We start from the raw sequence: 115,343 nt of genomic DNA on the forward strand, positions 1-115,343 counted from the left end.
CACCTCGCTCGCCTCCTCCAGCAGCGTGGCCAGGTTGTCCCTCACCGCCTCGTACAGCACCGTCCCCTCCGGCCGCCTCCGCCGGTACGCCCACCCGCGCTCCTCCACCCGCCCCTCCCCAGCCACACCTCGCCAGGGCACACGCTACTGTCCGCCTCCCACGGACCTCCGTGGAGCCCCTGCCTGCTGGTGGGGTTCGGGGCCTACGAGAGCAAGAGGCGTAGGAGGGTCGCAGCTCGCGCCGGATTGCCCCCTTCCAGGGCCTCCAGGGCCGCTGTGACGTGCCTTGCTACATTGCTACAGCAGACCCGCGCTGGAGCGCTCTCAACACAGCTCGGCATGGGGCAGGGGGCGGCGTAAGCGGCTGGAACTCCTACGAAAACCACCCTCAAACGTTCTGGAATGCTCTCGCCGAATGCCTCCGGCGGCGGGTTCGATTCCCGCCGCCTCCACTCTTCAGGGCCTCAGGTTCTCCGGAACCTGGGGCCTTTTGTTTTTCCGGGGGAAGGGAGCACCGATGCCAGGGCACGGTTCGGAACGCCTGCTACGGGATTCGCTGCGGATTCCCTTGGAGCGACACGTGTCGGCCTGTCTCGGCAGGGCGTGGCGGGTGCTCGGTGTGCAGGACCGGAGCGGGTGCTGGAGGCGGTAGATGTCGTGGAGCGGACCCCCGAGCACTGGCGGCAGATGGGGCGAGCCCTGGCGCGGCTCCACGGTGTGAAGGGGGAACGGTTCGGGTTCGAAACGCACGCCTACTGGGGCAGCCTGTTTCAGGACAACACGCCGCTCGAGGGGTGGGTCGATTTCTTCCGTGAGCGCCGGCTGGTGCCGCGCCTGCGAGCCGCGATCGCTTCGGGTCACCTGCCGCCGGACGTGGCGGCGCATGTCGAGCGATTGGGCGACCGGCTCCCCGAGCTTTGCGGCCCACCCGTTGTGCCGGCCCTGCTGCACGGCGATGCCCACCAGAACAACTTCCTGAGCACGCCAGCGGGGCCGGTGCTGCTCGATCCCGCCGTCTACTACGGCCACCCCGAGTTGGAGTTGGCCTACATCGACTTCTTCGCGCCGGTGCCGGAGGAATTCTTCCACGGCTACCGGGAGCTCGCCCCGGTGGACCCGGGCTTCGCCGAGCGGCGCGAGCTGTGGCGCATCCCCGCGTGGCTCGCGATGGTGGAGGTGGACGGAGCCCAGCACCAGGATGCGCTCACGAAAGCGCTACGAGCGTATGAGTGAGAGCCTGGAAAGCTCGTGCGCGGCGAGTCGCGAAGGGCGTGGGCGCTCGGGTGAAGCTGCTGGGCATGCCGGATGCGTTCGTGCCCCACGGGGATGCGCGCGTGCAGCGGGCGGAGCTGGGCCTGGATGCCGCGGGCTTGCGGCGTGCTGCCCTGGCTCTGCTCTCCGAGGGAGGTGTGCCGTGAAGCCGCGCAAGGAGCGGTTGGACGTACTGGTGGTGGAGCGGGGGCTCGCGGAGTCCCGTACCAAGGCCCAGGCGCTCATCCTTGCCGGGCAGGTGGTGGTGGCGGATCAGCGAGTGGACAAGCCTGGTGCGCTGGTGCCCGTGGAGACCGAGGCGGTGAGGGCGAAATCACCTTTTCTCCTGTGCGGTGCGAGGTATCGTGCCCGGATGGTGACCTCAATTTCGGGGAGGCTCCTGGCTTCGAGTCTCTGCCTGCTGCTTCTTTCCTGTAGTGCTACTCGTCGGCACACAATCCCAGGCCCTACCGGTGCGCTCGATCTGGGCAGATACGTTCTCATCATCGAAAGGGCCTCGGATGGGCAGACGGCGCATTCATGGAAGCCCATCAAGGACTTCGATCTGACGGCACATTCATGAATCCCCTCGTCCTTTCGGATGCACAGCAGGTGATCGGGCGGCGTTGGCGCGAGAGGCAGTCTCCCGAGCAGGAGCGAATTCTCCGCCTCGCACGGGACGTATTGGACTTCATCTCAGCCACTGGCCAATGGTACCCCTTCGCGGATTTTCGATTGGATGATGGGCATCGCGCCGTACAGAGCTCTGCCGAAGATGGCCCCCAGGAACTGCGCGAACTCTTGATCCAGACAGAGCGCTATTTCGGAAAGCTGCTCGATGAACCCACGGCCGCTGGAGAGCAGGCTTCAATCCAGCTCATCCTCGATGCGTTTCGCTTCATCTCTTCGACCAGGCAGTACTCGGCCTTTGGTGATTTCGTCGAGCATGTCGAATTCCATGCCCCCCCATTTGTAGTTGCTTCGTTTGAATCGCAGGAGGAAGCAGAAGCCTGGCTCGAGAATCACCCGGCTCCGCCCGCCTTCGCCGATATCCTGATCGGCGGCCGATACCATGATGTGGTTTATGAGCGCGAAACGGATTTTCGCCGCCTGCCGTGGAATCGTGATCTCGAGCGCTACCTCGCGTGGCTCAAACGGGTTGAGCCACCCGTTGCCGCCGCGGAATTCGCCACTCGTGAGGAGGCGGAAGCCTGGCTGAGGAGCCAACCCAACCCGTCCCGGCGGGTGTGGGTGACGATCGCGGGGGAGTTCTTCCTCGCGGCGTATCACCCCAATATCAACCACCGGGCCCTCTATCCTCTTTCCATGGCAGAGGGGTACGAGGAAGAGGCCGAGGAGGGCCCAGGGGATTGAGGCATCCGCTCCAACGGCTGTAGCAAGTGTGGCGTGGCGCGCTGGGGTGTTCCCTCCACTGGCAGGAGAGGACATCGTCTGATGGGCGGAGTAGACGGAACGGAGCTCCGTCCCCCTCAGCGCATCTCGCGGTACTGCTGCGGCGTGAAGGGCTTCACCAGCTTGGTCCCCCCTGCTGGGATGGTCCCCGGGCCGGGGCCCGCTTCAGAGCCTGAGAGGGAAGTCCCAGGTGCTCCCATGTCGAGCGCACCCCAGAGGGGGCCGTCACATACGCCAGCACCGTTCGCCTGCATGCACACCGCGGAGAGGCGAACACGTCCAACGCGAACGTCCTGCGGAGCAGCCCGGCCCAATCCACTCGCGGCGTCCGCTCCTTCTTTGCTTCCGCCTTCGCTGCTGCCTCAGGCGCGGGGCTCGCCTCTTGCGGCTTCGGCTCTACCCCCGCTTGGGGGAACAGGAGCAGCACCACGCCCAGCTCGGCCACGTGGAGGATGGTCTCCGGCTGGGTGAACAGCCCCAGCCCCCAGGGACCAATCACCACCCCGCCACGAGATAGCCGACGACCGCCGCACCAAGGGGATGAGCGCCTGCTGAACGAAGGGCATGCCCGTCCCCCTGGTAGCGTCCTCTCGCCCCCCTGACCGTCCGACGCCGGGTTTCTCAGTGGACCGCTGAAGGCTGCTTCTCCGCGGCGGGCCGCTCCGCCCGCTCCTCCACGGCCTCCACCTCCTCGAACTTGAACCCACCCTCGCGGAAGTCGACGCGCACCCGGCTGTTCTCGCGCAGCTTGCCGCTGATGAGGGACTCGGAGATGGGGCCCTCGATGGAGCGCTGGATCTCGCGCCGCATCGGCCGGGCCCCGTAGGTGGGGTCCCACCCACGCTCCAGCAGCGCGTCGATGCCGGCGCGCGTCACCTCCATCTGGATGGCCTGCCCGTGGAGCAGGCGCCGCGTCCTCTCGAGCATCAGGTTGACGATCTCACGGAGCTGTGCGCGGTTGAGAGGCTCGAACATCACCGCCTCGTCGATGCGGTTGAGGAACTCCGGCGGGAAGTGCCCCTTCAGCACGGACATCACCCGCTCGCGGATGCGGTCCTGCGGCTCCTTGCGCTCGGTCGCCTCCTGGATGATCTTGGAGCCGAGGTTGCTCGTGCCGATGATGACCGCGTTTTTGAAGCTCACCACCTTGCCCTGGGCGTCGGTGAGCCGCCCGTCGTCGAGGACCTGCAGCAGGATGTGGAACACGTCAGGGTGGGCCTTCTCGACCTCGTCGAACAGGAGCACCGAGTAGGGGCGGCGCCGCACGGCCTCGGTCAGCTGACCGCCCTCCTCGTAGCCGACGTAGCCTGGAGGGGCGCCCACCAGCCGGCTCACGGTGTGCTTCTCCATGTACTCGCTCATGTCGAAGCGGATGAGCGCCTTCTCGTCCCCGAACATCAACTCGGCCAGGGCCTTGGCCAGCTCCGTCTTGCCGACGCCCGTGGGGCCCAGGAAGAGGAAGGAACCGATGGGCTTGTTCGGGTCCTTCAGCCCGGCCCTCGCCCGGCGGATGGCCTGCGAGAGCACACGGATGGCCTCGTCCTGGCCGATGACGCGCTCGTGCAGCCGCTGCTCGAGGTACATGAGCTTCTTGCGCTCGTCCTCGGTCATCTGCGTCACGGGGATGCCCGTCATGCGCGAGAGCACCTCGGCGATGTCCCTGTCCGTCACCTCCGGCGTCTCCTCGGCCTTCTTCGAGCGCCACTCCTTCTGGGCCTGCTCCACCTCGCTCTCGGCCGCCTTCAGCTTCCCCTCGAACTCCTGGGTCCGCTTCTTGTCCTTGCGGTCACGCGCCTCGTCGAGCGTGCGCTTGACCCGGGCCACCTCCTGCTCGGCGTTCGTCAGCCGCTCGGGGCGTGCGGACTGCCTCAGCCGCACGCGCGCCGCGGCCTGGTCCACCAGGTCGATGGCCTTGTCCGGCAGGAAGCGTCCCTGGATGTAGCGGTCCGACAACTCCACCGCGGCCACGATGGACGCCTCCGAGATGCGCACGCGGTGGTGCGACTCGTAGCGATCCTTGAGGCCCTCGAGGATCTCGATGGCCTGCTCCGGGGTGGGCTCGGGGACCAGCACCGGCTGGAAGCGGCGCTCGAGCGCGGCGTCCTTCTCGATGTTCTTGCGGTACTCGTTCAGGGTGGTGGCCCCGATGACGTGCAGCTCCCCGCGGGCCAGGGCCGGCTTGAGCATGTTGCCGGCGTCCATGGCACCCTCGGCGGCGCCCGCCCCCACGAGGGTGTGCACCTCGTCGATGAGGAGGATGATCTCCTCGCTGTGGCCCTTCACCTCGTCCATCACCTTCTTGAGCCGCTCCTCGAACTCGCCGCGGTACTTGCTGCCCGCCAGCAGTGCGGAGAGGTCCAGCTGCAGGACGCGCTTGTTGCGCAGGGTGTCGGGCACGGACTCGGAGGCGATGCGCTGGGCGATGCCCTCCGCGATGGCCGTCTTGCCCACGCCCGGCTCGCCGATGAGGCAGGGGTTGTTCTTCGTGCGGCGGGAGAGGATTTCCAGCGTGGTCTCGATTTCGTTCGCCCGTCCCACCACCGGGTCCAGCTTACCTTCGGAGGCCAGCTCCGTCAGGTCCCGGCAGTACTCGTCCAGGGTGGGCGTGTCCGACCGCTTCTTCTGCGCGCCCGGGGCGAGCGCCTCCGTGACGGTCTCGCGCGCGTCCTGGTGCTTGACGCCCAGCTCCCGCAGGATTTCCGACGCCGTCCCCTCGCCCTCCTGCAGCAGGCCCAGCAGCACGTGCTCCGGTCCCACATAGGAGTGGCCGAGCGCGTAGGCCTCCTCGTAGGCGAGCTCCAACGCACGCTTGGCGTGGGGCGACAGCTCGGGCCGCTCCATGGGCCGCTTGCCCTTTCGCATCTCCGCCTCGGCGCGCTGGGCCACCCGGGCCGGGTCCATCTTCAGGCGGGTGAGCACCTCCTGGCCGTGCGGGTCCCATGCGATGGCCACCAGGAGATGCTCGGTGTCGATGGCGGGTGCGCCCGCCTTCTGCGCGGCCTCGAAGGCCGAGGTGAGCACCGGCGGGTGTCCTCCGAGAAGGCCTCGGTGATGTCATAGCGCTCCACCGGCTGCCGGATGGCCTCGGGTGTTCCGCGCAGGCCCCCGAAGTCCTCTTCGTCGAAGCCGCTGAAGAACTGGTCGAACAGTGACGTGCCCAGCCCCATGCGCCCGAAGCGCGAGCGCTGGCTGGCGCACACGTCACACAGCTCCTCGACGGTCCTCCGGTTGCCGATGATGCGCGTCACCTGGGTCGTCGCGGGGCGTTGCTGGCAGAGCTGACAAAGGTTGGCCATGGTGCGGAGTCCCCCTTCAGGGCCGTGTTTGTGGTCCGGGTAGCGGTAGGCAATCCTGCGGATGATGCCCGAGACGCCCTTCAACCCGACGGATGTGCCGTAGACCGGGGGCATGGGCTTGTTGGGGCGCCCGTGCTTGGGCTCCCTTCCCCCGCTTTCGCGCCGGCTCATGCGGCCGGCTGCAGGACGACCTTGGTCCAGCCCCTGTCGCGCTTGTCGAAGTGCAGGTAGCCGTCCGGCGCCTTGTCGAGCGGGAGCGTGTGCGAGACGATCCACGAGGGCTTCACCTTGTCCAGGTGGATGAGCTCGCGCAGCTGGCGGTTGTAGGCCTTCACGTTGCACTGGCCGGTCGCCACGCGCTGCCCCTTGAACCAGAGCATGCCCCAGTCGAAGACGATTTCACCCTGCTTGGCCAAGGGGTCCAGGCCGCCGGGGTCATTGGGGATGAAGACGCCCACCACGCCGATGCCGCCGGTGAACTTCACCGCCTTCACCAGGTTGTTCATCGTCAGGTTGGGGTGCTCCCTCCCCTGCGGGTCGTGCGCCTGGTAGCCCACGCACTCGCAGCCGCGGTCGGCGCCCTTGCCGTTGGTGAGCTCCTTCACCCGCTCGACGGGGTCCACCTTCGAGTAGTCGATGGGGATGGCGCCAATCTTCTCGCAGAGAGCGAGCCGGTCCGGATGGCTGTCGACGACCATCACCTTGCTCGCGCTCTTGATGGTGGCGGAGAGCGCGGCCATCTGTCCCACGGGCCCTCCACCGAAGATGACGACGGATTCGCCCGGCATGAGCCCGGCGAGCTCGGTGACGTGGTAGCCGGTGGGGAAGATGTCGGCGAGCATCACGTAGTCGAGCTGCTTCTCCTCGGCGTCCTCCGGCAGCCGCAGGCAGTTGAAGTCGGCCCAGGGCACGCGCAGGTACTCGGCCTGCCCGCCGTTGTAGGGCCCCATGTCGGCGAAGCCGTAGGCGGCGCCGGCCGTCCCCGACGGGTTGGCGTTGAGGCAGAAGGCGGTCAGGCCGTGCTCGCAGTTCTCGCAGTGGCCACAGCTGACGTTGAAGGGAACGGCCACCCAGTCGCCCACCTTCAGCTTGTCCACCGCCGAGCCGACCTCGACCACCTCTCCGAGGTTCTCGTGCCCGAGCACCCGGCCCGACTCCATGTCGGTGCGGCCTTCGTACATGTGCAGGTCGGAGCCGCAGATGTTGGTACTGCGAATGCGCACCACCACATCGGTGGGCCGCTCAATCTTCGCGTCCGGCACTTCTTTCACACTGACCTTGCGCGGTCCCTCGTAGACGAGTGCCTTCATGGTGTCCCCCTGTACCTGGCGTTGCAGTGGTCCTCGACAAGCCTTGGCAGGAGCGCACGTCAGGACAACCCGCCCCACCGAGGGAGCTGGCCGCGCGGCGGAAGGGTAACCGACGCACTGCAGGGCCTGCGCTGACGTCTGCTGCCTGCGGACTAGTGCAGGGGACCGGGGCCCTCCTGGGGTCCCTCCGGGAAGGGCTCGCGCGCCAGCTCCGTCGTCGGCGGGGGCCCCTTCACCATTCGCTCCGGGTGCGTGCCCGCCGGGTCGATTTCCTCCCGCGTGTAGGCCAGGGCGGACGCGAGTTGCCCCACCACGTCGTCCCACTCTGCGCGCAGCGCGACGTAGTGACGGGCCCCCGCCTGCTCGTCCGCGACGGTCCGGATGCCGGCCTGCTGCAGCCGGCGGAGCGCGACGCGGTAGCGCCGGCGCCAGCGCTCCTTCTCCTCCGCGCTCGGCGGCCGCGGATGGGCAGCGCCCCCCGACAGGAAGGTCGCAGCCAGGGAGGTGATGGCGAGCCTGGACGCCGCCCACAGCTCCGCCACCGCGCCCGACTCCTGCAGCCAGCCACACTCCCGCTCGTCCAGCGCGCTGAGGATGAGCGACACGGCGTCCAGGCTCACCGTGCTGATGGAGGACACCGAGTAGTACGTCACGGGGAAGCGGAAGTAGAAGAGCACCGGGTAGAAGTGGTGGGTCTCCTTCATCTCGGCGACCGCGCCGGACAACTCCGACAGGTTGGAGTAGCCGCTTTGGAACTGCCCCCGCGGGCCGAGCCGGGCGATGAGCTCCGCGGCGTCCTCGCGCTGCGCGGAGAAGAGGTAGACGCGGAGCCCGAGCGCGTTGCGTCGCTGGAGCGCGGAGTAGATTTGCATCAGGTACGTCAGCGTGAGCGACAGCACCGACAAGCCTAGCAGCGAGTTGAACAGGAAGAAGAACTTGAAGGCCCCCGTCTGCGGGGAGAAGTTGCCGCCCCCCACGATGGAGACGCTGCTGGCGCCGACGTACATGGCGGTGAGGAAGTCGGTGGGAGTCGGTCCGCTGTTGGCGCGGACCGCCGTGCCGAGCACCGGGTGGATGACCAGTGCCGTTCCGAGCGTCAGCCCCAGGGCCCACGTCACCACCAGCACCCCGACGATGACGGGCCCGCAGAAGGACATGGCGACGCGACGCTGCCTGCCCAGGGGCCGGGACGCCCAGAGGAAGAGCCGCCAGACCATCCGTGAAATCCGTGGCGCCAGGATTCCCGTGCCCAGCCGCGCGTAGAGCACGGTGAGGAACACGTCCAGCAGCACCAGCGCGAGCAGCAGGAAGCCACTTGTCTGTTCCAGCCAGCCAGGCATGTGCGTCCGTCAGAGACAGCGCTCGAGGATGTCCAGTCCCTCGTGCACGGTCCTCCTGGAGATGGTGAGCGCGGGGAAGAGGGTGAGGGTGTCGTCGTCGATGCCGAGGAGGAGCCCCGCCTTGCGGCAGCGGTCGGCCAGCGCACCGGCGTAGGCCCCATCCTCGAACTCCAGACCGATGGCGAGGCCGGTGACGCGGATGTCCACGGGGGAGCCGAAGTCCATCTGGTGGAGCCGGGAGCGGAAGTCCTCGCTGCGCTCCGCCACGTTCTTCAGCAGGTGCGTCTGGTGCGCGCGCAGGTACGCGAGGTTGGCGAGCGCCGCCTCCACGCTGAGCGGGTGCCAGCCGTACGTGGAATAGACGTTGACCTTTCCCTCGGCCGCCCTGGCGACTCGCTCGGTGGCGACGGTGGCGCCCATGCCCGCATGCCCGCCGGTGATGGCCTTGGCCAGCGTCAGGATGTCCGGCGCGAGGCCGAAGAGCTCGGTGGCAAAGAGACGGCCCGTGCGTCCGAAGCCCGTGGCCACCTCATCGAGGATGAGCAGCGTCCCGTAGCGGCGGCACAGACGCTGGAGGCCACGCATGAACTGCGCGTCGGGGACGAGCGCGCCCAGGTTGCAGATGATGGGCTCCATGATGAAGGCGGCGACGTCCCGCTTGCGCAGGAGCCGCTCCACCCGGTCCACCGCGTTGGCGTCCAGGGGGCGCTTCACCTTGAGGCAGCCGCGCAGCAGGTTGGGCAGGTCCTCCCGGTACTCGGAGGCGCCCACGCTCATCGTGCCCAGGGAGTTGCCGTGGTAGCTGTCCTCGATGGACACGAACTTCGAGCGGCCGGTGGAGGCCATGGCCAGCTGGAGGGCAATCTCCACCGCCTCGGTGCCACCGGTGGCCCGGTAGCTCCTCTGCAGGCGGCCCGGGGTGATGTCCGCTAGCTGCTGCGCCAGCTCCGTCCACGGCCCATACAGGTAGGAGGGGTGGACGTAGTCGGGGCCGTCGAAGCGGCGCAGGCGCGCGCGGATTTCCCGCACGTCCCAGCCGAGGTTGCCCACGCACCAGCCGGCGATGAAGTCCACGTAGCGGCGCCCGTCCGCCCCCTGGACGTAGCTGCCCCGGGAGCCGACGAACTGGACGTCGGCTCCCGGGGAGCTGCGGCCCATGTACCGCTGGTCCGCGCGCTTCACGCTCGCGCTCGCCCCCGATGACTCTCGTCGCGATGCCATCACGGGGCCCGTGTGCCCCCTACATGCATGCGCGACTGGGGCCGGCCCATGCGCGGCACGCGGTCGCCTTCCCAGGGAAGCCCCGTCATCGGCTCGATGTCGGGCCCCACCCGCTGCTCGATGGCGGCGAGCAGCGCCTCGGCCGTGTAGGCGCCGTTGTGGCGCTCCCCGTTGATGAAGAAGGTCGGGGTGCCGTTCACGCCACTGCGCACGCCCTCGATGAAGTCGCGCTGGACCTTCGGCAGGGAGCGGTGCTCCTGGAGGTCGCGAGTGAAGCGGCCCATGTCGAGCCCCAGGTCGGCCGCGTACGTCAGCAGCGCGGGAGCCTCCAGGTTCTGCTGGTTCTGGAAGAGCACGTCGTGCATCTCCCAGAACCTTCCCTGCGCGCCGGCGGCCTCCGCGGCCTCCGCGGCCAGCAGCGCGTGCGGGTGGAGCTGGGTGAGGGGGAAGTGGCGGAAGACGAGGCGGACCCGGTCTCCAACAGCGCTCTCGAGCCGCTTCTGCTCCCAGAAGGCGCGCCCACAGAAGGGACACTCGAAGTCGCCGTACTCCAGGAGGGTGACGAGGGCATCGGCCGGTCCCTTCGCCCAGTCATTGGCGTCCACGCCTCTGCGAAGTCTGCTCATGTCCGGGCCTCCGGCTGAGGTGGCTGCTGCTGTGGCTGGAAGGTGGGGAACTCCATCTGCTTGCCGGTCAGCCGCTCGAGCGCGTCGATGACGCCGTCCGCGCCGGGGTTGAGCTCGATGGGCGAGACGTAGCTCCAGTAGATGACGCCCTTGCCGTCGATGACGTAGAGCGCCCGCTCGCAGATGCCGACGTCCTCCCGGTAGACGTTGTAGCGGCGCGAGACCTCTCCCTTCGGATGGAAGTCAGAGAGGAGCGGAATCTGGATGTGGAGCTCCTTGGCGAAGGCGATGTGGCTCCAGAGGGAGTCGCACGAGATGCCGAACACCTTCGCGCCGAACTGGCCGAACACGGGCATCAGCTCGTTGAAGAGCCCCAGCTCGTTGGTGCAGACGGGGGTGAAGTCCCCCGGGTAGAAGACGAGGACGGCGGGGGAGCCCTTCTGGTCCGAGAGCTTGACCCGTCGCCCATCAGGGGTGGATGGAAGGTCCAGCTCGGGTGCACGCGTACCGGCTGGCAGACCGTGCGCAAGGACGCCCGAAGCTGGAGGAGGAGGAGCGAGTGTGGCCATGGGGAGAAGCCCCTTTCGCCACAATTTTGGCCACGCGGGGGGCCAGCGCCCACCCCTCTCCCATGAAGAGAGGAGGAGGTGCGCGCTCCCCCTCCCCCCGGCCCCCTCACGGAGGAGAGGGAGGCGCGGCTCACTTCACCTTGCGCATCTCGAAGAGGAAGTCCTTGGGCGCAAGGACGCCCGTCACGCAACACAGCTCGGCGTGGGGCAGGGGACGGTGTAACCGGCTGGAGCTCCTACGAAAACCGCTCTCGACCTCTCTGGAGCGCTCTGGCCGGAAGCCTCCGGCGTCGGGTTCGATTCCCGCCGCCTCCACTCTTCAGGGCCTCAGGTTCTCCGGAACCTGGGGCCTTTTGTTTTTCCGGGGGAGTACCAATGCCAGGGGGCCATTCGGAACGCCTGCTACGGGATGAGGTGCGGATTCCCCTGGAGCGGCACGTGTCGGCCTTTCTCGGCCGGACGTGGCGGGTGCTCGGTGTGCAGGACCGGAGCGATGCGGCCTCGCACCCGGCCGCGCTCCTGTCCGACGACACGTTCTCCATCTTCGTGAAGCTGGGGGTCGGTGAGCTCGCGCGGGATCAGTTCAACCGGGAGCTCTCCGGACTGCGCACGTTGACCGAGCGCGCCGGAGTGCTCACCCCGACAGGCCTCGGCATCGTGCAGGTCGGCGACGAGGCACTGCTGGTGCTGGAGGCGGTGGATGTCGTGGAGCGGACCCCCGAGCACTGGCGGCAGATGGGGCGAGCCCTGGCGCGGCTCCACAGAGTGAAGGGGGAGCGGTTCGGGTTCGAAACGCACGCCTACTGGGGCCGCCTGTTTCAGGACAACACGCCGCTCGAGGGGTGGGCTGATTTCTTCCGTGAGCGCCGGCTCGTGCCGCGCCTGCGAGCCGCGGTCACCTCGGGTCACCTGCCGCCAGACGTGGCGGCGCGTGTCGAGCGATTGGGCGACCGGCTCCCCGAGCTTTGCGGCCCACCCGTCGTGCCGGCCCTGCTGCACGGCGATGCCCACCAGAACAACTTCCTGAGCACGCCAGCGGGGCCGGTGCTGCTCGACCCCGCCGTCTACTACGGCCACCCCGAGTTGGAGTTGGCCTACATCGACTTCTTCGCGCCGGTGCCGGAGGAATTCTTCCACGGCTACCGGGAACTCGCCCCGGTGGACCCGGGCTTCGCCGAGCGGCGCGAGCTGTGGCGCATCCCCGCGTGGCTCGCGATGGTGGAGGTGGACGGAGCCCAGCACCAGGATGCGCTCACGAAAGCGCTACGAGCGTATGAGTGAGAGCCTGGAAAGAGGCGGTGTGCGACTGGCGGGGTGCAGCTTGCTCCCCGGTGCCAGGGTCCTGCCCGCTGGCACCGCTACCTCCCAGGGAGCCCTCCACAGGCCCGAGCTGCGGCTGCCGTGTGCCGCTCCCCCCGCGTGCTCGTCCCTCGCTGTCGGACGTGCTGGCATACTCCCCAACGGGCCCGACTAGAGCCTGCCCCCTCGCTTGATGAAAGAACGTGACGATGCGCTTGCGAACATGGAGCGCGCTCCTGGTACTGCTCACTGCCTGCGCTAGCGCGCCCGCTCCACAGTCGATGCCACCGCCCCACGCCTTCGCGTCGACTCCCACTTCGGGCCCGCGCATCCGGCTCGTTTCCGCGCCGATGGAGCCGACACCGGATCGGTCGTGGATTGGAAAGGCGGACCTGGACAAGGCCAGGGCACTGCTGTCTCGGGCACGCAAAGACATCGAGCCGCGTCAGTGGGAACAGTTGGACCGCAAGCTCACCGCAGCGGAACGGGCCTTCGAGCGCTTCTCCCGCGCCGCGAGGACGAGCGGACAAGCCGCAGAGGTGGCGAGGGGAGCCGAGGGCCTCGCCCAGGTTGGACGCGCCGGGGCGTTGGTTGAAGCACTCCCTCGAGTGGGCCCGTTGCTCGCGGTCCTCGTGCTGCTCTATCCCTCCAGCACCGCCGGGCCGGAGACCGACCGTCGCCCGCCCTGGGTCGGCGCTCAGCGGGAGTTCGAGGCACGGCTGCGGGACGTCTCGGAGTCCTCGCGGCAGCTCATGGTGGAACTTGAGGCCCAGCCTCGTCCGGCGAAAGCAGCGGCCCGGGAGCCCTCGCCGCAGAAGCAGCTCGCGTCCGTCCTCGTGGAGGAAGACGACCCGAGATGTAAGCCCATCCCCTAGCCGCGCCACCGTGGCGGGCATGACCCGCACAACGAATGTGCCGACAAGATGCCGGGCAACACTTTCCCTGGTGGAGATGTGTACGTGAATGGGAAGAACTTCGACGCGCTGCAACTGGCCACGCGCACGCTCTGGGAGGTCAAGACGGATGACTTTGAAAAACAACCATCTCGCTCTCAAATATTCTTTGTCAGGATGAAATTGCCGGAAATACAACATGAAATTGCCGGAAATAAAACGCGAGAAAAGGATTGCGGAGGCATGTGGTTATAATTTTGTCGTTGGCGTCAAAAGCACCGCACATAAAGTTGCTCTTGAGAGCCTGGATCGCAACCTCAACATTGTCATTATGGACTGGTGCTGACATGGTGTTTGGTCGAAATGAGGTGACTATCAGCGTGTACGCGCCTGCGCTCGTGGGCGACGATAATCGCCCGCTTGCCATCGTTCATGGAATGGAGCGTGCGCTTCCTGGATTGCGCTTGGGGTGGACGACTTCGGAGAAGGAAGACCTCATCCCGCTACATCACCGCGATGAGTGGGTTGCGTCCAACAAGACAGACGGAGGGTTTCCGTTTCTTTGCAACGATGACGATGACCACTTGGTGGCGATTTCCGGGTGGGAAAATCCGAACGGTCTTGCCGCAGATGGCGCGCCGCATTTTGAAGTTCATGCGCACCTGCCACTCGACCCAGCCAGTATCGCGGCGGTAGCGGATGTGCTAGCGGCCATTGGGGAAGGCGCACGCGCGTATTGGGGTCACGCCACGCCATCCAGCGCGACCGTGGAAATTTCGCGGCAGACGGTCGACCCGGTGCGTAAGCCAGGAGTTCCGCCACGGGGGCTGCCCACGCTCAGGTTCCCAGACTACATCCGCTCGCCTGAGATTCCGCATTGCCTCGGGTGGCTGAGCTACTGGTCGGCCGCCGCTGCTCAGGCCATCGGGTTTCCGGACACGGCGCGCGACGCGGACTTGCTCTCACGGGCGCGGCGCACCGCGACGGGCGGGTGGGTCGTGCAGCTCACGGACGCGCCGCTCGACCTGGACAACCCCGCGCACCTGGACGCGCTCAAGCGGGCCTACGAGCGTTTCCCGGAGATCGGCGGGCGCTCCACCCTGTGAGGCTCGGCACGGCTCGCGGTGGCCGTGCTCAGGGCGCCGCCTTCTGGCTCACCGGGAAGGTGACGTTCCCGAGAGTACGTACGCCAAGAGCCGCCGCCTGCCGCCACACCTCACGCAGGCGAACACGTCCAGTGCGAACGTCCTGCGGAGCAGCCCGGCCCACTCCACCCGCGGCGTCCTCTGCTTCCTCGGCTCCTCCACCGTCGCGGCCAAGCAGAGGCTCTCCTTCTGTGGGCCCGCCTCCGTCCCCGCTTGAGGGAACCCGAGCCCGCCGGCGCTCGAGTCCTTCATCGAAGCCCCCCTCGATGGCTGTGCAGTCCTCCGCCCCCTCGGCGTCAAGGCCAGCGGAGACGACGGCAACCTCCCCGCGAACACCCTGGATGGCCAGCTCAACACGCGCTGGTCCGCCCATGGAAAGGGCGCGTGGATCCGCTACGAGGTGGACCCGGCGCGGCCGCTCTGCGCCGTGCAGGTGGCGTGGTACCGCGGAGACAGTCGGAGCAACACCTTCACGATCGCGGTTTCCGCGGATGGCTCCACCTGGCAAGACCTCCACTCCGCGAGGAGCACCGGGAAGACGCGCGCGCTCGAGACGTACGAGCTCAACGCTCCGCCCGGCACTCGCTACCTCCGCATCACCGTGAACGGCAACACCACAAACGACTGGGCGAGCATCGCCGAGGTGGCGGTGCAGGTGCGGCAGCAGGCACCGGTCCCGGCCCCGCGCCCCAGCCCCAGCCCCGGGGACGCAACGGTGGACCCACTCGGGGTGCACATGGTTCATCCGACGCGTGCAGGCGGGCAGGCATGGTTCCTGGGCGCGGACCCCCAGAGGGATGCGCGCTTCGACCCGCAGGACACCATCACGCGCAATGCGGACGGTTCCTGGAAGATGCGCTCGAGCCAGGTGCGGATGAACGTCCTCACGGAGGACGGCTACAGCACCAGCCGGATTGCCACCTACGACCGTCGGGCCCTCCAGGAGAAGGGGTACATGCAGACTCCGAAGGACTGGCGCAACCTGGAGATGACGGCCTTCTTCCGCCTCAACTCCGCTCCCGACGTCGACTTCAAGTGGCTGAGCGTGCGGGAAATTGACCCGCTCCCCTGAGCATCGCGGGTCTGGATCCGATCCTGAGCGCTGGAGGAGACGCTGAAGCGGGCGCAGACAGGCTGCACCGCTATCCGTGCAGGCAGCTGAGCACAGCTCGAGCAGCCGCTGCCTTCGCAGCGGCCAACGACAATCCACTCGGCCGGGCGAGCACGGCCTCGTGGACCAGCACATCCATCAGGCTCGGGATCACGAACAGCGTTGCGCTCGGGTGGGAGCCGACCTCTGGCTGCCTCGAAGTGAGGATCGCTCCCAGAGCACGGCGGAGTCCCCCGCCATCCGGCGGCTGCTGTGCCAGCAGCTCATGAAGCTGCGGTGGATCTGCCGAGTGCTCATCGATCAAGCCGTCCACGAGCGCGAGGACCAGTGGCTCGAGAGGCGAGGTCGCGTGCGTGTCGAGGATCCGCGCGAGGACCTGCCGGATGCGTTGGGCGTGGAGTTCATGCAGGGCATCGAAGATGGCGTGCTTGTCCGGAAAGTACTGGTAAAGCGAGCCGATGCTCACCCCTGCAGTCTCCGCTATCCGATTGGTGGTGACCGCATCGACGCCTTCACGTCCGAGCACCTTGACGGTCGCCTCGAGCACGACCCCGACGGTCTCCTGTGCGCGTTGTTGCTTCGGCTGGCGACGCGTTGGCTTCCTTTCCGGGGCTTGCGGCATTGGCAACCTCGATGAATCTGAGCAACCGGCCCCGCGTGCTGGGCCCTTCCCTCTGAAGAGCTGTGCTCCGAACGCGAGCTGACGGGGAGAGTCTTGCTCCGTAGTTTGCGCCCTTCCATTCGGCACACCCCGTGTCGATGGGTGAGGAGCAGCCAGTGACTTATCTGAATACCGCAGCGATTGGAAACCTCCGCGTACGCGAGCTTCCGGGCTATCTGAACGACAGCGCAGGACAGGGCCGCCCGGCCCTCGTCGTCATTCATGAGTTCTGGGGGTTGACTGGGCAGATTCGGGGGGTGGTGGACCGCTTCGCGAAGGAGGGGTTCGTCGCCTTCGCGCCGGACCTGTACCGGGGCAAGCTCCCGCAGACCGCTGAGGAGGCCCAGCGGCTGGTCGTCACCGGAGACAAGGCTCAGTGGTTCGCGGACCTCCAGCGCGCGGTGGAGGCGTTCCTCCCGTGCAAGGTGGGCGTGGTGGGTTTCAGCATGGGAGGGGCCTTCGCGCTCTCCACCGCGGCCCAGGTCCCCGAGGTGCGCGCCTGCGTTTCCTTCTACGGTGTGCCGAGGCCCGAATCGGGGGACCTGACGAAGACCCGAGCCCGGGTGCTGGGTCACTACGTGAACGTCGATGAGTGGGTGAGCCCGGAGCGCCTCGGCCAGATCGAGGCCGAGCTCCAGCGCGCAGGCGTCCCGGTCACGTTGCACCGCTATGACGCGAAGCACTCGTTCTTCAACGAGCAGCGCAGCGACGTCTACTCCCCCGGGAGCGCGTCGCTGGCCTGGGACCGGACGCTCGCCTTCCTCAAGGACGCGCTCGCCTGGCCATGAGCTACATCATTACCGGAGCGACAGGAAACATCGGGAGGCGGGTGGTGGGCCGCCTCCTCGAAGCGGGGATTCGACCAAGGGTCCTGACGCGCGACGCGGAGAAGGCGCGCAAGTCGTACGGGGAGCACGTGGACATCCGCGTTGGTGATCTGTCGGACCCTGCGTCCCTCAGGCCCGCCTTCACCGGGGGCTCGACGCTCTTCCTGGTGAACGCCGGCCCCGACCTGGCTGCACGTGACGCCGCCGCCGTGCAGGTGGCACGCGCGGTGGGCGTCACGCGCGTCATGAAGCTGTCGTCGCTGGACGTCGAGCAGGAGGTTGGGACCGGCGTGTGGCACGCGCGCGGTGAATTGGCCCTTCGCGAGAGCGGGCTCTCGTTCACCTTCCTCCGCCCATCGGGCTTCATGTCCAACGCCTTGGGCTGGGCCCCTTCCATCCGGGGGGCCGGGCTGGTTCGTACGTCGACGGGAGAGGGGCGGATCGCCCTCATCCATCCCGACGACATCGCCGAGGTCGCGACACATGCGCTGCTTCGGTGGGATTACGAGGGGCAGGCACTGCGTATCACCGGGCCGGAGGCGCTGAGCTATGCAGAGATGACCGCACGGATCAGTGCAGTGATCGGCGAGCCGCTCGTGTTCCAGTCCATGTCCGACCAGGAAGCGCGAGCGTTGTTCGTGGCGCGACGGGAGGAGCCGGAGATGGTCGCGGCGCTCCTGTCCATCTGGAGCGCGATCCGCGGAGGGCGGCTCGACACCGTCACCGAAACGGTCCGGCACGTTCTCGGACGAGGGCCCAGATCCTTCGAGGCCTGGGCACGGGAGAACGCGGCCTCATTCCGCGACGGTTCCGGATGACACGCTGGGGAGCTCCTGACGGCCATCGGCCATCCCGACCACGTCGCGTCTTTGGCGTTGTCGACCGCATCACTCCCCGCAGGGTGAGCCCGGCAGCAGGTCCGACCCTCAGACCCGCTGCCGGACTCCTCCGCATTGCGCAGGCTCAGGGAAGCGGCGCCACGTCCGAGTCGTCGACGGGCGCGAGCTCGTGGCGCTCGCCGAGGCCTGCGGGCCGGACGGCCGGGTCATCCACGGGCCCTGGAGGCGTCCGGAGGACCGCCGGCGCTCCGACCTCGTCCACCGGACGTCCACCGGCAGCCGTCACCGTCTTGCTGAGCGTCAGACTGTCCAGCACGACGCCGCCCGGATTGAGAAAGCGTGCGCGCAGCGCTCCATTCTCCACCACGACGTCGAGGTACCCGTAGGCCGTGTTGTTGCGGTAGGCGGCCCATGTCGGCTGGCTCTCGGGAAAGGCCCTCAGCGCCGCGCCACCACTTCCCACCACGAGGTAGCTCACGCCCTGTGTCGGCGCGGATGCCACCTCACTCCCGCGCATGGGTTTGCTGCGCTCGTAGTTGTGGTCATGACCGGTGAGGACCAGGTCCACGCCGTAGCGCTCGAAGAGAGGGCCGAACTCCCTGCGCACCGCGAGCTGTGAGCCATGCTCCCCGCTGGACCAGGGCGGGTGGTGGAAGAAGGCCACCTTCCAGGGCGCGGTGCTGCGTATAGGAGGGATGGGGGCGGTGTTGAGGGAGAGGGCTGGAGCCGAGGGGTGGAGGAGGGTTGCTGACGGGTGCCTCGAGGCTGTGCGCCGGGCCGGTGGAGAGGCGGTGCAGCCCCATGGGGCACACATCGGCCCAGTGGCTTCCCCAGGGGGAGGCAGCAGGGGCGTGGGCGTCTTTGGCACCGTGACTGCTCGTAACTGCTCGCCGGACCCCGTCGTGACGAGAGAGGCAGTGGCGTGAGACGTCCAGGCAATAAACCTGGAGGTGCACGTGGAGAAGGAGCTGGAGCAGTTCCGGCAGGAGGCGCAGAGGCTGAGGGAAGGAAGAGCGAAGGGCTCGGGCCCCTTATTCGCGCATGACAACGCTTTTCTCGGAATTCCGTGATGAGCCTTTTGTTGTCTGCTTCAGGCTGCGCTCTTGAGCTTCATGTGCAGAAGCGGATAGGGCTTGCCCTGTCCGTCCAGCTCCGAACGGCCCGTCGTCTCGAAACCCTCGTGCAGATAGAACCCCACAGCCTGCGGGTTCTGCTCGTTCACATCCACCGTGGTGGCGCCCAGGTGCTCGATGGCGTGTTGAAGCAACTGCTTGCCAATGCCCTGGCCGCGCGTGGCAGGCGCGATGAACAGCATCTCCACATTGCCGCCTGCCACGCCGACAAAGCCGAGGATTTTGTCGGCTTCGTCCCTGTAGGCGCGCAGGTTGACCATGCCGAAGTATTCGTTGCGGATCTTGGGGCGCAGCCAGTCGATGTCGGCAGCGGGCAGGAAATCGTGCGTGGCGCGCACGGAGGCTTCCCACACGTTGATGAGCTCGTCGAAATCGTGCTCGGTCACTTCAGAAATACGGCTCACTCGTTCACCTTGATTGTATGTGCTCATGCTCTCCTGGAGCTACCAGATTCCGGGCCTCCGCGGCTTCGCGGCGTGGGTGACCGGGCAGCCCTGATGCGGATCGGGACGCCTACCCGGTGCCAGGGAAGGCGTCCAGGGAAGGTGTCAAACTCGACTTTCGCCATTTTGAGGAGAGCAGGCGAGCAGGCGAGGAGGGCGCGAGCGCAAGAGGAGGGCGGCCAACGGGAGAGGTTGAGAAGTCGACCAAGACTTTTCCCGTCCAGCACACCGATGACCGCCCCCTCTTTGAACACGCTGCTGTCGATACTTCTGCTCGTCAGCCCCGCCTTCACACGACCCTCGTTTCGCCGCTTCCTCACCCTGTTTGCAGGCTGGGTGCGTACCAGCGGGCTGCACGCCGTCACTGAGTCGCTGGTGGTGGCAGGCGTCTCCGGTACCCTCCACCACGCCGCCTTCCACCGCTTCTTCTCCCACGCTCACTGGAGCCTGGACGAGGTGGGGCGCCTGCTGCTGCTCAAGCTGGTGGCGCTCGCACCGGGGCCGCTGCGCCTGGTGCTCGATGACACCCTGTGCACTCACAAGGGACCCAAGGTGTTCGGGCTGGGTGTTCACGTCGACGCGGTACGCTCTACCCGGAAAAGGCGCTTGCTCACCTTCGGCCATGTCTGGGTGGTGCGGGCCGTGCTGGTGCCCGTGCCCTTCTCCGGTCGAGTCTGGGCACTGCCCATTCTCTTAACTGGTGGCCGACACCGCCTACTCTTGCCGGGAAGTGCTGCGCCACCTGCCTCCATGTGTTGGCGTATAGGCGGGAGAGAAGCCATGTAGAGGGAGAGGGCAGGAGAGGAGGGGCCGAGAAGGGCCGCAGCCGGGGCCAGCAAGGCCGAGCGCCGCGCCGGTACACGGGACGGTACAACCCTCTTGGCTCCACACCGCGGACAGGCGAAGCCCGTCCAGGGCTTTCCGTCCTGCGGAGCAGCCCGGCCCAATCCACCCGCGCCGTCCTCTGATTCCTCGGCTCCTCCACCGTCGCGGCCAAGCAGAGGCTCTCCTTCTGTGGGCCCGCCTCCGTCCCCGCTTGAGGGAGCAGAAATGGCCGGAGCTTGGCGCCCGGAGCGAAGACGCCATGAAACCTCGTGAGGTTCGCCCGAGGCGGAGGCACCAGGGACGCCAGGCGACGGAGCACAGCCGACGGCCGGCGAGGAAGCCCTGACGCACCTCGAAGAGCTGGCCGTCCAGCTGCACCACACTCTCGCGCTCGCTGCAACGCGCCTCCAGCGCCACCACGTAGCGGCTCTTGTCGTCCATGGGTGGACCTGCTCATCACCGAGGCCACGCGCGCCCAGGCCGGAGACGTCCTCACGTGCACGCCCATCGGCGCGGTGCCGGTGAAGGGCAAGGCCCAGCCGGTGGAGGTGTTCGTGCCCCGGCTGGCCCCGGGTTCCACCCAGGCGGCCTGAGCCACTCTCCGCGCCAGGCTGGACGACTCCCGGTCAAGCACTCGGGGAAGAGGCTGTTCAGTCCTGAATACGTTCTTGCTCTCGGTGTCTCTCATCTGACAAGAGAACGAGGGCAGCACCCCAGGGGGCCCTCGCGAGCCAGAAGTGGATCCAAGGCACCGCCGTGAGTCAGGAAAGGTGGTACCCCGACAGGGGGGCCTGGGTTCAACCAGGAGAAGGGTCCCTGATGGTCGGCATTCCAGGCTACACGCTCATCGACAGGCTCGAGTCGACGGGGGGAAGCGTCCTCTACCAGGGGGTGCGCGATGCGGATCGCCTCCCCGTCATCGTGAAGATGCCGGCGACGGAGCACCCGAGCGCGCGCGAGCTCGAGCACTACCGCCGGGAGCACGCCATCCTGCAGCGGCTGCGCGAGGTGCGCGGCGTCACCCGCGTCGTGGGCTGTGAGCTGACGCAGGGCCGCCCGGTGCTCCTGCTTGAGCACGAGGGTGGGGTGGCCCTGTCCCAGTCCGTGGGCGCGCCGCTCGAGGTGGACCGCTTCCTGGAGCTGGCCCTCTCCATCGCCTCGACACTGGCGGACATCCACCGCCGCGGCGTCATCCACAAGGACCTCAAGCCCTCCAACATCGTGCTGCTGCCCTCGGGCGAGACGCGCATCATCGACTTCGGCACCGCCACGCTGCAGGGCATCGAGCACGTGGAGGCCGCCCCCGCCTCGCTCATCGAGGGCACGCTGGCGTACATGTCCCCGGAGCAGACCGGGCGGATGAACCGCTCGGTGGACTACCGCACGGACCTCTACTCGCTGGGCGTGACGTTCTACGAGCTGCTCACGGGCACGCTGCCCTTCCACGGGCGCGACGCGCTCGAGTGGTTCCACGCGCACATGGCCCAGGCGCCCAAGCCGCCGCACGAGCGCGTGCCGACAATCCCTCTCAGCCTGTCGGCCATCGTGATGAAGCTGCTCGCGAAGGTCGCCGAGGAGCGCTACCAGGGCGCGGATGGGCTGAAGGCGGACCTGCTGCGCTGCCGGGAGGCGCTGGCCCGGGACGAGTCCGCGCCCTTCCCGCTGGGCGAGCACGACGTCCCCACGCACTTCCAGATGCCCCAGCGGCTCTATGGGCGCGAGGCGCAGGTGGACCTGCTGCTCCAGGCCTTCGAGCGCGTGGCCCGCGGCGGGCGTCCGGAGCTCGTGCTGATCAGCGGCTACTCTGGCATCGGGAAGTCCTCGGTCGTCCACGAGCTGTACCGGCCCATCGTGCAGCGGCGCGGCCTGTTCCTCGACGGCAAGTTCGATCAATTCCAGCGCGACATCCCCTACGCCACGCTGGCCCAGGCCATCCGCGGGCTGGTGCGCCAGCTGCTCGCCGGCACCGACGCGGAGCTGGAGGCGTGGCGCGAGCAGTTGCGCGAGGCGTGGGAGGGCAACGGGCAGCTGCTCGTGGACCTGGTTCCCCAGCTGGAGCTGATCGTCGGCAAGCAGCCCGCGCTCCCGGAGCTCTCGCCCGCCGAGGTGCGGCACCGCTTCGATCGCGTCTTCCAGCGCTTCCTCGGGGTGCTCTCCACCCCCGAGCACCCGCTCGCCATCTTCCTGGATGACCTGCAGTGGGCGGACCGGGCCAGCCTCCGGCTCGTCCAGCACCTCTTCACCCATCCGGACACGCCGCCGCTGCTGTTGATTGGCGCCTACCGCGACAACGAGGTCAGCCCGTCCCACCCGCTGATGTTGACGCGCGAGGAGCTGCGCGCGGCGGGCGCGCGCGTGTCGGATCTCCGGCTCGAGCCGCTGAGCGCGGAGCAGCTCCGGCAGATCATCACCGACGCGTTGCCGGGGGCGGGGCCGGAGCTCGTCGAGCCGCTGTCCGCGCTGGTGCACGAGAAGACGGGGGGCAACCCGTTCTTCTTCCTCCAGCTCATGCGGACGCTGAACCAGGACGGGCTGCTGACGCGCACGCCCGAGGGCTCCTGGCGGTGGGACGCGGAGGGCGTGCGGGCCCGGGCGTACTCCGACAACGTCGTCGACTTCCTCGTGGGCCGGCTGCGCCAGCTGCCCGAGGCGACCCAGCACCTGCTGCGCCTGTCGGCGTGCGCGGGCAATGCCTTTGTCCTGCGGACCCTGTCCCTCATCTCCGACAAGCCCTTGGAGGAGGTGGAACAGGGATTGGAGCCCGCGCTCCAGGAAGGCCTGGTGATGCGGGGGGGCGAGGAGCAGTACCGCTTCCTCCATGATCGCATCCAGCAGGCGGCCCATGCCCTCATCCCCGAGGAGGAGCGCAAGGCCGTCCACCTGCGCATCGGCCGGCTGCTGCTCGCGAGCCTGCCCGCGGAGGAAGTGCGGGAGAAGATCTTCGACGTGGTGAACCAGCTCAACGCCGGGGCGGAGCTGCTCCAGTCCCCCGAGGAACGCCACCACGTCGCGATGCTCAACGCCGAGGCCGGCTGGAAGGCGCAGGCCTCCACGGCGCACCGCTCGGCCATCGCCTACTTCACGACGGCCCTCTCCCTGCTGCCAGGGGACTCCTGGGAGCAGGAGCCCGAGCTGACCTTCAAGCTGAGCCTCCAGCGGGCGACCAGCGAGTTCATGAGCGGCAACCTGGCCGGGGCGCACCAGCTCGTGGGGGCGCTCCGCTCGCGGGCACGCACCCCGTCGCAACTGGCGGCGGTGTCCCGGCTGCGGTGCGACATCCACCTCACCAAGGGCGAGACCCCGACGGCCGTCACGTGCCTGCTGGAGTGCCTGGCGTCGCTGGGCATGCCCATGTCCCCACACCCCACCTGGGCCGAGGTGGAGGCCGCCAACGCGGAGCTCTGGGCCTTGCTGGGGGAACGCCCCATCGCGAGCCTCCTCGAGCTGCCGCTCATGACGGACCCGGACAGGAAGGCGGTGATGAGCGTGCTGGACACCCTGTTCATGCCCGCGTTCCTCACCGACAACAACCTGCTCGTCCTCCACCTGAGCCGGATGCTCCTGCTCACCCTGCGCCACGGCAACAGCGAGGCCGCCACGCAAGGGTATGCGAGGTACGGCATCGTCCTGGTCTCCTTCTTCAAGAGGCACCAGGAGGGTCATGCCTTCGGTGAGCTTGCCCTGGCCCTCATCGAGCGCCACGGCTTCTCCGCCTCCCGGGCGAGGGTCCTCTACGCGATGGAGCGCCTCAGCATCTGGACCCGGCCGCTCGCCCTGGCGCTGGAGTACGTCCGCAGCGCCTTCCAGCACGCCGTCCCGGCCGGTGACTTCCAGACGGCCTGCTACAGCTGCCCCAGTATCGTCATGGCTCGCCTCGCCCTGGGGCACGGCCTGGAAGAGGTCTACCAGGAGTCGATCGCGCGCCTCGACTTCGCGCGCAAGACGGGCTACCGGGCCGTGCAGCACAGCATCCACCACACCCAGCGCTACGTGCAGCAGCTGCGCGGCCTCTCGCGCACCTTCGACTCGCTCAACGGCGAGGACTTCGAGGAGGAGGCCTTCGAGGCCGGGCTCGCGTCGGCACCGCACGTGGGCACCATGGGGTGCTGGTACTGGATCACCAAGATGCGCTCGCGCTTCATGTGCGGCAGGTACGAGGAGGCGCGCCAGGCGTCGCTCCGGGCCGCGGAGCTGCTCTGGTCCTCGGCGGGCTACATCCAGCTGGTGGACTTCCACCTCTACAGCGCGCTCACCCTGTCCGCCTGCTGCGAGGACGCGACGCCCGAGATGCGGCGGGAGTACCTCGAGGCCCTCGAGCGGCACCGGCAACAGCTCGAGGAGTGGGCGGTCCAGTGCCCCGGCAACTTCCGCGCGGCCGAGCGGCTCGTCTCCGCGGAGCTCGCATACCGCCTGGGCGGGTGGGACGACGCGATGCACACCTACGAGGAGGCGCTCCGGTCGGCCCGCGAGAACGGCTTCATCCAGCACGTCGCCCTGGTCAGCGAGCTCGCGGCGCGCTTCTGGCGCAAGCGGAGTGTCTCCACCATCGCCCTGGCCTACGCCCGCGAGGCCCGTGAGGCGTACCGGACGTGGGGCGCCCACGGCAAGGTGCGGCAGTTGGATGACCAGTGGCCCTTCCCCTCGGGAGTGGCGAAGGGTCCGGACCGGGGCGCCTGCGATACGACCTCGACGCAGATCGACGCGCTCACCGTGGTGAAGGCCCAGCAGGCCATTTCCGGGGAGATCGTCATGGAGCGGCTGGCGTCCACGCTGTTGCAGGTGGCCATCGAGAACGCCGGTGCGCAGCGCGGCGCCCTGTTGCGCCCGCTCGGCAACAAGCTGCAGCTGGTGGCCCTCTCCCAGGAGACGGAGGGCGGCACCGTGGTCCTCCCGGACGAGAACGTCCCCCACGCGCTGCCCTGGTCGCTGCTCACCTACGTCAAGCGCGCGCACGAGCACGTGCTCATCGGCGATGCCTCCAAGCCCCATCCCTACTCCTCGGACGGCTACTTCGCGCGCGGCCAGGCCCGGTCCGTGCTCTGCCTGCCGCTGATGCGCCAGGAGGAGCTCGTCGGCGTGCTGTACCTGGAGAACAGCCTCGCCGCGGATGCCTTCACGCCGGCGCGCATCGCGCTGCTCGGGCACATCGCCTCGCAAGCGGCCATCTCCCTGGAGAACGCACGGCTCTACGCCGACATCCAGCGCGCCAAGGCCGCCCTGCGCGAGGCCAACGACGAGCTGGAGCGGCGGGTGGACGAGCGCACGCACGAGCTGAAGGAAGCCCAGGCGCGGCTGGTGGAGATGGCGCGCGCGGCGGGCATGTCCGAGATCGCCTCCAACGTGCTGCACAACGTGGGCAACGTGCTCACCAGCGCCGTGGTGAACCTCGAGACGATGCGTCACGGGGTGGGCGCCTCGCGCGTCACCCGGGTGAGGCAGGTGGCCGGGCTGCTCGAGGAGCACCGCGCGCGGCTCGCGGACTTCTTCACGGCGGATCCCCGGGGCACGTGCCTGCCCGACTACCTCGCCGCGCTCGGGGCCGAGCTCATCACGGAGCAGACAAACCTCCAGGAGAGCCTGGAGGCGATGAGCCGGCACGTGGAGCACATCCGGGCCATCGTCCACGTGCAGCAGACGTACGCGAAGACGCCCCTGCTCACCGAGGAGTGCGACCTGGGGCAGCTCGTCGACGACACCCTGCGCATCCAGTACGCCGCGCTCCAACGCCACGGCATCAGCGTCACCCGCGAGGTCGGCTTCCTACCCCGCGTCCGGCTGGACAAGCACAAGGTGATGCAGATTCTCATCAACCTCCTCGCCAACGCCAAGAACGCCATGGACGCGATGCCCGAGGAACAGCGGCGCCTGCTGGTGCGGCTCACCTCGGAAAACGGGTGGGCACGCATCCAGGTGGTGGACAGCGGCGCTGGCATCGCGCCGGAGGTGCTCGGAAAGCTCTTCTCGCACGGCTTCACCACGCGCAGGGACGGCCACGGCTTCGGCCTGCACTGGAGCGCCCTGGCGGCGCAGATGCTGGGAGGACGGCTGACGCTGCAGAGCGAGGGGCCGGGCCGGGGAGCCACGGCCACGCTGGAGATTCCGCTCGCCCCCAAGCGCCCGGAGTGACGGCCGTCAGCGCCGCGCGCCCGCGAGCCGCTCGGCCACGTCGATGACCTTCGCCTCGACGTTGGTGCGGATAGAGGGGGGGTCGCCCAGCTGGAGTAGCATCCCCCGGAAGGTGTCAAACACCTCGTACAGTGCGCCCAGCGCGCGTGCTCACGGGAGGAGGCATGGACATGGAGGCATCCGCTTCGGGGTGTGCGAAGGGACTGCGGGTCGGAATCGTGGGGGGCTCGATCGCGGGCTGCATGTGCGCCATCGAGCTGTCTCGCGCCGGGTGTGAGGTGAAGGTGTTCGAGCGCTCCACGGGGCAACTCGAGGACCGGGGTGCTGGCATCGCCACCTCCATCCCCCACCTGGAGCTGCTCAAACGGCGCGATCTGGTGGACTCCGGGTTTCCTGTCATTCACACGGGCAACTCCATATGGACGGTGCCCACGGAGGGGGAGCGCCAGGGCCGCATCCTCCGGGTGCAGCCGGCCTCCGTGGCGAGCATGAGTTGGGGCCTGCTGTTCGCCAACCATCGCAAGCGGGTACCCGAGGAGGTGTACCACCGGGGGTGCAACGTCACGGGGGTGGAGGAGCATGCGGACGGCCCGGTCACCCTCGCGCTGGAGGACGGGCGCCGCCTCACGTTCGATCTGGTTGTCTTCGCGGATGGCTACCAGTCCTGGGGCCGCAGACAGCTCTTCCCCGAGGTGAAGGCGGAGTACGCCGGCTACCTCATTTGGCGGGGGATGGTGGAGGAGGCGCGGGTGCCCGCCGCAACGTATGGAGCAGAAGGCCGGGTGGAGTGGGCCATTCATGAGGGGGGGCTGTGCATCCTCTACGCCATCCCCGGGTCTGGGGGGGAATGCTCGGCCGGGGAGCGGAGGGTGAACTGGGGCTGGTACGCCCTCACGCCCGAGGCGCGGCTCGCGGAGCTGCTGACGGACAAGTGGGGCCGCCGGCATGAGACGTCGCTGCCGCGCGGGGCGGCACGGGAGGAGCACGTCCGCGTCCTGCACGAGCGCGCCCGGCGGGAACTGCGCGGGGTGGCTGCGGACGTCATCTGTGCCACGGCGGAGCCCTTCATCCAGGTTGTTTATGATTTGCATGTACCGGCGTACGTGCGGGGGCGGGTGTGCCTGATGGGGGACGCGAGCTCCATCGCCCGGCCGCACACGGCGGCGGGGGCGATCAAGGCGCAGCAACAGGCCATGGCCTTGAGCCAGGCGCTGCAGGCGCACGGCACGTTGGAGGAGGCGCTGCGGGCGTGGAACGAGGAGGTGTGGGGGGTGGGGGACAGGCAGGTGAGTCTGGGGAAGGTGCTGGGCCGTGCGCTGCTCACCGAGGCGCCGGACTGGAGCACGATGGATGAGGCGCGCATGGTGGAGTGGTGGGACGCCGCCACGCGCGGGGTGCACGTGTATTACGCCAGGTCCACGGCGGCGTAGGAGAGGTCTGGCCAGGCATAGCGGCACAGCCGCTCCAGCCCCTGCCTGTCAGGGCCCCTCTTTTCTCCAACAGCCGCAGCACTCGGTGGCGTACCCCCATCAGCAGCCGCTCCACCTCACCTTGCGTGGGCGGCGGCAACGCCTCGAAGCGCGCGCCGCCCTCCCCCGGCACGAAGACGCCGTCCGGTACCAGCGAGTGGAAGTGCGGCGTCACCTGATGGGCCGACCCGAAGAACTGGATGAACGACACGGCCCCTGACCTGCCCACCGCGAAGCCCCTGCCGCCGTGCCCTCCGGCGCTGCAGGGCGAACACCGCGCTGACCTGGTCGAATTGTGACTGAGGGGGCAGGACTGAGCTCCCCCTGGGCCCGGGGCCGCACCCGCATCTAATTCATGGCATGGATTTCTGTAAACCGCTCTGAATCCAGCAATACCTTGTTCTCATGGGTCGCCAGATCGTAAACACCGGTGATGGGATGACCCGTGCTGTCTTCCGCTAGATAGTAAACACGATTGTCATTCGTCGAAATAGAAGTGACGTTATAGCCTGACAAGATGAAAACAGGATTGGATTCACCGCGTTTGACGACAGTCACCTTGTTGAGCTCGCGCACGATGAAATAATCACCGGTCTTATGCAGCACGGAATTCGAGCTGCAGCTCATGCACGGGGAGCCGGGTTGGAATCCGTATTCATTGACAAGTGTGAGGCCGCCGTGAACGTCAACTTCACCGAGATGAAAAAGGTTGAAGTCGCTTCCCAGTCCTTGAGCAAGCACCACGGCTCCGTTCTCACTGTGTACGCTCTCATGGTTCAACGCGCGGATGTCGCCTTCTGTGCGCTCGCCAGTAGCCATGTCGATCACTGCCTTGGGTTGGCAATCATCAATCACCGCGTGGGTGGCATCCAAAGCCATGATATGCGGACCGTTACAGCTCATGACATTGTAGCGTACACCGTTAACAGTATTGAAAATCTGGTGAATGGAGCTATCACTGATGATGGCAAAGTTGCCAGACATGGTGTCCACGAGCGGTCGGGTGAGCGTGGTTTGTATTGGCTCCAACGTCAAGGTCGACTTTCTGAGCACTGTGCCGGTGACGAATACAACATCGCCGTTATCATTCTCCCCAACGAATCTCCCGAGGTCTGCAGGGATTTCGCCGGAGGTGTTGTCATGCTTTACATAGAAAGTCCGGAGGTCATCCGTTCCTGTGGCACGAGTCGTGACTATCATGCCCCAGGAGATTGCATTGACACTCACCACTTCAGCTCCTTCAAGTACGGGAGTGACATTGCCATTCGCTTCAATCTTGAAAAGGTTTGATTCCGCGGCCTTTGAACGCCCGGAACTGATGCCCTGCTGGCTGTAGAGAAGAGCCTTTGCACCCGCGAGGTTGAAGGCCAGGTCCTTGGAGCCGGAGCCTTCATCACCGCAGGAGGTGACAACGGCAGAAAGAACAAGAAGTGAGGCAAGAGTCTTTTTCATGGGCGTAAGCAAAGGTAGGTCACGAAGGTGACAGCGTGACTCTAGCCAGAGCGCCGGATGCGAGACTTGAACGAAATGCAGATTCCAGATTCGGCAGCCTTAAGAGCGCACCTCTTGCCGGGTGGGAGGCGGGAGCTTCGGCCTATCCTGCGGAATTCACTGCCTGGACCAATTCCTCACGGGTGACTGCCCGGTCCGTGATCTCGGCCTTCGAGAAAAGGAAGTCGACCACCTTCTCCTCGTACGCCGTCGCGCCGAGCTGCGCCTCTGGGCTCGATGGGTCCATGCCGTGGTACTCCCCCGCGATGCCGTGGGCCTGTCCGATCGCGGGCAGGAGGAGTCCCAGACGCACGCGGCGCCTGGCGATAGCGCGATACTCGTCGCGCTCCTGCTCGAGCGCGGCGCGCGCGGCTTCGGGATGGGCCTCGAGGCTCGCTTCATGCTCGAGCTGCTGCCAGGCCCGATGGGGCTGGCGCCGCCTTCAGGTCCTGCGTATAGGCGGGAGAGAAGCCATGTAGAGGGAGAGGGCAGGAGCGGAGGGGCCGAGAAGGGCTGGTGCCGGGGCGAGCAAGGCCGAGCGCCGAGCCGGTACACGGGACGGTGCAACCCGTTGGGGCACACCCCAGCCCAGGCCGCCCTGGATTGAGGAGAGAGGCAGGGAGTTGGGGCGTATTGATGTTACCGCGCACGCTTGTTGATGAAGATTTGTACCGGCTGGTTGATGGGCATCAGCGAGGACGCGCGGGCGCGTCACGGGCGTCAATGGTGCTCGAAGCAGTGCCCGGCCCGCATCGAGAGCGTCGCCCCTTAGGGGCCGCTTCACAGCCACGTAGCGGTGCTCGGCGGCCACCACCAGCCTCATGCCCTCAGCGGCCTTCTCCAAAGCCGCCAGCTGCGAGGCCACCGTCCTCTCCTCCTGCTGGCGCGTCGTCGACACGCGCGCATACAGTGCCGCTCTCTGCATCATGGCCCTCCTCCTGGGCGTCCTCCTCGCCCCTTGGTTCCTGGCTGCATGATGCGGCCCTGGGGCCTGTCCTTCTTGCCGACGAGCCGCTGCGGGCTGCCTCCAGCAGCAGCCTGACGGTCCTGCTCAGCCGCTCCTCGCCGTCCGGGGCCGGGAACGCCTTCCACTTCACTTTCCAAACACGCTTGCCCATCCCGCTCGCCTGACGGCCCCTGCTGCTGAGGATATGGCGCGCCTGCTGGGCGGCTACGCGCGAAGCCGACGAGCGCCTGGGCAGCCTGAAAACCCGGCGATGGAGCGAGAAGCGGATGGGGTTTTTGCCGTTTGCGTCTTGAACACGTCCGGCGGCCACCCCTGCAAGATGTGGATGATGCGGTTCAGTTCCGGGTGCTCACCGGCCGCGGGTGGAGGGGTCGGCGCCGTTGCCTCGTGGGCCTGAGTACCCAGGGACAGGAGCGCATCCGAGCAGATGGCCAGGGTCTCGCAGATGCGCCGAAGCGTGGGGACGCTGGGCACCATGGCGCCCCGCTCGACCCGGCCGTAGACGCCGGACTTCAGGCGCACCTTCCTGGCCACCTCCGCTCGCCTGCGCAGACGGGCCTCCTCGGGGCCCTCCTGCACCGTCCAATGCGTGTCGCGCGGCCCTCCTGGACGACCACCTACCCCCGCCCTCGCCCGCAACAGGGCTCCCATGCCGCCTATGCTCACGCTGGCGCGCGTGACACTCTCCTCGGCCTTCAGGCGGGCAATCTCCCCTGCAGCGCGGCGATGCGGGTACGCCGCTCGGTGGACTGCGTCGCTCCCTCGAATCTCACACGCGCCAGCGCAGCACGCGCGGCCTCCTCCGCGGCCAGGGACCGCTCCAGCTCCGTCTGGCTCCTGCTCCACTCCATCCTGCTCACCACTCCCCGTTGAAAGAGCCGCTCGGTGGAGGCCTCGTCCTCCTTGGTGCGCTGCGTCACCGCCTGAGCCTCGGCGAGCCGGGCCCGCGCCTCCTCCACCACGCCCGCGACCCCCCTGGCCCTTCTGCTCCACCAGCCCGCGCTGCGCGGCCTCGAGCTCCGCGCGCGCGGCCTCGAGCTGCGGCCCCATCCCCTGAAGCTGCGCCTCCGCGATCTGGCGCTCCTCCTGCTCATGTTCCAGCTCGACAAGCACGTCCCCCGCATGCACGGAGCGGTGAAGCTCCAGACGCGCCTGCGCGCTGCGCTCATAGACGGTGACGTGTGCCCGGAAGAACCAGAGCCCCCAGAGCGCGATCAGCCCCACCGGCAAGAGCCAGAGCACCGGCCGCCCCCGCCCGCGCACCAGGGCGTGTCAGGTGCGGGGGAAAATGCTTTCAAGCTCGCCGGTTTCGTCAGCGGCTCCGGCACTCTGAGGAGCGCGGCCGGCTCGATCTCCAGACAGGCTCACCGGAGAAGGCGCGAACTCGAATCACAGGCATTTTTCCCTGTACTCAGTTTCTATGAACGCAGCAGCAACGAGGAGCAAGCACATGAAAATCAAGACGAGCATTCGTGGTGGTCTCTTCATCAGGAATGGTAATGATCCCCTCCCCTACACGGGCAACTGCCGCGCCTACCCGCTGTGAGTCAGAAGAACGCGTGTCTGACATCTGATTCGAGCCGCCAGCGGCCCGAGCGCTGGCCGCTGGCGGCCGTACCCCGTTTGGAGCAGCCCCTCCGCGCCTGAACATCCCGGATCTGCTCCGAGGAGCCCCCGCATGAGTCAGGAAGCTGTGCCGGTTGATCCCCATGAGACGCTGTACCTGCCCATGCGGCGTCGCTTCATGAGCGAGTACGCGACCACCCCCGAGGGCACCCGGGAGTTGCGCCTCCATTTCGGAGTCAAGGAGATCACGTTCGATGAGCCGGAGCTGTTCTCCTTCGGCGAGACGCTGATCAAGCAGGACCAGTTCATGGCGGGCAGCGCCACCACCTGGAGCTCGGGTGAGCCCTACTCCTGGGAGCGAGTGAGGGAGCTGATCGAGGCCCTGTTGGCCGAGGATATCCTCTCGCGCGAGCCACCGAAGCCTCCTGCCGGGAGTGACCAGCATTGGAGATTCCTGGAGTCAGAGGCCCGGCGCCAGGCGCCCACCGAGCCCCTGTGGTGGAACCCGGACTGCCCGAAGGTCATGGAGAGGTTGACGGGGCGGCCGCTGGAACTGGGCTTCCTCGAATCGGTGCTCCCGCTGCATCGCGTCGCACACCCGGCGCTCGACGCGGAGGGCCGCCACGTCGGGGAGATGAACGTCTTCCCCGATGCCATGCGCATGAATCTACCGACGGACTGGCGCTCGTGCCCCTATCCGGGCAGCCGCTATCGGGACGATGCGATGATGAACGTGACGGCGCTCAGGTCGATGACGCGGCACTGGAAGCCCGTGTTGCAGGGGGTGCTCGCGGTTCGCGAGGAATTCCTGCGCCGTTATCCCCTGCTCCCGGACGGGCGCTGGCGGGTGGGGGATGTTCATGCCGTGTCCTGTTTGGTGCTGGCCCTGCCAACCCTGCTGCTGATGCGGGGGAACGAGCCCGTCCCCAACGGTGCGTTGGATCCCGTGCTGTCCTCCATGTTCCGGGTGACGGACGGCGTGCGGATGGTGATGTCCAACATGCTCCTCGTCCCGGAGCTGGGGGCGACGTACGACTCGCCCATGACGGCGGCCGAGCTGCACCGCATCACGGAACAGACCAACCTGTTTCTCTCGACCCGAGGTGTCTGCGCTGGTCCCCCGCACCTGGTGGATGAGTTCCTGGCGACGCTGCTGGATGGCAAGCCCATGGCGGGTGCTCCCGCGCCCATGGCGGGGTGGGGGGCCGAGATCCCCGCGGCGGTGGATTACGGGCTGCTCGGGCTCCAGCTCTATGTTCTCCAGTTCAACCTGTGGAGCTACATGGGCCCCGCCTACGAAGCGATTCGCGGGGCGCTGCTCGAGGTGGAGGATGAGCCGGATGGCGTCCTGGGTCGGCTGCGCGCCCATGTCGAGCGCGATTGGGAGCTCATCCTGTCCAATCGCTTGCACGAGTCCGATCGCCGGGACTGGATCGAGGCCCGCCGCGCCGAGGTATACGAGTGCGCTCAGCGCGGCCTGAGGGGTTTCCGGGAGGACGCGTTGCATCACCTACGGGATGCCTTCACCCCCGCGAGGGATGAGGTGGATGCGAAGGCCCGCCTGCGGCTCCGGGAGTTGATCCGCTCGCGCGCGGGTTCCCCCTCGGGAGCCCAGAGGGACGCGCTCGACACCGTGGCGGATGCCGTAGCGGAGTTCCTGGCCATCGAGCGCTCAGCGCTTCGCGCCTTGGAAACCGTTCAGCGCCAGGTCAATGCGTTGCTCCAGCGCCCCCACCCGGATCGAAGGTTCACCGGCGCGGATCTTGCGATTCATCATGATCTGCGCGTCGGTCTCATCCGCGTGCTGCCCTATTTGATGGACGTGCTCCGGGATGAGCTGGGCATCACCGTTGAAAATACGGCGGATATGACTCGAATTGAAATCACAAACGCCTGACCCGCACTCTGCAAGGTTGAACGCAGTTCGAGCAAGGAGCAAGCACATGAAGATCAAGACGAACATTCGTGGCGGTGGTGGTTGCTCCCGCGCCTACCCCGGCTCTGGCTTCCCCCCCGGCGGCCCTCGTCCCCGTTTCTACCCCTTCCCGCTGGAGCTGTAGGAGACGCTAGACGAACTCGCGGTCGACTCGAGTCGTCAGCGGGCGGTGCATCGCCTGCTGGCGACTTTGTGTTTTTCCTTGCAGGAGCTCCACGAAGCCGCGAGTGCCATCCACGCGGATGCGTTGGCCGGTGCGGATGCGCTGCGTGGCTCCCGCACCTGGAGGCCCGCTGGCAAGGTCCTGTCGACAAGCCTGTCCGCAACTGCTAGCCGGGGCAGCATGCGCTCAAGCTCCCATGCCCTCCTCCTCCCCGCCCTCCTGCTCTCCGTGGGCTGTGCGACCCCCTACGCCGCGCGCTCCACCGACGCCTATATCCAGGCCGTCCTGGAGAAGAACCATGTCCCCGGCGCGGCCGTGGCCGTCGTCCGCGACGGACACCTCGAGACGCTCTCCACGTATGGCCTCGCGGACCTGGAAGACGGGGCGAAGAGTGAACCGGACACCGCGTTCCAGATCGCCTCCGCCACCAAGGTCTTCACCGGCACGCTGGTGATGCTGCTGGTGCAGGAGGGGAAGCTCGGCCTGGACGAGCCGCTCTCGAAGTACCTGCCCGACGCACCCGAGACGTGGAAGGGCATCACCGTGCGGCACCTCGCCGCCCACACGTCGGGCGTGAAGTCGGGCTTGAAGGAAGGCTCCGCCGAGCAGACGAGCAGCAACGCCTCGGTCGCCGAGCGGTACGAAGCCGCCCGGAAGGAACCCCTGGACTACACGCCCGGCGAGCGCAGCGCGTATGGCCTCACGGATTTCGTCGTGCTCACCCATGTGCTGGAGAAAGTGACGGGCCAGGGTTTCGAGGAGCTGCTGCGCAGCCGCCTCTTCGAGCCGCTCGGCTTCACGTGCACGCGCTTCGAGCACGCGCGGCAGCAGGGGCCGGTGCGCATCGCCGATGTCATCCCGCGCCGAGCCACCACCTACCGTTACGTGGACGGAGCGCCGCATCGCGCCTGGTTCCTCTACCCCCCACACACCTATTCCGCGGGCGGAGCATTCTCCTGCGTGAAGGACCTCGCCCGCTGGGCCGTGGCCATGGACGAGGGCACGCTGCTGAGCCCCGAGTCGCAGCGGGCGGCCGCCACGCCCTTCAAGCTGAACGACGGCCGCGAGGGCGACTTCGGCGTGGCCTTCACCCACGGCACGCTGCGGGGATTGAAGATGTTCGGGCATTCCGGGGGCGGTGCGTTGGGGGACGTGCTGCGCGTTCCGGAGAAGAAGCTGACGGTCATCGTCCTGACGAACGCGCAGGGGCTGCAGCCCATGCTGGCGCCCGTCGTCGCGAGCCACTACCTGCCGCCACTGCCGGAGCTGGACGCACCTGGTATTCCGGACGCGGAGTCGGCTCTGACGGCGGTGCACCGCGGAACCATGGAAGGCCTGTTCAACGGCACGCTCGACGCCGCCGCCTTCGCGCCGAGCGCCCAGCAGGAGCTGCTGCCCATCCTCCAGGGCTTCGGAACCCCGGGCAACGCGCTCCTGCCCCCCCTCCACCGGGTGACGCTGCTCGAGGAACGGAAGGACGGAGACTCGCGCAAGCGCGTCTATCGCGCGGTGTATGGAACGGATGTCTCGCTGAAGTGGACCTTTCGCCTGGACTCCGCGGGGAAGATCCTCGACCTGCAATACGAATGGGAATGACGGACGGCCGCGTCACTTCTTGCGCAGCGGCTTCAACGCCCCACCCCAGGCGATGACTTGGTCGAGCATGGCCTGGACGGACTTCTCGTGGTGGGGCGCGGGCGTGAAGGTGGTGTAGTCGTGTCGCGCGGGCCCTCCTGGACGACCACCTACCTCCGCCCTCGCCCGCAACAGCGCTCCCATGCCGCCTATGCTCAGGAGCGGAGCGGGAGTTGAGGTCGACGCATGCTGCATAGCGGGCAGGCGTGCTGTCGTCCTCGAGCAATTGAAGAATCTCTTGCGCGCTCTGCGTCTCGTTCTTACGATGGCGCAGTCGATTTTCTCCTTGGAGGACCATTGCGCCTGAACTCCTGAATCCTCGGCCCTGAGCAGTTCCTTCTTTCCGTGTGCTCCACTTTCGCGCCCGGAACCGGATTCCGGAGTTCCCGCATGTCGTCGCTGTCCTCCCACACCCTGGGCCTTGGGTTTTGCTCGCCGAGCAGGCGTCCTTCACGCGTGCGTCCGCGAGGCGCTGGACCTCCCGTGTGATCACGCGCTCCGGGTTCGTGCGAGCGGGCTGAGCCCGCGGTCGGGGCGCTAGCCCGGCCTGCCTCGACCCGGAGTCGAACGTGTCGGGGAGGCAGAGGCCTTCGTCCAGTCGTCCACGACGAGCCGCTGACGCCATCCGTCTGTCTTCAACCTCGAGCACCCTGTTCCTTCGGGGATGCGTGCATCGGCCACGTCCGTTGCTGCCTTCTGCCCGGGGGCGGCCTCGCTGCGATCGCGCCGACTCTGCACGCCCTCTGTCTGGCGACGGCGCGCTCGAGTCCACGACCTCCACCCAGAGGAATCCATCAATGCCGAGTCAATCGAGTTCAAGAGCACATCGAAATGTCAAGCACCCTGCCTCACGCGTCAATGTGCTGCCGAGCCCGCCGTCCGGGACGATCCTGGCAAACATCCATGAGCACCTGGCGAGGACAGGCGTCCCCTCGTACCGGTTCCGCCAGCTCGTCCTCGCCTTGCAACAGGGAGCCGAGAGCTTCGACGAGGTGCGAGAGCTGCCCGAGCCCCTGCGGCAGGAGCTGAGCGCTCACTTCGGCCGGACGATCCTGCCCCTCAGGATCATGTCTGTGCAATCCGAGGAGCAGGTCGAGAAGGTCCTGTTCGAAACGCAAGCAGGTGCGCGACTCGAGACGGTGCACTCGCGTTATCGCGCCGGGTGGTCGTCGGTCTGTGTGTCCTCCCAGGCGGGATGCGGGCTCGGCTGCACCTTCTGCGCCACGGGCGCCCTGGGCTTCGTGCGGAATCTGAGCTCCGACGAGATCTGCGCACAGGTCGTTCACCGGCGCTGGAGGACGGAGGCGTCGACGGTGCCCGATAGCGTCGCCTTCATGGGCATGGGTGAGGCATTGGCGAACCCGAGTGTCTTCACCGCGCTGCAGGTGCTCACGAGCGAGGGGTTCGGCGGTCTTTCACCGAGACGCATCACTGTCTCGACCGTGGGGGTCGCACCCAACCTGGAGCGGCTCACGCGCGAGCATCCCCAGGTCACGCTCACCCTGTCTGTCCACTCGCCATTCGCAGCGCAGCGCGCGGAGCTCATTCCGCTCGAACGCCGCTACTCCCTGGAGGAGAACCTCTCGATACTCGACAAGCACGTGGTCGACGTGCGTCGAAAAATCTATCTGGCGTACCTGCTCATCGCAGGCGTCAACGACTCCGTCGACCACCTGAAGGCGCTCGCCCGGCTTGTCAAGGCTCGCTCACGTCCGGAGCTCTTTCACGTCAGCGTCATTCGATACAACGACGCCTTCGGCGCGGCTCCCTCCTACCGAGCGCCGACGTTGGAGCACGTGACCGGGTTCGTGGCGCAGCTCCAGGCCAGCGGGGTTCATGCGACGCGCAGACAGCAATTCGGTTCGTCCATCGATGCCGCATGCGGCCAGCTCCATGCGCGTACGGCCCTGTCCGCGCCCACGACCGCCAGGTGACGTCAGCCCCCGTGGACTCCGCGGCTGCCCACGAGGGGGCTCCAGCTGCTGCAACGAAGAGCCGCTGTCTCATCCATCGAAGTTCGAACACCCAGAGGTGAAGTCCATGCAAGACAAGTCGAAGCTCCAGCGCCCGCCGTTCGATCTGAAGCTCGCCGAGCTCCTGCCTCGCCTGGAGGGCTACGTGCCGGTCAACATGACGACCGACCGGATCAACGAGTTCCGCGAGATGCCGATGCCCTCACTCGCCGATCAGATCGGCGACCGCCCCGTGCAATGCGTGGACTACACGATCCCAGGGTATGGCGGGTTCGAGATCCAGGTGTCGGTGATCTCTCGAAAGGACCACGTGAAGCCGGGTCCCGGCATCTACCACATCCATGGAGGCGGGATGGTCATGGCCAATCGGTTCGCCGAGGCGTCTGTCCTGGTCGACTGGGCGATGAAACACGACGCCGTGTGCGTCACGGTCGAATACCGACTCGCGCCGGAGTCGCCGGATCCCATCCCGGTCGAGGACTGCTACGCCGGGCTCCAGTGGATGGACTCGCATGCCGAGGAGCTCCGCTTCGATCCCGAGCGTCTGGTGATCTTCGGGGGGAGTGGTGGAGGTGGGCTGTCCGCAGGAACCACTCTCCTGGCGAGAGATCGCAAGGGGCCGAAGCTCATCGGCCAGATCCTTCAGTGCCCGATGCTCGATGACCGCAACGAGACGATCTCGTCCTACCAATACCATGGGGTGGGGGTCTGGGATCGGACAAGCAACTTGACGGCGTGGACGGCGGTACTCGGTGATCGCCGAGGGACCGACGATGTCTCCATCTACGCGGCGCCCGCTCGAGCCACGGAGCTGGGTGGCCTGCCGCCGACGTTCATCGACGCAGGGGCCGCCGAGGTGTTCCGTGACGAGGCGGTCGCGTATGCGAGCGCCATCTGGGCAGCCGGCGGAGACGCGGAGCTCCACGTGTGGGGAGGTGCCTTCCACGGCTTCTACGCCATCGCTCCGAACTCCGAGCTCGCGCGCTCCTGCATTGCTGCGAGGGAAGCGTGGCTCGAGCGCCTGCTGACGCGGTAAGACGCATAGGGCGAATAGAAGGCCTGTGGTAAACCCCGCTCACTCCGGGAGCAAACGGGGAAACGGGCAGGAAGGCCGCGGAGCAAACACTCCAGGCCGGGCTCGAGCCGCCTGTCGATGGCGCATCGAGGGCGAAGCCCGCACGCTTTCCGTAGGACTTCCGTCCGGGTACGCCGCCCTCGTGCCAGGGGCCCCGTCCGCTCCCCGACAGCGGCCCTCAACCCGGCGCCGCCCCCGCCTCGGGGGGTGCTACGGTCGACGCGCCATCACGTAGGCCCGCTTCTCGTCACCTGCTGACGGGAGCTCCGGGGGGCGGTCCTCATCGGTGATGAGGGCCAGGTGCGCGCCTCACCCTAGGCCGCGCAGCAGTAGACCGTGGGGGACTCATGAGCTGCTTGTATTTCATGTTCGTCTTGGTCTTGCTGTTTTGCCTGTTGGCCTACTTCAGATGGATGCCGATAGTCCGGAACCTCCGCAGCCCCGTCCTCTCGCGGCCGGGGCGCGTCGTCGCCAAGCGAGAGCAAGTCTCTGCCACGCGCGACTGGGGCACCACCGTCTACTTCGTGACGTTCGAGTTCCCGGACGGCAGTCGCGAGGAGTTCAGGGTTCTCCCCAACGTGCATGGCCTCCTGGCGGAAGGCGACCAGGGCACCCTCGTGTCGCAGGGAACCTGGTTCAAGGGGTTTGAACGACAAGGGCTCCAGCGCGGAAATGACTGAGGTGTAGCAGCCCTCTGTGCGCGCGGGAGCACTGGCTGCGTTCGCCCGCGCGAAGGGCCCGAGCTCGAGAGGAGCAACCACGATGCGAATGAAGCAGTAGAGGATGCGCCCGCCCTTAGGGGGCTCCAGCTCCAGGGGCTCCGAGTATGGCTTTGACGTTCCCGAGCTGGACGCGGAGGTGGCCGGCTTCCGGGCCCAGCGGCTGCGCGACCTGATGGCAGCAGTGCCGCCGCTGGGCTCTCGGAACGTGCGCGCCGAGCCCATGGCCCACACGGCGTGAAGCCGCGTGGCCGGCCCGTGACCGCGGGACAGGAAGCCCTCCCTACGCGCGCTTGCCCGCCGAATAGATGGCGAACACACCGCCCTGCGGATCCATGCACTGGGCGATGCGGTCTCCGCCGGGGACGTCCATCGGGCCGTTGAGCACCTTTCCGCCCTTTTCCGGGATGCGCCTGGCGGTCTCGTCGGCGTTCTTCACGTTGATGTAGTGCAGCCAGTGAGCGGGGGCCTTCATCATGTTGGCGGCGTTCGACATCCCGCCCATCGACTGCTTGGGGTCGGTGCCGAACATGAAGTACTCGCCGAGCTCGGGGCCCATGTTCATAGACGAGGTGGCCTTCCAGCCGAAGAGAGCGGAGTAGAACTTCCAGGCGCTCTGCCAATCGGTGGTGTTGAGCTCGGCCCAGCTGAAGTTGCCGAGCATCTCGCGAGGAGCGAGTTGCTGCTCGCCTTCGCGGGGCTGCGGCTTGAAGATGGCGAACACGGCGCCCTGCGGATCCGCGAGGACGGCGTAGCGGCCGACGGTGGGGATGTCGGAGGGAGGCGACATGACCTTGCCGCCCATCTTCCGCGCCTGCTGGGCGATGGCATCGACGTCGTCGACGTGGACGTAGCCCATCCAGTGCTGCGGAACGCCAGCGCGCTTCATTTCGTCAGGCAGCGCCATGACGCCCCCGACTCCCCGGTCGCCGGCCTTCAGGAGCTCGTAGTCGCCGCCCGGAAATTTCTCGGTCTTCCAGCCGATGATGTCCGAATAGAAGGCCTTCGCACCGGCGAGGTCGGAGCACAGCAGGTCGTACCAGATGAATCGGCTCATTTCGTTCCTCCGAAGGGATGGGCGCGCCGCTCTACTGCACGGGAGCGAGTGGAACTGTTACGGCGAGTACGCGGTCGAGTGCCCGCGCGAGACGCGACAGGCCGCGAGGCCGGGCCGTACCTCTCCAGCAGGGCAACGAGCTGTTTCGCGCCCCGGATGAAGTCGAGGCGGAGCTGGCGCCCATCCACCAGGCGCACCTCCACACTTCCGGAGAAGCGGAGATGGACGCCGCCAGGGCAGATGGCGTGGAGGGGAATGTGGATGGCGTCTCTCCCCGTGGGCTGCCAGACCAGTCGCTTCTGGGTGAGCCAGAACCTCCCGGAAAGATGGCGCTGGAGCATCTGGCAGACGAAAGGAAGGAACGGAATCATCAGGGAACACACCAGTTGGCTCAGGGTGAGCCACAGACCCCCTGACGCGACGAAGCCCGTGCAGAAGACGAGGAGCATGGGCAGGAAGCAGAGCAACGGCAGGAGCAGCAGTGTCGCCGTCGTGTCCAACTTGAAAGCGCCTTGATGCAGCAGCAGCTCCTCGGAGGAGACAGGGGGAGCAAGCGTCCGGGCCAGCAATTGATGGAGCCGGGCGAGCACCTCCCCGAGGCGGGCCGTCGACCTCGCTGGCATGCAAAGACGCCTGCGCGTGAGTGCTTCCAGCCGGGTCCGGAGCAACTCCAGTTCCCGGACTCGCGCGTGTGTGGGCTCCGTCTCGCGCCACCGCTCCACCTTGGCCCGATGGAGGAGGCGGGCCAGGGCCTCCTCACACTCGGGCTCCTGGAGGATCAGCTCCCCCAGGCTGTCCCACCGCTCCTGCACCGCCTCTTGCCAGTGCTTCTCGCACAGGGCCTTCTCCAGGAGGACGTAGCGCGCGTGAGCAAGCTCCAGCGTTTCGATTCCACCTTCGAGCTGACGACGGAGGTCCGTGGACACTAGGAAGAGGGTGTTCGGGGACCGTGCTTTCTCGCTCCGGGGCTGCCGAAGCGGCGGGAGAGCTCCTTTGACCTCTGAGCGGGTGTGGATGGCTCGACCTCCAGGGACCTCAGGGCGGTGCCCCTTCCTTCTCAATCATAAGAAGCGGAAGGTCGCCGGTGTGCCGGAGCGCCGCGATGCGTCCGATGCTCGACGCTGTTGGAGTCGGCGACCCGTCATGCCGTCCCTGACGAGCGTTCATTCTCGACCCGCCAGGAGCTCGAGGTCTGGGCGGAGGCCCACTCCGTAAGCCGTCGCAGTGCCCCAGAAAACCCACGCCCCTGCTGCGCCGCATGGGCCGGCGTGTGCCCAAAGGGGGCTGCACGGCTGGAAGCGGCGGGAATCGAACCCGCCGTCGCGTCCCTCCGGTGTTGACTCCCAGACGTCCGGGGGGCGGATGAAGGAGGAGGCCCGGGCCGCCATCCTCGATGCGGCCGGCCAGGAGGGCCTTGCGACATGCCCTGGACGGTGAAGGAGGCCTCCCAAGGAGGCCTGCACGTCGCGCTCCAGGCGCACCACTGCCTTGCGCGGGCGAGCGGTCGCCGCGAGCTGGCGGCGCGTGTCGAGCGATTGGGCGACCGGCTCGCGCGAGGGTCTCGCACCCGGTAGATGCGATGGCCCATGCCCATGATGCGGCGCCCGGCGCGCAGCTCCGCCTCGAGCCACGCGGCGGCCCGCTCCGGCTGGCCAATGGCCTCGAGCATGTCCACGAGCCCGGAGGCGCGCTCGGGCTGGAACTCACCGCCCACCATGCGTAACAGGTCCGCCGCGTGGGACAGGGTGGGCTCCGGCCGCACGGGAGCCAGTCCGCGCCTGCGCCTCGCCCAGGGCCCTCTGGAGCGAGGAGGGCAGGGCCTCCTTCGCGTACGAGCGGATCAACCCCCCCTGACCTCGGAAACTGAGAAAGGGAGACAAGGGCCCCTCCTAAGAGGGCTGTTGTCCCTGAGCCCACGTGCGCCGCCAGGGCTCGCTGAGACCCGCAGAGAAACCCTCAGTTCAGACAGTGATTGACAGATTTTTCTGTTTTCGCGAGGCTTGAACCAAATCAAATAGTGTCACCCCGTTCATCCCCCACGGAGGCATATGCAACGCCCTGGTCTTCATATTCTGGCCCTCTCTCTCACTCTTGGAACCGCCGAAGCAGCCCCGGCCCCAGCCCCAGCCCTGGCCAAGAGCGTCACCACAGACAACCTGACTGTGTATTCAGGATCGCGGGCCACCTCTCCAGAGCAGGCCTTGCGCGACAACGCAGAGCGCTTCGGCCTGCCCGCCAGCCTCGAGAATCTGGTCCTGGTCCAGGTGAAGGAGTCCCTGCTCGGCAAGCACTACCACTACCAGCAGACGCTGCTGGATCTGCCCGTTGATGGCGCGGAGATCGTCGTCTCGCTCGGCAAGGACGGCCAGCTGCTGCAGATCTACAACACGAGCCGGCATGTCAGCGAGGACATGGAGGAGGCGGCGGTCAACCAACTGCATCTGAAGGCGCAGCTCTCCAGCGAGTCCGCCCTCGATCGCGCCTGGACCAACATGAGGGTCCAGAATCCCCTCGTCGACCTGCCCAAGAGCGAGCAGGTCTGGGTCCCCGTCAAGGACGGCTTCCAGCTCTCGTACAAGGTGTCCATCTCGGCGCAGATGCCTACCGGCGGCTTCGTGCAATACATCAACGCCCAGGATGGCAGCCTGATCGACTCCTACTCCACGTCCATGCCGCGCAACGGCAAGTTCGAAGAGCGGACCCTCGCCGCTCGCCAGCTGGCACTCGGCTCGCCTCTGGATCGCAAGGCCGAGACGGCCGCCATCGAGCGGCAGAAGCGCCTGGCCCAGCCGGTGACTTCGCTCGCGCCCTCCGGCATCAACGGCTCCGGCTTCGTGTTCGATCCGGATCCGCGAACCACGCTGAACGACGACAGCCTGACGGACACCTCGGCCGCGTCCGCCTTCGATAGCGCCTATTTCAACAAGCCGCTGCGCGACATCACGCTCAGTGGCGGCGTGTATTCGCTCGCCGGCCCGTACGTCAACATCAAGGACATCGAAGCGCCGAACACCGCGCCTTCCACCACCACCAACGGCGCCTGGACTGCCAAGCGTGGCAGTGATGCGTTCGACGACACCAACGTCTACTTCCAGCTCGATCAGAACCAGCGCTACATCCAGTCGCTCGGGTTCACCAACATCATCAACCGTCCGTTCGATGTAGACACCAACGGTGTCAACGGTGACGACAACTCGCACTACAGCTACAGCAGCGGCACGGACTACCTGGCCTTCGGTCATGGCTGCGTCAACGACAGCGAAGACGCCGACGTGATCCTCCACGAGTACGGCCATGGCATCCAGCGCAACATCAACACGAGCTGGTCCGGTGGCGACACCGGTGCCATGGGCGAGGGCTTTGGCGACTACTGGGCGGGTTCGTATTCCTACAGCACGCCGAATGGCCCCACGTATCACCCCGAGTGGGTGTTCAGCTGGGACGGTCACAGCAACTGCTGGAGCGGCCGGGCGCTGAACCGCACCGATGCCAAGTACAACAGCTCCAGGACCTATAGCGCGCACCAGTCGATCACCGAGGGCGGCGTCACCTTCGCGTCCGACGAGCTGTGGTCCGCGCCCTTGTTCCAGGCGCTGACCAGCCTGATGGCCAACGGCAAGTCCCGCGCGGATGTCGACAAGATCATCCTCCAGGCGCACTTCGGCCTGGGCTCGGGCGTGAGGATGCCGGCGATGGCAACGGCCATCGTCAACGCCGCGCACAACCTGTTCCCGAATGATGTGACCTACGAGGACACCTTCAAGGCGAAGTTCCAGGCACAAAACATCATCAGCTCGCTCCCCCCGGGCCCGACCATCAACGAGACCGAATCCAACAACACCCAGGCCACGGCCAACGTGATCTCCACCACCAACACCACCGTCAACGCCGCGATCGCTTCGAGCAGCGATGTCGACTTCTTCAAGGTCACCCTGCCGGCGGGCAAGACCCTGACCGCGACGATGACGCCCAACTCGACCTCTGACTACGATCTGGAACTGTACAACAGCGCGGGCACCAAGCTGACCTCGAGCACCGCGGGTACCGGCGCGGTGGACGTGGTGACCCGGGCCAACAGCGGCACGACGTCGGTCGACCTCTATGTCAAGGTGATCTACTACAGCGGCGGCACCGGCTCGACCAACGGGAAGTACTCGCTGGTGGCTGCCTGGTAGTTGGCTGTCCGTTGTAGCTCGAGTTGAGAAGAGGCCCACTTGGAATCAGGTGGGCCTTTTTTCATGTCCTACGCCTGCTGCCGCAACGCCTTCCAGGCCCCGGTCCTTCAGTGACACCTCGGGGTGGAAGAGGGCGGCCAGGGCGTCTCCGGTCGCCCCCTGCTCAATCGCCTGGAGGAGCGGAGGCCGTGCGCTCCTGGCGTGTCCGCTCCCCCCGCTGAGGCGGCTCCCTTTCAAAGGCCTACTTCGGAGGCGGGGCGTAGTTGATCGGCTGGGTCGCCTCACTCAGGACCATGGTCCAGTTGTTCATCAGGTCCCGCGAGTTGGCGGGGTTGGCGATATTCTTGAGGCCGAGGTCCGTGTTCAGCCGGCTGGTCATGTAGATCAGCCGCTGCATGGCTGGTCCAGGCTGACCGCCGTTGAGCGTCGCCGCCTCGTTGAAGCGCGCGGCCAGGTACGGCGGAGGCACCGACTGGTAGTTCAGCCGGACTCGCACCCACACCGCGTTCGTCTCTGATGTGTCACCCGGCAGGGGAATCTTGTAGGTGATCTGGTCGGAGCCCGTCTTGTAGACGCTGGTGTAGTTGGTGTCGTTGGCCAGCTCCGAGCCGGGCACGGTGCTGCGGGGGGCCGTGAGCTTGGCCAGTTGCAGCAGGTTGAGTCCCAGGCGCGTGTCCGAGGCGTTGCGAGCGGACGGGGGAACCCACTTCTTGGGCAGGATGCGGTTGTCTTTGACGGGGTGGAAGATCTGTAGCTCCTTCGAGGTGAGCGCGCCCTGGTCATCCGTCGCGCGCAGCTCGTAGATCTGAACCTGATCCTGGCGGGTGATGGTCTGGCGGTGGGGCTGGAGCTTGGTGGGGTCGGAGGTGAACTCGGAGTCGAGGACATTGCTGCCATCCGAGTTGCAGGGACCATTGCAGATGGCGCCGTAGGCGTTGGGCTGACCGGAGGCCCAGAGCACGCCGCCGAACTGGTCGAGCAGCTCGAGCTCGAGGAAGGCGCGGCGGAAGGGGGCTCCACTGGGGAACTTGTGGCCCGCGTTGTTGGTGACGGTGACGGTGGCGGTGAGTGTCGAGGGGTCCACCTTGACGCTGTCGAGGGACACCTGGACGGCGGGCTTGCCCACTCCGGCCTGTCCCTGAGCCTGGTTGAGGGCCAGATCCACGATGGACTGCTCGGCGTTGAGCAGGTTCTGCGCGATGATGTAGTTGCGCGGGGCCTGCTGGATGCCCTTCCCCGGTATCGCGACCGACTGCTGGGTGCCGTCCGGGAACTGGAGGGTGATGGACAGGTCGTCCATGGACGCTTCGACCGCATCGAAGTAGTTCTGGGTGCTCGTGGGATAGGCCGCAGTCGCCTGGATCTGGATCGAGCGAGTCCCCTTGGTCAGATTCAGCGTGCCGGAGACGGGCGTCCACGTATACGAGCTCAAGGGGTTCCCCTTGACATTCCCGTTGTTGTCGCCGCCCATGGGCTGGAAGGTGAGCGATGGCGTCACACAGATATCGAAATCGGTCGGGATGTCGCAGCGCACATACCCGCCCACGAGCGCTTTCACCGAACCCGTATCAATCTGGCTGGCGTAGGCCGAGAGATCCACTGTCATCTGGACGACTCCGCCAAAAGAGAAGAAGTACTGGCCGCTGTGCGGAGCGCCCTTCCCATAAACGTGATCGTAATGCACCCCATACTCGTTGGTCGATGTCACCGCGGTGATGTCGGAGTTAGTGGAAATGTTGGACTGGTTGATCAGGCTCCAACCGGCGGCATTTCCATCCTCGGCGCCCGGGTTGGGAACGAGGTTCGACGTGGGAAAGGCCGGCTGGTTCTGGAGGTACGGGGGCACGACGGAGTTGGCGTCCTTGTAGAACTGGATGCCGAGCACGTCGGAGAACTGCTGAAACATCTCGTGGACGAAGAGGTTGATGCCCAGCAGGGTGTGGCGGTTGTACTGACGCGGGGTGAGCTGAGTGTTCTTCCCGTAGTACTTGGCCAGATCGGCGTTGTACTGGGCCACCTTGATGTTGCCCTCGTCATCGTGCGTCGCGGCCACCTGCATGTGGCAGGTGAGGCAGGTGGCGGTGCCGGAGGAGTAGCCGCTGTTGAGCCACTCGAAGTAGGTGGTCTGCTCATAGTCCAGGCCGACGCACGGGTCGGTGAGGTAGTCGCCGGTGAAGGTGGTGTGGCTGGAGTCGCAGCTGGCGGGGCGCTCGTAGTTGGGGGGGATGGCCAGGTCCTTGCCATAGGTGGTGGGGACCTTGGGCAGGATGACGGCGTGGCACGAGCCACACACGGTGGCGTCGCGCAGGTAGCTCTGAGGCGTGAGGTTGCCCGAGCTGGGCTGGGTGGAGGCGGTGGCCAGCGTCAACCCCAGGCTCTGCATGGGAGCGGTGTTGAGCTGGGTGTCCGGGCCGACGATGTTGCCCGGGCGCGTGTTGTTGGGCGCGCTGAAGGGGAAGGGGGGCGGCACCACGGTATCGGTCATGCCCTTGAGGCGGTTGCTCAGGTTGGCGCCAAACACGTTGTTGTTGGGATCACCGTAGAAGAGAGAGTAATCCTGGCCGTCCCAGGGCAGCTTGTCCGGGGTGATGCTGTGGCAGGAACTACAGGAGATGCCGTCCCGGGCCAGGGCGCCGTAGGTGGCGTACTGAGGCTGCGTGAGGGGATCATTGGGGAACGGGTTGGTGTACCCGGAGCCCTGAGGGGTGGAGTACAGCATGGAGTGGCTGAACTTGAGGTTGTTCTTCTCGGCCTGGCGCTGGGCCATGGGCGAGTGGCAGCGGAAGCACAGGTTGTCGATCTCCACGGGCTGGATGGAGGAGTTGAGCTGGCGCGTGGTCTCCACCTGAGCCAGGAAGACAGGATCCCTGCCGGCGAGAGCCTTGATGGAGCCACTCCAATCGCCGAAGAGCGACCAGTTGGCGGCGATATCATGTGAGTTCTGAACCGAGGGGTCGATGCTGTGGAAGCCCTGGGCCCAGAAGGTCATGTTGGGCAGGTTCTGGCCGGTGACCGTCCAATCACTGTCATGGCAGCTCTGGCAGACCAGAGAGGAGCTGAAGTTGCCGGAGGAGGGATTGCCGCCGTTGTCCGCGATATCCAGGTAGCGGGCGGGGAACGGTGCGAGCTGCGAGCGAGACACCGCGGGCAGGGGCTTCTGGAGCAGCGACGAATAGAAGTCCAGGAAGTTCTTCACGCGGGGGTGATTGTCCGGCAGCGGCTGGGAGAGCTGGTTGCCTCGCTGGTAGACAGGGGAAGGGTTCGTAAAGCCATCAGCGGCGGCCGTGAAGGGCAGCAGGGCGGCGATGGCCAGCACGTATCGAGTCATGGGTATTTTCATGCGGTTACCTCGGTTCGTCCACGGTTCTTCCAGAAGGGCGCCTCGGACCACCGCGTCTCCTGGCGATAGAAGCCCCTGCGGATCGCCAGGTGCTCCTGGAATTGTTCGCGCACTCGCGCGGCGTAGGCGTGCAGCCCCGCGCTATCGCCTCGCGCGGCTCGCTCCAGCGCCTCGGTGGCCATGACCGCGGAGCGCAGGGCCTTGAGGATTCCCTGTGAGGAGAGCGGGTCGTACGTGCAGGCCGCGTCTCCCACGGCGATCCAGTCCTGGCCCTGCACTGGATCCAGAAGCGAGACAGACGCGGGCAGAGCGAGCAGTGACGCATCGGCGAACGCACAGCCCGCGAGCCGCTGCTGTGTCATCTGGGTTTGCTTCAACAACGAGAGCCATGGCTTCGGCTCGTGCTGCTTGAGGCCGCGCAGGGATTCGCCGTCTCCCATCAGGCCCACGGCGACCCGGTCTCCCGGTAGCCGCGCGGAGTACCACCACCCCTCGCGGCACGTCTCCACGAGGGTGTACGTGTCGAAGGTCTTCCCGGGCGGGATGTGGAAGAACCCGTAGAATCCCAGTGCGCGATCCGCCATGTGCCTGCGTGCGCCTCGGGAGCTGGCGAAGACAGCGCGCCGCCCCGTCGCGTCCACCACGAAGCGGGCCTGGAGCGTGAAAGGAGTTTCTCCGGTGGCCAGGTGCAGGGTGTAGCCACCCTGCGAGTGAGGCTCCCAGCGTACGGGCTCCGTATCCATGAGCACGTGCGCTCCGCGCGCACGCGCCTCGGTGGCCAGCATCCGATCGAATCGTTCCCGGTCCAGGTGCCAACCGGGGCCCCATGGCGAGAAGAGATAGTCGTTGTAGCCGGGAGTCGCGCTGCCCCAGCAGGAACACGTCCCCTGCGAGGGCAGGTGCTGATCCTTCACGAAGGCCTCCCAGATTCCGAGTTGTTGCAGGAGGCGGCGGCTGTCCGGAGACACCGTCTCCCCAATCCGGGGCGGCTGGTAGGTGGAGCGCTCGACCAGCGCCACGGAGAGGCCCGTGTGCTGGCGCAAGAGCAAGGCGGCGGCAGCCCCGGCGGGACCTCCGCCGAGGATGGCCACATCACAATGGCTGAGCATGGCCGTGCTCTAGAACGTGGGGTCCGGCGTGTCGAATGTGGGGTCCGGCTTCTCGGGAGAGAGCCGCTCCACCTCGACGAAGGGCGGCGTGCCTGCCTGCTGCACGATGAATCCCAGGTCCTTCCAGTTGTAGATCATCAACACGTCGTCTGCATAATTGTCCGCGCCGTTACCTGAATCGTTCCGGGTCCAATACTTCTGGGTATCGGGATTGTCCTTCGGGTAGACCATGTAGGGCCGTTGTGAGGGCCACCACCAGATGTTCTTGTTGTCGATGTACTCGTCCGAGCACTCATTGTAGTCGGCCTGCCAGGGCAGGGCCATGTACCGGGTGCAATCCCCGGGCTCCAACCCCTGGCTCAAGTCCTCGCTCAAGCTGAGGCCCTGGGTGTCCGAGAGCGGCTTGTGCTTCAGCCGGAAGGGCCGGCTGTAGATGGCCGGGTTGCGGCTGATCCACGTGATCTCGATGCCTGGGCAGAAGGGGCCTCCCACGCAGTTCTCCAGCACGGCGCGGTCCAGCTTCTCGCCGTCGCCGGAGTTGTCTACCGGCGGGTTCGTATCCACCTGCCCATTGTTGTATTGCGACAGCAGGAAGTACTGGGTCTGTGTCAGCGTCAGGTAGTTGCGGCGATCGTAGTTGTTGAGGGGGTTGTCACCCGCGAGCTGCGGCATCTGCCCGGCCCGGTTGAAGTCCCCGGGCTTGCGCAGGTAGTCGAAGAAGTTGGAGCCCGGATCGCTGTTGGCCGCGTTGTGCGCTTGCACACCCTGGGCATTGATGTCGGCGACCCAGCGGTAGGCGGCCGGACGTTTCAGGATGGGCTGGATCTCCGCCTGGATGTTCGGGGTGTAGCTCTCGTTGAACTTCCCGTTGGAGTAGAGCGCCGGGTTGTAGCCGAACTCGCGGACGGCGACGTCGTACAGGGTGTCATAGAGCGTCACCATGTTGAGGAGCTGCGGCGCGTACGCGGGGGGCCCCACGAGCACCCAGGCAGGCTCATTCACCGTCACTCTGTCGCCATTGTAAAGGATGAGCGTGGCCGTGACGGGGCCGTCCGACGTGTCGTCGAACCAGTAGTTGTTGTTGGCGTAGTCATCGATCCGAGGCTGCTGCGCCGCGGTGATGAGCTTCGGCCCCCACGTCTTGTAGTCATCCGTGTCTGCGCCGAGCACCTTCTTGAGATCCGCGTCGAGCGAGGCGGAATCGGTATAGGCATTGTTCTGGATCGGCTGGAGCTTTTCGACGACATCCGAGGGAAGGGGATTCGTGTCGAGCGTCTCCAGCGTGTCGAGCAGCTCGGGCGACAAGGTGTAGGGGTATCTCGCGTCCACGCCGGAGTTGCCATAGCCCCCGGCGACGATGAGGCTGCCTTCGGGCTCTGTCTGGAGCTCTCCCAGCGTGGTGATGCCGTTCGGCGTCAGCGCCGGGGGGAATGTCTGGGCATAACCCGCTGGCCCCTTGCCCTGGGCGAACTCCGCCTGGGTGGTGCCACTGGTGCAGCGGACCGTCTGCGGGCCCGGGTCGATGATGAGCTTCTTGCGGTCGTCCCCCACGGTGAGCGGGTTGCGGTAGGGGTGGTTCGCATCGTAGCCGTTCTCCCCATAGAGTTGGAGGAACTTGCGCCAGGCCGCCTTTTTGTTGGCCAGACGCACCTTCCACTCGATATCGACGATGCCATTGGGATCGAACTGGAGCAGGCGTCCGTTGGGGCTGTTCTGGTCGTAGACGTAGACGCTGAAGCGGGCCGCCTGCCTCCGGATGCGGTTCTGGTTGTCGCGGAATTGCGAGACCGGAGTGCCGTTCGTTTCCTGGGGCAGCCCGCCCGCGGTGACAGGCGCGAGGTAGTAATCGTCACTGTTCCCCACCCGCGCGATGCCGATGGCAGGGTGAATCTTGTAGGTCGTGCTCACGGTGGATTGCCTCCCCGCTGTTCGCGGTCCATGCGCCGGCCAGAATGCCGACGGACTGCCATAAAGGCAACGTTCGTGCCGTGAGCGCTGCCTTCGGGGGAGGAGCTTGGAGCGTGCCGCTGACACGCCTCCGAGGGCCGCTGACACGTCAATGCTGTCTGCTGACATGTCAGCGGAGTCTATTGATATGTCAACGAAGCCCGCTGACATGCCGGGTCCCGTGGCTCAGAAGGACTGTGGAGGGTGCGGGCTGGTGCAGAGGGGCGGAGGAGGGCCGCTGAAGGGTGGCGCCGAGCAGTGCACCAAGCCGGTGGACAGGCCGTGCAGCTCGCATTGGGCACACGACTGCTCAGGCTGCGCTTCCCACAGGGGCGAGGCCCCAGCTTGCGCAACATGGCGAGCGCCGAGTACGCCATCACCCCGCTGAAGACGACGTACAGCCAGCGCCCGCTGACGAATCCCGCGAGCGCGGCCCCCGTCAGGGCCCCGGCGGTGGTGGCCAGCTCGAGGAACATGGCCATGCGCAGGTTGGTGAGACGCTCGCGCACATAGGCGGCCGCCGCGCCACTGGAGGTCGCGATGACGGACACGATCCACTGTCCCGAGGCGCGCAACGAGGTACCGCGGCATTTCGTCCGCTCGCCTGGCTACTTCGCTATACTGGGGGCCCGCGCCGGCATCCCGGGGAGGCCCGGCCAAGGAGGAGCATGGTGGCCAGCAGGGCTTGGACGGTGCAGGTGTTGGCTTCGCGGCCCCGATGGACACGGCAGGACCGGACCGGGTGCCACTCCGCGTCAGGTCTCGCAGAGGCTGTCCTTCTCGCATGACCAGACACAGAGAAATGTTCCTCCTGAAACAATACCAATAGACGAAAAAGCTGCTGGATCGGAACATCCCGAGTGCTGCACGGAGCAGCGGTTGGCGCACGCCGCCGACAAGGAACCAGAACACATGCGAACCGTGAAACTCGTTGCTTCCCTCGCCGTTGCACTCCTGATGCCTGCCTGTGGTGGGCACGCCTCCCAGGAATCACCCCAGCTCGCCACGAGCGTCTCGGCGCTGACCTCCGCCGCTTCGCGCGGGTGCACCTTCACCGTCTCCTACAAGGAGGTCATGCCCCCGATCCCACCCACGTACGTGCCCGTCATCACCCGGCAGGCCTCGGCCTCGTGTCCGTGGGGCGCCGGGAGCGCGGAGCTCCCAGGCGCCTACTCTCCTCCCCAGGTATCGATCGCCGCGAATGATCTCGGGGTCGCCGTCAGCTACACGTACAAGTATTCGCCGAGCGGCTCCGCGGGGACGTGGCTGCAGATCGTCCACCTGGACCCCCAAACCCTGTCGGTGGTGCGCTCCGAGTCGCTCCAATCCCACTACAATACCCGTCCCAGCTATGTCAGCGGCGAGCTGTCCATCCTGCTCGATGGCACCACCCTGAAGGTCAAGGGCACGAAGGGCGCCAACTTCCCGGGAGAGGAGACCTGGGGCGGCGCCTATTTCGTCGCGACCTACCCGAACTTCTTCACCAGCACCACGCCTCCGAACATCGTGGTTTCGGAGACCCCGGAGCCGAGCGGAGTCGGCACCTGGAGCGTCAACGGCAACCTGACCACCGCGCGGTCCGACCACTCCGCGACCCTCCTCAAAACCACGGGAGACGTGCTGGTGGTGAGCAACGCCACAGCGGAGGTCTACAACCCTTATTCCAACATGTCGCAGCCCACGGCGGCGCCCATCTACGCGCGCATCAAGCACGTCGCGACCCCGCTGCCCTCGGGCAAGGTGCTCGTGACGGGTGGATGGACCGGCTCGGCCCCGCTCTACTGGCAGTACACCTCGGAGGTGTATGACCAGGCCACGGGCGCGTGGACCTTCGCGGGCTCCATGAACACGCCGCGAGGCAACCACACGGCGACCCTGCTCGACTCGGGCAAGGTGCTGGTGGTGGGCGGCAACTCCACGAATGGACTGACGAGCACCGCGGAGCTCTGGGACCCGGACACGAACGCGTGGAGCAACACGGCCTCCGTGTCCGTACCTCGCAGTGGCCATGTCGCGACGCTGCTCTACTCGGGCAAGGTGCTCGTGACGGGTGGCACAAACGCGTCGTCCGTCACGCTCCAGGACGCGCAGGTGTTCGACCCGAGCACGAATGCCTGGTCTCCGGTGGCGGCCATGCCGCGGGCGCGCAGTGGCCACCTCGCCGTCCGGCTCTACTCGGGCGCGGTGCTGGTCCTGGGCGGAGGCTCCGACGCCGTGGACCTCTACGATCCGTATAACGACGTCTGGACCTCGGGCGCCACCCTCTCCTCCGGCGGCTCGGCCGTCAGCGCGACGATGCTCTACTCGGGCGAGGTGCTGGTGACGCTCTCGAACGGGCAGGCGTTCGTGTATGACCCGTCGGCGAACGTGTGGACCTTCGCGAACACGCTGTCGGCGCCGCTCAACGGCCATACCGCGACGATGCTCCACACGGGTCAGGTGCTCGTGACGGGTGGCTACACCTCCGGTACGTCGGTCACCACCGTGCAGCGCTACACGCGCTGAGCGGGCACGCCCCTCCAGCCGCGCCCACCAACCCCCTTCAGCGAGAACACGGGTGGCGGGCGCGAGCCCCATCACGCGCGCGGCGCACAGCGTGCTTGCGATGCCTTCGATCGCGCCGGGAAGCAGCAGCGGCCAGCGGAGTGAACAGTTCCCCGGGGCAGGAGCGCTGGCGCATTCGTCAGGATGTCCGGACGACTCCCTGTCCAGTACCGGTCCGGCTTATGCTCGTCCCAGACGCTAAACTCGTGAGCCCGCAATGGACGAGACGTCGCTCAAGGATCAGAGCTCCGGCGCTGCCGGAAGGGTCGAGACCACCAACCTAGAGTTGCTGGCTCGTGTCTTGACTCCTTTCCTGACAAGGCGGTTCGCCAACGACGACACGCTGAGCATCCGAATCAAGAGTGCCTGGGACGAGCTACGTATCGACGCCACCCACTTTGAGTTCTACCTCGACGGGCCCGGGAGAGGCGCTCGGCGTCAGGGAAACTTCAGTTGGTTCACCTCGTCGCTGAAAGGACCGCGGGATGAGGCCAGGAGGTTCTACCAGCAGCTCAGCGACACCCTCCTCGAGGGGGGCATCCATCACGACATCACCTTTTGCTACGACGACGAGGACGGTGAGTACATCGAGGAGGAAACCGTCAGGCGGTAGGGAGTCCATGGCTCGTGTCCGCACTCTTCTTTGACAGTCATCAGCACGGTCACGCAGATGATGGCGAAGATGAAGCTCGCCCCGTGCTCAGCTCGCGAGGCCATCGAGCATCTGGGGCGTGGGCTTTTGGAGCACCGTGCGTGCTCAACTCACGGATGAAGAGCTCGAGTTCCTCGGATTCTGACCTGGATCGCTTTCAATCACCTTGCTTCCGGCGACCCGAACGCCGAGTCCGGCGGGCTCCTGGTGGTCGCGCCGCGCTACCACCGCCACAGCGCGAACGAGAGCAGATTGAACGTCGCGAGCCAGGCCCCCAGGCACACAGCGGACGCGGACCCCAGGAGGCAGCGCCACCTGGCCACGGCCGCGGGCTCCTCCCGCCAGGTGCGCACGCTGAGGACGAGGCCGGCCACGCCGAACGCCGGGAACAGCACAGAGGCAGCCCAGACCCCCACCGTCTGCCAGTTCACGTGCGCGAGCAGGGTCAGCTCGAGGTTCGCCGCGCAGACGATGCCGAGCACCAGCGACAGCAGGGCGAGGGTCGGCAGGCGGCGCACCCAGCGGTTGCGCAGCGCGGTGCGTCGCCCGAAGGGTGTGCTCAGCAGGAGGGCGAGTGACAGCAGCACGCTCGCGAGCGGGAGGAGCGCCGCCGCCATCGAGGTGCGCTGCAGGTAGTCGCCTCCCGTCTCGAGTCCCACGGCCGCGCCGTCCCCGTCGCGGACCACGACCCCGTTGACCACTTCTCCGTAGTCGACGTCGGAGAGCAGTCCATCGCCGTGGTGCTTCAGCGTCGCCTGGTAGCCGAAGCCCGGCAGGAAGGGCTCGACCGTCAGCGTGTCGGCCTGCGCCTTCACGTGGCCAGCATTGAGCAGGTAGGTGGGGAGGCTCTGCAGCGAGATGCGCGGATTGACCTGGCGGTACCAGCCGTCGACGTCTCCTGCGATGGGGCGATGGGCCGGCGCCGGCGGATTCCAGTGCGTCTGGTGGGAGATGAACTCGGCGAGCGGCTCCTCTAGCTTGCGCAGCTCGTTCTCGCTGTTGAGCAGCAGCACGTAGCCCATGCCCTGCTCGGCGTGGAAGTGCATGCTCGCCCTCGCGCCCAGCACGCCCCCGGTGTGGCCCTGCCAGAGCGCGCCCCTGACGATGCGGTGGTGCAGCCCGAGCCCCGCGCCGTAGGCCAGCCCCGCCCGGGTGCCCACCGTCGACTGGGCCTGCTTCATGGCGCGGAGGGTCTCAGGTCGCAGCACCCCGGGTGCGGAGGCGCCGTCGGTGAGCACGAAGCGGCCGAGCCTGGCCAGGTCCGTCGCCGTGCACCACAGCGCCCCGTCGGCCTGGGTCTGCTCGAAGAACACAGGAGTGCGGTGCATGTCGGAGCCGCTGTGGCTCTCGGCGTGGTCCCGCTGGGCGGCTTGCGTGGCCAGGGCGGCGATTTGCGTGATGCCCAGCGGCCTCAGGACCCGCTCCGAGACGACCTCATCCCAGGGCTTCTGGTAGTGGGCCTCCAGGATCGCGCCGAGCAGCACATACCCCGGGTTGCTGTAGCCCTCGTGCATGCCGGGCCGCCAGCGCACCACCAGCGGCTCGGGGTTCTGGAGGATGCTCTCGAGGTGGCGCCCCTGTCGCTCGACGGGGCTGAAGAACGCCTTGGCGTGCGTGTCGTCGAAGCCTGCGGTGTGGGTGAGCAGGTGAATCACGCGGACTGGGTCACTGCCTCCGAATGGGTTCCGGATGGGCGCCTCCGGCAGCAGTTCCGAGACCGGGGTCTGCAGCCCGAAGTGGCCCTGCTCGACCAGTTGCATGATGGCGATCGCCGTCACCACCTTCGTGATGGAGCCGAGGCGGAAGAGCGTGCCATCGGTGACGGGGACCCGCGTGCCGTGGTCGGCCAGCCCGATGACCCCGCTGAGCACGGTCCCCTGACGGTCGAACACCGCGTAACTCGCGCCCGGGATGTGGTGCTCCTCGAGCAGCGCGGTGAGGGACTGCCGCAGCTCGGCCGCCGTCGCCGGTCCCGGCTGCGGGGGGGGCGGTCGTTCCGAGGGCGAGCATCGGGACGAGCAGGGCGAAGACCCACAGGGGGGGCAAACCTCTTCATCGGGAGGGGGCAAACCTCTTCATCGGTTCTCTGGGGCGGCTGAGGGGAGGCTCCGAGCGTCCTGGATGCCGGAGGTGCTCGGAGTCCGAGCACGTGCTCGTTCAGCACTGACTACGACGCGGCTCCCAGACGATTTCGCGGCGACGACCGAAAAACTCCCTGAACCGTGAAGGGAGCGGGAGGCGAGCGGGGAGTCGGGCTCACTGGGGAGGCTCGTGCGCTCACGAGGCACGGGCACCTGAGCGCCCGGGGCCTTCTCGCTGCGGGGACCTCCGGATGACATCTCGACCCCGCCGTCTACTACGGCCACCCCGAGTTGAAGTTGGCCTACATCGACTTCTTCGCGCCGGTGCCGGAGGAATTCTTCCACGGCTACCAGGAACTCGCCCCCGTGGACCCGGGCTTCGCCGAGCGGCGCGAGTTGTGGCGCATCCCCGCGTGGCTCGCGATGGTGGAGGTGGACGGAGCCCAGTACCTGGAGGCGCTCACGAAAGCGCTACGAGCGTATGAGTGAGAGTGAGCCTGCCCTGGCTTTGTGGCGCTCCCTCCGTGTGCTCGCCCGTCTTGGAGCGCGCTCCCGGCCGGTCTCGGACGTCCGCTGGGTCAATGCGATTGTCTGGGCGTGATGCTTTCGCACTTCACGAGGGTCCTCTTGACGAGATGTAACAGCGCTTATATATCGTGGCCATGGCTCCTGCTTCACCGACGTTGGGCACGCTCGTGCGGCACTTGATCGAACTGCTCGACCAGGACGTCGAAGCGGCCTATGCGGCCGCCGGGCTGACGTGGCGACCGCGCTACACCCCTGTTCTCCGTGCCCTCATGGCAACCGGGCCCTCCTCGATCCGGCTGTTGTCTCGCCACATCGGTATCAGCCATTCGGCCGTGAGTCAGACCGTGTCGCAGATGGTCAAGGACGGGCTGGTGGAGCTCAGGCCTGGCGAGGATGCGAGGGAGCGGATCGTCGTGTTGACCGGGCGGACCGAGAAGATGATCCCGGACCTGCAGCGGCAGTGGGCCGCCACCAACGCCGCCGCGGCTCAGCTGGACGCGGAGCTTTCCGCTCCGCTGTCCCGGATCGTCGGCGAAGCGATCGAAGCGCTCACGCAACGTCCCTTCGGGGAACGGATCCAGCAACAAGCCAAGGCATTGGCCGCGAAATCCAAGTCGTAATCAATCCTTTCATTGTCGGAGTTGCTCATGCGTTTGAAATTGATTTCAGCCGCCGCGATGGCGCTCGTCCTGGTCGGCGGCCCCACTGCCGCGGAGGCTCAGGTGCGCACGCCCGTGACAGAGGCCAAGGTGACGCAAGTCCTGTCGCCGGTCCAACGTGACGCGGTGCTGAGTGCCGTCAAGGCCGCCTACCAGAAGGCTTATGTGTTCCCAGAGAAGACGCCCGCCATCCTCGCGAGACTGGACAAGGCCAAAGCGGCCAGACGGTACAACGTCGAGAATCCCAATGAGCTCGCCGGCCTGCTCACCAGCGACCTGCGGGAGGCGAGTCAGGACAGCCATGCGTTCATCGAGTACAACCCGCAGCGCTATGCTGCGGCGACAATGCCGGCCTCGGGCCCGCCCGGCCAGGACCTGGCGGGCTTCGACGCTGCGGCCGCGCGCCGGGATAACCATGGCCTGACCGACATGCGGATCCTGGCCGGGAATGTCCGCTACCTGCGAATCGCCGGGTTCCACTGGATCAGCGACGAGACCGGCCAGGCCTATGACGAGGCGATGCGCTTCCTCAAAGGCGGCGACGCCGTGATCATCGACCTGCGCGGAAATGGCGGCGGGGCCTCCGAGGCGGTGCAGTATCTGGTCAGCCACTTCCTGAAGCCTGGAACGCTCGAGATCACCTTCCTTCATGCCGGGCGCGAACCCGTGCAGACGCGGGCACTCGACAACCTCCCGGCGGGTCGGATGCTGGGCAAGCCGCTCTACGTCCTCATCGACCAAGGCTCGGCTTCGGCGGCCGAGTCCTTCGCGTACGACGTGCAGCAATTCAAGCTGGGCAAGCTGGTCGGCTCGGGCACCGCCGGCGCGGCCAACAACAACGATTTCGTGCCGATCGCGCCGGGCTTCATGTTGAGCGTCTCGACCGGGCGTCCGGTGCATCCGGTCAGCAAGACCAACTGGGAGGGCACCGGCGTGACCCCGGAGATCGCCACCTCGTCGGAGCAGGCGCAGGACGCGGCACATGCGCGCGCACTGCGGGAGCTCCTCGCGGCGAATCCCGACCCCAGCGTCGGAGCCGACTACACCTGGGCGCTGCTGGCGCTCGAGGCGCGCCTCCATCCCGTCACGCCTCCCGAGGCCACGCTCCAAGCCGCGCCCGGTACCTACGGCAAATACGTGGTGACCGCCGAAAAGGATGGCCTGTGGATCGCACGTCCCGGCCATCCGCTCTGGCCGGCGCCACGGCACCTGACGCCGTTGACGAACGGTGGCCTGTTCGCGGTGGACGGGGTCGACATGCTTCGGATTGGCCTCAAGCCGAACACCCTGGAGCTATGGTGGAAGGGCGAGGCCACGCCTCGTCTCCTGACGCGGGATTGATCGACGTGGGACGTTGGCGCCCGGAACTCAACCCGCTCCGGCGGCCGTGAGCACCTGGCCGCCTGGGTCTCCGACTGACCTGGCCGGCCTTCCAGCTTTCTTATGCGCTGGGAGCTGCTCTCCCGGCCGTCGCGCTGTAGTGATTGGTTTCGTCCCCCACATCAACCTCCGCTGCCGGCTGACCGGGACGTTCTCTCTGCGAGCCGGGCAAACTGCACCCGAATCGTCACACGGGAGACGCCAACGCATGAATACGCCACCATCGCCACCTGGAGCGGAGCGGACTGACGGATCATCCGTCCAGATCGGCGCTCTCGTTCCGCTGACTCGGCCTGGGTGGGTCGAGGCAGGCCAACACTTGCTCGCTGGACTCGAGCTGGCCGTTCGCGAAGTCAATGACGCCGGCGGCATCACCGGAAGACCACTCGAGCTGGTGGTCCGAGACACCGCGGCTGATCCACAGAGGGCCGCGGCGGCCGTAGACGAATTGGCTCGCCTGGGCGTGGCTGCCTTGGCGGGGGAGTATCACAGCGTCGTCGCTCGCGCCGCTGCCGCCAGGGCCGACGCCCTCGGCATGCCGTTCCTCTGCTCATCAGCGGTTCTCGACGCGCTCACCGAACAGCCAACGGAATGGGTCGCGCGCCTCGCCCCGGCGCAGTCCCACGGCTGGCAGATCTACGCAGACTTCCTCCTCAGCGCGGGCCACCGTCGAATCGCCGTAGCCGTCGAGTCGAGTGTCTACTGGGCATCTGGGACCCGCATTCTGCGGGACTACCTCGCTCCACGCGGCGGCACCGTCATCGAACTCGACATGCGCACGCTCGCCCTCACGGCCGTGTGCGACGAGCTCGTCCACAATCGCGCGACAGCCCTCCTTCTTCTGGTCGGCCACCCGGAGCCGGCAGTGTCGATCGTCAAGTCCGTCCGCCGCGACCAGCGCCTCGCCGAGATCATGATGGGTGCTCCGGCCGGGCAACCGGAGTTCGCCGAATGGGCGACATTGCTGGGCGACGACAGCGCCGGGATCCCGTTCTTGCGCTACCTGCCCGAGCGCCTCAGCCCACTCGGTGCACGAGTCGAGACGGCCCTCCGCGAGCGGCTGGCCAAAGCGCCCTCCTTCGTCGCCTTCGAGGGCTACGACACGGTCGCCGTCCTCGCCGATGTGCTGCGTTCTCACGGCGCGGAGCGGGCGCGCACTGCCGAATCCTGGCCGCGCGTTGCAGTCGAAGGCACCCGCGGGCAGATCCAGTTCTCCCGCACGCCAGGCATCAGCGTTTGGCAGTGGGCTTGGGCGCCAATCCAAGTCGTTGAGCGAGATCCGGCGGAACCCGATCGCTTTCGGATCCTTCACGCAGGCTGAGAGACCACGGAGGTCCGACTGCCCAGATCTGTCCGAACTTGACTCAGCGGCATGGCCATTGGAAAAGCTTGCCACCCGCGCCCACCCGACCATGCGGCATCGCGCTCGCCACAGGTTTGAAGATGGAAACACGCTACACGCCATCCGGCGTCCGGATGCGACGTCACTCGACCCGTCCAGGCCCCCTGAACTGGCTGCTGCTGCCCGGCGGCCCGGGCATCGGTTCGGAAAGCCTGCAGGAACTGGCCGATGTCATGGACGTGCCGGGCTCGATCTGGCTGATCGATCTGCCCGGCCACGGCTCCAACATCGCGCGGCAGCACGATGACCCTTATGCCCAGTGGCCGCAGGTACTCGTCGAGGCGGCCGAGGCGGTGTCCGATGCGGTGTTCCTCGGCCACTCCACCGGTGGCATGTACCTGCTTGCCACGCCGCAACTGAAGGGCCTGATTCGTGGCATGGGTTTGCTCGATACGGCGCCGGACAGCTCGTGGCACCCGAAGTATGTGGCGATGACGCAGCAGTACCCGCTGCCGGCGTTCGAGTGCGCGGCCCTCGCCTACGCGCAAGAGAAGACCATCGCGAACCTCACCGCGCTGGCTGTCACCTCCGCGGAATGGAACTTCACCCCGCCCGCCCTGGAAGCCGGCCGCGCCCTGCTGGCGCGCATGCCATACAACATCGATGCCGTCGAATGGTCCGACGCGCATTTCGACCACACCTACACGGCACAGTGGTGGCCCACCGATATCCCTGTGCTGCGGCTATGGGGCGAGTGCGACCGCATCGTCAGCCAGCACGGATGGGCTGCGTCGGCCTATCACACCCCCAACGTGCTGGCGCGTTCGATCCCCCAGGCGGGCCACTTTCCGTGGATCGACCATCCGGTGGCGGTGACCGCGGCCTTTGTCGAATTTACTCGGCGCTTGCTTTCGTGAGGGAACTCCGGGAGCGCGTCGCGACGCATCAACCCACCGAACTTGACATACGTGAATCATCGCTGCGATCTTTCCGGCTTCCCCAAAAGTTTCCGGAGATCCGATGTTCCCGCTTCCCGTGCTGCCGAGCGGCAGACTCGAGCAGCGCTTCAGCGAGATGAAGCCGGCGTACAATCCCGCCGAGGCCGTCACCGAAGCCAACCGTTGCCTGTATTGCGTCGACGCGCCGTGCATCAAGGCGTGCCCGACCGGCATCGACATCCCCAACTTCATTCACAAGATCAGTACCGGTAACACCACCGGCGCCGCGCGCACCATCTTGAAGGAGAACCTGCTGGGGGCCTCCTGCGCCCGGGTGTGTCCTGTCGAGGTGCTGTGCGCCGGCGCGTGCGTCTACAACGCGTGGAGCCGCGAGCCGATCGCCATCGGCCGCCTGCAGCGCTTCGCCATCGAGTCGGCGCTGGCCTCCGTTCCCATGGGCAAGCTGGTCGCCGCCAGGAAGCCACCCACCGGGAAGAAGGTGGCGCTCATCGGCACCGGCCCCGCCTCGCTGACCGCCGCGGGCCTGCTCGCGCTCGAGGGCCACCAGTCGGTGCTCTACGAGAAGAAGGCCATTCCCGGCGGGCTCAACACGCTGGGCATCGCGCCCTACAAACAATCGGGCCAGCAGGCGCTGCAGGAAATCGACTGGATCTTCTCGCTCGGCGACATCGAGCTGCGGAGCGGCGTGGAGGTCGTGGCTGGTGAGGCGGGCCAGGGCCAGGTCTCCGCACAGGCGCTGCTCGAGGAGTACGACGCGGTGTTCCTCGGGCTCGGCCTGGGGCCTGACTCCGCGCTCGGCGTGCCGGGCGAGGTGGGCGACGGCGTGTGGGGGGCGGTGGAGCTCATCGAGCGCATCAAGGCAGCCCCCAAGTTCTCCGTCTCGCACGTGGATCGCGCGCTGGTCATCGGCGGAGGCAACACCGCGATCGACATCGCGCACGAACTCAAGCTCCTCGGCCTCAGCGAGGTGGCGATGGTCTACCGCCGCTCGGCCAAGAACATGTCTGGCTATGAGCACGAGCTCGCCCGCGCGCGCGAGCACGGCGTGCGGCTCATCGAGAACCGCGTGGTGAGCGCCTTCCACCGCGATGGCGCCGGCAAGCTGACCGGCGCCACCCTGTCCCGCGCGGAGAACGGCAGGGCGGTCGGCGGAGGTGAAGAGCATCTCTCGTGCGAGCTGGTGGCGCTGGCCATCGGCCAGGCCACGGCCACCAGTGTCGCCGGGGGCTTCACCGGCGTGCAGGTCGATCAGAAGGGCCGCGTGGTGGTCGACCCCCAGACGCACCGCACCGGCCACGCCAGGGTGTGGAGCGGCGGCGACTGTGTCAACGGGGGCAAAGAGGTCGTGAACGCAGTTCAGGAAGCAAAGATTGCCGTGCGGGACATGATCCGTGCGCTGGGAACGAAGTGAATCATGGCTGATCTGAGCATCGAATTCTGCGGCATCAAGTCGCCGAACCCGTTCTGGCTGGCATCGGCGCCTCCCACCAACTCCGGGCCGCAGATCATGCGCGCCTTCGACGCGGGCTGGGGCGGCGCGGTGTGGAAGACGCTGGGTGACCCCATCACCAACGTCACCTCGCGCTTCTGGAGCCACGACTACGGCAACACGCGCATGATGGGCCTCAACAACATCGAGCTCATCACCGACCGGCCGCTCGAGGTGAACTTCAAGGAGATGTACGAGGTCAAGAAGCGCTACCCGAAGAACACCGTCATCGCCTCGCTGATGGTGGAGACCCGGGAGAACTGGAAGGAGATCATCCAGCGCGCCGAGGACGCCGGCTGCGATGGCCTGGAGCTCAACTTCGGCTGCCCTCACGGCATGTGCGAGCGCGGCATGGGCAGCGCGGTGGGCCAGGAGCCCAAGGTGCTCGAGGAGATCACCCGCTGGGCGATGGAGTACGCGCGCACCCCGGTGATCATCAAGCTGACGCCCAATACCGGTGACATCAACGAGCCGGGCGAAGCGGCGGCGCGTGCGGGCGCGCCTGCGGTGTCGCTGATCAACACCGTCAAATCTCTGCTGGGCGTGGACCTGGAGCGCATGGTCCCCAACCCGCGAGTGGGCAACCAGTCCACCAACGGCGGCTACTGCGGCCCGGCGGTGAAGCCCATCGCGCTCTTCATGGTGAGCCAGCTGGCGAAGAACCCGGCCACCAGACACATGGCCATCTCTGGCATCGGCGGCATCTCCAACTGGCGGGATGCCGCGGAGTTCATCGCCCTGGGCGCCACCTCGGTGCAGGTGTGTACCGCGGTGATGCACTACGGCTACCGCATCGTCGAAGACATGCTCGAAGGCCTGTCGGACTTCCTCGACAGCAAGGGCATGAAGTCGGTCAACGAGCTGCGCGGCCGGGCGGTGGGTGCGTACGCGGAGTGGGGCGACCTCGATCTCAACTACAACCTGAAGGCGCGCATCAACCCGGACACCTGCATCGGCTGCAACCTGTGCCACGTGGCGTGCATGGACGGCGCGCACCAATGCATCTTGATCCCCGGGCGCACCGTCGAGCAGCACCAGAAGGCCGGCCACACGCACATCCCCGCTTCGATCCCCGAGGTGCCGGTGAAGGCCGCGGGCGCGGTGGGCCGTTTCCTGCCGGTCATCGACGACCACGAGTGCGTGGGCTGCAACCTCTGCCACCTGGTGTGCCCGGTGCCGGGCACCATCTCCATGGTCGAGGTGCCCGGCACCATCGGCAAGAAGGAGACGTGGAACGATCGAGTGGCGCAGGGGCGCGACATCAACCCCGGCTCGATGGAGTCGACACTCAGGAAGCGCGGCTTGTCCGCGAAGTGAGCGAGCGGCCTCCAGCGCGGGCAGGGCCCGCACCACCCGCTGGAGGGGCACACTGAGGGCACATGCGCCCCACCTTCCCGCCTGCGGCCCACCCCAAGCCGGGCGGTGTGCGACTGGCGGGGTGCAGCTTGCTCCCCGGTGCCAGGGTCCTGCCCGCTGGCACCGCTACCTCCCAGGGAGCCCTCCACAGGCCCGAGCTGCGGCTGCCGTGTGCCGCTCCCCCCGCGTGCTCGTCCCTCGCTATCGGGGCGTGCTGGCATACTCCCCAACGGGCCCGACTTGAGCCTGCCCCCTCGCTTGATGAAAGAACGTGACGATGCGCTTGCGAACTTGGAGCGCGCTCCTGGTGCTGCTCACCGCCTGCGCTAGCGCGCCCGCCCCACAGTCGATGCCACGGCCCCACGCCTTCGGCTCGACTCCCACTTCGGGCCCGCGCATCCGGCTCGTTTCCGCGCCGATGGAGCCGACACCGGATCGGTCGTGGATTGGAAAGGCGGACCTGGACAATGCCAGGGCACTACTGTCTCGGGCACGCAAAGACATCGAGCCGCGTCAGTGGGAACAGTTGGACCGCAAGCTCACCGCAGCGGAACGGGCCTTCGAGCGCTTCTCCCGCGCCGCGAGGACGAGCGGGCATGCTTGCCTGCTAAAATGAGGGGATGGCTCAGGATCGATTCCTCTCCAACCAGGGCATCAACGTCTGGGAGTTGTTCGCCCAGTGGGTGCCGTACGTGTTGGGACAGAGAAACGAGGCTGTAGTCGCCTTGGACTGGACGGACTTCGACGCGGATGGCCACGCCACGCTCGTGGCCTCGTTGGTTGCGAGTCACGGGCGGACAACGCCACTGGTGTGGTTCACCGTGGAGAAAGCAGCCTTGGAGGGAATGCGCAATGAGACGGAGGACTTCCTGCTCAACCGACTGCGGGAAGTCGTGCCCGAGCCGGTGCGGCTCACGGTGCTGGCCGACCGGGGCTTTGGGGACCAGAAGTTCTACGCCTTGCTCGAGCAGTTGAAGTTTGACTATGTGGTGCGCTTCCGCCAGTGCATTCAAGTCACGGATGCGACAGGAGAGAAGAAAATCGCGGGAGAGTGGGTGCCCGAATCGGGCCGTGCGCTGCGAATGACGGGAGCGAGTGTCACCCAGGACAACACCCCCGTGCCCGCGGTGGTGTGCGTGAAGAAGAAAGGAATGAAGGAGCCCTGGTGTCTGGCGACGAGTCTCAAAGAGGCCACGGCGGCCTTCGTGGTGGGGCTGTATTCCAAGAGCTTCCGGACGGAGGAGACGTTCCGGGACATGAAGGACTTGCGCTTCGGCATGGGCCTGTCCTGGGTGAAGGTGCGCTCGACGGAGAGACGGGACCGACTGCTGCTGGTGAGCGCGCTGGCGTGTGCGCTGCTGACGCTCCTGGGGGCGGCGGGGGAGAGCCTCGGAATGGAGCGCCACCTCAAAGCCAATACGGTGAAGACGCGGACCTACTCGCTCTTCCGCCAGGGATATGAATACTATCAAGCAATTCCCATGACGCCCGAAAGCAGGTTGCTGCCCTTGATGGTGCGGTTCGTTGAACTCATCCGCGAACAGTCGTCTTCCGTGAAGTCTTCGGCCCAATATGAGGGGATGCCTCAGGTACACCAGCACTCGCCGCCTGCCTCCACACCTCACGCAGGCGAACACATCCACCGCGAAGGTCTTTCGTAGCAGCCCTGCCCGGTCCACTCGCGCTGGCCGCTCCTTCCTCGCTTCCTGCTCCGCCACTGTTTCAGGCGCCACGCTCGCCTTCTGCGCTCCCGCTTGGGGGAGCGCGACGTGTCACGACCCGACTCGGCGACGCCTGTGGTGGTGGGTCGGCACCGACGAGTTCATGCGCTGGCCGTGCAGAATGTCGGCGCCGACCTGGACTTCCAAGGCGCCAGTGGTGACATTGACTTCGACATGGCGGGTGACGTCACCCGTTCCACCTTCGCCATCCAGGAGATTGTTGCTACGTCAGAGGGGCCTCAGATCATAGAGCGCGAACGCGTCTCATTCCCCTGAATCCCCTGCGCCTGTCCCTCCAGAGTCGCTCCAGGCCGAGGCCTGGGGTCGACATGCCATCATCAGCGATAGCTTCGGGCTGTAGAACGGAATCAGGGATGTGGTTGGCACCAGTGGTCGCTCTGCTCTTCCTCGACGCATAAGGCAGCCTCGCGAGCCGGGCCGGCACCTGCTGGTTGTCTGCCTGGAGGAGTGGCGCGTTCACGCCCGGCCTCGGACGTGAACGCTTCGAGCAATTCCACCCCGGAAGGCACCAGGGATCAGAGCGACTTCACGAAGTCGATCAGCTTGCCGCGCTCTTCCTTTGACATGGCCTTGAAGCGGTCCCGGCTCGCGCGGCCCTGCCCTCCGTGCCACAAGATGGCCTCTTCGATGGTGCGGGCACGACCATCGTGGAGGAAACGCGCACCGGGATTGGTGTGCTCGAGCAGACCCAGGCTCCACAGCGGCGCCGTGCGCCACTCCTGCCCAGTGGCGACACCTTGAGGGTAGTTGTCTCCAAGCTCAGGCCCCATGTCGTGCAGCAGCAGGTCCGTGTACGGATGAATGGTCTGCTCCCGCAGCTCGGCATAGCGGTGTGCGGTTCCAGTGGTCAGCGTCGCCACGTGGCACGCATTGCAGCGAGCCTGCTTGAACAGCACAGAGCCGGCAGCGACGCGCTCCTGCATCTGACGCTCGGCCGCTTCATCTTCCCGCATCTTCGCCAACTCGGCCTCGAGCTTGGACTGATCCGGATCCTGGACCAGCGCTCCGAAGTCCACGGCGTAGTTCCGGAGAGGCTGCTCACCGGGGAAGTGGCGCTGGGGTGGGACCGCCAGGAGGCTCGTGTAATCCACGATGCGGCGCACGTCCTCGTTGCTGATCTCCGGAGTGGTGGAATTCGCATTACGGCAATCCGCGTCGTCCTTGGCCAGGCCGCAGTTGTGGGTGGGGAACATCGACGTCGTCACGCCCATGTCGTTGTTCAGGGCGCCTGAGACCTGCTCCTCCACGGTCGAAGCCGTGCCGCGCCAGCCGAAGCGACCCACGCGGATGACCGACGGGGAACGTGGATCCGGAATCAACTGAAGCTTGCCGACCGCACCATCGGCATCATGTCGGCTCGCATCGGCAAGGGCCTTCAGCTGACTCTCCGGCACCGCCTCCAGGAGGCCCATCCCCACCATGTGCGGAGCCGTGTGCACCGACATGCGGGCAGGCATCTCCAGCGGCTTGCCCATCCGATCCGTCAACGAATAGATGGGCTCTTGCAGCGTGTACGCAGTGCCATCCGGATACTGCCCCGGGATCTCTCGATACGCGGTGATCTTCAGTACCGCGTTGCGTCCGTCGTACTGGGTCTTGCCGTCGTTCACCACTCCCTGCCAGAGGTGCCCGCCGAAGCGGCTGTCCGGCACGAGCTTGCCGGTGTCGTCCACATCCGCGGTGAGCACTACCATCGTCGACAATGGCGCGTTGAGCGCAGGAGAGCTCTTGCCGTTGTTCACGTGGCAGTCGATGCATGAGGCCTGCTGGAACCTGGGGCCCGCCTTGTTCATGGCAGCCGTGACAGGCGGATTGCCAGGCTCGTGGTGGCCACCGGTGAGGAAGGAGGTATGGATCAGACGTCGCCCTTCAGTGAAGGCCTGGATGTTGCGACCGGCGATATTGAGGCTCGCCTGCATGAAATTGATGTGAGTGAACCCCGAGGTGTCCTCCTGCAGGGTCATCATCTTGCCGCCAGCCAGGGCGCTGTCCGGGATGGGCGTCGAGTCCCAGGGAATCGAGGGGGCATCACAGCAGGGGCCTCGGTACCAGGGCACAATGCCAGGAGAGCCGACGCGGTAGACGAGCGCATCCGAGTAGTAATTGAAGCGACCGAGCTCGTCGCCCTTGGTGCCGTCCAGGAAGATGCCGAGCTCGAATTCATACAGGTCGCCCTCTCGCAGATCCCGATTGAGCGCGGGAGAGCGCGTGATCTGCTTCACCAACACGAACTCGCCGTCCGCGAGAGGAACTTTGAGATCCCGATAGGTGCTTGGGCTGTTGTTGTCCGGCAGGGCGTCGTAGTTCTCGATCGGAGTCTTCAGCTCCTGGTCCTTCAGAAGGGTCCCGGGGGGCTGCTGCTTCATGCCACCGTTGTCGCCGTAGAGCGCCACCGACATCGGCAGGTAGGGCTCGTCTCCGCGCCGCCCGATGTACCCGCCCCGGAAGTTCGTCCCGTACAACCACCATTGCGGACGCACGACGAGCGTCAGGATGCGGGTACCTGGCTTCTTGGGGTCGGGATTGGGATTGTCGTAGATGGTGATGTCGTGGGTGCGGCGCTCGAAATAGTGCGCCGCGAAGGTCATGTAGTTGTCCCCGCCCATCGGATCGCCCTTCGGGGGCATCTCGCGTGCGTGGCGGTCGCGCGTGCGTCCGCCGACCTTCGTCACGAGCGTGCCACTGGGGAGCGTGTAATGGATCGTGGGCTGCTGCTCGGGCCAGGTCAGCTCGGTATAGCCGTCAGAGCCATTAGACCCATCGCCCGGCGCTGGCCCGTCGCCGATTTGCGCGGTGTTGGGGCTGCAGGCGGCAACCGCCAGACATACCCAGGAAACCGTCGCGAACAGTGCGGGCCGGATGGTCACTTCCTGCTTTGGATTCCGACAGGCAAACTTTTCAGGAACGCAGCTCACATTTCGACTCCTTTCAAGACAACGTGCCGCCACAACTCAGCTCAAGGCGCGTAGAGGCTCTTGAGCGCCTCGTACGCGGGCCGCGTGTTTCGGTCGACGTCGACGATACCCCACCACTCCTCATTGAAGGTGCCGTCAGGGTAGGGGCCACCGCCGGGGGCAGTGCCACCGTTGTCGTGCTGGGAGGGATTCCCGGACTTCCACCACTCGTCCGACCACTCGAAGATGGTGCCGCCGGAGCACACGCCGCCTTTGTTCGCGGTCGAGTGATCGAGAATCTCCTGGGTCAGATCGTGGGTCGCCTTGCCCTGGCTTTCGGGATCGTATCCGGGGATCTTCGCATTGAAGGCATCCGCACCGTACTCGGCGACGAACATGGGCTTTGGGCTGAGGTCCTTCCACCTGGTGAAGGCGTCTCCGAATGTGATTCCGCGATACATGTTCAGGCCCCAGACGTCGATGTCCGGCATTGCTTCGATGGTGGCCTTGGAGGGCAGCTCGCCATAGACGGTCGCGATGGGGTGCTTGGAATCGAGCGACTTGATCGCGGCGGCGATCTGGTTCAAGCGAGCCATCGAGTCATTGAAGGACATATTGGTATACAGGCCGTTGTAGTTCCATTCATTGCCAAGGGACCACATGAGGATGGAGGGGTGATCCTTGAGCGCCGTGACGTGCTCGGAGGCGCGAGATGCGGGGTCGCCACCGTAGGCGTACACGCTCATGATCACGCGGATGCCCGCGGCGTGCAGCTTGTCCAGCACCGCGGTGTCGCGGATGGTGTCGTAGGTGCGGACCACGTTGATGCCCGCGGCCTTCATCAGCGCGATATCCTTGTCGGCGAAGGCGGCGTAGTCACCCCTGGGCGGGTGGTCGTGACCCTTTCCGACAGGATTCCAGCAGACGCCCTTCAACTGGACGGCTTTGCCACCTGCCTTGATGGCTCGCCCATCCACCGAGATCGCACCGTTGCCCCAGTCGTCTGTGCCACCATCAGCGGAACCACCACCGTCGGGAACTCCTCCATCCGCACGCGGGCTCCCGCCATCCCCGATGGGATCGTTCGGCTCGCTGGGAGCGACTGCACAGGACTGGATTGCAACCATCAGGAGGCTGAAAACGAGGCCACGAAGTATCATAAGCGCCTTTGAAGTGGGGTAGGGTGGCAGTGCTCTCAGAAGGATGCGCCCAACGTCCAGGTCAGGCCGGAATAGCTCTCCTGGGAGATGCCTCCCTCGGTCCAGTCCGTTCCCGCTCCGGAGAATGTGTCCGCGTATTTCTGGAAGCGGTAGCGAATGCTGTAGTCGAGTGGCCCGAAGAGATCGCCGCTGACTCCCACCTCGAACCCGAAACCGCTGCTCGACACCTCGGGACCATAACGATCCTTCTGCTCATGGCCTGGCTGCGGCCGGATGAAGTACAGGAAGCCCGCCTCGACCCGAGCCAGACGGGTCAGGGTCACTGACACATCCAGGCCCAACGACGCATGCGTGCGACTCGTCTTGGGAAGCAGCGCCTGGTACTCCTCGGCCACCTCGAACGAGCGGGAAATCACTCCCCCCCGAAGCCCCACGAACGCGGGGAGGGGCGTGGCCGTCAACGGTAGCGGGAAGTACAAACGATAGGTGCCGAAGAGCGACCAATACATGTCCGCGGCGCTCATGGTTCCCCCACGTCCGCCTCCGGTGACACTGACCTGGGACCAGCGACGCGACAGCTCAGCGGTTACGCCCAGGCCCTTCAGCGCCGTGTCTCCCAGGAGAACCAGCGGAAACACATCGAGCTCGGCGCTCAGGCCCGAGTACGGACTCGGCGTTCCGAACAACAAGTAGTTCCCCGGCCTCTCCTCCACCGGCTGCGATTCCAGTTGACCGCACGACGCGATGCCGGGGGCCGCACAATAGGAGCGCCAGGTGGTGGCTCCACCGAACCTCACGGAGACCCATCGAGGCCCCATCATCGGCGCAGGAGCCTTCACCGGCGGCACTTCCTCCCGTGGAACTGCTGGAGCTGCCTCGACCTTGGCCGTGGGTTCGGCGGTGCCGGCGCCACTCGGAACGAGTGCGTCTGCGGCCGGCTTTGCTGCCTCTACAGACTCCTGGGGGACGACCTCCGCTGCGGCTCCGCGCAACCTCGTCAAGATCGTTTCCGCAGCGCGGAGGGCGTCCTTCTGTGAAAGCTTTCCCTTCTTGAGCGGGTATGACTCGGTTCCGAGCAGCCTTCCTGACGTGCTCACCACTTTCACGGTGAGCGTAGGTCCCGATACGGCTCCCTGGACGGTCGCCGCGAGCCCCAGTTCCCGCGAGAGCGCGGCGATGGCCGCATCCGTGTAGGCCTCGTGTCCCCGGAACCCCAACCGTCGCGCACGGGTTTCATACAGCTTGCCCTTGACGACCTCGGAGCCCTTGGCCTGCAACGAACGTTCGAGCTGTCCTCGAACCGCGTCCCGACGGTCCCCGATGAGCTCGAGAACCGTGACCCCCTGCTCCGCACGAGCCCAGAAGGACATCAAGAGCACGCACAGCGAAACCACTGCATTCAACCACTGGCCGCGAAGAATCACTCGTCCCATACCTCTGTCACGTCGCCTTCAAAAGTGAACCGAACTCGCCTCTCACCTGGGCAGCCGCAAGGTTCGGACTGCTTCGACGGTCGACGCCTCCATCTGGGCCGGCAATCCGGGGAGCAGCGCGCCGACCGAGGCGGGAACATTGAGCGGATGGATGATCGCCAACTGGACGGTCCGGCTCGGAACGTCGAGGAGGATCAAGAAGTAGCGATAGCCGGACACCGGACGGCGGAGCGCTGCACCGGGCCCACGGGTGGGGCTGGCGACCGCGCCCTGTGTCGCTTCGGTACTCGTCGATTTGTTGATCAGGTCGACTTCACTGCCCAGAGAGTCGGCTTTGCACTTCGAGCCACAGGGGCCCTCGCCGACGTAGCCCGCATAGCCGAACATGTTGGTGCTGAAGACGTCGAAGTTCCGGAAGTCGTTGTTGTCGTTCACGACCTCGAAGACGTTGAACTGACCGCAGCCGTCACCCAGGTACCACTTGTCAGGCTCCTTGGCATAACAGTGACAGCCGCCGAAGGCGCCAGCGCGCACGAGCTCTCCATGACTGAGGCCCACCCACGGGGCATCGAACCAGTTTCCGCTCGAATTCTGCGAGCAAGCATGGCCCAGCGAACCCGCGTGGGGCATGGTGGCGAGCATCACGAAGAGCTTCGAGCCAGACCAACCCCAGGTCTTCTTCTTTCCGCTACCTTGCGGCGGGCAGTACGGCACGCTTCTCGGACCGCACGCGAAGTCCTCGCTCGTCGAGACGTCGACCAGACATTCGGTCCCGATGATGCCGTCGAACCCCTTCTCCTCGGTGCTGTTCCCCTCGAAGTGGAGGCCCTGCGGGCTCTTCGGGCTCCGATCGTCCCAAGAAGACACCAGGTTCCAGGGACCCTTCGAATCGCCCGCCGGTTGATACACGGCAAACTGCTTGACCTTCATCGGACCACGCAGGGTCACGATGAGATCCTCGTCCCACGGGGTCAGCGCATTGCTTTCGATGGTGTGCTTGCTGAGACAACAACCCGAGGCCTGGTAGGCATCGCAGGGCCCCGTCTCGGGATCACGCCGACTCGGATACCAACCCGGCGCACCGATGGACTCGAAGGTGAGGGTACCTCCGTGCGAGACCGGGTCCAGCTCCGAAGGATCCAGGTCCGCTCCCAAGCCACCATCGACGGGATCCGGCTTGGGACCGGGGTTCTGCGTCTGGGTGCCTCCATCCGGCGACTGCGAACCGGGACCTTGTGAACATGCACACAGCAGCGCCAGGAGCAGACTCTTCACTTTGAAGTTCATACGGGTTGTCGTTGTCTCGGGTTCGTTCGTTCCGGTCTTCAGCGCTGGCTGCGCCGACGACGCTGGAGGACAACCACCGTGGCGCCGAGCAGCGCGGACGTAGAAGGAGCCGAGGCGGCCGTGCATCCAAAGCCATAGTGAATGGGGGGTGCATCCGATGGCACTTCCCCCGGCGTGCCTCCATCCGTGGCCGACCCATAGAAGAGGTCGGAGCTTCCATTCGAGGAGGCCACGTTGGGATTACGACCCGCCGCCAGCTCGTTCCAATCACCGGTGCCGTCGCCATCCGTGTCCACGCCATCCCCTCTGATTCCGTTGAGCGCCGTCTGAAGAGACTCCGAGTTGAACGCGCCGGTCAGGCCGTGCTGCCGCAGCGTCTCCACGAAGGGCTGGGTGGCGGTCCCCTTCCCGCCAACGGCGGTGGCGTGGCAAACGGTGCATGGCGGTGGGTTCTCCATCGCCGTCGCCGTCCGGATCACGGGGGGGAAATTGCTGGTAGCCCCGGCAGTGGTGCCAAGGAAGAGCGCGACCGTCACCATCGGTCGGGCGAAACGGGAAAGACAGAAGGTGCTTGGCACTTTCGGGCTCACAAGTAGAGGTGCAGCAGGAGGACGCCGCCCAGGTTGGAGATGGAGGGCTGCCCCTGGACAGGCGTCTGCCGGGCAAACCCGTCGAGCCGGACCTCGAGGCCACGCGTCACGAACCAGCTCATGCCCAGCCATCCACCGAGTTGCGTACCCGCCGCTCCGCGCTGGTCCTCTCGAAGGAGCTCGACGGTGCCCAGGAGGTGCAGGCCACGGACGACCTCCAAATCCGCCTGGGCGTACCCCACCACGCCCGCCTGGAGCCCTCCCTGCTGGCTGCTGCGCACCAGCGCGTCCAGTTCCGCGACCAGGGCGAGGTCGGGGGACGGCGCATAGCGGGCGAACAGTCCATGCGCTTGACGCAACGTGTTCGCCTCGGACCTCAGGCGGTCGTAGCGGGCGAAGGTCACCAGACTGGACACACCGGCGGTCAGGTTCGGCGCGAAGACGTACTCGAAGTAGCCGGAAGCCCCACGTTCGCGATAGTCGTCCGGGCTCACCTGGAAGTTGCCGGCGATCGCCATCACTTCGGTGCGGAAGCTTTCTCCCGAGTAGGCCACTGCCACTCCGTGCTGCTGGCTGTCGTTGAAGTCGGTGCGGGTCACCGCTCTGGCCCAGAGCGTGTGCTCGACCGAGCGGATTCCGAAGGGAAGTGTCAAACGTCCTGCCCTGATGAACAGCGCATCATCCAGCAGGGCGGCTCCCAGCCAATAGTCGCGGCTGATGAGCTTCGTCCCGTCGACGTCGCCGACAGGGGTCAGGCTGGCCGCGAAGGCGCGGCGGGGTGCCACACCGAGCGAGGCCATGGCCCGGAAGGCTCCCGCCACCACCGCGGCGCGAACATCGGCGGCCATCACCACGGGGACCAGCACGTCGCGGACCTGGCCCTCGTTGCTTGAGGCTCCGAGATTCACCGAGCGCGAGAAGAGGCCACCCGCGCGCACCGACAACTCCGGCAGAAACCACTCCGGGCGCGAGGAACCGAGCGCGCCATAGAGGAACTGGGTGTTGGGGCTCGCTTCACCCTCCAGGTTGGGCGTCCCCCATTGGGTCTCGAGGAGCGTCTGCTGCTGCGCGCGCCCGTAATCAGTCATCACGCCGCCACCGCTGGGGTCGACGTGACACGACTGGCAGCTCGTATAATTGTGTTTGATCATCCACGGGAACGCCGAGGCCGCCTGCGGATGGATCAGCAGGAACACCGCAAGCGTCCACGTGAGCACTCGAACAGACACGTCTGGGTCCTTCCCTCAGCGCTCACGAACGGCAGTTTTCGCCGGCGCGCGCGAATGTTCTCAAGCCTGGGTGACTTCGAAGGCGACGTCGACGTCGATGTCTGGCTTGACGGTGACGCCCATGTAGCTCGGGACGTCGACGCCGAAGTTCTTGAAATTCAGCTTCACCTGCGAGGTCACCTTCGTCGTCTGATCGGCTGCTCGCTCCGCGCGGTACTGCAGTACGACTTCTTGCGTCGCGCCGTGCAGGGTGAGCATTCCCTTGGCCTGGCCAGACTTCGTCTCACCCTTGGCCGGCACTAGCAGCTCGCTACGCTTCACCACGAGTACGGCCTGGGGGAACTTGCCCGTCTCCAGGTACTTCTCCTTCATGTGCCGATTGCGCAGCTCGATGCCCGTATCGAGGGAATCCAGCGGCACTGTGAAGGTGATGGACTGGCCGTCGTCCTGGAGCGACAGCTTCTCGGTGGTCCCCACCATCTTGAAGCCGGCAGGTCCCTTCCCGGTGAATGACACCTTGGTCGCGCCCTGAAGCGTGAACCCCTCAGCGAAAGCGACACTCGGAGCCCCCAAGAAAAGCCACAGGAACAGCACCCTCTGAACAATCATCGACCTCAGACTCATCATCAGTCACTTTCCGGCCAGTCACGGTGTTTGCCAGCAGCCGCTGGAAGCGCCGCGCACAACCCGCGGCGCCGCGCTATTGCGCAATCTCTAACGGCACGCCCCCAAGAGAGAGATTACGCGAGGATCTCGGTGAGCTCCGCGTTCGCCACGCCTCGGGTGTCCTCTCCGAACGAGGTCACAGGCATGCCGAAGACGTGCCGCATGAGGGTGTACCACATATCGCGGAGCTGCCGGTCGTTGCCCACCGAGTTATAGGCGATGTGCGTATTCCGCTTCAGGATACCGTTGCCGCCGGCGATCAGGATCGGCAGATCGAACGCATCGTGGTCGTGCGTGCGCATCTCGCTGAGGAACACGAGCGTGGTGTGATCGAGCACGGTGCCATCACCTTCGGGGATGGCATCCAGCTTGAGAGCGAGCTCTGCCACCTTACGGCCCATCCAGGCGTTGATGGCCGCGAAGTCACGGTTGCTCGGCCTCACGATCTTGTACTGGCCATTCTCCGTCGTATCGGCCAGCTCGCCTTCTCCGTGCTGGCTGCCGTGATAGTGGAGGCTGGCTCCTGCATTGTACGTGAGCCCCACGCGCGTACGGTCCGAGGCGGGGATGTTGCGATATTCGAATTCGGAACGCGCGTCATCGAGCAGGTGGGTCACCACGCGCGTGCGATCGCATTCGAAGGCGAGCGTGATGAGATCGTTCATCACGTCGGCGTGGAGCTCATGATCGTACCCGTCCTGTCCCTGGGACAGACCCTGCTGCGGGCCGGGCGGCTCGGGCACTGCGTTGGGCGCGGGAAGCGTACGGCATGTGGCCGAGACCTGCTCAGCGGCGAGCTCGAGGCTCCGCACGGTCGTCAGATACTGGTCCAGCACCTGCTGATCGCGGCTGCTCACGCGCTTCTTGATGCGGTTCGTGTCCTCTCGGACCGCGTCCAGCACGCTCTTCTCTCGCGCCTTGAGCCTGGCGAGCTCCGCCGGAGTCTGCGCGTTGCCGCTTCCGACCAACGCATCGAAGATGACACGTGGATTGACGTTCCGCTTGAGCGGCTCGGTCGGCGACTTCCACGACAGCACCTGGTTGTAGGCGTAGCTGCGGTAGTCGAAGAAGCCGGGCTTGACGCCCAGACCGGTCTGCATCGAGTTGAGGCCGGTCTGGCCCTGCAGGGTCTGCGCGATGAGCTGATCCACCGAGGTGGTGCTTCGCACCGCGGAGTCGAGGGGGAGGTTCGCCTTGCGCGCGACCTCGTCGGCGTCGATGCAGGTGGTGACGGCCGACATGCAACGCGCGTGCGATGGCTCGACGCTCGGGGTCTGCGTCTCGTCTGGCCTGACATGGCTCCACGTGTAGTTGCCCAGTCGGCTCACCATCATCACCTTGTGCTTGATGGGCTGGAAGGGCGCGAGCACGTTGGGCAGCTTGAACGCGTCACCCGAGACTGACGTTCCGAACGCGGGAGCCGTGCTCCACCAATCGTGCGGAGCGCCGTTGGGGAAGGCGCAGATCAACAAACGGCGAGGAATGCTCCCGGCCGCGGCGCGGGCGAAGCGAGGCGCGAGCGCCTCCAACCAGGGAAGGGAAAGCGCGACACCTGCTCCACGCAGCACGGTTCGGCGCGACAAGATGGTCTTCATGGAGCCTCCTCAGCGTGCCCACGGAAGGCGGGCGAAACCACGACCTGGTGAAGGAGCTCGCGGAGCGTTCCTGCCTTCCAGGTAGATGCAAACTTGGCGATCTGCGGCTCGTCATCCGGCCCCAGGCTGCGGCGCATGGCGAAGCTGTACAGCTTGCGCGGCGCGCAAGCGCCGAGTCGCGAATCCTCCGCAAGCAGCGGCAGCAGCTCCGACACGTTGGCGATGGGTGTGCCCTCGTAGACGCCGCTCGCGTCGATGGGCTGCCCCTCGTCCTGGGTGCGGTAGCGGCCCACTGCATCGAAGTTCTCGAGGCTGAGTCCGAGCGGATCGAGCATGTTGTGGCAGCCCGCGCAGGACGGATTGCGCCGGTGCACCTCGAGCCGCTCACGGACGGTTTTGGGCGTCTGGCCATCCTGCGGCGGCAGCTCCGTGATGACTCCTGGCGGAGGCGTCATGTCGGTGCAGAAGAGCGACGTGATGACGCCCTTGGCACGGGAGGTGGGCGAGGTGCGATCGCTGTGAGAGCTGAGCGTCAGGAAGGCCGGCAGCGTCAGGAAGCCGCGACGCTTCAGGGTCGTCGGGTCAGCGGCGAGCAGCGGCTGGATCGCCGTGTTCGCCGGGTGCGGGGCCAGGAACAGCTCTTTCCAGGGAGTGGTCCCGGTCACGAAGCCATACAAGAAGTCGTTGGCCTGCGCCTCGACCCCCTTTGCCACCGCCGGCGTCCATTGGGGGAAGCGGCTGGTGTCGACGTTGTGGCTCGAGAGGCGCACGGTGCCGAGCCATTGGCCGAGGAAGTGGGAAACGAAGCGCTGCCCTCGCGGATCCGCGAGCATCTTGTCCGTCATGGCGATTAGCGCCGCGTCATCGTCGAGCTTGCCGCTCTCGGCGATATCGAGCAGCTCATCGTCGGGCATGGAGCCCCAGAGCAGGAAGGAGAGTCGGCTCGCCAGCGCCGCGGACTCGAATGCGCTCTTCCCCTGTCCGGGACGCTCGATGCGAAGGAAGAACGACGGACTGCTGAGCATCACCCGGAGCACGTGCGCGACCGCGTCCACGTGGCCCATCTCCAGCGACTGCCTCGCCTTGTGGTAGGTCGCCAGGTACGCGTCCACCTCTTCGGCGTCGAGGGAGCGGCGAAACGCGCGGCGACCCAGCTTCTTCACGAGGGACTTCGGACATTCATCATCCGTGTCACTGGCGGGAGTGCACGTGACCAGGCGCGCGGTAAGCTCGGGCGACTCGAAGGCCTTGGCCACCACGTCGCGGGCGGCGTTGAAGACCGCTTCACTTTGAACCTCCGACAGGGAGGCGAGCACGCCCACGTTCGCGTCGAACTCGGACGCTGAAACCGCTGGGAAGTAGTCGGCCGGCCGAGACGTGACTCCAAGCAGATCCTGAATCGTCGCGTTGTATTCCGACGCTGTCAGCAGATGCGCCGACATCGTCTCGCCCTCACCTTGGTTCGACACAGAAAGAAAGGAAGAGCCCTCGCATGCCGAGAGCCCGAGAAATACACAGACTCCAACACGTTTGAAGGCCAAGCCGAGACGCATGGTCGCTCCTTGCAGAGACGCCGAAGGACCGAAAGGAGCTTCGGGAAAAACGCATGTCTGCAAATGCCATCGCGTCTGTAGAGACTCTGGCGGCTGTATTCGGCTCAACAAAATCGACAAGCCGTGTTCGTTTGCTCGAGGTGTGGAGGCAGGCGGTGCCTGGTGTGGGGGTAGGGAGTACCTCGCTCTCGGTGTGTGCTATGGTGTGGGTATCCATGCGCGAACACCGTGGCGTGACCTGGTTTTGCGCGGTAGTGTCTCTAAAGGGGCATGTCCGTGCCCGGGCGACTCATTCCATTGCACCAGGACGCCAGCGAGCTGGAGGTCGACCCGGCCGACTTCACCGCCGTGGTTCGGGCGTACCGCCCCTACATCGCGGGGGTGGTGAAGCGCATGTTGGGGCGTGACGACGAGGTCGACGACATCGTGCAGGACACCTTCGTGCGTGCCCTCGATGGTCTCAAGCGGCTCGAAAACCCCCTGCGGGTCAAGCCCTACCTGGCGTCGACCGCGGTGCGGCTGACGCTGAGGCGGCTGCGAAGGCGGCGGCTGCAGCGTGCTTTCGGCCTGTGGGAGCGTTGGCACCCTACGCTGCTCTCCACGCCCCGCGCCAACGGCGAGCACCGGGCGCTGTTGAGCGACGTGTACCGGGTGCTCGACGGCAGGTCGGCGGACGAGCAGGTGGCGTGGAGCCTGCGCTACCTCGAGGGTGAGCGGCTCGAGCGCGTCGCCGAGCTGTTGGGCTGCTCGCTCTCGACGGCCAAACGACGCATCGCCGCGGTGGACGCGGCGATGGAGGAGGCGCACCGTGACTGAACTGCACCAGCGTTTGGCTGAGGCGGCGCGCTCGCTCGAACCGCAGTACTCGACCCACGAGGCAACCCTGTTCGAAGCGGAGGTGCGTCGGCGCTACCGCCAACGGGCGGTGCGCCGGCGGGTGGCTCTGGCCGGGCTCGGCGTTGCGGTGCTCCTGCTGGTCGGGCTCTTCGTCCCGTCGAAGCTGCGCGGGCCCGGCGTTCCCGAGGTCGCGATCGGTGAAGACGCGCGGGTGGTGATGCCCATCGGCGCGCCGGTGCGCACCCTCCGCTCGGAGCCGGGACTCTTGTGGCTTGAGGTCGAGCGTGGCGCCATGCGCTTCCGTGTCGCCCCGCAGCATGGGCGGCTGGTGCGGGTGTCGGCTGGCGCGGTGGATGTCGAGGTGGTCGGCACTGCGTTTTCGGTCACCCGAGGTGACGAGCAGGTGAGCGTGGTGGTCACCGAGGGCCGCGTTCGGGTGCGCGCCGGAGCTCGGGAGACGCTGATGGCGGCGGGCGAGCAAGGCACCTTCCGCGCCGAGGCACTCGCCCCTGAAGCTGCCGGCGCGCCCGCCGGGCCTGACGAGGTGACCACCGAGGTGGGCGAGGACGGTGGTGTGCCCGCGATGCCCCGAGCGCCGAGCGTGACGTCGGCACCGCAGCCCCCGGGCAGGAAGAGCGTGCGTCGTCCGGCCACCTGGCGAGCGCTCGCCGAGCAGGGCAATTTCCAGACTGCATGGTCGGCGCTGCAGCGCGAGGGCGCTCCCGATGACGAGCCCGGCGATCTGCTCCGCGCTGCCGACGTGGCCCGTCTCAGTGGCCACCCCGCGGCTGCGCTCGCCCCGCTCCGCCGGGTGCTGTCGCGCTTTCGCGGTGACCCGCGCGCGTCGCTCGCCGCCTTTACCCTCGGTCGGGTGCTGCTCGACGACCTGGGCAACCCGCGAGAGGCGGCCGACGCGTTTCTCGAGGCGCACGCGCTGGCCCCGAAGGGCCCGCTCGCCCCCGACGCGCTTGCCCGCGCCGTCGAGGCCCAGGCCCGGGCGGGAGACGCCGCGGCCGCCCGCAACACCGCCGAGCGCTTCGTCGACGAGTTTCCGCAGTCGGGGCGGGTCGACGCCGTGAGACAGTGGGGGAGGCTCGGAGCACCGTGATGTTCCCTCTTTCGTCCGGGTACCCCGGCGCCGCGCAGGGGGCCCAGGCGTGATGGTCGCTGTGGTGTGGTGGGTGGCCGCCGTCTCGATGCCTGGCTCGGGGCATGTGGCGATGCGCGCCACCGGTTGCCCACCAGGCGTCGAACCTGAGCTGCGCCGCCTGCTGGCGGTCGAGCTCAAGGTGCCCGTCGACGCGGCGTCCAGCGAGGGTGACACGCGGGTGACCGTCGACTGCACGGCGCCGCGCTACAGGGTGGCGCTCGAGGTGTTGAGCCGAAAGCCCGAGCAGTTCGAGGTCGACACCTCCGACATCAGCGGGTTGGCCGTTCCCCGAACGGTCGCGTTGTTGGTGGCCGAAGCCGTCGCGCGGCTGTGGTCTTCGCCCCCAGCCGAGCCGCCCCACCCGACGGTCGAGGCCTCGCCTGTCCCACAGACCCCGCTTCCCCCACAGACCCCTCCCGCCCCACAGGCCCTGCCCGCCCCACAGGGTGCGCCCGCTCCCATCGCTGAGCCGGGCCGGGTGCAGCTCGGCCTGTTCGGTGTCGGCCGCACGGGGGCGGTGCCGCTGTTTGGCGGGGGGCTCGCGGCCGACGTGCGGCTTGGGAGCTGGGTGGGCATACGCATCGATGTGGCGTCGCTGCGGGGAGGAGCACAGCGGGCCTCGGGCTCGGTGTCGGCGACGCTGCGCGATGGGGGTGTCACCTTCGACGTGCGGGCCGAGCGGGCGCGGTGGATGGTTCGGGGCGGCGTCGGGCTGCGCGGCGGACTCGGGGTGCTCAAGGGCCTGCCTGCGGAAGGGCATGTGGGGGCTGTCACGCAGGGCGTACTCTGGGGTCCCCAGGTGGGGGTGAGCGGCGAGTGGCGGCCGTGGAGGTGGCTTGCACTCGGGCTGGGCCTCGATGGAGCCATCTGGGCCCCGCGCCTCGAGGGCACCGTGGTGGGTGAGTCGCCCGTTCGCGTCGGCGGCGCCTTCGGCTCGCTCTGGTTCTCGGGCGGCGTGCGCGGGTGGTAGACTGGCGAAAGCGATGCGCAGACGGTCGCCAAACATGCTGGTGCTGGCGCTGGTGCTCGCGGGGTGCGAGCCGATCAAGCTCGGTGGCGGCGCTGGGGTGGTGCTCGGTCCCGGCCAGCAGCAGTGCCGGCAGGCGTCGCTCCCCCGGGTGACGCCGCTGTTCGCCGAAGGCCCCGCCGAGACCGGCCCCATCATCCTCCACCGGGAGGACGGCGTCCTCGTCACTGAGGTCGCCGGGCGGGTGCGCGGCCGTCATGAGCGCGAGGAGCGCTTCGGTTCCTTCGACACGCGCTCGTTCGAGAACCGGAGCTACCGGCTCGTGGTCGAAGACGCGGTCGCGGCCGGCCGTTCCGAAATCAAGATCACGTACTACCCCATCGCCGACGTCTCGATGTACGGCCCAATCACCAACTTCCGCAGCTGGAAGATGTACGGTCTCGAGGGAAACCAGAACGGGGGCTACACCTTTCACGTCAACCAGCAGATGCGTCAGGTGTCGCCGCGCCAGCTCGAGCAGACGGTGACCGACAACGCCCGCGAAGGCCGGCCGCTCCGCGCGGGTGACATCCTCGACTTCGAGCTCGGCATCTACCTTGCCGGCGCCGATCCCAAGGATCCCGCCCCCATTGCCGGCGGGTCGTCCTATTTCTCCGACACCTTCCGCTACCAGGTCGGCCTCGGCGGCCTCACGCCAGAGACCTTCGACTCCGCCGGCATGTTGGGGCCTCCTCCCGACGCCCGCCTCGGCGGAGGCACCACCGTGCCCTTCGTCGCCCTCGCCGACGGCACCCCGGTCGAGCCGAAGTACGCGCTCTCGCAGTTGGCGCTCAACATCCAGTGGCCACACCCTCAAGGGTTTCTCGAAGGCCGCCGGCTCTTCTACACCGAGCTCGACACGGGCGCCCACGTCGAGGCGGGCAACCCGCCCCTACCGTTGCAGGGCGTGCCGGGGCCGCTGTTCAACGCCAGAAGTTGCGTCGCCTGCCATGCCTTCAACGGCCGCGGCGTGTTGCCGCCGGTGGGAGAGCAGGTGCAATCGCTGGTACTCAGGCTGACCAACGAGCCGGAATTCGGCGACCAGCTTCAGCCCCAGGAGGCCCCGGTGCGGCTCTCGCGCCTCGAGCCGCAGCCGGTGACGCTCAGTGACGGCGAGGTGGTGATGCTGCACCGGCCGGTGTTCGACGCCGGCCAGCCGCTGCGCGCGTCGGCGCGGCTGGCGCCGGCTCTGGTCGGCCTGGGGCTCCTCGAGGCGGTCGACGAAGCGACCATCCTGGCGGCCGCCGACGAGACCGACTGCGACGGGGACGGCATCTCGGGCCGCCCTGCGCTGAGCAGAGGCGCGCCGGGTGAAGAACCGCGGCTCGGCCGCTTTGGCTGGAAGGCTGAGCACCCATCGGTCTCCGCGCAGGTCGACGCCGAGCTCGAGGCCCACCTCGGAGTGGGGGAGACGGCGAGCGCGCTCAGCGGCGAAGACCGGTCTCGCCTCGTCACCTATCTGCGACTGCTCGGGGTCATACCGCAGCGCGTGACCTCGCCGGTGCAGGTCCGTCGCGGCGCCGAGGTGTTCGCCGCGGTGGGTTGTGGCGCTTGTCACCTGCGCGAGCTGACGACGGGTGGGCGCCACCCGTTCGAGGAGCTCCGTGCACAGACGGTGCACCCCTATACCGACCTGCTGCTTCACGACATGGGCGCGGGGCTGGCGGACGACTCCGGTCTGCCCGAGGCGAGTGAATGGCGCACGGCTCCACTGTGGGGCCTGGGCTTCACCGCGCAGGTGTCTGGCTCCGTCAACCTGCTGCACGATGGGCGGGCCGGCTCGGTGCTCGAGGCAGTGCTGTGGCACGGCGGGGAAGCGCAGGCGGCGCGGGACTCGGTGGTGGCGCTGCCGCGAGAAGACCGCCTGGCGCTGCTCGCCTTCCTCGACAGCCTCTAACGTGCCAAAACTCGGTGGCCGCCCCATCTCACGTCACGTGGCGACGTTGCCGCTCTTGCGCAGCAGCTCGAGCACCCTCCGCACCACAGCGGCGTCGCCGCACCGCAATGGATGACGAGCCCGCTCAACGGCTCAGGTGAACCCATTGTCATAGCGAGGCCCCGCCAGGAAGCGGGCCGCCGGCGGATTCGTCCACCGCGCGACGCGCGCGGCGTGCTCCTCTGCCGTGAGGGGCGTGAGCGGAGTCAGGGGCACAACGGCTGACCCGCTGTGCAGCCGCACCGAGGGCCTCTGCGCCATGAAGCGCTGTCCCGCTTCGGGGAGCCAGATGGTCGCAGGCTTGTCCACGCAGACCTCGATGAGGTTCGGGAAGCGCTTGGTGGATTCGAGCGCTTCCCAGGCCGCGGGATCCTTGTCGTCGCTCATGCAGATGGAGACGTAGGGCACGGGCCGGTCGATGGCGCGGATGAGCGCGGGCGTCGTTTGCAGTTGGCGCACGGCCGGGAGCAGCGCGACAGGGCCGGAGAAGATCACGCTCTCGACGATGGACCAAGCGGGGTGGCCGACGAGGGGATCGCCGGGCGCGGCGTTCCACTCCACTTCGACCGGAAGGCCGTGGTGGAACGTGCGCACGCGCTGGAAAGGACGGGCGAGGCGCGGCCGCTCGTCGTCGAGGAGCCGCTCGTGACGTTTGAGCTGGCGGTGGGTGAGGTTCTCGGCGCAATCGAGGGTGATGAATTCGCCGCGCGGGTCGCCGAGGGCAGTGAGCTCTTTCGCGCAGGCGAGGCGGAGCGCGAGATCCTCCGGATGGGCCCACACGCGGGACAGGATGGCGTCGGCGGAGCCGGCGTCCGCGGTGGGCGGGGGTGGCTTGGGCGCGACGGGGCGCACAGGGGCTACGCCGCAGGGCCAGCCGCAGAGCGCGTCCGGGTCGCCGATGTCGAGCTTCCGGTCGTCTTCGTCGAATTCGAGGCCGTCTCCCAGGTCGAGGAGCGATGGGGGATCGGAGTAGCCCTTCGCGGCGAGCGCGTCGAACCACTTGATGCAGGCGGTGAGCTCGGCCTGGGTGGACTCGAAGCGGTGGGTGTTGAAGACGAGCACGCGCGGGCGGTCGAGGCGCTTGCGGGAAACGCCGGGAGCGCAGGCCTTCTCGACCGTGGCGAGGAACGAGCGCAGCGCGGTGTCGAGCTCCGGCGTGATGTGGGGATTCAGCGCCTCGAGCCGTTCACGTGCGCGGGCGACGGCCGACGCCGCGGGGCGGCGGAGGAGCGTGTAGACGCTGCTGTCGTGCTGCGAGCGGACGGAGACGAAGTCCGCGGCGTCGAAGAAGAGAAACCAAGCCGGCGGAAGGATGCTCTTGGTCACGAAGAGCTGCCTGCCACCCAAGGCCGGGTCGAAGCTCTCGGAGTCGTAGCGCTCGAGGTAGGCGGTGATGCCCATCGCCGCGCACGCTAGCAGCGAAGCCCGGCTCCGTCGACGAGGGCAAGACGTCCAGCGCGAACGCACGGCGCAGCAGCCCCGCCTGGTCCAAGCTGGGGGCGGGCATCGACCTCTCTCTGGCACTGGTGGAGGCGGACCATGGACATGCCATCGCCATGAAGGTGGCAAAAGAGCTGGTCGTCTTCCTGACGCGGCCGGGCGGGCAGTCTCAGTTCAGCGAGCTGTTGCAGTCGCAGACGAAGGACAGCGCCGCCTTCGATGAGCTGCACCTGCGCGGTCGGTGATCGGGCGATCTGGCCAGACATCATCACGTCCAGGACGGATGCGCTCCCTCGCCATCAGCATCACCTCCCTTTCACAACGTCAGGTCGCCTGACGTCTTGCCTCAACACATTCTCGGAGCTCCGTCATGCCACCCCGTTTGTCAGCGCGCCTGCTGGCGCTGACCGCTTGCGCTGTGTTCGCGGCGGCCTGCGGCCAGCCCACCCCTGAACCTGCACTCACCGAGAGCCAGGCCCTCACGCTTACGGGCGTGGACACGGGCACCCTGGACGTGACGGCCACCGCGTCGGAGCCGCCCCAGTACTGCGAAGTGGACCCCACTGACAACAGCGCCACGGACAGCGACTTGCTCGTGCCCGCGGAGGACGTGGCGGATCTGTCGGTCACCCTGAGCGAGTCGGCGGATCCCGCGTTGGCGGGCAGCCCGCTGAGCTACACGGTGCAGGTGGCCAACACCGGCCCCGCCGCCGCCAACTACGTGTGGGTGAGCTTCCTGGTCCCGGAGGGCTCCACCTTCTCCGGTGCCACCGGGACGGGCTGGAGCTGCGAGGAGTCGGAGGGCTGGGTCACCTGCACCCGCTCGAGCCTGCCCTCCGGCGGCGCTTCCGACATCACCATCACGGTCATCCCCACGACCGAGGGCACCGTGCTCGGCGCCCTGGTGTCCGTCGTCTCTTTGGAGGAGGATCCGTCGAACGCCAACAACCACGACTTGGAGACCACGGCGATCTCGCATGAGAACGCTTCCCCGGTGAACACCGTGCCGGCCGCGCCGAGCACGCCCGAGGACACCCCGCTCGTCTTCTCCACCGCCAACGGCAACGCCTTCTCCATCGCCGACCCCGACGCGGTGAACGGGCTCATCCAGGTGACCCTCACCGTCACCCACGGCACGCTCACGCTGGACAGCACCGCGGGCTTGAAGCTCACCACCGGTGACGGGACGTCGGACACGACCATCACCTTCACGAGCATTCTGGACCTCATCAACCTGGCGCTCCAGGGCCTGACCTTCGTGCCGGACGCCAACTACAACGGCGTCGCCACCCTCACGATCACCACCAACGATCAGGGCAGCACAGGGGCGGGCGGTCCCAAGAGCGACACCGACACCGTCGAGATCAGCGTCACGCCGGTGAACGGTTCGCCAACAGAGGACTTCGAGCGCCGCGTGGTGGGCAGTGGCTGCAGCGCCGCGGGTGGGAACTGCCTGACGGGCGCCCTCTGGGTATTCCTCGCCCTGGTGGGCTTCGCCCTCTTCGGGCGTCGGGACGTCCGCAAGTCGGGGCCGCGGGTGTCCAAGGCCCTGGTCGCCCTGGGGGGCCTGGCTGTGCTGGGGGGCTCCACGCCGGCTCAGGCTCAGGCCAGCGGCTCGGCCATTGATGTCCAGCTATTCAAGCCCGCTCCGGGCAAGGAGGACGTGCTGGGCCTGCATGGCGCGGGCGTGCCGGGGAACATGAACTGGCACGCGGGGCTCTATCTCAACTACGCCCATGATCCGCTGGTCGTCATCAACCCGCGCAGCGACACGCTGCTCCAGCACCTGGTGAAGAACCAGCTCGGTTTCGACTTCATGGGCGCCATCGGCCTCGGCGAGCGCGTCGAGGTGGGAGCGGTGCTGCCGCTCAACCTCCAGCACGGCGAGCTCGACCGGCAGCCCAACCTGGAGCAGCAGTGGACGGGCGGCATCGGCGATCTGCGGCTCGTCCCCAAGGCGCTGCTGCTCTCGGGCGAGCGCCTCCGGCTGGCGCTCGCCGTGCCGGTGGTGCTCCCCACGGGCGGGGCCACGGCCCTGCGCGGTCAGGACGGTGTCGGAGTGCAGCCGCGCGTGGCCGCCGACTACGCCTTCGAGGGTGGCACCCGGCTGCTCGCCAACGTGGGCGTCAACCTGCGCAGCCGCCAGGAGCTGCTGAACCTCTCGGTGGGCAACGAGCTGGCCTATAGCCTCGGCGCCGCGATCCCGTTCCGGCTCCAGGAGCAGCAGTTCACCGGCCTGGCGTCGCTGGGGGGCGCCTTCGGACTGGGCGCCACAGGGGGAGCGGATGAGGAGGAGATCCCCCTCGAGGTGCAGGCGGGCCTCCAGTACCACTTCAGCAAGAGCGTCCTGGCCACGCTGGGGCTCGGCCGTGGCCTCACGCTCGGCTATGGCATGCCTGTCTTCCGCGTGTTCACCGGCGTCTCCTGGACCGCAGAGGAGGAGGCGGCCCGGACCCCCCCGCAGGACACCGACGGCGATGGCATCCCCGCTCCCGAGGACAAGTGCCCCACCGAGGCCGAGGATCGCGACAACTTCCAGGATGAGGATGGCTGCCCGGATCCGGACAACGACGGGGACGGCATCCTGGACGTGGCGGACCAGTGCCCGATGGGCCCGGAGGACAAGGACGGCTTCGAGGATGAGGACGGCTGCCCGGATTCGGACAACGACGGGGACGGCATCCTGGATGTGGCGGACAAGTGCCCGCTGAAGCCGGAGGACAAGGACGGCTTCCAGGATGAGGACGGCTGCCCGGATCCGGACAACGATCGGGATGGTTTCGCCGATGCCGAGGACAAGTGCCCGCTCGAGGCGGAGGTGATCAACGGCGTGACGGATGAGGACGGGTGCCCGGACGAGGGCAAGCCCGTGGTCCAGGTCCAGGACAAGAAGATCCTGATTCTCGAAAAGGTCCACTTCGCCACGAACAAGGACGTGGTGCTGGCGCGCTCGTTCCCGCTGCTGCAGCAGGTGGCGGCGGTGCTCCGGGCGAACCCGCAGCTCAAGAAGGTCCGCATCGAGGGCCACACCGACGACCGGGCCAACGACGCCTTCAACATGGATCTCTCCCAGCGGCGCGCGAACAACGTCAGGAAGCACCTGGTGGAGCAGGCGAAGATCGCTTCCGAGCGTCTGGAGTCCGTGGGCTACGGGGAGACGCAGCCCGTGGACACCAACAAGACGGCGGCGGGCCGCGAGAACAACCGCCGCGTCGCCTTCAGTATCCTCGAGGTCGAGGAAGAGTCGCCTTGACGGTGGTGCGCCCCTCTGGCCGCTCAAACAGGGCGGTGGCTGAAGTGTAACCTTCAGGGTAGGATGGCGCGGGGAGCATGAGAAGTATAGAGGCCCAGTTGAGAGCGCGCGGGGCGGTAGACAGTGGGCGCGGTGGGTCCTCGAGAGTGAGCGGAAGGTGCCGAGTCCCTCGCGGCGAATGGCTGTGGACACCCGCTGGAAGCACTCCAGGTGGACCGCGCCAGGCAGAGAGAGGTAAAGGCTGGCCAGCAAGCCGAGGTGACACTCACTGCCAGAAAGCGGCCAGCGGCGGACCTCGCGCCGGGGCGAGTGGAGGAGGAACCTGGGGCAGCTTCAAAAGCCGCAGGATGCCCCGCACAACGGGCCCATACGTCAGGTAGGCCAGCACCCGCCGCCAGCCCCCGCTCTCCGCACAGGTGAAGACTCGACAAAGGTGTCGGAGACTTCGGGTCGGAGCCTGCTGCCTTGCGAGGAGAGCGTGACCGGCAACGGGCCGACCGTCCTCCGGTTCAAGGAGGCGATCCGCAGTTGCAATGCGCTGTACGAATCCTCTGACACCTTCTGCGGCTCAAATTGGTGAGGGGGTGCAACCGTTGTTGGGAGTGGACCTTTGTTATTGTCACTCCATGGAAATACCCCACCCGCCATCTCCAGGCGCCACAGTCAGTCCCTCCATCTCGTACCGTGCCCTGGCGGTGTTCTGGCTCCTCACTGCGCTCGCCTGCTCGAGGCTGTTCGACGCGCGATTGCTCTCGGCCCTCGATGCATCCGTTCCGCTCGGACCCATGGGCGTGCGCGGAGTCGGTCTGGCCGGCGCTCTCGTGATGGCGGCCATCCTGTGGGGAGCGCTCGCGCGTCAGTCCTCCGATCGGTGGCTCAGGTACGGCTTGGCCATGGGCTTCCTCCTGGTGCCCGCGTTCTTCCTGCCGGTGTTCATCCCCCAATCCCCGGACCGGGCCTTCGTGGGCGGCGCGCTCTCGGGGCTCATCGGCATTCCGCTGGGTCTGGCCTTCCCTCGCGATCGCTCCAGCGCCATGGCCCTGCATCTGTCCATCGCCCTCGTGCTGCTCGGCTCGGCCCTCCTCTATCTGCTGGCCCTGCAGTTCCAGGCGGAGCACCTCGAATCCCTCATCGAGGGGCTGGGAGAGTGGGTCGTGTACGGGCTGCTCTTCTTCACGGCCGCCTGTCTGGTCGCTGGCCACCAGCTCGCATCCCGGTTCGCGCGATACGAGCCGGTCTACAAGTCCTTCGTAGTCGGCACGACCGGCGGCGCGCTTCTGACCATCCTGCTGCGCAGCCTCTCTCTCTGAGCGTTCTGAAGGTGCGCGCCGGGTGGGTCACCAGCCCGAACCGGCCGCGAACCCCCCCGCTTGCGCTGGCCTCGCGGACTCATTCTTGGCAGGAACTGGCGCCGCGGGGAGCAGAAATGGCCGCAGTGTCGCGGCCGGGGCGAACACACCGTGGTAGCGCGTCAGGTTCATCCGGGGCGGAGGCACCCGCGTGCCCGGAGCACGGCAACGGGTCCTGGACTCACGCCCCGCCCTGGGCGTCGTGAAGCCGCAACACATACAGGAAGTCCCGCAGGGTGCGGCCCCGGGCCACGACGAGCCCGTCGCGCAGGATGAGGTCCTCCTCCAGGACGTCCGGGAAGTGCGCCATGGGCACGGGGTCCGTCCGGCGATGGAAGGCGACGGGGTCCTCCCCCAACACCTCCCAGTACTTGCGACGCGTTACCTCCTCGGGCTCCGCGTTGCCCTGAATCACGGCGCGAGGCGCCCCCGTGGTGAGGTCGAAGAAGCGCGTGGTCTGGTCATCGGCGCGGGTGACCAGCCAATCCCCCTCCATGGCCACCGAGAACGGCATCGCCGGATGCGGCACCTCGTACAGGAGCGCTCCCGTCCCCGCGTCGAAGAGGCGCACGCGATCGTCCAGACTGCACGCGGCCACCCGGCCGCCATCGTCGGACAGCCGCACCGCGATGACAGGCTCATCGGAGGGCTGGAGGACGCGCCGGAAGCCCGCGGGCAGGTCGAAGACCTCCAGCTCCCCCGAGGCCCGGCCCACGGCGATGCGAGGCGCGCGAGCCGCCGCCGCGTACGCGGGCGCGGGCTTCAGCATCGCCTGGGTGTCGAGCACCAGCGCCCCCGTGCCCAGGTCGTGCACCATGAGCCGGGATGCCTCCGCATAGCCCGAGACGACGTAGGCCCCATCGGGCGTGAACTCCACCAGCGAGACGGGCGTCGCCGGCCCCTTCAGGGTGTGCCGCAGCTTCCCGTCCGCGACGCGCCACACCCGCACCACGCCGATTTCGATAACCGCCGCCAGCCACTGCCCGTCCGGCGAGAAGGCCATGGGCGGCTCCAGCGTCAGCTTCTTCGACGCATCACGCCCCTCCAGCGGTGGCACGGACAGCTCCCGCACCGGCACGAGGCGCTCCACGTCGATCAGCTGGACGCCCCGCCTGGAAATCTCCTCGTGGAGGCGCAGGACGGGGTAGGCGGCCAGGGCGCCGTCCGGACTGAAGCGCCAGGGCTGCAGGCCGGACTCGTTGGCGTCGGCGGGTACCGCCCGCATGTGTCCCCGGGCATCGATGGCGAAGGCCGCGTCGAACCGCTTCGCGATGGCGATGTTCCCCTCCGCCTGCCCCCAGAGGTTGACCACGCGGTGCTGCTCGGCGAGCAGGGTGGGCGGCGCGGGCGCGTGGAGCTCGCTCAGGAGCACGCCCCCGTCGGCGGCCGTCAGCGCGAAGTGCTTCAGGTCCGGCGAGAAGGCCGCGCCACGCTCGTGGCCATCCGAGGCATAGGGGCGCGTCCACAGCGTGACGCCGTCGCCCAGCTCCAGCACCTCCAGCCGGTCATACCGGAGCAGGCCCAGGCGCGACGTCCCCAGCCAGCTCACCTGGGAGTAGCGCCCCGCCCCCTTCAAGCCCTCCATCCGCTTCCAGTCCCGCGTCCGCGCCACGGCGACGCCGTCCAGGGCCGCCCAGGCCAGCCACTCACCATCCGGGCTGAAGGCCACCGTGCCGACGGACGTGTCGGAGTCCAGCCGCGCCACCTGCGCCCCCGTCTCCACGTCCCAGACGCGCACCGTGTCGTCCGAGGCCCCCGAGGCCAGCCAGCGCCCCGAGGGATGGAACGCCACGCTCAGCACCGACTGCTGGTGCCCCTGAATCGTGCGGACCTTCCTGCCCGAGGCCACGTCGTACAGGTGGATTCTCCAGCCGAGGTTGCCCACCGCGAGCAGTGTCCCCTCGGGGCTGAAGGCCACCGACGTCACCTGGCCCTCCTGGCCGGTGAAGGCATGAAGCTGCGTTCCCGTCTCCGCGTCCCAGATGCGCGCGTCGTGGTCCCTCGAGCCTGACGCCAAGCGCTTGCCGTCCGCGCTCCAGGCAATCCCTCGCACCTCGCCCTCGTGGCCCTCCATCACCAGGAGGCTCCGGGCGGTGGCCGCGTCCCAGACGCGCACGTTGTGGCCATCCGACCACGAGCCGGTGGCCAGCCGCGTCCCCGACGGGTCGAACGCCGCGCACAGCACCTGGGAGTCGTGCCAGAGGACCTCGTCCACGCCTTCGAGGGCGCCGCGCAGCGGAAGCAGGGACTCCACCCAGGACGCGCCACCCGCCGCTTCGCGCTGCCGTCGCCACTGCGCCGCCAGCGCGTGCAGGTGCGCCTCCGGGTCGCTCCAGGGCTTCGCGCCTTCCCCGGAGTAGTGCGCGGCGGCGTCGGGCGCGTCGTACCAGCGCAGCCGGTTGTAGAGACACTGGAAGAGGGCCTCGGGGTGCGCCCGCAGGAAGTCGGCGTCGAGTGCGATGGCCTTGCGCAAGACGCGCAGCGTCTTCGGGCCCACCGTGGGCCCGTCCTCCCGCAGCACGCGGGCGTCCTCGGGCGTCTGGGCGAGCGCCGAGTCCAGTGCGGCGAGCAGCGCCTCCACGCCCTGGGTGCTCAGGAGGTGTTCGAGGGTGGAGAGCTCGGTGAGGGATGCGAGGTCGTGGGGCATGGTGGGTCCTTCGCCGCGAGGCGCGAGGGGGCGCATTCTCGCGGCGACCCTCTCCCGGTTTCAATGGGCGGATTACACCTGAACCCGACTCCGTCCTTCGTCCTACCTCGGAGACGCGTTCACGCGCGGCCAGCCTCGGCGTCTTGGTGTCCCAGGTCTGGGACGTGGCGTTCCACCCATCCGGGTCATGCCGGGGTGGAGCTGCACGTTGCCGCCATCAAGTCCTCCTTGGGGGAGGTCAGAGGCGGCGGCTCGTCCAGCACCGTCTACGATCCATTGGGTCGCACAGTCTAACGGCTCTTCTGCTCTGCGCCGTCGACCTGACCAAGGAAGCGAAGCAGCTCGCTCCAGGCCTGCCGCGATGCTGTGGCGTTCAGCGCCGGTGTGCCACCCGTGGAGAAGAAGATCGGGCGAAGGAAAGTCGTAACCGTTCACCAGCTCAGGCGGTGAGCGCGAGCTGAGGTACGGGCGCGGGGTGGGTAGGAGCGAAGGCCCATGCAGGCTGCGGCGGTGCGCGGAGAGGGTCTCTGTACGGTCGCGACCCCGTCACACCCCATGCGTTAGCAAGGGCTCCTTTCGACGCACCGACGCGGCGCAAGGAGGAGGAATGTATGTATCAGAGGGGGCTCCTGCTGCTGCCCTGGCTGGCGGCTGCGTGGATGGCGATTGTCTCGGGTTGCCGGCCCGAGCAACCCGCCGATCCGGTGGGCTCGGCCCAACTGGTGGGCCGTTTCGAACACGCCGGCTTCGGGAGCGACGTGACACGGGTGACGGTCACGCTCACGGCGCCGGACCTGGCCGCTTCGCGCAGCCTGGAGCTGACACAGGATGGCGGCGAGTGGAGCGGGACCCTCACGAAGATTCCCGCGGGTGAGGAGCGCACCTTCACCGCGGAGGCCTTCGGCGCGGACGGTTCGAAGAGGTACGCGGGGCAGGTCTCGGGCATCACCATCCCCGCCGGAAAGACGGTGGAGGTCACCCTCCTCCTGCACTCGCTGAACAGGGTGCCCCAGGTGGCGAGCGTCACCGCCACGCCCTCGACCGTGGAGGTCGGCGAGGCCACCACCGTGAAGGTCACCGCCTCCGACGAGGACGGGGACGCGCTGATGTACCAGTGGAGCGCGTCGGGGTGCTCGGGAACCTGGGTGGATGCCACCTCGGCGACCGCCCGGTTCACACCCGAGGCCGTGCCCCCGGGTGGCTCCTGTGACTGCCAGCTGAGCGTCACGGTGAACGATGCTCGCGGGGGAGTGGCCCAGGGCGAGAAGAGCCTCTGCGTGGAGGCGCAACCTCCCGTGTACGCGCCGCCCGAGGTGGTGCACACCTCTCAGTCTTCCCCCACCGTGCCGGAGAGCGGCACCGTGACGCTGCGGGTGGAGGCGAGGGATCCGCAGGACAGCGCGCTCGGCTTCACGTGGGCGGCGAGCGTGGGGACGCTGGGCGCGCCAACGAGCACCGCCTCGGCGAGTGAGGTTGTCTGGACGGCGCCCGCGTGCGTGTCGGGTCAACAACCCGTGTCCATCACGGTCACGGTGAGCAACGCGCTGGGGCTGTCCACGTCCGCGGCCTTTACGCTCCGGGGGGCACCGGAATGCCTGCCCTCCGGCTCATGGTCCGCCGTGGGCGGGTTGAGCTGGGCCCGTGAGTCCCATACGGCGACGCTGCTGCCCTCGGGCAAGGTGCTGGTGATCGGCGGAGCGTTCTGGCCTACCGACGTCCGGATGACGGAAATGTACGATCCGGCGACGGAGCTGTCCCTCCTCGGGGGGCCGCTGGTGGAGCTCCGCACGTTCCACACCGCCACGCTATTGCCCTCGGGCAAGGTGCTGGTGGCGGGGGGTGGAACCGCGTCGGCGGAGCTGTATGACCCGGCGACGCGGACGTCGACCTTGACGGGCTCCATGGCCGAGGTCCGTTCCTCGCACACGGCGACGCTGCTGCCCTCGGGCAAGGTGCTGGTGGTGGGGGGGCATGACGTGAAGGGCACGGGCCTCGCGACGGCGGAGCTGTACGATCCGGCGACGGGCACGTGGAGCCCGGCGGGAACCCTGGCCGCGCCGCACCAGGCACATACGGCGACGCTGCTGCCCTCGGGCCAGGTGCTGGTGGCGGGGGGCGCGACGACGGCGGTGGAACTGTACGAGCCCGGCTCGGGAACGTGGAGCTCCACCGCGGCCCTGGGAGACGCCCGGTCCTGGCACGCCGCGGCGCTCCTTCCCTCGGGAAGCGTGCTGGTGGTGGGCGGACAGGCCACGAACACGACGCTGGCGACGGCGCAGGTGTATGACCCGGCGACGGGGACGTGGACCTCGACAGGAGTCATGGCCGAGCCTCGCGAGCACCTCACGGCCACGGTGCTGGAATCGGGTCGGGTGCTGGTGGCCGCGGGACAGAACCAGTACATGGGCTCCAGCAAGGCGGAGCTGTACGACCCGGAAATGGGGACCTGGACGTCCGCCGGCACGCTCTATATGGGCCGGGGCCTGGCCACGGCGACGCTGTTGCCCTCGGGCAAGGTGCTGCTCCTCGGCGGCCTGAGCGACTCCTTCAACGCGGAGGTATATGACCCGGTGAAGAGGACCTGGAGAACCTCCTCCACCCCCGGGATCACCGGCCGCCACAACCACACGGCGACGCTGCTGCCCTCGGGAGAGGTGCTGGTTGCCGGAGGCCGTGCGGACCGGGCGGAGCTGTACAACCCGGTGATGAGGACCTGGAAGTCCGCGGGTTTCATCTCCGAGCACTCGGGAGGCACGGCGACGCTGTTGCCGTCGGGCAAGGTGCTGCTGGCCGGAGGGGACCCCTACTTCTCCGATCCCCCGGTGGAGCTGTACGACCCGGCGACGGACAGGTGGACCTATCTGCCCTCCATGAACCAATCGCGCTCCGGGCACACGGCGACGCTGCTGCCCTCGGGCAAGGTGCTGGTAGCGGGAGGTGGCTCGGCCACGGCGGAGCTGTACGACCCGGCGACGAACACGTGGACCCCGACAGGCGACATGGCTGTCTATCGCTTCGGGCACACGGCGACGCTGCTGCCCTCGGGCAAGGTGCTGGTGGCGGGAGGTGGCTCGGCCACGGTGGAGCTGTACGACCCGGAGTCGGGTACGTGGTCCGCCACCGCGCCGCTGCGGACCTCTCGCTCCAGACAGACGGCGACGCTGCTGCCCTCGGGCAAGGTGCTGGTGACAGGAGGCGGCTCGGCCAGCGCGGACGTGTATGACCCCGCGACGAGCACGTGGACCCCGACAGGTGACATGGCCCAGTCCCGCTTCGGACACACGGCGACGCTGCTGTCCTCGGGCAAGGTGCTGGTGGTGGGGGGCTGTGCCTCCCTCACCGCCAGCGTGGAGCTGTACGACCCGGAGACGGGCACGTGGACCGTCGCGGAGGATGCCGGCCAGCTCCAATCGGGCCACACCGCGACCCCGCTGCCCTCCGGACAGGTGCTGGTGGTGGGCGGCCCCGCCTACTGGATGATCCCGGCGGTGCTCTACAACCCCTGACCGGGTCTCCGACTCCACCCGCCTCCGGTTCAACAGACAGCGGTAGTCGTACGAGCCCATGGGCTGGCGAAGTTACATCGAGGCCCACACCCATAAGCGTCGTGTGTGGGATCGAAGATGCCCCGCTCACTCCACCGTCTGTCGTCTGTACCTGCGACGCGCTCCCGCCGTCTCTCGTCACCGACACGGTGACAGCTCCCGCCTGCGCGGCGCGGAAGAAGAACTGCGCCTCCTGCTGCGGCGCCTCCAGCTTCAACTCCGCGCCCGCGCCCGACGCTGGCAGCGCCAGTTATCCGCAGTAGCCGCCGTCGCCGTACTTGTTGCAGTAGTCGATGCAGATGGAAGGCGCGCCGGGGGTGCGGCATTCGCTGCCGTCGCAACAAATCATGCTGAACCATTCAGCGTGCTTCTTGCCCTCATCGGACTGGCCGCACTTCTTCGCACACTCGTCAGCGGAACCGGTGCACGCGGTGCCGTCGGCGCACGCGATGTGCACCTCTCCGTTTCCGTCGGTCGTGGTGCCTCCACAACCCGCCAGCATCCCCGCTGCCATCAACCCTGCGATGATTGTCCTGAGCATACTGTGATGTGTCTCCTTGGGTGGGCACTGCGCGGGCCATGTTAATCGAGGTGGCCTGCCCTAGGTGGAAGGAAATGGACCTCACCGAATGAATCGGAAAGGACAGCGTCCACTGTCGACAAGGCACGTGCGGCAGCACCCGCTCCACTCCCTCAAGAGGCAGTGGGGGATGCGCCGCCTGGGTGATGAAGCACCGTGACAATCTAGCCCCGCACAGGATGCTACAGGGCCGGTGCACACAGCGGCGCCTTCTGCGAGGTGGGTCGCCTGCTCCAGAGAGGCCAGGTGATGCGGCCATCCTCCGCTCGTGACAACCGCTCCAGCGCCAGCGCGCCCCGCGCCCCGTTGCAGCACAGCCGCTCCAGGCCCTGCCTGTCATTGGCATGCAGATGCGTGTTGGCGTGTAGGGAGAAGCCCTCCAGCAAGGCGCACCGGGATTGCTTTCGGGGAGGGGGCCGCACGTCCACCTCCGTCCAGCGCCACTACGGATTCTATTGCGACATTCGAGATGGGCAGCTCGACGGGGTGACCACCGAGCTGGGAAACCGTCTGGGACGACAGCCTTCCTCTCTCGAGAGCGGTCTGAAATCACTTTTCAATGCACCGCATGCTCCAGCCGGCGGAAACGAGTCTGGCAGCGGGAGGGGGTGAGGCGGGGTTCGTGCCGCACCGCCTGGAGACCCGGAGGCTACTGCACGACGAGGCGGAAGGGGCCCACGAAGTTGATGGTGGGCCTGACGATGGGCGTCGCGGGCAGAGTGTCCGCCGGCGGCACGCCCTTGTGCTCGGTCTCATACGTGAAGTTGGTGCAAGCCCCCGCGCTGCTCCGGAAGGACTTGCTCTGGACCGTCGTGGGGGTGAACGTATCGGGCAGGGTCCGGAATGTATCGGGGGGGTCGCCAGCCACCGAGAACACGATCCGGGGCAGGCGGGTTGCGGTGATATACGCAGTGCCCGTGCAACCGACGCCGTCGTAGACGATGTCAGCCGATTGCTTCAGGATATTTCCGGTCGACTCATCCAGAAGCCAGATGAGGCCCCTGGAATCGAAATAGGGCACCGCGTCTTTCACGCGCACTCCCGGGCCGATCAACGTGTTGTTCGCATCCCGCCACACGGCGACAGGGAGCGAAGTGCCGGCGGGACCCTGGGGGCCCGTGTCTCCCTTGGGACCCTGGGGCCCCGTGTCTCCCCTGGGACCCTGGGGGCCCGTATCTCCCTTGGGACCCTGGCTCTCGGTGCAGGCAACCAGCCCTCCCAGCAGCATCGCTACGGCGAACATCCTGGATTGACGCATCATGCCTCCTCGGCATCGAAGACCGCGCGGGCACTCTGCACAGCACATCCAGGATGGCAAGGATTTTGCCCCCCCTACGCGGTTGCGTGAGAGAGGGATTGAGACTCGGAGGAGCGGACGATCGTCCGCCCCGAACGTCGGGGCGAGGGCGCGCACTCTGGCTCACCCGGGAGGCGCTGGCTACGGCGACGGCGCGCTCGTGCAGCCTCGCACGGCCCGCGGGCAAAAGACGGGCAACCTCCCGGACATTCTCGGAAGTGCGCGAGCGTAAAAGAGCGTAGGCTCCGTAGTTTTGACCCTGTGTGAGCGTTCACCGCCGCGGAGAATCCGGGCGGTGGTCGCCATGCAAGCGAAGAGGAGGGGCTCCGCTAAAGGCTCAATCTGTCACGACCAGCCCTTCTGGGGTGTGGCGGCAGGCGCCGGGTGCTGGCGTAGTTGGCGGCTCCCGTCAGCAGCCCTCCTCCGTCCCTCGGCCGCCCGCCCACTGCCCTTCACAGTTCCCCAATCCCTCCTCTATGCCGGGAGTGGTGAGCGTCAGTTCCATGCGCGAAGGAGGCGAACCTGTAGCCGAAGGTCGGTGGGCACACGTAGTACGGGAGTACAATTGTATCCGCTTTTTCTTGTATCCCTGGGACTCTTCCTGGATCCTCCAGCACGCTCACCGGGAGCGCCACCACATCTGGGAAGAGGACGCATGTACAAGACGACCCGTTTGTCATTGCTGCTGGCTGGATTCGTTTCCTTCACCGTCGGCTGTCAGCCCGAGGAGCCCGGACACGCGTTCCTCCCCGAGCTGAAGACCCACGCGGCCGCGCTCGAGGGGCAGGTGGGCACCTGGGCCGTCAATGCCTCCCTGTCGAGCCCGCGCTGGAACCACAGCGCGACGGTCATCAGCAGCACGGGCGAGGTGCTGGTGGTGGGTGACACCACGGCGGCGCTGTACGACCCCTACGCCAATGCGTGGAGGGCCGCCGCGCCTCCGAGCGTCTCGCGCACCCGGCACTCCGCGACGAGGCTCGATTCGGGCAAGGTGCTGGTGGCCGGTGGCTTCACCGGCAAAAAACCCGTCTACTGGCGCAACAGCTCCGAGCTGTACGATCCGGCCACGAACACGTGGGCTTCCACGGGGAGCCTGTCCATGCCCCGCGGCGACCACACGGCGACCCTGCTCGATTCGGGCAAGGTGCTGGTGGTGGGCGGCGTCTCCACCTTCGATTACCCGACGAACGCGGAGCTGTACGACCCGGAGACGGGCACCTGGAACTCGGGGGGCAGCACCCTGTACGGCCCGCGCCAGGGACACACCGCGACGGTGCTCTACGGCGGCAAGGTGCTGGTGACGGGCGGCACGAACCCGTGCTGCGTCCTCCAGGACGCGCAGGTGTATGACCCGGACACGAACTCCTGGCGGCCTGCCGCCTTCCCGTTGCACGCGCGCTCGGGCCATGTCGCGGTCCGGCTCTACTCGGGCATTGTGATGGTCCTCGGTGGCGGAGATGACTCCGTGGACATGTACGACCCGTACAACAACCAGTGGTTCGCCGGCCCCTCCCTCCCCAACGGTGGCTCGGCCGTCAGCGCCACGCTGCTCTACTCGGGCGAGGTGCTCGTCACGAACAGCAACGGTCAGGCGTCTCTGTACGACCCCTCGACGAACACGTGGCTGTCCGCGGGCACGCAGCCCGTGGCTCGCGCGGGCCAGGTCGCGACGCTGCTGCACACCGGCGAGGTGCTGCTCGTGGGCAGTGGAACCAGCGTGGATCGCTACGCCCGCTGAAGCCGCGCTCCCACCCAAAGTTCCACTGCTCATCGGAGAAGCCTCCTCAAGAGCCCGTCAAGCCCATCATCCAGGGCACACCGGTGCGGCCATGACAGCACAGTCGCCAGCAGGCGATGGACCGCAAGCTGGCGACTCGAGTCAACCACGTGCCCTTCTGGGGTCGTCTACGACAACGTCAGGTGGCGGCCGTTGCAGAGGCCGAACGGGAACCCCGCCCCACGAATGTTCGTCTTGATCTTCATGTGTTTGCTCCTTGTTTGTGCTGCGTTCACTTATACCGAGAAGGGATCAAGTGTTTGTGATTTCAATTCGAGTCATCTCCGCCGTATTTTCCACGGTGATGCCCAGCTCATCCCGGAGCACGTCCAGCAAGTAGGGCAACATGCTCATGAGGCCGAGGCGCAGCACATGATGGAGCGAAAGATCCGCACCGGAGAACTTCCGAGCTGGGTGAGGGCGCTGGAGCAGCACATTGATCTGGCGCTGAACGGTTTCCATGACGCCAAGAACTGAGCGCTCGATGGCCAGGAATTCCGCTACGGCATCCGCCACGGTATCGAGCACGTCCCTCCGGGCTCCCGAGGGCGAACCCGCGCTCGAGCGAATCAGCGACCGGAGCTGCAAGCGGGCCTTCGCATCCACCTCGTCCCTCGCGGGGACGACGGCGTCTCGCAGGTGACGCAGCGCCTCCTCCCGGAACCCCCTCAGGCCGCGCTGAGCGTGCTCGTACATCTCGGCACGGCGAGCCTGGATCCAGTCCTGGCGATCGGGCTTGTGCAAGCCATTGGCCAGGATACGCTCCCAGTCTCGCTCGACACGGGCGCGCAGCCGGTCCAGGACTCCCCCCGGTTCATCCTCCACCGTGAGCAGCGCTCCGCGAATGACTTCGTAGGCGGGACCCATGTAGCGCCACAGGTTGAACTGGAGGACATAGAGCTGGAGCCCCAGCAGCCCGTAATCCACCGCCGCGGGAAGCTCAGCCTCCCAACCCGCCCTGGGCGAGGGAGCACCCGCAGCGGGCCTGCCATCCAACAGCGTCGCCAGGAACTCTTCCACCATATGCGGGGGACCGGCGCAAACACCCCGTTTCGAGAAGAACAGGTCGTACCGTTCCGTGATGCGGTGCAGCTCGGCCGCCGTCATGGACGAGTCGTATGTCGCCCCCAGCTCCGGGCTGCCGAGCAGGGTCGCCGTCACCATCCGCACGCCGTCCGTCACCCGGAACATGGAGGACAGCACGGGATCCAGCGCACCGTTGGGAACGGGCTCGGTCCCCCGCATCAGCAACAGGGTCGGCAGGGCCAGCACGGAGTAGGACACGGCATGAAGATCCCCGACCCTCAAGCTCCCGTCCGGGAGCGGGGAATGACGGCGCAGAAACTCCTCGCGAACCGCGAGCACTCCCCGCAACACGGGCTTCCAGTGCCGCGTCATCGACCTGAGCGCCGTCACGTTCATCATCGCATCGTCCCGATAGCGGCCGCCCGGGTAGGGGCACGGGCGCCACTCCGTCGGTAGATTCATGCGCAGGGAATCCGGGAAGACGTTTATCTCCCCGACGTGGCGTCCCTCCGCGTCGAGCGCAGGATGTGCGATGCGCTGAAGCGGGAGCACCGCTTCGAGGAAACCCAGTTCCAGCGGCCGCCCGGTCAACCGCTCCATGACCTTTGGGCAGTCCGGGTTCCACCACAGGGGCTCGGTGGGTGCCTTCCGCCGGGCCTCGGCCTCCAGGAACCTCCGATGGCTGTCACTCTCGGCGGTAGGAGGGCTCTGGGCCTCGCGCGAGAGGATGTTCTCGGCCAGCAGGGCCTCGAGCAGCTCCTTCACGCGCTCCCAGGGATAGGGCTCACCCGAGCTCCAGGTGGTGGCGCTGCCCGCCATGAACTGGTCCTGTTTGATCAGCGCCTCGCCGAAGGAAAAAAGCTCCGGCTCATCAAACGTGATCTCCTTGATGCCGAAAAAGAGGTGCAGCTCTCGGGTGCCCTCGGGGGTGGTCTCGTACTCGCTCCTGAAGCGACGCCGCAGGGGCAGGTACAACATTTCATGGGGATCAACCGGCAGGGTTTCCGGGCTCATGCAATGGCTCCTCGGAGCAGGACCGGAATGCGCTGGCGCGGAGGGGCGGCTGCTCCAGACACGGGATGTGGCTCTCCTCTGGATTGAGCACGGGGCGCGGCCTTGTGATTGGCGTCATTCCGCCATGCGCTGCTCGGCGGCGCGCTTGAGCCGTGCCAGCGAGTCCGCGGGACCCGCGACCAGTTCGCGCGCGAGGAGCTTCTGGAGCAGCCTGCCCCTCCACCCGGGAGGGAACGTGAAGTCTCAGTTGTAGGTGACCCGGCAGCGCCGGGGTCCAAGCTGGGTGATTCGGAGTACCTCGTGCCTGACGACGTCGAACACCCCCCTCATCCGGTGCCCGGGACCAGCGCCCAGGAGCAGGCGATCTCCAGCCACGATGGACCGATCCGGCCCCTCCCGCAGCCTCGCGTCCACCCAGTTCTCGTACAGACATGGTGTGGTGAGCTGCTCCCAGATGTTTTCGGCGGGGGCCTCGACAATGTCCGTCGGGCAGGTCTGGAATGTCATGGAGTGTCTCATCTTCAAGCGCTCCTCTCGCTCCCTTGCCCGGGCCCGCGCTCCGCTGGGGAGGCGCTCGCTCGCCTCCTTCGCTTCCTGAGCCGGGGACGGGCGCTCAGCCAGGCCGCGAGGACCGTGGCGGTGGCTGCGATGAGCGCGGCCAGAAGCTGGGTGTTGGGCCCGCCACCGTTGCCGACCTGCCCGTCACCGCCGCTGGCCTGATTGTCGACGGCTTCGTCGGGAGATGGGGTGGGCGGCATCTCGCCAGGATGCCTGACGCTCAGCGCATACGTTCCCGTCTTCGAATTGTACTCATCCTTCACCAGGATCCCGTGGGCGCTCGTCACATCAAGCGTGCAGTCGAGGGCATCCCAGCCAGGTCCAGGTCCACACCCGAGGGTGCCTGCGGAGAGGGGGCGGCGGAGAGGGTGTCAAAGAACTCCGCGGAGAGGGTGTCAAAGAACTCCCCCCGGTCCGGAGAGGGTGTCAAAGAACTCCCCCCGGTCCGAGAGGGTGTCCCCGAGAGGGTGTCAAAGAACTCCCCGAAAGAACTCCCCGAAAGGGAATCAAAGAACTCAAGAGAGGCGAGCCGAGAGGGAGTTCGGAGAGAGTCAAAGAACGCGAGAGAGGTGACCCGGCACGACACGAGGAGGAAAGGAGAAGGGAGGGAAGAGGGCAGAGAAATCCCCTCGCCTCCAGAGAGCAGCAGCCTGGCGGAAAGCCGAGACGAAGGCACGGTAGTGCTCGCGCAATTCGAGCAGGGCTTGGGGAGTGGATGCATGCCCCAAAGGCCGAGGGGTGCGCTTGAGGTGCTCGGGACGGGTATGCGGGTGCTGCTCCTGTACGGTCCGAGCTCCCAAGACAGGCTTGCCCCGGGCTCGGGCCTTGGCTTGCACCTCTGAAAGTAACGCGAGCACCGCACGCTGCTTGTCCTCCTCATCCAGTCCTTGCCAGCACGGCAGAGGCGCCAGCTCCAACTCCACCGGTTCGGCCCATTCCTCGGCAAAGGGCCCTGGCTGCGCCGCCAGGTCCTCGCTCGTGCGTCCGCTCCAGCGCTTGGTCCAGTTGAACCAGCGGAAGAGCCGGCGCGCTGGACCCAGCAACTGGGGCAGGCAGGTGAGGCCCGGCCACTCGGCACTCGTCTCCACCAGCCCTTCCTTCACACCGTGGGCGAGCACGTAGCTCAGTCGTCCCACCAGTGCGGTGTCGTCCAGCACCGGTTCAGCCGAATAGCGCCGCTCCCAGAAGCCGCCACTCCAGTCCACCAGGCGCCCAACCTTCCTGGAGAGGTTGGCGCGCAGGTACTGCATGAAGGAGGAGAGAGAGGCGCCGCGAGCCCACACCAGCAGGTGGAAGTGATTGGAGGCGAAGGTGAAGGCGTGCAAGCGCACGGAGCCGGAGCTGTGTAGAACGGCCTTGGCGAGCACCCCGCCCACCACCTCGTTCACCTCCAGGCAGGGGCGCAGCAGCAGGCGCCCTTGAAAGCACCTGGAAGTGACAAAGTAGAAGCCCTCCTCCTGGAACATCCTCAGCGGCCAGCCCATCCCCATCCCCTGCAGTCGGTTCGCAGGGCTCGATGCACCTCGTGGGCCAGCGCGCAAGTCCTCGGAAAGACTTGGAGGCGGGTCGGTTCACCCGTCCAGGCCAAGCCTGTCTACCTGTTGCTTGAGTCTCGCGTGAAGCCCGCTCTGCCGCCACTCAGTTCGGGTTCTTTGACCACCGTTTCAGGGGCGTTCTTTGACACCATCTCGGGTTCTTTGACAGGACACCGTCGGACACCGTCTCGGCGCCCCGGGGGGCCCGGAGTTCTTTGACACCAGCCCCGGACACCAGCCCCGGAGACACCAGCCCCGGAGTTCTTTGACACCAGCCTCGCCCCGAGCCCCGGAGTTCTTTGACACCAGCCCCGAGACACCAGCCCCGAGACACCAGCCCCGAGGAGTTCTTTGACACCAGCCCCGACACCAGCCCCGGACACCAGCCCCGAGCCCCGGAGTTCTTTGACACCAGCCCCGACAGCCCCGGCCCCGGGGGGGCCCGGAGTTCTTTGACACCAGCCCCGACACCAGCCCCGGCCCCGGGGGGGCCCGGAGTTCTTTGACACCAGCCCCGACACCAGCCCCGACACCAGCCCCGGGAGCTAGGCGACGAAGCCGCGCGCCGCTCTCGCAGCGGACGCCAAGAGGAGACGCTCTCGCGGCCTTCACGGCCGTATGCCGGTGAGCGCGAGGCGCAACACCCGGCGCGCGGTGAGCGGATCATCTTCGTTGGCGACGGCAATCGCGTTCGCCAGCTGCATCAGGTCCTCCGTTGTGGCGCCCGCGTGGAGCGCGCCCACCGATGACGCCCGTGCCACCAGCACGTTCAACACGTCGAGCACCCTGTCGGTGCAGCAGATCTCCTCAGCCGAAAGGCCATCCGGGCCGGCCAGCAGCGCAGCGGCAAGCCCGCGGTGAGTCGCGGTGTAGACCGTCAACTCCTCGAGCCAATCCGCCAACTCGGCCGCAGGCTCCTTGCCCGGTTTCGCGGTTGCCCGCGCACAGAGCTGCGCGACGCCATCGCGGAATACCGCCTCCAGCAGCGCCTGCCGCGACGAGAAGTGCCGGTGCAGGGTCGCCGAGCCTACACCCGCTCGCCGCGCGACCTCCTCGAGCGACGCCTGTGCTCCATCCCTGCCAACCAGCTCCGCCGCGGCCGCGAGAATCCGCTCCCGGTTGCGTCGCCCGTCCGCTCTCAACGGCTTCACACGATCCATGGCGCTCTTCTTCTCACGAAGGCCTTTCTTGACAAACGGGGGCCCCCTCCGTATTCAACCATGAAACTAAACGGTGGGGTCCCCCACTTACAAAGGAGCTGCCGATGAGCAGCAACGCTCCCGTTCTCGTCACCGCCGCCACAGGGCGTCAGGGCGGCGCCACCGCCCGGGCGCTGCTGGCCGACGGCAGGACATCCGTGCGCGTGATGGTGCGCAATCCGAAGGCGCCAGAGGCCAAGGCCCTCGCGGTGGCTGGCGCCGAGGTGGTCGTCGGGGACCTCGACGAGCGGGCGTCGTTGCGCGCCGCCTGCGCCGGGGTGCGGGCGGTCTTCTCGATGCAGTCACCGATCGTATCCGCGACGGGTGTCGACCACAGCAAGGAGCGGCAGCAAGGGAGGAACCTCGTCGAGGCCGCGCTTGCCGAGGGCGTCGGGACGTTCGTGCACACCGCGACGTCCGGCGTCGGCGACCACCGCAACGTCGAGGGCTGGGCGGAGGGGCGCTGGAAGGCGCACGAGGCGTACTGGGAGAACAAGCTTGCCACCTGCGACCTCGTACGCAACGCGGGCTTCAAGCACTGGACCCTCATCCTGCCCTCCACTTTCATGGACCATCCGATGTTGGATCCCGCCGGCTTCGTCGACGGGCGCCGGTTGCTCACGGTGATCAGGACCGATCGGCCCATCGCGCTGATCGCGCCGGAGGACATCGGCAAGTCGGCCGCGGCGGCAATTCATGATCCCGCGACGTTCAACGGTGTGACGCTGCAGCTCGCGGGTGACCTGCTCACGCTTCCTCAGATGGCCGAGATCCTCTCGCGCCTCGACGGCAAGGAGTACGTAGTCCAGTCCGGCACGATCGAGGAGGCCGTCGCGGCCGGCCTGCATCCCAGCGTGGCGCGAGGTCTGACGTACATGAACGTCTCCCCGGTGCTGGCACGGCCCGAGATCGCGCGTTCCTACGGCCTTTCGCTCATGAGCTTCGAGACCTGGGCACGCCAGCGTCGCGGGCTGACCTGACCAACCGACATCCACGCAAGACTCTCGACGGGTTCGCCCTTCGGTTTGCGTCAGCGAGAAAAGGCCGAGTTCCTGACGGAACTCGGCCCTTTCTTTTTGTGCTCAGGATTTCAGTTCAGTTTGAGCACCGTCAGCATCGCTTGCTCTATACCCCGAGCCGGGCCGTTATCGCTATCGGAAACCTCCAGGGTAATCACATCCCCCTTGTTCAGGTGGAAAACCTCTCTGGTCGCCAGTCTGTTGCAACGCTTTGAGTTGACAGTGACGCCGTTGGAAACCCACCGGCCGGAAGATCTGCCCCCTTGAGGTGGGCCACAGCCGGGGCGCTGGCGTTGCATACAAAAACTGGTGCATGGAGATGTCCGCGTGGGTCTGTTGGCTCACCCGGGCGTAGTCCTCGAACATGGCTTCAAGGAGCCCACCCCCACGCACGCTGGGGTGGAGGAACCCGATCTGGACCTCGGCCAGGTGTCGGCAGTGGGGAAGCTTGCTCTGCCGCAGGAGCCCCATTCCGAGGACTCTCCGATCCTGGGCGGAGGCAAGCAGGAGGTGCGAGTTGCCCTTGGTGATGGCGACTGGATCCTCCTGTGCCAGGTGGAGACGTTTCCAGTCATCGGGCTGGAGTGACCCGAGGTCATGTGCGCCCGCCCGACGGCCCATTGCGTCATCCGCCACGTCGCGTTCACAGGGAGCGGCTCCGCGGCGTCATTGGGTTGGGCCTGGCTGGGGCTTCCGCATCCAGGGCGTATGTCAGAGCCATGGCGATGATGGCGCTCCTCATCCAGTGGCTTCGTCGTGCGCTTCGTTGGTCCACATAGTTTAGATGTTGTAGATGTATGTAGGTTGCAGGTGCTGTCAGGTGGTTCCTGATCGATAGATTCTCAATACGAGATCTGTTGACGGATTCTGAACACTACGGGTACCTTGTTTTTGTTTTCCAAAAAAGCTGAGTACGTACGAGGGAGATGTCAATGACCGACGCACTGGCGACGCTCGACAATGGGGCGATCAAGATCGAGTCTGGGTTGTACAAACTGTACACCGCGGTGACGAGCAGCGACTTCAAGAGCATCCGGGAGCAGCTCCCGAGCATCATCAAGGACACCGTCCTCAAGACGCTGGGAGGGCTCCTCGAGCAGGTGACCGCCGTCGTGCGTCAGTTCCTGAATACAGACATCCTGAGTAAGATCACCTCCGTGCTCGAGGCGGGCAAGAGCGTGGTGGAGTCCGCGACGGACCTGCTCCCCGAAGCGGCACGCAACCTGGCGGATACGGCGGCGCGATTCATCAAGATCGTGCTCGACTTCGCGGCGGCCGGTCTCAATCACATCAAGGCCATCGTCGACCTCCTGCGCGGCATTGGCATCGCCCTCTCGGGTGGAACCCCGACGTTGGATGCCGCGACGGTCGCCATCCTGGCGCCGGCCGCCTAGCCCTCGGTCCACAAACCCCCAACCCGTATGGGAGAGCCCATGGCAGGCGCCCTCGTCATTCCCGGTGTGCAGGTTGCCGTTGTCAAACAAGTGCTCCCTCAACAGCTCTCGCCGTCCGGAGTGTTGGGGCTCATCGGCTTCACGGAGATCAACCCGGGCAAGACCGTCCGGGTCTCCAATTTCGGCCGCCTCATCGAGCTGCTGGGCCGTTCCACCGCGCTCAGTCTGCCCGAGGCCCGCCAGGCGCTCGACAATGGCATCTCCGAGTTGGTGATCTCCCCGCTCGGCAGCGCCACTGGAGCCCGGGCAAGCCTCACCTTTCCCAAGAAGGATGCGACGCCCCAGGCCGCCGGCTTCAGTCTGCTCGCGCGGGCGCCCGGACCCTGGGCCAATGGCATCTCGGCGTCGGTGAAGTACCGGCAGAACCTCGACAACTCCACCTCGTTCGATCTCACCCTGGCGCGGCAGGACGGCACCACCGAGGTGTTGCGCAACCTCAACACAGACAAGCAGGACAGCGCCCAGTACATCGTCAAGGCGCTCGCGGATTCGTCCATCGCCCGGGTGGACACGGACAAGCCCATCGGCTGGCCCCAGGAGAGCACGCAGGTCTTCGTCGAGGGCAAGGACGCCACCCCCACGGACTACGCCGCGGCGCTCGCCCGGCTCAAGGACGAGTCGGACGTGGACATGGTGCTCGCCGCCGTCCAGGACTTCTCCAATCCGGCTACCGTCGCGCGCATCTACGGCGACGTCATCAGCCACTGCAACAACCTGAGCGACGAGTGCAAGGGCCGGATCGGATTCGGCCAGGTTCCGGCGGGCAGCACCACCGCGGCGAGCGTGCAACTGGCCAGCAACCTGGTGAGTGACCGCTTCGTGCTGGTGGCGCCCAACGGTGTGGTGGGCGCGGTCGCTGGCGTCGTGGGCAACCTGTCCTACTTCGACTCGCCGACGTTCAAGCGGGTGTCTGGACTGGGCGTGCTCGACAATGCGATCACGGTGGAGGACCAGCGCGCCCTGCTGACCGGCCGCGTGGTGCCCATCGTCACGGAGCGCGCCAAGGGCACCGTGGTGTTGCGCGGGCTGACCACGGATGGGGATCAGATCAACGTCCGCCGGGTCGCCGACCACGCAGTGCGCGGGATGAAGATGATTGGCGACCTGTTCATCGGTCTGCTCAACAACGCCGACGGACGCAACGCGCTCAAGCAGAAGCTCACCGAGTTCCTGGTGCAGATGCAGAAGGAGGGAGCGATCGTGCCGTCCACGGATGGTACGGATCCAGCGTTCAAGGTGGAGGTCTATTCCTCCCAGGCCGACTTCGCGCTGGGCATCGTCCGGGTCAACATGGCCATCCGGCCGGTGCGGGCCATCGACTACATCTACGCGACCATCACGGTCCAGGTCTGACGAGGACATAGCCCATGCCCACGGTATTCTCCGCCAATCGCAGCAATGTCCTCGTCGACGGCAAGCAGGTCGACGGGCTCCAGTCGCTCGTCTTCCGGGTCGTCACCGAGCGGGAAGACATCCGCGCGGTCGGTTCCAACGAGCGGGTGGACGTCATCTTCGGGCTGCGCACCGTCCAGGGGGAGCTGGCCATCCGCTCCACCAGTGTCGCCATCGACGAGTTGCTGGACAAGCGCAAGAAATTCCAGCTCGTCGCCAACCTGAAGAAGACCGAGGGAAGCGACGACCTGCGCAGTCTGTCTTTCGACGACTGCTTCGTGGAGGGGAAGTCCTTCTCCATGAGCGCGAACGGCAGTGCCGTCACGACGTATGCCTTCACCGCCACCCGCATCCGGGAGGAGTGACGCATGGACGGGGAGGCGCGCATCGTCGAAGTGGATGGCCAGCGCTTCCGCGTCCGCTTCGATCCGCTGGAGGGCTCGTTGGAGGTAGAGACTTCCGGGGGCGAGCCTGTGCGGCTGCTCGCCTTCCGCTTCGACGCCTACCTCGCGGCCTTGGACCGGCATGTCTACGTGGGGGCGGAGGGGTTGAGCTTCGACCCGGGCGCGTTCTCCCGGGAGGTGCTCGAGCACTCGGGCGTTCCCGTGGCGCTCTTCGCCGAGCTGTCCCCGCTGGCGCTGTGGTGGGCCGCGGCCGGAAGCGGGGCCGGGCCGCGAGAGCCCGCCTCGGACGGCTGGGTGGATGTGGGACCGGTGCGTGTTCAGTTGCGGCCGTGGACCTGGGTGCGGCGTGGCCGGGCCCTGAGCGCGAGTGTCTCCACGCGTGACGACGGCACCCGGGCACTCAGCCTGGAGCGCTACCTGCGTGAAATGCTCTCCGCCTCCATTGTCGCCACCGAGCCATCCGCCTTCTCGCTGGAGTCACTCAGCGGCCCTGAGACCGCCGCCCTCATCGACGCCGCCGTGGCCATGAACATTCCCGGGGAGCGGCTGGAGGATCAGCTCTCCCGGAGCCGCGAGCCCGAGGGCCAGGCGCTGGCACACCTCACGCTGCGCCTGTGCAAGGCGCTCGGGTGGACGCCCTCCCAGGTGTGGGAGGCGCCGGCGGCGGAGGTCGATCGTCTCCTCTCGCTCCTGGACGTGGTGGAGGTGCCCGCGCCCGCGGCGGCCCCGGCGGGTGCCTCGGGACTGGCGAGCCATCCGGATGCCGTCGTCATCCAGGTGGAGGAAGGCTGATGAAATCCCTGGTAACGACCCGGGAGCTCTGCGCCTTCTTGCTCCGGCCAGTGCACCGCGTGGTGGGGGAGGTGAGCCGGTCGCTGGATGCCGGGCTCGCCGAGCCCGAGGTACGCTCCGAGCACGTGGACGCGGAGGTGACGACCCCCGTCGCCGCGTGGGATGGGCCTGGGTCGGAGCTCGCCCCCGAGCAGGCTCCGCTTGCTCCGCACGCCGCCGCCGTGTCCTCACCGCCTCCGCACACTGGAGGGCACGTGCCTTCGCGCCGCGCGGAGGATCCCTGCGCGCTCCCGGGCTCAGGCGTGACGCCTTCACCGCGCGCCACTCCTCGTACGTCGGTTTCCCTCGGTGATGCGGTCAACTCGCGGGAGATGGCTCGAGAGGAGCACTCGCCGGGCGTCCGTGCACGCTCGGCCCCCCCCGAGAGGCGGCCCCTCCGTGTCCTCTCGCTGGCGGCCTCGACGGGTGTCAGGCCGGTGAGTGGCGCGGGCGAGCAGGTCGGCGGCGGCGTGGCCTTCCGCCCCTTCGGTCCGTCGGTCATCAGGAGCGAGAGTGGCGCTGGCGAGCAGGTCGGCGGCGGCGTGGCCTTCCGCCCCCTCGGTCCGTCTTTCATCGGGAGCGAACGCGCTGGTGAGCCCGCCGCGCCCGTCACCGCGAGCCCCGCCGTGGCGAGCGCGGAGATGTCCACGCAGGCTGGGCCGAGCGCACAGCCGGAGGTGGCGGCCCACCCTCCACGGAGCGTGGCGGCACTCCCGCTCGCGCTGACGGCACCTCCTCACGTTGAGCGCGTGACGGCACCTCCTCACGTTGAGCGCGTGACGGCCCGTGCTTCATCGGCCCCTCTGGAGGCACCGGCGGCGTCAGGAGCATTCGTGCCCACTCCGGTTCCGCCCGACGCTCCCGCGGCGCTTGGGGCCCCGCGGGCTCCTACGGCCCCATCTTCACGGCCAGGCCCACGGCTCGTGTTCCAGCCGGGACCCCAGGTGAGCCCTCCGCCCTCGTACACCTCCGCGGCTCCGAGTGAAGCCACTCGTGCGTGGCAGCCGCCTCCCAGCCGTGCCACCACCGAGGTCGCCGAGCGCGTCTCGAGTGTCATGGCGCCCGTGTGGAGCGAGGCCCAGCGCGTCAACGGGAGCTCGTCTTCGGCCGCCCCGTCGTCCTCCGCTCGCGCGAGCGGTGCGCCATCCGCCTCGCCCGCTACCGAGGCCCGCAACACCTTCAACGTCAACGTTCATCTCGATTCGGGCGCGGGGAACACCGGCACGCGCCGTGAGGAGCTCGAAGAGACGCTGGTGGACATCCTTCGCGAGACGGCTCGCCGTCACGGGCTGGAGGTGTGAGCCATGGCCGGCCTCTCCTATGACGTCAGCATCGGCGGCCTCCAGGTCTCCAACTCGAGCCGGGGTGGCACGCAGCTCCTCTCGCTGTGGAGCGCGCTCACCCTGGATGGCGGGGGCGGCCACTGCGCGGTGGAGCTCGCCGCGTCGGAGCTGTCTCCGCCCAAGCCCAAGGACAAGGTGGCCATCCGCCTGGACGGCGGAAGAGGGAGCGCCTCCGTCTTCACCGGGCAGGTGCGGGAGGTGAGCGCCACGGCCATGGGCGTGCGTGTCACCGCCAGCGATGGGCTCGTCGAGCTCTCCCGCATCGAGGTGGCCTCCGCCTACAAGGACTCAAGCGCTGGTTCCATCGTCAAGGAGCTGCTCCAGAAGGCGGGGCTGTCCGCCAGCTCCGTGCAGGACGGGCCGAAGCTCGTGAGCTACGCGCTTCATCCGGGGCCCTCGGCGCTGCACCACGTCACGCGGCTCGCGGAGTCGTGTGGCTTCGATCTCTTCACGGACGGCGAGGGCAAGGTCCACTTCCAGAAGCCCCGGTCGAGTGGCGTGGACCACACCTTCACCTATGGCGAGCAGGTGCTCGACTTCGAGCTTCGGCGTGCCCAACACCCCCGCGAGGGCGTGGTGGTGTGGGGGGAGGGGGCCGCTGGCTCCAAGGGCGCGGACAAGGCCCACTGGCTCACCGCGAATCTCTCCAAGGTCAGCGGCAAGGCGTCGCTCGGCGCGAGCGGCGACGTACGCGTGGGCAGCGCGGGCGAGCACACGCTCCAGGTGCGCGACGGCGCCGTCCGCAGCCGCTCCGACGCTGAGGATCAGGCCAAGGGACGCATGGGCCAGGTGGCTGCTCGCGCGGTGGAGGGCTTCCTGCGTGTGACTTGCAGCCCGGCGGTGAAGCCGGGGGATCTGGTGAAGCTGGACAAGCTCCCGCGTCAGCACCCCGCGAGCGCACTGGTCTCTGGCCAGGTGCTTCGGGTGCGCACGGTGCGGCACACCGTCAACCTGCGCCAGGGTTACGTCACCCGGATGGAGTTCTGACATGGCGGTGCGCATCGGGAAGATCGCGCTCGTCGGCTTGAGCAACATCTACACCGAGGACACCCGCAGCCTCGTGCAGCAGCGCGGCCCGGGCATGTCCGGCAGTGTGACCCAGGATCTGGGCCGCGAGCCCGTCACCATCGTCATGGAGGGGGTGCTCGTCGGCGACGACACCACCGCCGCCCTGGAGGAGTTGCGTCAGGCGCAGACGAAGGCGAAGCCCCTGTCGTTCGCGGCGGATGCCATCGCGGGGGCCTCCCTCACCGACGTCCTCATCGTTGATTTCCAGGTGAAGCAGCTCGCCGGGTACCAGGGCCGCTACAGCTTCTTCCTGCGCGTGCGCGAGTACACCGAGCCTCCGCCGCCGCGTGGCACTGCCGCCGTGGACGCGGGCGTGAAGAAGGATGCGCAGGCCTGGGCGAAGGGCTCCACCGCCGCCGCCGCGGTGATCCAGAACCCGTCCTCGCTCATGTCCGCCGTGGACAAGAACCCCGACCTGCTCGGCCACCTGGGCGCGAGCGAGCTGGGCAACATCGTCAACAGCACCAAGGACAGCCTGAGCGGCAGGAACTTCGGAACCCTGATGAAGGCGCTGGGCAAGGTGAACCCGGCCATCATCGGTGACTTCATCGACGTGGTGCGCGGTTCGGGCAACCTCGGTGATTTCATCCAGAAGCTCGCCACCGAGGGCGTCAACCTCATCCACGAGCTCACCGGCGTGGACCTGGGCGCCGCGCTGGACGTCATCAAGGGCATCGCCGGGGCGAGCGACTTCCTCGCGAAGCTCCAGAAGGTCGTGGGGAGCGCCACCCAGCTCGTGGAGACGATTGGCGCCTTCGACCCGCTCGCCGGCTTCGAGGCGCTGCCCAAGGACGGTTTCAAGCCCTCGAACGTGCAAGGAGGAGGTTCGTGAGCACCACCCGGGACATCGTGAGCGCCATCTCCGAGCTGCTCACCTCGCTGGACGCCCTGCTCAAGACGGACACGGTGGATGCCGTCGTGTCCCTGGCCCGGCGGCTCGGGGTGGGCCCCATGGTGAAGACGGGCATCGAGACGCTTCAGGGTCTCTTCACCCAGCTCGTCGCGTTCCTCGACAAGGTGAAGGTGGCCTTCAAGTCCGCCGTCCAGGTGCCCCAGCTCATGGAGCCGCTCGACTCCATCCTGGAGATGCTGGAGCCGATGGCACAGGGCGTGACGGAGATGGTGGGCCGCATCCAGCACACCGCCACCATCGTCATCGCGAACCTCCCCCAGCCCGAGGACCTCGCCCTCATCCAGGGGCGTTTCACCGAGCTGCGGGCCACCCTGGGCAGCTACCGGGAGAAGCTGCTCGAAGCCCCGCCGCCCGCCGCGGTCCCCGCACTACCCGCCGGAGGTTCCCGATGAGCGACCTGGTCACCATCATCCGCGCCATCATCCGCGAGGAGCTCAAGTCCCTGCGCCTGGGCGACGTGGGCGTCGTCACCAGCGCCTTCCCCCACGCGGACGGCGACTCCCACAACCACGAGTGCAACGTGAAGCTGCGCGAGGGCGAGTTGGAGTTGCGCAATGTGCCCATCGCCACGTCGCACATCGGAATGGTGAGCGCGCCCAATCCCGGCGATCTGGTGCTCATCTCCTATGTGAATGGGGATCCCCAGCGGCCCATCGTGGTCGGCCGGCTGTACTCGGACGAACGCAATCCGCCCGTGCACGCGGCCGACGAGTGGCGCGTCGAATCGCCCCTCAAGGGCAAGACGTCCCTCGCCATCGACAAGGATCAGTCCGTGGTGGTGACGGCGGGGAAGACCATCCTCACGCTGAAGCAGGACGACGTGGTGTCCATCCAGGGACCCTCGGACTTGAAGATCGAAGTGGATGGCAATGTGCAGGTGAAGTGCGCGGACTGCACCGTGGACGCCTCGGGCAACATCGACCTGGGCACCGGGGGCGGTGGCGTCATCACCGACAAGACGCACAAGTGCTACTTCACCGGAGCGCCGCTGGTGGGCTCCACCACCGTCAAGGCCAAGGGGTAGCGCCATGCCCGCCCCGACCGCCTCCGAAATCGAGAACACCGCCAAGGGCGCCCTCCAGTCCGCGGGCCTCCGGGGCGAGAACGCGCCCGATCTGGCCGCCGCGATGGGCCAGTGCATCGGCCAGGCGCTCACCCTCTTCGTGTCCATGGCCATGGTGATGCCCGGCATCCCGGCGGCGGTGGTGCCCCTCACCGGGGCCGGCAGTACGGTCGGCCCGGGTCTGCTCATGCCGCCGCCCGCGGGGGGCCCGGGAGCGGGGCAGCTCGAGCCCCTGGCGTTGGGGGCGTTGACCTCCCACCAGCTCAACGGCGAGCAGAAGCCGGCGCTGGCCAAGGCGCTCGCGCAGACCACGGCCCAGGCCCTGCTGCTCTTCACCTCTCAGGTGATGGTGGCCCCTGGCATCGCCGTGGCTGGCTTCGCCACCAGCGCTCCCGGGATGCTCCAGGGCGCCGCCCCACCCAAGCCCCTGCTGGAGCCGCTGGCCATGGGCTTCCTCACCGCCGAGGGGTTGCGCGGGAAGAACGCGAAGGACCTGGCAGGCGCCATCGCGGAGACGCTGGCGACCTCCCTGGACGCGATGATGAGCCGGCTGAAGGTGATGCCGGGCATCCCCTGTACACCGGCCGCGACCGCGGGGCCGGGGAGGTTGCTCTGACATGTCCGACGTGATGAAGACGGATCTGCGGCTGAGCTTCGATGACACGGGGGTCGTGGACATCGTCCTCGACAGCGGTGGGGCGGAGGCGGTGGACGGGCTGGACAACCTGGTCCAGGCGCTCACGATGCGGCTGCTGGTGCGCCAGGGCGAGCTGGATGATCTGGGCCACCCGCGCCACGGCAGCCGCATCCACGAGCTCATCGGCGAGCCGTTGGACCGCGCGAACCTGGAGTTGCTGCGCCGCTTCGTGCGTCAGGCGCTCCTGTCGGACCCCCGGGTAGAAGAAGTGATGAAGGTGACTGCACGGGCACGTGAGGACGTGCCCGGCGTGGTGGAGATCGAAGCGGCCGTCAGGGCCATCACCGGTGAGCCGGTGGAGCTCGCGATGGCGCTGGACCTGGGCTGATCAGGCCCACGTGAGGAGCACATGTCTTTCGGAGAGCACCAGGCAATGACCGGAGTCCTCACCATCGAGCTGCGCGACAGCCAGGGCGCGCTCGTGGACCAGCGGCGGGTCCACAACCTCATCACGCGCGGCGGCAAGAAGCTGCTGGCCAACCTGCTCATGGGCAAGGTGGACGCGCTGCCCAATGCGTGGACCATTGCCGTGGGCACTGGCTCCACCCAGGCGCAGATGGCCGATGTCGCGCTCGCCATCCCGGTGGATGGCGCGGACGCTCGCGTGGACGTGATCGCTCCGGACGACACGAGCGTGGTGTGGGCCACCGTGACGGCGACGCTGCCGGAGCGCAAGCAGGGGGAGGTGCAGCCGCTGACCGAGGCGGGCATCCGCATCAAGACCAAGGCCGGCGTGGAGGGCATCCTCTTCAACCGGGTGATCTTCGCCCCCGTCAACCGGGGGCCCAACATGCAGATGACGCTGAGCTGGGAGATCACCTTCTGAGAGGTTCCAGATGAGCGCCCTCTTCGACTCCCAGTACATCAGCTACAGCGCCATCGTCGAGCGTCTGCTCGAGGGAATGGGCCCGCGTTCGGATA

Annotated in this window: 96 protein-coding genes and 4 pseudogenes (1 of these 100 running past the window's edge); 59 read left to right on the forward strand and 41 right to left on the reverse strand. The window is 67.2% G+C overall.

Annotated features, from left to right (window positions below):
• Nucleotides 1-402 precede the first annotated feature (402 nt).
• The 4 genes and pseudogenes from DAT35_RS29080 to DAT35_RS29095 all read left to right on the forward strand — a co-directional run bounded on the left by DAT35_RS29080 (nt 403) and on the right by DAT35_RS29095 (nt 2,625).
• Nucleotides 403-1,233 carry a fructosamine kinase family protein gene (locus tag DAT35_RS29080; protein WP_108071036.1) on the forward strand — a complete coding sequence of 277 codons (831 nt, stop codon included), beginning with the start codon at nt 403-405 and terminating at the stop codon, nt 1,231-1,233.
• Complete coding sequence (locus DAT35_RS29085) at nt 1,230-1,418, forward strand: hypothetical protein (protein ID WP_108071038.1); 189 nt, start codon at nt 1,230-1,232, stop codon at nt 1,416-1,418. The genes DAT35_RS29080 and DAT35_RS29085 overlap by 4 nt, the downstream gene beginning before the upstream one ends.
• Nucleotides 1,415-1,565: pseudogene (locus tag DAT35_RS29090) on the forward strand (S4 domain-containing protein); the annotation flags it as partial. The gene DAT35_RS29085 and the pseudogene DAT35_RS29090, both read left to right, overlap by 4 nt.
• A 265-nt stretch (nt 1,566-1,830) precedes the next feature.
• Nucleotides 1,831-2,625: a hypothetical protein gene (locus tag DAT35_RS29095; protein ID WP_108071041.1), complete on the forward strand. Its 795-nt coding sequence runs from the start codon at nt 1,831-1,833 to the stop codon at nt 2,623-2,625.
• A 660-nt stretch (nt 2,626-3,285) separates the two neighbouring features.
• On the opposite strand, the pseudogene DAT35_RS29110 reads toward DAT35_RS29095, so the two are convergent.
• The 6 genes and pseudogenes from DAT35_RS29110 to DAT35_RS29135 form a co-directional block, all read right to left on the reverse strand.
• Nucleotides 3,286-5,960, reverse strand: a pseudogene (locus DAT35_RS29110) (AAA family ATPase).
• Nucleotides 5,961-6,127: 167 nt separating this feature from the next.
• Complete coding sequence (locus tag DAT35_RS29115) at nt 6,128-7,270, reverse strand: glutathione-independent formaldehyde dehydrogenase (RefSeq protein ID WP_108071043.1); 1,143 nt, start codon at nt 7,268-7,270, stop codon at nt 6,128-6,130.
• Between the two features lie 152 nt (nt 7,271-7,422).
• A complete protein-coding gene (locus tag DAT35_RS29120) occupies nt 7,423-8,610 on the reverse strand; it encodes a hypothetical protein (RefSeq protein WP_199243028.1) in 1,188 nt (395 codons plus the stop codon).
• A 9-nt stretch (nt 8,611-8,619) separates the two neighbouring features.
• The gene (locus tag DAT35_RS29125) at nt 8,620-9,831 is read right to left on the reverse strand and encodes an aspartate aminotransferase family protein (RefSeq protein ID WP_233261775.1); all 1,212 of its coding nucleotides are present in this window, start codon (nt 9,829-9,831) and stop codon (nt 8,620-8,622) included.
• Entirely contained in the window at nt 9,831-10,457 is a 627-nt protein-coding gene (locus tag DAT35_RS29130; protein WP_108071047.1) for a DsbA family protein, read from the reverse strand. The genes DAT35_RS29125 and DAT35_RS29130 overlap by 1 nt, the downstream gene beginning before the upstream one ends.
• Nucleotides 10,454-11,026 (reverse strand): redoxin domain-containing protein, encoded by a 573-nt coding sequence (locus DAT35_RS29135; RefSeq protein ID WP_108071049.1) that lies wholly within the window; start codon nt 11,024-11,026, stop codon nt 10,454-10,456. Before DAT35_RS29135 ends, DAT35_RS29130 begins: the two co-directional genes overlap by 4 nt.
• Before the next feature lie 438 nt (nt 11,027-11,464).
• Between DAT35_RS29135 and DAT35_RS29145 the strand changes: the two genes are divergently transcribed.
• The 6 genes from DAT35_RS29145 to DAT35_RS29170 all read left to right on the forward strand — a co-directional run bounded on the left by DAT35_RS29145 (nt 11,465) and on the right by DAT35_RS29170 (nt 15,435).
• The gene (locus DAT35_RS29145) at nt 11,465-12,307 is read left to right on the forward strand and encodes a fructosamine kinase family protein (RefSeq protein ID WP_158501918.1); all 843 of its coding nucleotides are present in this window, start codon (nt 11,465-11,467) and stop codon (nt 12,305-12,307) included.
• A gap of 227 nt (nt 12,308-12,534) precedes the next feature.
• Complete coding sequence (locus DAT35_RS29150; protein ID WP_108071055.1) at nt 12,535-13,200, forward strand: hypothetical protein; 666 nt, start codon at nt 12,535-12,537, stop codon at nt 13,198-13,200.
• Nucleotides 13,201-13,248: 48 nt separating this feature from the next.
• The gene (locus tag DAT35_RS29155; protein WP_255415217.1) at nt 13,249-13,473 is read left to right on the forward strand and encodes a DUF6310 domain-containing protein; all 225 of its coding nucleotides are present in this window, start codon (nt 13,249-13,251) and stop codon (nt 13,471-13,473) included.
• Nucleotides 13,418-13,564, forward strand: coding sequence for a DUF6310 domain-containing protein (locus DAT35_RS61855; RefSeq protein ID WP_255415218.1), 147 nt, complete (start codon nt 13,418-13,420; stop codon nt 13,562-13,564). The genes DAT35_RS29155 and DAT35_RS61855 overlap by 56 nt, the downstream gene beginning before the upstream one ends.
• Nucleotide 13,565: 1 nt before the next feature.
• Nucleotides 13,566-14,324 carry a DUF5953 family protein gene (locus DAT35_RS29160; RefSeq protein WP_199243029.1) on the forward strand — a complete coding sequence of 253 codons (759 nt, stop codon included), beginning with the start codon at nt 13,566-13,568 and terminating at the stop codon, nt 14,322-14,324.
• Between the two features lie 289 nt (nt 14,325-14,613).
• On the forward strand, nt 14,614-15,435 hold the full coding sequence (locus tag DAT35_RS29170; RefSeq protein WP_108071059.1) for a discoidin domain-containing protein: 822 nt from the start codon (nt 14,614-14,616) through the stop codon (nt 15,433-15,435).
• Between the two features lie 70 nt (nt 15,436-15,505).
• On the opposite strand, the gene DAT35_RS29175 is transcribed toward DAT35_RS29170, so the two are convergent.
• Complete coding sequence (locus DAT35_RS29175; protein WP_158501919.1) at nt 15,506-16,021, reverse strand: TetR/AcrR family transcriptional regulator; 516 nt, start codon at nt 16,019-16,021, stop codon at nt 15,506-15,508.
• A gap of 230 nt (nt 16,022-16,251) precedes the next feature.
• Between DAT35_RS29175 and DAT35_RS29180 the strand changes: the two genes are divergently transcribed.
• Nucleotides 16,252-16,923 (forward strand): dienelactone hydrolase family protein, encoded by a 672-nt coding sequence (locus DAT35_RS29180; protein ID WP_233261776.1) that lies wholly within the window; start codon nt 16,252-16,254, stop codon nt 16,921-16,923.
• On the forward strand, nt 16,920-17,780 hold the full coding sequence (locus tag DAT35_RS29185; RefSeq protein WP_108071065.1) for an NAD(P)H-binding protein: 861 nt from the start codon (nt 16,920-16,922) through the stop codon (nt 17,778-17,780). Before DAT35_RS29180 ends, DAT35_RS29185 begins: the two co-directional genes overlap by 4 nt.
• Nucleotides 17,781-17,925: 145 nt before the next feature.
• Here DAT35_RS29185 and DAT35_RS62450 read toward each other — a convergent pair whose 3' ends face one another.
• Both DAT35_RS62450 and DAT35_RS29195 read right to left on the reverse strand, forming a co-directional pair.
• Nucleotides 17,926-18,615 carry a metallophosphoesterase gene (locus tag DAT35_RS62450; protein ID WP_108071067.1) on the reverse strand — a complete coding sequence of 230 codons (690 nt, stop codon included), beginning with the start codon at nt 18,613-18,615 and terminating at the stop codon, nt 17,926-17,928.
• 276 nt (nt 18,616-18,891) lie between these two features.
• Complete coding sequence (locus tag DAT35_RS29195; protein ID WP_108071069.1) at nt 18,892-19,365, reverse strand: acetyltransferase; 474 nt, start codon at nt 19,363-19,365, stop codon at nt 18,892-18,894.
• A 258-nt stretch (nt 19,366-19,623) separates the two neighbouring features.
• Here DAT35_RS29195 and DAT35_RS29200 point away from each other — a divergent pair, with 258 nt between their 5' ends.
• From DAT35_RS29200 to DAT35_RS29215, 4 genes are all read left to right on the forward strand, one after another.
• The gene (locus tag DAT35_RS29200; protein WP_233261778.1) at nt 19,624-20,163 is read left to right on the forward strand and encodes a transposase; all 540 of its coding nucleotides are present in this window, start codon (nt 19,624-19,626) and stop codon (nt 20,161-20,163) included.
• Between the two features lie 482 nt (nt 20,164-20,645).
• Nucleotides 20,646-20,795, forward strand: coding sequence for a hypothetical protein (locus DAT35_RS59155; protein ID WP_158501920.1), 150 nt, complete (start codon nt 20,646-20,648; stop codon nt 20,793-20,795).
• A gap of 226 nt (nt 20,796-21,021) precedes the next feature.
• On the forward strand, nt 21,022-26,328 hold the full coding sequence (locus DAT35_RS29210) for an ATP-binding sensor histidine kinase (protein ID WP_108071073.1): 5,307 nt from the start codon (nt 21,022-21,024) through the stop codon (nt 26,326-26,328).
• Nucleotides 26,329-26,498: 170 nt separating this feature from the next.
• Nucleotides 26,499-27,758, forward strand: a complete 1,260-nt coding sequence (locus DAT35_RS29215; RefSeq protein ID WP_158501921.1) for an FAD-dependent monooxygenase — start codon at nt 26,499-26,501, stop codon at nt 27,756-27,758.
• Here DAT35_RS29215 and DAT35_RS61000 read toward each other — a convergent pair.
• From DAT35_RS61000 to DAT35_RS29240, 5 genes are all read right to left on the reverse strand, one after another.
• Nucleotides 27,649-28,026 (reverse strand): transposase, encoded by a 378-nt coding sequence (locus DAT35_RS61000; RefSeq protein ID WP_369946146.1) that lies wholly within the window; start codon nt 28,024-28,026, stop codon nt 27,649-27,651. The genes DAT35_RS29215 and DAT35_RS61000 overlap by 110 nt on opposite strands.
• Nucleotides 28,027-28,145: 119 nt before the next feature.
• Nucleotides 28,146-29,249: a hypothetical protein gene (locus DAT35_RS29225; protein WP_146209923.1), complete on the reverse strand. Its 1,104-nt coding sequence runs from the start codon at nt 29,247-29,249 to the stop codon at nt 28,146-28,148.
• 142 nt (nt 29,250-29,391) lie between these two features.
• On the reverse strand, nt 29,392-29,601 hold the full coding sequence (locus tag DAT35_RS61005; RefSeq protein ID WP_233261779.1) for a hypothetical protein: 210 nt from the start codon (nt 29,599-29,601) through the stop codon (nt 29,392-29,394).
• Nucleotides 29,602-30,459: 858 nt separating this feature from the next.
• Entirely contained in the window at nt 30,460-30,906 is a 447-nt protein-coding gene (locus tag DAT35_RS29235; RefSeq protein WP_146209924.1) for a helix-turn-helix transcriptional regulator, read from the reverse strand.
• Nucleotides 30,907-30,950: 44 nt separating this feature from the next.
• Complete coding sequence (locus DAT35_RS29240) at nt 30,951-31,217, reverse strand: hypothetical protein (RefSeq protein WP_108071081.1); 267 nt, start codon at nt 31,215-31,217, stop codon at nt 30,951-30,953.
• 716 nt (nt 31,218-31,933) lie between these two features.
• Here DAT35_RS29240 and DAT35_RS29245 point away from each other — a divergent pair.
• Together DAT35_RS29245 and DAT35_RS29250 are read left to right on the forward strand one after the other, a co-directional pair.
• Nucleotides 31,934-33,718: a hypothetical protein gene (locus DAT35_RS29245; protein WP_108071083.1), complete on the forward strand. Its 1,785-nt coding sequence runs from the start codon at nt 31,934-31,936 to the stop codon at nt 33,716-33,718.
• Nucleotides 33,719-34,100: 382 nt separating this feature from the next.
• Nucleotides 34,101-35,516: a serine hydrolase gene (locus DAT35_RS29250; protein ID WP_108071085.1), complete on the forward strand. Its 1,416-nt coding sequence runs from the start codon at nt 34,101-34,103 to the stop codon at nt 35,514-35,516.
• A 12-nt stretch (nt 35,517-35,528) separates the two neighbouring features.
• Here DAT35_RS29250 and DAT35_RS61010 read toward each other — a convergent pair whose 3' ends face one another.
• Nucleotides 35,529-35,699: a hypothetical protein gene (locus tag DAT35_RS61010; RefSeq protein ID WP_233261780.1), complete on the reverse strand. Its 171-nt coding sequence runs from the start codon at nt 35,697-35,699 to the stop codon at nt 35,529-35,531.
• 716 nt (nt 35,700-36,415) lie between these two features.
• On the opposite strand from DAT35_RS61010, the gene DAT35_RS29260 reads away from it, so the two are divergent.
• From DAT35_RS29260 to DAT35_RS59160, 4 genes are all read left to right on the forward strand, one after another.
• Nucleotides 36,416-37,489 (forward strand): radical SAM protein, encoded by a 1,074-nt coding sequence (locus DAT35_RS29260; RefSeq protein ID WP_199243030.1) that lies wholly within the window; start codon nt 36,416-36,418, stop codon nt 37,487-37,489.
• 106 nt (nt 37,490-37,595) lie between these two features.
• Entirely contained in the window at nt 37,596-38,564 is a 969-nt protein-coding gene (locus DAT35_RS29265) for an alpha/beta hydrolase (protein WP_108071549.1), read from the forward strand.
• Between the two features lie 404 nt (nt 38,565-38,968).
• Nucleotides 38,969-39,283 (forward strand): DUF2500 domain-containing protein, encoded by a 315-nt coding sequence (locus DAT35_RS29270; RefSeq protein ID WP_158501922.1) that lies wholly within the window; start codon nt 38,969-38,971, stop codon nt 39,281-39,283.
• Between the two features lie 103 nt (nt 39,284-39,386).
• Nucleotides 39,387-39,563: a hypothetical protein gene (locus tag DAT35_RS59160; RefSeq protein WP_158501923.1), complete on the forward strand. Its 177-nt coding sequence runs from the start codon at nt 39,387-39,389 to the stop codon at nt 39,561-39,563.
• A 42-nt stretch (nt 39,564-39,605) separates the two neighbouring features.
• Here the strand turns inward: DAT35_RS59160 and DAT35_RS29275 are convergent, their stop codons facing one another.
• Both DAT35_RS29275 and DAT35_RS29280 read right to left on the reverse strand, forming a co-directional pair.
• Complete coding sequence (locus DAT35_RS29275) at nt 39,606-40,379, reverse strand: VOC family protein (protein ID WP_108071091.1); 774 nt, start codon at nt 40,377-40,379, stop codon at nt 39,606-39,608.
• Complete coding sequence (locus DAT35_RS29280; RefSeq protein ID WP_108071093.1) at nt 40,376-41,305, reverse strand: hypothetical protein; 930 nt, start codon at nt 41,303-41,305, stop codon at nt 40,376-40,378. The genes DAT35_RS29275 and DAT35_RS29280 overlap by 4 nt, the downstream gene beginning before the upstream one ends.
• A gap of 495 nt (nt 41,306-41,800) precedes the next feature.
• Between DAT35_RS29280 and DAT35_RS60050 the strand changes: the two genes are divergently transcribed.
• Nucleotides 41,801-41,953, forward strand: a complete 153-nt coding sequence (locus DAT35_RS60050) for a hypothetical protein (protein ID WP_199243031.1) — start codon at nt 41,801-41,803, stop codon at nt 41,951-41,953.
• A 32-nt stretch (nt 41,954-41,985) separates the two neighbouring features.
• On the opposite strand, the pseudogene DAT35_RS62455 reads toward DAT35_RS60050, so the two are convergent.
• Nucleotides 41,986-42,096, reverse strand: a pseudogene (locus DAT35_RS62455) (hypothetical protein); the annotation flags it as partial.
• A 484-nt stretch (nt 42,097-42,580) separates the two neighbouring features.
• Between DAT35_RS62455 and DAT35_RS29290 the strand changes: the two are divergent.
• Nucleotides 42,581-44,554, forward strand: a complete 1,974-nt coding sequence (locus tag DAT35_RS29290; RefSeq protein ID WP_199243032.1) for a hypothetical protein — start codon at nt 42,581-42,583, stop codon at nt 44,552-44,554.
• A gap of 241 nt (nt 44,555-44,795) precedes the next feature.
• Here the strand turns inward: DAT35_RS29290 and DAT35_RS29295 are convergent, their stop codons facing one another.
• The 4 genes from DAT35_RS29295 to DAT35_RS29310 form a co-directional block, all read right to left on the reverse strand.
• Nucleotides 44,796-47,882: a hypothetical protein gene (locus DAT35_RS29295; protein ID WP_108071097.1), complete on the reverse strand. Its 3,087-nt coding sequence runs from the start codon at nt 47,880-47,882 to the stop codon at nt 44,796-44,798.
• A gap of 8 nt (nt 47,883-47,890) precedes the next feature.
• Nucleotides 47,891-49,003 carry an NAD(P)/FAD-dependent oxidoreductase gene (locus tag DAT35_RS29300; RefSeq protein WP_108071099.1) on the reverse strand — a complete coding sequence of 371 codons (1,113 nt, stop codon included), beginning with the start codon at nt 49,001-49,003 and terminating at the stop codon, nt 47,891-47,893.
• 9 nt (nt 49,004-49,012) lie between these two features.
• Nucleotides 49,013-50,911 carry a LodA/GoxA family CTQ-dependent oxidase gene (locus DAT35_RS29305; RefSeq protein ID WP_108071101.1) on the reverse strand — a complete coding sequence of 633 codons (1,899 nt, stop codon included), beginning with the start codon at nt 50,909-50,911 and terminating at the stop codon, nt 49,013-49,015.
• Nucleotides 50,912-51,090: 179 nt separating this feature from the next.
• The gene (locus DAT35_RS29310; protein ID WP_369946150.1) at nt 51,091-51,501 is read right to left on the reverse strand and encodes a TSUP family transporter; all 411 of its coding nucleotides are present in this window, start codon (nt 51,499-51,501) and stop codon (nt 51,091-51,093) included.
• A gap of 361 nt (nt 51,502-51,862) precedes the next feature.
• On the opposite strand from DAT35_RS29310, the gene DAT35_RS29315 reads away from it, so the two are divergent.
• Complete coding sequence (locus tag DAT35_RS29315; RefSeq protein WP_233261781.1) at nt 51,863-53,455, forward strand: kelch repeat-containing protein; 1,593 nt, start codon at nt 51,863-51,865, stop codon at nt 53,453-53,455.
• A 256-nt stretch (nt 53,456-53,711) separates the two neighbouring features.
• Nucleotides 53,712-54,107: a hypothetical protein gene (locus DAT35_RS29320; protein WP_108071107.1), complete on the forward strand. Its 396-nt coding sequence runs from the start codon at nt 53,712-53,714 to the stop codon at nt 54,105-54,107.
• 260 nt (nt 54,108-54,367) lie between these two features.
• Here DAT35_RS29320 and DAT35_RS29325 read toward each other — a convergent pair whose 3' ends face one another.
• Nucleotides 54,368-56,038 (reverse strand): serine hydrolase, encoded by a 1,671-nt coding sequence (locus tag DAT35_RS29325; RefSeq protein WP_233261782.1) that lies wholly within the window; start codon nt 56,036-56,038, stop codon nt 54,368-54,370.
• Between the two features lie 459 nt (nt 56,039-56,497).
• Here DAT35_RS29325 and DAT35_RS29330 point away from each other — a divergent pair.
• The 9 genes and pseudogenes from DAT35_RS29330 to DAT35_RS58315 all read left to right on the forward strand — a co-directional run.
• Nucleotides 56,498-56,716, forward strand: a pseudogene (locus DAT35_RS29330) (fructosamine kinase family protein); the annotation flags it as partial.
• A gap of 206 nt (nt 56,717-56,922) precedes the next feature.
• Nucleotides 56,923-57,375: a MarR family winged helix-turn-helix transcriptional regulator gene (locus DAT35_RS29335; protein WP_233261816.1), complete on the forward strand. Its 453-nt coding sequence runs from the start codon at nt 56,923-56,925 to the stop codon at nt 57,373-57,375.
• Between the two features lie 27 nt (nt 57,376-57,402).
• Nucleotides 57,403-58,755 (forward strand): S41 family peptidase, encoded by a 1,353-nt coding sequence (locus tag DAT35_RS29340; RefSeq protein WP_108071114.1) that lies wholly within the window; start codon nt 57,403-57,405, stop codon nt 58,753-58,755.
• A 247-nt stretch (nt 58,756-59,002) separates the two neighbouring features.
• Nucleotides 59,003-60,115 carry an ABC transporter substrate-binding protein gene (locus DAT35_RS29345; RefSeq protein ID WP_108071116.1) on the forward strand — a complete coding sequence of 371 codons (1,113 nt, stop codon included), beginning with the start codon at nt 59,003-59,005 and terminating at the stop codon, nt 60,113-60,115.
• A 122-nt stretch (nt 60,116-60,237) separates the two neighbouring features.
• Nucleotides 60,238-61,053, forward strand: a complete 816-nt coding sequence (locus DAT35_RS29350; RefSeq protein WP_108071118.1) for an alpha/beta fold hydrolase — start codon at nt 60,238-60,240, stop codon at nt 61,051-61,053.
• Nucleotides 61,054-61,156: 103 nt separating this feature from the next.
• Complete coding sequence (locus tag DAT35_RS29355) at nt 61,157-62,506, forward strand: FAD-dependent oxidoreductase (protein ID WP_108071120.1); 1,350 nt, start codon at nt 61,157-61,159, stop codon at nt 62,504-62,506.
• A 3-nt stretch (nt 62,507-62,509) separates the two neighbouring features.
• Entirely contained in the window at nt 62,510-63,901 is a 1,392-nt protein-coding gene (gene preA / locus DAT35_RS29360; protein WP_108071123.1) for an NAD-dependent dihydropyrimidine dehydrogenase subunit PreA, read from the forward strand.
• A gap of 659 nt (nt 63,902-64,560) precedes the next feature.
• Nucleotides 64,561-65,601: an IS4 family transposase gene (locus DAT35_RS29370; protein ID WP_108071127.1), complete on the forward strand. Its 1,041-nt coding sequence runs from the start codon at nt 64,561-64,563 to the stop codon at nt 65,599-65,601.
• A 108-nt stretch (nt 65,602-65,709) separates the two neighbouring features.
• Complete coding sequence (locus DAT35_RS58315; protein ID WP_146209925.1) at nt 65,710-65,937, forward strand: hypothetical protein; 228 nt, start codon at nt 65,710-65,712, stop codon at nt 65,935-65,937.
• A 260-nt stretch (nt 65,938-66,197) separates the two neighbouring features.
• Here DAT35_RS58315 and DAT35_RS29380 read toward each other — a convergent pair whose 3' ends face one another.
• From DAT35_RS29380 to DAT35_RS29415, 9 genes are all read right to left on the reverse strand, one after another.
• Nucleotides 66,198-68,630 carry a di-heme oxidoredictase family protein gene (locus DAT35_RS29380; protein WP_146209926.1) on the reverse strand — a complete coding sequence of 811 codons (2,433 nt, stop codon included), beginning with the start codon at nt 68,628-68,630 and terminating at the stop codon, nt 66,198-66,200.
• 8 nt (nt 68,631-68,638) lie between these two features.
• Nucleotides 68,639-69,553, reverse strand: coding sequence for a glycoside hydrolase family 2 TIM barrel-domain containing protein (locus DAT35_RS29385; RefSeq protein ID WP_158501924.1), 915 nt, complete (start codon nt 69,551-69,553; stop codon nt 68,639-68,641).
• 218 nt (nt 69,554-69,771) lie between these two features.
• Entirely contained in the window at nt 69,772-71,169 is a 1,398-nt protein-coding gene (locus DAT35_RS29390) for a hypothetical protein (protein ID WP_158501925.1), read from the reverse strand.
• A 42-nt stretch (nt 71,170-71,211) separates the two neighbouring features.
• Nucleotides 71,212-72,456 (reverse strand): DUF2403 domain-containing lipoprotein, encoded by a 1,245-nt coding sequence (locus DAT35_RS29395; protein WP_158501926.1) that lies wholly within the window; start codon nt 72,454-72,456, stop codon nt 71,212-71,214.
• Between the two features lie 38 nt (nt 72,457-72,494).
• A complete protein-coding gene (locus tag DAT35_RS59165) occupies nt 72,495-72,935 on the reverse strand; it encodes an MYXO-CTERM sorting domain-containing protein (protein ID WP_158501927.1) in 441 nt (146 codons plus the stop codon).
• A gap of 107 nt (nt 72,936-73,042) precedes the next feature.
• Entirely contained in the window at nt 73,043-74,275 is a 1,233-nt protein-coding gene (locus tag DAT35_RS59170) for a hypothetical protein (protein ID WP_158501928.1), read from the reverse strand.
• 60 nt (nt 74,276-74,335) lie between these two features.
• Entirely contained in the window at nt 74,336-74,791 is a 456-nt protein-coding gene (locus tag DAT35_RS29405; RefSeq protein ID WP_158501929.1) for a YceI family protein, read from the reverse strand.
• A 224-nt stretch (nt 74,792-75,015) separates the two neighbouring features.
• Nucleotides 75,016-76,536, reverse strand: coding sequence for a DUF1552 domain-containing protein (locus DAT35_RS29410; RefSeq protein ID WP_108071140.1), 1,521 nt, complete (start codon nt 76,534-76,536; stop codon nt 75,016-75,018).
• The gene (locus DAT35_RS29415) at nt 76,533-77,978 is read right to left on the reverse strand and encodes a DUF1588 domain-containing protein (RefSeq protein ID WP_158501930.1); all 1,446 of its coding nucleotides are present in this window, start codon (nt 77,976-77,978) and stop codon (nt 76,533-76,535) included. Before DAT35_RS29415 ends, DAT35_RS29410 begins: the two co-directional genes overlap by 4 nt.
• A gap of 387 nt (nt 77,979-78,365) precedes the next feature.
• On the opposite strand from DAT35_RS29415, the gene DAT35_RS29420 reads away from it, so the two are divergent.
• The 4 genes from DAT35_RS29420 to DAT35_RS29430 are packed head-to-tail and all read left to right on the forward strand — an operon-like array spanning nt 78,366 to nt 82,979.
• On the forward strand, nt 78,366-78,905 hold the full coding sequence (locus DAT35_RS29420) for an RNA polymerase sigma factor (RefSeq protein WP_158501931.1): 540 nt from the start codon (nt 78,366-78,368) through the stop codon (nt 78,903-78,905).
• Entirely contained in the window at nt 78,898-80,034 is a 1,137-nt protein-coding gene (locus DAT35_RS29425; protein WP_146209928.1) for a FecR domain-containing protein, read from the forward strand. The genes DAT35_RS29420 and DAT35_RS29425 overlap by 8 nt, the downstream gene beginning before the upstream one ends.
• A 49-nt stretch (nt 80,035-80,083) precedes the next feature.
• Complete coding sequence (locus DAT35_RS59175; protein ID WP_158501932.1) at nt 80,084-81,046, forward strand: hypothetical protein; 963 nt, start codon at nt 80,084-80,086, stop codon at nt 81,044-81,046.
• A gap of 34 nt (nt 81,047-81,080) precedes the next feature.
• Nucleotides 81,081-82,979 (forward strand): di-heme oxidoredictase family protein, encoded by a 1,899-nt coding sequence (locus DAT35_RS29430; RefSeq protein WP_158501933.1) that lies wholly within the window; start codon nt 81,081-81,083, stop codon nt 82,977-82,979.
• Nucleotides 82,980-83,111: 132 nt separating this feature from the next.
• On the opposite strand, the gene DAT35_RS29435 is transcribed toward DAT35_RS29430, so the two are convergent.
• The gene (locus DAT35_RS29435; RefSeq protein ID WP_108071152.1) at nt 83,112-84,419 is read right to left on the reverse strand and encodes a hypothetical protein; all 1,308 of its coding nucleotides are present in this window, start codon (nt 84,417-84,419) and stop codon (nt 83,112-83,114) included.
• A gap of 155 nt (nt 84,420-84,574) precedes the next feature.
• On the opposite strand from DAT35_RS29435, the gene DAT35_RS62150 reads away from it, so the two are divergent.
• The 3 genes from DAT35_RS62150 to DAT35_RS29450 all read left to right on the forward strand — a co-directional run bounded on the left by DAT35_RS62150 (nt 84,575) and on the right by DAT35_RS29450 (nt 89,021).
• Nucleotides 84,575-84,703 (forward strand): hypothetical protein, encoded by a 129-nt coding sequence (locus tag DAT35_RS62150; RefSeq protein WP_304466072.1) that lies wholly within the window; start codon nt 84,575-84,577, stop codon nt 84,701-84,703.
• A gap of 125 nt (nt 84,704-84,828) precedes the next feature.
• Nucleotides 84,829-87,711, forward strand: coding sequence for an OmpA family protein (locus DAT35_RS29445; protein WP_108071153.1), 2,883 nt, complete (start codon nt 84,829-84,831; stop codon nt 87,709-87,711).
• Nucleotides 87,712-88,406: 695 nt separating this feature from the next.
• Nucleotides 88,407-89,021 carry a hypothetical protein gene (locus tag DAT35_RS29450; protein WP_146209929.1) on the forward strand — a complete coding sequence of 205 codons (615 nt, stop codon included), beginning with the start codon at nt 88,407-88,409 and terminating at the stop codon, nt 89,019-89,021.
• A 220-nt stretch (nt 89,022-89,241) separates the two neighbouring features.
• Here DAT35_RS29450 and DAT35_RS29455 read toward each other — a convergent pair whose 3' ends face one another.
• The gene (locus tag DAT35_RS29455) at nt 89,242-91,707 is read right to left on the reverse strand and encodes a WD40 repeat domain-containing protein (protein WP_108071551.1); all 2,466 of its coding nucleotides are present in this window, start codon (nt 91,705-91,707) and stop codon (nt 89,242-89,244) included.
• 611 nt (nt 91,708-92,318) lie between these two features.
• Between DAT35_RS29455 and DAT35_RS29460 the strand changes: the two genes are divergently transcribed.
• On the forward strand, nt 92,319-95,213 hold the full coding sequence (locus DAT35_RS29460; RefSeq protein ID WP_233261783.1) for a kelch repeat-containing protein: 2,895 nt from the start codon (nt 92,319-92,321) through the stop codon (nt 95,211-95,213).
• 289 nt (nt 95,214-95,502) lie between these two features.
• On the opposite strand, the gene DAT35_RS29470 is transcribed toward DAT35_RS29460, so the two are convergent.
• The 3 genes from DAT35_RS29470 to DAT35_RS62155 form a co-directional block, all read right to left on the reverse strand.
• On the reverse strand, nt 95,503-95,793 hold the full coding sequence (locus DAT35_RS29470; protein WP_108071158.1) for a hypothetical protein: 291 nt from the start codon (nt 95,791-95,793) through the stop codon (nt 95,503-95,505).
• Between the two features lie 221 nt (nt 95,794-96,014).
• Nucleotides 96,015-96,254, reverse strand: coding sequence for a transposase (locus DAT35_RS29475; protein WP_233261784.1), 240 nt, complete (start codon nt 96,252-96,254; stop codon nt 96,015-96,017).
• A 227-nt stretch (nt 96,255-96,481) separates the two neighbouring features.
• Entirely contained in the window at nt 96,482-97,093 is a 612-nt protein-coding gene (locus DAT35_RS62155; protein WP_233261785.1) for a collagen-like protein, read from the reverse strand.
• A gap of 691 nt (nt 97,094-97,784) precedes the next feature.
• Between DAT35_RS62155 and DAT35_RS29485 the strand changes: the two genes are divergently transcribed.
• Complete coding sequence (locus tag DAT35_RS29485) at nt 97,785-98,867, forward strand: kelch repeat-containing protein (RefSeq protein WP_158501934.1); 1,083 nt, start codon at nt 97,785-97,787, stop codon at nt 98,865-98,867.
• 291 nt (nt 98,868-99,158) lie between these two features.
• Here DAT35_RS29485 and DAT35_RS29490 read toward each other — a convergent pair whose 3' ends face one another.
• The 4 genes from DAT35_RS29490 to DAT35_RS29515 all read right to left on the reverse strand — a co-directional run bounded on the left by DAT35_RS29490 (nt 99,159) and on the right by DAT35_RS29515 (nt 104,199).
• Nucleotides 99,159-100,946: a hypothetical protein gene (locus DAT35_RS29490; protein ID WP_108071162.1), complete on the reverse strand. Its 1,788-nt coding sequence runs from the start codon at nt 100,944-100,946 to the stop codon at nt 99,159-99,161.
• A gap of 243 nt (nt 100,947-101,189) precedes the next feature.
• Nucleotides 101,190-101,453 carry a hypothetical protein gene (locus DAT35_RS29495; RefSeq protein ID WP_146209931.1) on the reverse strand — a complete coding sequence of 88 codons (264 nt, stop codon included), beginning with the start codon at nt 101,451-101,453 and terminating at the stop codon, nt 101,190-101,192.
• A gap of 602 nt (nt 101,454-102,055) precedes the next feature.
• The gene (locus DAT35_RS29505; RefSeq protein WP_108071555.1) at nt 102,056-102,988 is read right to left on the reverse strand and encodes a transposase; all 933 of its coding nucleotides are present in this window, start codon (nt 102,986-102,988) and stop codon (nt 102,056-102,058) included.
• A 659-nt stretch (nt 102,989-103,647) separates the two neighbouring features.
• Entirely contained in the window at nt 103,648-104,199 is a 552-nt protein-coding gene (locus tag DAT35_RS29515) for a TetR/AcrR family transcriptional regulator (protein ID WP_108071168.1), read from the reverse strand.
• Nucleotides 104,200-104,303: 104 nt separating this feature from the next.
• Here DAT35_RS29515 and DAT35_RS29520 point away from each other — a divergent pair, with 104 nt between their 5' ends.
• The 15 genes from DAT35_RS29520 to DAT35_RS29590 form a co-directional block, all read left to right on the forward strand.
• Complete coding sequence (locus tag DAT35_RS29520) at nt 104,304-105,218, forward strand: NmrA family NAD(P)-binding protein (RefSeq protein WP_108071170.1); 915 nt, start codon at nt 104,304-104,306, stop codon at nt 105,216-105,218.
• Between the two features lie 366 nt (nt 105,219-105,584).
• Nucleotides 105,585-105,845 (forward strand): hypothetical protein, encoded by a 261-nt coding sequence (locus tag DAT35_RS29525; RefSeq protein ID WP_108071172.1) that lies wholly within the window; start codon nt 105,585-105,587, stop codon nt 105,843-105,845.
• 344 nt (nt 105,846-106,189) lie between these two features.
• Nucleotides 106,190-106,651 carry a hypothetical protein gene (locus DAT35_RS29530; protein ID WP_108071174.1) on the forward strand — a complete coding sequence of 154 codons (462 nt, stop codon included), beginning with the start codon at nt 106,190-106,192 and terminating at the stop codon, nt 106,649-106,651.
• Between the two features lie 39 nt (nt 106,652-106,690).
• On the forward strand, nt 106,691-108,064 hold the full coding sequence (locus tag DAT35_RS29535) for a phage tail sheath C-terminal domain-containing protein (protein WP_108071176.1): 1,374 nt from the start codon (nt 106,691-106,693) through the stop codon (nt 108,062-108,064).
• A 14-nt stretch (nt 108,065-108,078) separates the two neighbouring features.
• Nucleotides 108,079-108,468, forward strand: a complete 390-nt coding sequence (locus DAT35_RS29540; protein WP_108071178.1) for a hypothetical protein — start codon at nt 108,079-108,081, stop codon at nt 108,466-108,468.
• Nucleotides 108,469-108,471: 3 nt separating this feature from the next.
• Nucleotides 108,472-109,299 (forward strand): hypothetical protein, encoded by an 828-nt coding sequence (locus DAT35_RS29545; RefSeq protein WP_108071180.1) that lies wholly within the window; start codon nt 108,472-108,474, stop codon nt 109,297-109,299.
• On the forward strand, nt 109,299-110,639 hold the full coding sequence (locus DAT35_RS29550; RefSeq protein ID WP_108071182.1) for a hypothetical protein: 1,341 nt from the start codon (nt 109,299-109,301) through the stop codon (nt 110,637-110,639). The genes DAT35_RS29545 and DAT35_RS29550 overlap by 1 nt, the downstream gene beginning before the upstream one ends.
• 3 nt (nt 110,640-110,642) lie before the next feature.
• Complete coding sequence (locus DAT35_RS29555; protein WP_108071184.1) at nt 110,643-111,668, forward strand: contractile injection system protein, VgrG/Pvc8 family; 1,026 nt, start codon at nt 110,643-110,645, stop codon at nt 111,666-111,668.
• A gap of 1 nt (nt 111,669) precedes the next feature.
• Nucleotides 111,670-112,581 carry a hypothetical protein gene (locus DAT35_RS29560; protein ID WP_108071186.1) on the forward strand — a complete coding sequence of 304 codons (912 nt, stop codon included), beginning with the start codon at nt 111,670-111,672 and terminating at the stop codon, nt 112,579-112,581.
• The gene (locus DAT35_RS29565; RefSeq protein ID WP_108071188.1) at nt 112,578-113,054 is read left to right on the forward strand and encodes a hypothetical protein; all 477 of its coding nucleotides are present in this window, start codon (nt 112,578-112,580) and stop codon (nt 113,052-113,054) included. The genes DAT35_RS29560 and DAT35_RS29565 overlap by 4 nt, the downstream gene beginning before the upstream one ends.
• Nucleotides 113,051-113,686: a phage baseplate assembly protein V gene (locus tag DAT35_RS29570; RefSeq protein WP_108071190.1), complete on the forward strand. Its 636-nt coding sequence runs from the start codon at nt 113,051-113,053 to the stop codon at nt 113,684-113,686. Before DAT35_RS29565 ends, DAT35_RS29570 begins: the two co-directional genes overlap by 4 nt.
• A gap of 4 nt (nt 113,687-113,690) precedes the next feature.
• Nucleotides 113,691-114,341 carry a hypothetical protein gene (locus tag DAT35_RS29575; RefSeq protein ID WP_108071192.1) on the forward strand — a complete coding sequence of 217 codons (651 nt, stop codon included), beginning with the start codon at nt 113,691-113,693 and terminating at the stop codon, nt 114,339-114,341.
• Nucleotide 114,342: 1 nt separating this feature from the next.
• Nucleotides 114,343-114,750 (forward strand): DUF2634 domain-containing protein, encoded by a 408-nt coding sequence (locus DAT35_RS29580; protein ID WP_108071194.1) that lies wholly within the window; start codon nt 114,343-114,345, stop codon nt 114,748-114,750.
• 21 nt (nt 114,751-114,771) lie between these two features.
• Nucleotides 114,772-115,248, forward strand: a complete 477-nt coding sequence (locus DAT35_RS29585; RefSeq protein ID WP_146209932.1) for a hypothetical protein — start codon at nt 114,772-114,774, stop codon at nt 115,246-115,248.
• 10 nt (nt 115,249-115,258) lie between these two features.
• Nucleotides 115,259-115,343 carry the beginning of a hypothetical protein gene (locus tag DAT35_RS29590; protein ID WP_108071198.1) on the forward strand. Its footprint extends 1,439 nt past the window's final position, so the window shows 85 of its 1,524 coding nt (coding positions 1-85); its start codon is at nt 115,259-115,261; its stop codon lies beyond the right edge, outside the window.

This window comes from Vitiosangium sp. GDMCC 1.1324 (assembly GCF_003044305.1).
In the GTDB taxonomy this organism is placed as follows: Bacteria; Myxococcota; Myxococcia; order Myxococcales; family Myxococcaceae; genus Archangium.

What these genes read in the sequence shown, in the direction of transcription:
- DAT35_RS29530 (WP_108071174.1), top strand. Translation starts at nt 106,190, where the DNA reads ATGACCGACGCACTGGCGACGCTCGACAATGGGGCGATCAAGATCGAG.
- DAT35_RS29535 (WP_108071176.1), top strand. Translation starts at nt 106,691, where the DNA reads ATGGCAGGCGCCCTCGTCATTCCCGGTGTGCAGGTTGCCGTTGTCAAA.
- DAT35_RS29195 (WP_108071069.1), bottom strand. Translation starts at nt 19,365, where the DNA reads ATGAGCACATACAATCAAGGTGAACGAGTGAGCCGTATTTCTGAAGTG.
- DAT35_RS29115 (WP_108071043.1), bottom strand. Translation starts at nt 7,270, where the DNA reads ATGAAGGCACTCGTCTACGAGGGACCGCGCAAGGTCAGTGTGAAAGAA.
- DAT35_RS61010 (WP_233261780.1), bottom strand. Translation starts at nt 35,699, where the DNA reads ATGGGAGCGCTGTTGCGGGCGAGGGCGGAGGTAGGTGGTCGTCCAGGA.
- DAT35_RS29340 (WP_108071114.1), top strand. Translation starts at nt 57,403, where the DNA reads ATGCGTTTGAAATTGATTTCAGCCGCCGCGATGGCGCTCGTCCTGGTC.
- DAT35_RS61855 (WP_255415218.1), top strand. Translation starts at nt 13,418, where the DNA reads ATGAAATTGCCGGAAATAAAACGCGAGAAAAGGATTGCGGAGGCATGT.
- preA (WP_108071123.1), top strand. Translation starts at nt 62,510, where the DNA reads ATGGCTGATCTGAGCATCGAATTCTGCGGCATCAAGTCGCCGAACCCG.
- DAT35_RS29575 (WP_108071192.1), top strand. Translation starts at nt 113,691, where the DNA reads ATGCCCGCCCCGACCGCCTCCGAAATCGAGAACACCGCCAAGGGCGCC.
- DAT35_RS29275 (WP_108071091.1), bottom strand. Translation starts at nt 40,379, where the DNA reads ATGAGCCGATTCATCTGGTACGACCTGCTGTGCTCCGACCTCGCCGGT.
- DAT35_RS29445 (WP_108071153.1), top strand. Translation starts at nt 84,829, where the DNA reads ATGCCACCCCGTTTGTCAGCGCGCCTGCTGGCGCTGACCGCTTGCGCT.
- DAT35_RS29315 (WP_233261781.1), top strand. Translation starts at nt 51,863, where the DNA reads ATGCGAACCGTGAAACTCGTTGCTTCCCTCGCCGTTGCACTCCTGATG.
- DAT35_RS60050 (WP_199243031.1), top strand. Translation starts at nt 41,801, where the DNA reads ATGCCCTGGACGGTGAAGGAGGCCTCCCAAGGAGGCCTGCACGTCGCG.
- DAT35_RS29415 (WP_158501930.1), bottom strand. Translation starts at nt 77,978, where the DNA reads ATGTCGGCGCATCTGCTGACAGCGTCGGAATACAACGCGACGATTCAG.
- DAT35_RS29245 (WP_108071083.1), top strand. Translation starts at nt 31,934, where the DNA reads ATGAGTCAGGAAGCTGTGCCGGTTGATCCCCATGAGACGCTGTACCTG.
- DAT35_RS29210 (WP_108071073.1), top strand. Translation starts at nt 21,022, where the DNA reads ATGGTCGGCATTCCAGGCTACACGCTCATCGACAGGCTCGAGTCGACG.
- DAT35_RS29095 (WP_108071041.1), top strand. Translation starts at nt 1,831, where the DNA reads ATGAATCCCCTCGTCCTTTCGGATGCACAGCAGGTGATCGGGCGGCGT.
- DAT35_RS29355 (WP_108071120.1), top strand. Translation starts at nt 61,157, where the DNA reads ATGTTCCCGCTTCCCGTGCTGCCGAGCGGCAGACTCGAGCAGCGCTTC.
- DAT35_RS29160 (WP_199243029.1), top strand. Translation starts at nt 13,566, where the DNA reads ATGGTGTTTGGTCGAAATGAGGTGACTATCAGCGTGTACGCGCCTGCG.
- DAT35_RS62450 (WP_108071067.1), bottom strand. Translation starts at nt 18,615, where the DNA reads ATGTGTGCCCCATGGGGCTGCACCGCCTCTCCACCGGCCCGGCGCACA.
- DAT35_RS29395 (WP_158501926.1), bottom strand. Translation starts at nt 72,456, where the DNA reads ATGAACTTCAAAGTGAAGAGTCTGCTCCTGGCGCTGCTGTGTGCATGT.
- DAT35_RS59160 (WP_158501923.1), top strand. Translation starts at nt 39,387, where the DNA reads ATGCGCCCGCCCTTAGGGGGCTCCAGCTCCAGGGGCTCCGAGTATGGC.
- DAT35_RS29580 (WP_108071194.1), top strand. Translation starts at nt 114,343, where the DNA reads ATGTCCGACGTGATGAAGACGGATCTGCGGCTGAGCTTCGATGACACG.
- DAT35_RS29560 (WP_108071186.1), top strand. Translation starts at nt 111,670, where the DNA reads ATGGCGGTGCGCATCGGGAAGATCGCGCTCGTCGGCTTGAGCAACATC.
- DAT35_RS29545 (WP_108071180.1), top strand. Translation starts at nt 108,472, where the DNA reads ATGGACGGGGAGGCGCGCATCGTCGAAGTGGATGGCCAGCGCTTCCGC.
- DAT35_RS29155 (WP_255415217.1), top strand. Translation starts at nt 13,249, where the DNA reads ATGCCGGGCAACACTTTCCCTGGTGGAGATGTGTACGTGAATGGGAAG.
- DAT35_RS29520 (WP_108071170.1), top strand. Translation starts at nt 104,304, where the DNA reads ATGAGCAGCAACGCTCCCGTTCTCGTCACCGCCGCCACAGGGCGTCAG.
- DAT35_RS29490 (WP_108071162.1), bottom strand. Translation starts at nt 100,946, where the DNA reads ATGAGCCCGGAAACCCTGCCGGTTGATCCCCATGAAATGTTGTACCTG.
- DAT35_RS29555 (WP_108071184.1), top strand. Translation starts at nt 110,643, where the DNA reads ATGGCCGGCCTCTCCTATGACGTCAGCATCGGCGGCCTCCAGGTCTCC.
- DAT35_RS29460 (WP_233261783.1), top strand. Translation starts at nt 92,319, where the DNA reads ATGTATCAGAGGGGGCTCCTGCTGCTGCCCTGGCTGGCGGCTGCGTGG.
- DAT35_RS29135 (WP_108071049.1), bottom strand. Translation starts at nt 11,026, where the DNA reads ATGGCCACACTCGCTCCTCCTCCTCCAGCTTCGGGCGTCCTTGCGCAC.
- DAT35_RS29295 (WP_108071097.1), bottom strand. Translation starts at nt 47,882, where the DNA reads ATGACTCGATACGTGCTGGCCATCGCCGCCCTGCTGCCCTTCACGGCC.
- DAT35_RS29495 (WP_146209931.1), bottom strand. Translation starts at nt 101,453, where the DNA reads ATGACATTCCAGACCTGCCCGACGGACATTGTCGAGGCCCCCGCCGAA.
- DAT35_RS29515 (WP_108071168.1), bottom strand. Translation starts at nt 104,199, where the DNA reads ATGGATCGTGTGAAGCCGTTGAGAGCGGACGGGCGACGCAACCGGGAG.
- DAT35_RS29550 (WP_108071182.1), top strand. Translation starts at nt 109,299, where the DNA reads ATGAAATCCCTGGTAACGACCCGGGAGCTCTGCGCCTTCTTGCTCCGG.
- DAT35_RS29320 (WP_108071107.1), top strand. Translation starts at nt 53,712, where the DNA reads ATGGACGAGACGTCGCTCAAGGATCAGAGCTCCGGCGCTGCCGGAAGG.
- DAT35_RS29410 (WP_108071140.1), bottom strand. Translation starts at nt 76,536, where the DNA reads ATGAAGACCATCTTGTCGCGCCGAACCGTGCTGCGTGGAGCAGGTGTC.
- DAT35_RS29185 (WP_108071065.1), top strand. Translation starts at nt 16,920, where the DNA reads ATGAGCTACATCATTACCGGAGCGACAGGAAACATCGGGAGGCGGGTG.
- DAT35_RS29150 (WP_108071055.1), top strand. Translation starts at nt 12,535, where the DNA reads ATGCGCTTGCGAACATGGAGCGCGCTCCTGGTACTGCTCACTGCCTGC.
- DAT35_RS29435 (WP_108071152.1), bottom strand. Translation starts at nt 84,419, where the DNA reads ATGGGCATCACCGCCTACCTCGAGCGCTACGACTCCGAGAGCTTCGAC.
- DAT35_RS29080 (WP_108071036.1), top strand. Translation starts at nt 403, where the DNA reads ATGCTCTCGCCGAATGCCTCCGGCGGCGGGTTCGATTCCCGCCGCCTC.
- DAT35_RS29120 (WP_199243028.1), bottom strand. Translation starts at nt 8,610, where the DNA reads ATGCCTGGCTGGCTGGAACAGACAAGTGGCTTCCTGCTGCTCGCGCTG.
- DAT35_RS29470 (WP_108071158.1), bottom strand. Translation starts at nt 95,793, where the DNA reads ATGCTCAGGACAATCATCGCAGGGTTGATGGCAGCGGGGATGCTGGCG.
- DAT35_RS29345 (WP_108071116.1), top strand. Translation starts at nt 59,003, where the DNA reads ATGAATACGCCACCATCGCCACCTGGAGCGGAGCGGACTGACGGATCA.
- DAT35_RS29130 (WP_108071047.1), bottom strand. Translation starts at nt 10,457, where the DNA reads ATGAGCAGACTTCGCAGAGGCGTGGACGCCAATGACTGGGCGAAGGGA.
- DAT35_RS29350 (WP_108071118.1), top strand. Translation starts at nt 60,238, where the DNA reads ATGGAAACACGCTACACGCCATCCGGCGTCCGGATGCGACGTCACTCG.
- DAT35_RS29370 (WP_108071127.1), top strand. Translation starts at nt 64,561, where the DNA reads ATGGCTCAGGATCGATTCCTCTCCAACCAGGGCATCAACGTCTGGGAG.
- DAT35_RS29505 (WP_108071555.1), bottom strand. Translation starts at nt 102,988, where the DNA reads ATGGGCTGGCCGCTGAGGATGTTCCAGGAGGAGGGCTTCTACTTTGTC.
- DAT35_RS29250 (WP_108071085.1), top strand. Translation starts at nt 34,101, where the DNA reads ATGCGCTCAAGCTCCCATGCCCTCCTCCTCCCCGCCCTCCTGCTCTCC.
- DAT35_RS29430 (WP_158501933.1), top strand. Translation starts at nt 81,081, where the DNA reads ATGCTGGTGCTGGCGCTGGTGCTCGCGGGGTGCGAGCCGATCAAGCTC.
- DAT35_RS29485 (WP_158501934.1), top strand. Translation starts at nt 97,785, where the DNA reads ATGTACAAGACGACCCGTTTGTCATTGCTGCTGGCTGGATTCGTTTCC.
- DAT35_RS29570 (WP_108071190.1), top strand. Translation starts at nt 113,051, where the DNA reads ATGAGCGACCTGGTCACCATCATCCGCGCCATCATCCGCGAGGAGCTC.
- DAT35_RS29235 (WP_146209924.1), bottom strand. Translation starts at nt 30,906, where the DNA reads ATGGGAGCCCTGTTGCGGGCGAGGGCGGGGGTAGGTGGTCGTCCAGGA.
- DAT35_RS29125 (WP_233261775.1), bottom strand. Translation starts at nt 9,831, where the DNA reads ATGGCATCGCGACGAGAGTCATCGGGGGCGAGCGCGAGCGTGAAGCGC.
- DAT35_RS29270 (WP_158501922.1), top strand. Translation starts at nt 38,969, where the DNA reads ATGTTCGTCTTGGTCTTGCTGTTTTGCCTGTTGGCCTACTTCAGATGG.
- DAT35_RS62150 (WP_304466072.1), top strand. Translation starts at nt 84,575, where the DNA reads ATGAAGGTGGCAAAAGAGCTGGTCGTCTTCCTGACGCGGCCGGGCGGG.
- DAT35_RS29455 (WP_108071551.1), bottom strand. Translation starts at nt 91,707, where the DNA reads ATGCCCCACGACCTCGCATCCCTCACCGAGCTCTCCACCCTCGAACAC.
- DAT35_RS29225 (WP_146209923.1), bottom strand. Translation starts at nt 29,249, where the DNA reads ATGAAAAAGACTCTTGCCTCACTTCTTGTTCTTTCTGCCGTTGTCACC.
- DAT35_RS29585 (WP_146209932.1), top strand. Translation starts at nt 114,772, where the DNA reads ATGTCTTTCGGAGAGCACCAGGCAATGACCGGAGTCCTCACCATCGAG.
- DAT35_RS29540 (WP_108071178.1), top strand. Translation starts at nt 108,079, where the DNA reads ATGCCCACGGTATTCTCCGCCAATCGCAGCAATGTCCTCGTCGACGGC.
- DAT35_RS62155 (WP_233261785.1), bottom strand. Translation starts at nt 97,093, where the DNA reads ATGATGCGTCAATCCAGGATGTTCGCCGTAGCGATGCTGCTGGGAGGG.
- DAT35_RS29265 (WP_108071549.1), top strand. Translation starts at nt 37,596, where the DNA reads ATGCAAGACAAGTCGAAGCTCCAGCGCCCGCCGTTCGATCTGAAGCTC.
- DAT35_RS29300 (WP_108071099.1), bottom strand. Translation starts at nt 49,003, where the DNA reads ATGCTCAGCCATTGTGATGTGGCCATCCTCGGCGGAGGTCCCGCCGGG.
- DAT35_RS29390 (WP_158501925.1), bottom strand. Translation starts at nt 71,169, where the DNA reads ATGGGACGAGTGATTCTTCGCGGCCAGTGGTTGAATGCAGTGGTTTCG.
- DAT35_RS29215 (WP_158501921.1), top strand. Translation starts at nt 26,499, where the DNA reads ATGGAGGCATCCGCTTCGGGGTGTGCGAAGGGACTGCGGGTCGGAATC.